Raw genomic sequence first — 111,765 nt, 5'->3', positions numbered from 1 at the left:
CCGCCGGTGATGACCTGGCCAACGCCTGGGGCGCCGCCACCCAGGCCGCCCAGGCCGCCGCCGAAGACACCCAGACACTGAAGCCCAAGCTCGGCCGCGCCCGCCCGCTGGCGGAGAAGAGCCTGGGCACCCCCGACCCGGGCGCCATTTCCCTGGCGATGATCCTCGATGCAGTGCATCGGGTCATCGCCACCGCCGACTGAGAACGCACCATGAGCGCACCGACGATCACCCTGGGCATCAGTTTCAAGATGTACTTCGGCTACGCCCAGACCCTCGCCTGGTGCCGACGGATCGCGGCCTGCCTGCCGCGCTACCCGGCCGTCGCCGACGGCCGGGTAACGCTATTCGTGCTGCCCAGCTTCCCGGCCATCGCGCCGGTGCTGGAGATCTTCGCCGACACCCCTGTCAGCGTCGGCGGGCAAAACCTGTATCCGGCGCCAAACGGTGCTTATACTGGCGAAGTGAGCGGGGCCATGCTGGCCGAGATGGGCTGTCGCCATGTCGAAATCGGCCACGCCGAGCGCCAGCGCCTGTTCGGCGAGGATGCCGCGAGCATCGCCGCCAAGATGCAGGTGGCGCTCGACCACACGCTGACGCCGGTGCTGTGCGTCGGCGAGGCCGAACGCGGTACACCGCAGGCCGCGGTCGAAGCGTGCCGCGAGCAGATCATGCAGGCGCTCGACCAGGCCACGCCGGCACAGCGCCGCCAGCCGCTGGTGATCGCCTACGAGCCGCACTGGGCGATCGGTGCCGCCGAACCGGCATCGCTTTCGCACATCGCGGCGGTCTGCCAGGGTCTGCGTGAGCAGCTCGACACTCACCCGGCAGCCAGCGTGATCTACGGTGGCAGTGCCGGCCCGGACCTGCTGACGCGGCTCGCCGGACGGGTCGACGGCCTCTTCCTGGGGCGCTTCGCCCACGACCCGGCCGCCTTCGAGGCCGTCGTCGGCGAAGCCTGCTCGCTGGTGGCGGCCCGCTGAATTCATCGCGCCACCATCCATTTACGATCTAGGGGATTCGATAGCCAATGCCATCTCGCCGTCAGCTAGCCAACGCCATCCGCGCGCTCTCCATGGACGCCGTGCAGCAGGCCAATTCCGGCCACCCCGGCATGCCGATGGGCATGGCCGACATCGCCGAAGTGCTGTGGAACGATCACCTGAAGCACAACCCCGCGAATCCCGACTGGGCCGACCGTGACCGCTTCATTCTCTCCAACGGCCACGGCTCCATGCTCCACTATTCGCTGCTCCACCTGACCGGCTACGACCTGCCGCTGGAAGAGCTCAAGCATTTCCGCCAGCTCGGCTCGAAGACCCCGGGCCACCCGGAGCACGGCCTCACCCCCGGCATCGAGACCACCACCGGGCCGCTGGGTCAGGGCCTGGCCAACGGGGTCGGCATGGCGATCGCCGAACGCACCCTGGCAGCACAGTTCAACCGTGACGACCATGAGATCGTCAATCACCGGGTGTGGGTGTTCGCCGGCGACGGCTGTCTGATGGAAGGCATCAGCCATGAGGCGTGCTCGCTGGCGGGCACCCTGGGTCTGGGCAACCTGACCGTGTTCTACGACGACAACGGCATCTCCATCGATGGCGAAGTCAAGGGCTGGTTCACCGACGACACCGCCCAGCGCTTCGAAGCCTACGACTGGCACGTGGTGCGTGACATCGACGGCCACGACGCCGAGCAGATCAACCGCGCCATCGAAGAGGCCAAGTCGGTCAGCGACAAGCCGACCCTGATCATCTGCAAGACCGTGATCGGCTTCGGTTCGCCCAACAAGGCGGGCAAGGAAGAGAGCCACGGCGCCGCCCTGGGCGAAGACGAAGTCGCGGCTGCCCGCAAGCAGCTCGGCTGGGAGTCGCCGGCGTTCGAGATTCCGCAGGAGTACTACCAGGCCTGGGATGCGCGGGAACGCGGCGCCAAGCTGGAAGCCGACTACGACGCCAGGCTGGCGGCCTACGAAAAGGCCCATCCGGCACTGGCCAAGGAACTCAAGCGTCGCTACAGCGGTACGCTGCCCGAGGGCTTCGACGGTGATGCCCTGGTCAAGCGGGCCCAGGAGAAGTCCGAGAAACTCGCCTCACGCAAGGCCTCGCTGGCCGTCCTCAATGAGCTCGGACCGGACCTGCCGGAGCTGTTCGGCGGCAGCGCCGATCTCGCCCCCTCCAACCTGACCCTGTGGAAAGGCGCCAAGGCGATCAGCAAGGACGACTTCGACGGCGGCTATCTGCACTACGGCGTGCGCGAGTTCGGCATGGGCGCGATCGCCAACGGCATCGCCACCCACGGCGGCTTCATCCCCTACGACGCCACCTTCCTGGTGTTCATGGAGTACATGCACAACGCCGTGCGCATGTCGGCGCTGTCGCACACCCGGGTCATCCACGTCTTCACCCACGACTCCATCGGTGTCGGCGAGGACGGCCCCACCCACCAGCCGATCGAGCAGCTCGCCGACCTGCGCAACCTGCCGGGGCTGGCCACCTGGCGCCCGTGCGACGCCACCGAGACGGCGGCGGCCTGGGTCGAGGGGCTCAAGCGTGAGAAGGGTCCCACCGCGCTGATCTTCTCGCGTCAGGACCTGGCGGCGCAGTCGCGGGACGACGCGCAGCTCAAGCAGATTCGTCGCGGCGGCTACGTGCTCAAGGAGGCCGAGGGCGGCAAGCCGGAGCTGATCCTGATCGCTACCGGCTCCGAAGTCGGCCTGGCGATGGACGCCGCTGCCGAACTCGAAGGCAAGGGCAAGCGCGTGCGCGTGGTGTCGATGCCCTGCACCACCGAGTTCGACGCCCAGGACGCCGCCTACCGCGAGTCGGTGCTGCCGGGCGAGGTGCGCAAGCGTCTGGCGATCGAAGCCGCCATCCCCTCCACCTGGTACAAGTATGTGGGCCTCGACGGCGACGTCATCGGCATGACCACCTACGGTGAATCGGGCAAGGGCGGTGATCTGTTCAAGCACTTCGGTTTCACGGTCGACAACGTCGTCGCCCGCGCCGAGAAGCTGCTCGCCAACGCCTGATCCCTCCGGTTCTCCCGTGCGGGGCGTCACCTCGTCCAGAGCGGGAAACGCCAGCGCAAACGCCCGGCCAAGGCCGGGCGTTTGCGTATGTGGCCGCTGTCCCGCCCCGTTCTCGTCTTGCTTTCCCTCATCGCTTTAGATCATCCTGAAATGGCTGTCGTGTGTGTCGATCAGTCCACTGGCCTTAGCGTCGGGACCGGCAGAGACCCCGACACCCATACCAACAACAACACTCAGCGTGGCAAACGTCATGGCCCTGCCAGGCGCCACCCTAGCGAGAGCAACTGCATGACTTTCCAATATGGACTCGACGACTTTCGTCACGTCGTCACCGGCGCCGCGCTGATGGCCAGCGGGGGCGGCGGCAGTTACCACGACGCGATGCGGGTACTGGAACAACTCGAGGCGAGCGGCTGGTCCGGCAGCGTGGAGATCAAGGATTACGACGGCGCCACCGACGCCTGCGTGCTGGCCATGATGGGATCGCCAGACGCCGCCGAAGATCTCTCCCTGGCGGCGATACAGCGGGCGATGAACAACACCGTAGACGCCTTCCGGACCCTCTGCGGTACGACACCGACATGTGTGATTCCCGTCGAAATCGGGCCGATCAACTCACTCGTGCCACTGATCGCCGCCCTCGGCGACACCCCGGTCAAGTGGGTCGTCAATGGCGACGGCAGTGGACGCGCGGTGCCGGAACTGCCGCAAACCCTCTATAGCGGAGCCGCGACTCTCACCGCCAGCCCCTGCGTCCTGGCCGATAACGCTCAGCGTGGCGAGGACGCACGCTCGGTGCGCCTGCAAGCCGCCACGGCCGCCGACGTCGAATCCCTGGCGGGCAGTGTGGTCGCTGCGTTCGGCAGCTATGCCGGCATCATGCTGTGGCCATCCACCGCGGCCAATGGCTTCGCGCTCACGGATCACTATCTGTCCGGTACGTTGGAGCAGGTCCGAGCGCTGGGGGCGTATATGGAGGATGCCGACAGCCCGCACACCACCGAACATATCGTCGCCAAGCTCGAATCGCTCACTGGCCGAATCGCGACGAGTGCGCTCACCAACGGCTATATCACCGAGGTCACGCAGTCGACGAACGGCGCCTCCCTCGATGTCGGCATCATTCGCCTGGATGACACCCCCGATCCGCGCGACAGCACCTCCACGCACTACCTCTACAACATGAATGAAAACCTGATCCTGTACGCTGCCCAGGATGGCGCCCCCGTGATCATCGCGCCGGACTCGATCTGCTACTACTCGGAAGCCACCGGCCGCGGCTTCTCCAATGCCTTCGACGATCTGGCGCCTTATCATGACCGGCAGACCGGCAAGAGCACCGGTGTGCCGGTCAGCGTCATCAGTATTCGCGCCGCCTCGGCCTTTCGCGACGCCACCGGTGTTTGCGACTCCTTCGCCGGCCTGCTGCGACGCATCGGTTATGCCGGCGGCCCCCTCAAAGGCCCTGCATGAGTGATTTTCCTGTGGATGAACAGGACCTCTACAAGAAGCGTCTGCAATTGACCCTCGAAGCCAGCGGGCTCGATCTGTGGGAAAACAACCTCTCCACGGGAGAGGTGGTCTTCGGGCTGACCAAGATCTTTGCCGATCTCGGCTATGACAAAGAGGAAGAGGCCGACGAAATCGGCGATATCTTTGCCCTCATGCATCCCGATGACGTTGCCTCGGTCGAACAGGCCATCGATGAGCACATCAAGGGTCGCACCGAGCGCTACTACAGCGAGTTCCGCATCCTTGCCAAGGATGGTCAGTGGGTGTGGTATGCCAACTACGGCAAGCTGATCGACGACGCGGTCTTTGGTGATCGCTTCATCGGTGTCAGCTTCAGTCTCGCCGACAAGAAGCGCCACGAGGAGGAGCTGCTGGCGCTGAATACCCGGCTGACCGAGCAGAATGCCCAACTCGAGCGCATGAACCTCGAGCTCCACGCCCTGGCTACCCGCGACTCGCTGACCGGCGTCTACAACCGACGCCACCTGATGGAGATCGGCGAGCGCGAATGCCAACGTTCGCGGCGCTTCGAGCACCCGCTGACGCTGCTGCTCATCGATATCGACTTCTTCAAGCAGGTCAACGATACCTGGGGCCATGTCACCGGCGACCTGGTGATACGCGCCGTCGCCGATTGCTGCGCGCAACAGGTACGCGAGGCCATCGATACGGTGGGTCGGATCGGCGGCGAGGAGTTCGCCATCGTGCTGCTCGAGACCTCGCTGGAGGCAGGACTGACGATCGCCGAGCGGATACGCCAGTGCATTGCCGACATGACCGTCGCGACCTATGACGGCGAGGGCGAGGCCTCGGTCACCCTGAGCATCGGCGTCGCCCAGCTCGCCCCCACCTGCCGCTCCTTTCACGATCTGATGGTGCTCGCCGATCGCGCCCTCTATCGCGCCAAGCACGAAGGACGCAACCGGATCCAAGGGCACGACGTCTCCACCTCGGTCTCGTAGTGGGTGACGATCTCGCGCCAGCCGGCAGGTGACGTGGCGCAGGCGACTGCGCTGCGGATCAGCCCTCGCCGTCGTCGACCCGGGTCGCCTCGTCCAGACGCAGGATGGTGTGGGCATTGGTGACGCTGGTGGCGAGGGTGTCGATCACCCCGGTGCGCAGCGCGCCGAGAATACCCGCCGCCTTGGTGTTCTCGGCGGCGATGGCGATGACATCGGGGATCCGCGCCAGATCGGTGATGGTCAGGCCGATCACGCGGCCCTGCATCGGCGTCATCGACGGGCGCCCGTAGATGTCGATGAAGTCGTAGCCCATCATGTCGCCGACGGTGCCGGAGAGGCGCGCTTCGGCGGTCTCCTGAGGCGAGAACCAGCCCATGCGCACCATGTTGCTGTTCTCGCTCAGATCGCCGATGCCGATCAGGGCGAAATCGGCACGCCGCGCGCGATCGAGGGTCTGGCGGATGGTGGGGTTGTCGTACATGGCGTCGCGCAGCTCGAGATTCTGCACCAGCGCCGGCGCGTAGAGGGTTTCGCTGTCGCCACCGAACTTCATCGCCAGGCGCCGGCAGATATGGTCCGGGTTCATGTACTCGCCGGCCCGCACCGAGCCGCCGATGGCGCAGACGAAGGAGCAGTTGCGCTGCCCCTGTTCGAAGGCGTTGTCCGCCACCGCGCCGACGTTGCGCCCCATGCCCACGGCGACGATGGCGCCCTCGCTCAGGCTGCGCGAGAGGTGGTCGGCGACCAGGCTGGCGACATTGCCGCGCTGCACCTCGGGGTCGGCGTGGTCGAGGGCGACCAGCGCGCGCTGGATGCCGAAGCGGCGAATCAGCGCCTGCTCGATCTCAGCACTCACCGCCGGATGCTGGCGCACGCGCACGTCGACGATTCCCTCGCCCTGGGCTCGCTTGAGCAGCCGCCCGGCCTTGACCCGCGAGATGCCCAGGCGGTTGGCGATCGCTTCCTGGGTCTCCCCCTCGATGTAGTAGAGGGTCGCGATCTCGGTCATCAGCGCGATCTCGGCGGTGTCGTTACGCTCGCTCATGCGGTCTCGGTCCGGGTGGCGTGTCAGGGAGTCGGGGCGGGCGGCGGTCGAGTCCACGGCGCGCGCCCAAAGATGCCGCCACACGATACCACAGCGCGCCCCGGCGACGGCCTTCCGCGCCCGCGGTGAAGGGCGTAGACTATGGGCGAATGTCGGCGGGTACGCCCGCCGGCATCGGTTCTCAGGGCGGGGTGGAAGTCCCCACCGGCGGTGATGGCAGCGCGCTTGCGGGCTGCCCAAGCCCGCGAGCGCCGGGCAGCGAGCCACGCTGGTTGCCCGGGTCAGCAGATTCGGTGCGATTCCGAAGCCGACGGTCACAGTCCGGATGAAAGAGAACGGTGTCACTTGCCCATGTCGATTCGGTCCACCGACCGCCCCCGGCTGACACGCCGAGTGCTACGGTGCCTGCCGTCTTTCGCGTACGCCAAGCGCGCCGCAGCCCTGATTCTGGTTACCTCGACCATCACAGGAAACGACCATGAATCAGTCCACCTCCCCGCAGCTCTCCGCGCAGACGCGCGCCCAGCGCATTGCCTTCATCCGTGCCGAGTGGCATGACGATATCGTCGGCAACTGCCATTCCGCCTTCGTCGAGCGCCTCCATGAGCGCGGCTTCGATACCGCCCAGCTGGAGACCTTCAGCGTACCCGGCGTGTTCGAGATCCCGCTGCAGGCCAAGCTGCTGGCCAAGAGCGGCCGCTATGCCGCGATCGTCGCCTCGGGCTTCGTCGTCGACGGCGGCATCTATCGTCACGATTTCGTCTCCACCGCGGTCATCGACGCCATGATGGCGCTGCAGATGGAGCAGGAGATTCCGGTGATCTCCGCGGTGCTGACCCCGCACCACTTCCACGAGCACGAGGCGCACACCGCCTTCTTCCGCGAGCACTTCCTGAGCAAGGGCGCGGAGGCCGCCGAGGCGTGCCTGGCGACGCTGGAGAATCTCAATCAGGTGCGCAAGCTGAGCGTCGACTGACCACTCGCTACGCGCTGGCGTCACAGAGCCTGGCGCCATGACAGCTCAAAGCCCACGCCATCGGCGTGGGCTTTGTCGTCATGTGGCGCGTCGTCGAGACGAGACGCAGCGGCTAGTTCGAACCGCTGGCTCGCCCCGCTCTCTCGACCTGCTTACTCGACCTGCTTACTCGACCAGGCTGCTCGCCTCGCGGCGCCGGTTGCGCACCCGCAGATAGATCGCAAAGGCCACCGAGACCGCGATCAGTACCCACAGGAAGACGGCGATCGGGCTCTTGGTGAAGAAGATCGTCAGGTTGCCGTAGGACTCGATGCTCTTGACGAAGTAGACCTCCGCCGACTTGCCGAGGATGAAGCCGATGATCAGCGGCACCACTTCCAGGCCGATTTTCTGCGCCACATAGCCGAACACGCCGAAGATCAGCAGCGTCCAGACGTCGAACATGATGCCGTAGTTGATGGCATAGGCACCGACCACGCACATCATCACGATCAGCGGGTAGAGGATGTACTTGGGCACCTCGATCACCTTGGCGATATGGCGGATGGCAAAGTACATGATGCCGAACATCAGGACGTTGGCCGCCACCAGGGCGATGATCATCAGATACCAGGTGTCCATGTTGTTGCCGATGAACAGCGGGCCGACCTGGATGCCCTGCAGGGTGAAGGCGCCGATCAGGATCGCGGTGGTCGAGTCCCCGGGAATGCCCAGCGACAGCAGGGGCACCAGCGCGCCGCCGGTGAGCGCGTTGTTGGATGACTCCGAGGCGACGATGCCCTGGGTCGCGCCCTTGCCCATCTGCGACGAGTCGCGGGAGAAGTTCTTCTCCTGACTGTAGGCGAGCACCGAGGCGGCGCTGCCACCGACCCCGGGGAGCATGCCGACGAAGGTGCCGATCCCGGAAGAGCGGATCAGGTTGACCAGTTGCCCCTTGAAGATCGAGAACGAGAAGCGCGCACCGCCCTGGAGCTTGATCCGGCCCTGCCCGGGGGCATCGGCGAAGCCGTTCTCGGCGTCCAGCAGGATGGTGCTCAGCCCGAAGATACCGATCAACACCGGCAGCAGCGAGAAGCCATCGATCAGATAGTACTGCATGAAGTCGAACATCAACCGCGGCTCACCGTTACCGCCCTCGGTGATCGAGTAGGTGCCGATCAGGCTCAGCCAGACACCGAGCACCCCGCTGAAGATACCCATCAGCATGTTCGAGCAGAGCGAAGCGATCACCGTCAGCGCCAGCAGGATGATCAGGAACTTCTCCACATAGGAGAACTTGATCGCGAAGTCCGCCAGTACCGGGGCGAAGAAGAACAGTACCGCGGCGCTGAACAGCCCGCCGAAGATCGACGCCACGATCCCGGTCTTGAGCGCACGCTCGCCCTCGCCGCGCTGGGCCATGGGGTAACCGTCGAAGGTGGTGGTGATCGATGACGGCGTGCCGGGAATGTTGAGCAGCACCGCCGGCACCATCCCCCCAGAGATGCCGCCGACGTAGAGCCCCAAGAGCAGCGCGATACCGTTGACCAGGCCGAAGGCATAGGTCAGCGGCAGGCACACCGCCACCGCCATGGTCGCGGTCATGCCGGGAATGGCGCCGAAGATGATGCCGATCAGCGTCCCGGCGGCGATCAGCGTGAAGAACATCGGTGTGAGGTGGGACAGAATGTCCATGGGTCGGATCTCCGGGTCAGGGCAGCGTGATGCGGAACAGCTGCGCCAGCACGTACCAGGCGATGGCCGGAGCGATCAGCGCATTGAGGGTGATGATCAGCAGGATCCGGCGGGAGAGGCGCTCGGCGTAGAGCAGCGAGAGCGAGAACACGAACAGCACCGACATGATCAGAAAGCTGTAGCCGGTATTGGGGAAGACGTCGCTCAGCCCCCCCATGAGATAGAAGTAGAGCGTCACCAGCACCAGGGTGCCGAAGAAGCGCTTGCGGTCGAAACTGCCTTCGCGCCCCCCCACCACGCGCCCGGCATGTCGCAGCGCAGGCACGATGCGGCGATAGCGGGTCACCAGGATCATCACCAGCAGGATGCCCAGCAGCGTGGTCACGATACGCGGAAAGAAGAGATGGGATTGGCTGAAGTCGATGGTGACATCGAACAGCGATAGCCAGTGGCTGTCCATGAGGAGTGGCTCCTGTGCCGGGTCATGCGCCGGCGGCGTCTAGCGTGGGATCGACAAGGGATCGAAGGCGCCGGCCGGGCATGGCCGACGCCAGGGAGCGAGCCTAGGGTTTGCACGAAAAGTCGACGAGCGTCGGCCGTTTTCGCGTGAAGCCTAACCCTTCAGGTCGTCGATGATGGTGCGATACTCCTCGTTCTTCTTCTCGAGATAGGTCGCCGCCTGCGCGGATGGCTTGAAGTCGGGAATGAAGAACGAGCGCTTCTGCTGCTTCTGGATCTCGCCCTGGTCATAGATGTCGGCCAGCGCATTGTCGATGCACTTGACCGCGGCCGGGTCCATGTCCTTGTTGTAGAGGAAGAAGAACTCCTTATCGAAGGTGAAGTCCTGGCCCTCGCCCATCGGTACCTCGACGTTGGGCGTTACATACTGCAGCAGCTGCTCGCGGGTGGTATCACCCATGCCCGCCGCTTCGGTCTGGGCGACAGTGTCATGGCGGGCGGTAATCCAGACGAAGCGCATCGCCTTCTGATCATCCGCCGGCAGCTGGGTGTACTGCTCGTTGGCCTGCACCGAGCCGTTGATCACATCGGCGGCACCATCGAACAGCAGCTGGTTCTTGTCCGCCTGGGAGCCGGTATTCACCGCGACGATATTTCCCTCCTTGCCCGGATACTTCATGCGCACCGCGTTCTTGAGCGCCGAGAAGCCGATTTCGGAGACGCCACCGGGCTGGATCGCGACTCGGATCTGCTTGCCGTTGCCGGCCGCGGCCATGATGTCGTCGAGGGTCTGGTAGGGCGAATCCTTGGGCACCAGATAGGCGTTGCCCGGGTTGATGGCGATGGTCGGCCCGATGAGGTACTTGGTGAAGATATCGGGATAGCCGTTGACTCCGTAGAGATGCCCCAGATAGGCGCCATCGTGGAAGATCATGATGGTGTTGCCGTGACGGCTGCGCTCGAGCGCCTGAAAGGCCGGCATCACGCCGACGGCATCGACCTTGGCGTTGATGTCGAGCTTCTTGGCCAACTGGTCGACCACGATACTCGAGTTCTGATAGGTGTCGCCCCCGGTCGAGGTCGAGCCGATCACCACCCGCAGATTGCCCGGTAACGGGCAGTCATCGGCGGCTTGGGCCGAGGTCGTCAGGCCGATGGCGGCGCTGGCCAGCAGCGCCAGGCAAGCTTTGCTCCAGATCGGTTTCATGCTGCGTCTCCCCTTTCCCCGGCCGGCTCTCGCGTCGAAACGCCAGGCAGGGCGTCTCGCCAGCGGCGGGATATGAAAATGATAGCGTTATCATTCAACGCGACAGCCAAGGTAAAAGAGGTAGGCTTTGTCATACAATTCAACTTAGGTCGGCAGACCAAAGTCGATGAACCGTGCAGATGTCCGGCGCCAGAACGTCAAAAGCCCGGCCTGTCGGCCGGGCTCCTACTGCTGACAGCGCCGTGAAGGCGCCCTGTCGGATCAGGCGATGCTGACGTCCTTCGACAAATAGACGTCCTGAACGGCGTTGAGCAGCTCGATACCCTCCTTGAGCGGCTTCTGGAACGCCTTGCGCCCGGAGATCAACCCCATGCCGCCGGCGCGCTTGTTGATGACCGCGGTGCGCACCGCTTCGCCCAGGTCCGACTGCCCCTTGGAGCCACCGCCGGAGTTGATCAGCCCGGCGCGCCCCATGAAGGCGTTGGCGACCTGGTAGCGCGCCAGGTCGATCGGGTGATCGCTGGTCAGCTCGCTGTAGACCTTCTCGTGGGTATGGCCGAAGCCGATCGCCTTGTAGCCGCCATTGTTCTCGGGCAGCTTCTGCTTGACGATATCCGCCTTGATCGTCGCCGCCAGGTGCACCGCCTGGCTGGTGAGGTCGGAAGCGACGTGGTAGTCGACACCATCCTTCTTGAACGCGGGGTTGCGCAGGTAGGACCACAGCACGGTGACCATGCCCAGCTCGTGGGCACGCTCGAAGGCTTCGCTGATCTCCTGGATCTGGCGGCGGCACTCCGGCGAGCCGAAGTAGACGGTCGCGCCGACCGCGATGCAGCCCATGTCGTGGGCCTGCTCGACCTGAGCGAACAGGGTCTGGTCGTACATCGCCGGCAGGGTCAGGCTCTCGTTATGGTTGAGCTTGAGCATCAGCGGTATCTTGTGCGCGTAGCGCCGCGCCACCGAGGAGAGCACGCCCAGGGTCGAGCAGGCGCAGTTGCAGCCGCCCTGCAGCGCCAGCTCGAGGATGTTCTTGGGATCGAAGTAGGCCGGGTTGGGCGCGAAGGAGGCGCCGGCGGAGTGCTCGATGCCCTGGTCCACCGGGAGGATGCTGACGTAGCCGGTACCGCCGAGGCGGCCATGGTTGAACAGCGTCTGCAGGTTGCGCATGACGTGCGGGCTGCGGTCGCTGTCGGCGAAGACGCGATCGACGAAGTCCGGGCCGGGCAGGTACAGATCCTCTTTCTTGAACCCGCTACAGGTGTAGCTCAGCAGGCTGTCGGCCTCGTCGCCCAGCAGCTTGGCAATATCGGTCATGGTGCGTTTCCTCTGTCCTCAGATGGTACGTCGGGGAGTCTCGACGGGTACGGCTTCCCTGCCGCTGCCCGGGGCAACGGCTCGCAAGACGGTGATGGCGACGCCGGACCGCCGGGTTCCTCGCCCCGCCGGAGGCGTCCACCGCGCGCTCGACGGCTGCCCCCTCTCCGTCACGACGCCTCGAGCGCGGTCGAACGGGCCCAGAATAAGCGACAACGCGGCTCAGTTCACGCCTTGCGCACGACTTGTCTCGGCTGTCGCCATTCGCTGACGCCGCGCGGGCCTTGGCAACGACGGCCCCATAGCGTGTCACGAGCGGCGCGACGACGAGGGCTGAAAATCGTCATCGGAAAGTGGGATCACGACGCGATCTGCTACGCTAGCGGCTTTTACCAGCGGCTGTTCCGCCTTTTCGGAGATGCACCATGTCCGTGCTGCGGGGTTTTCTGTGGCTCCTCGCCTTTTTCCTGCTGGGCCAGACTATCGCCCTGTGGCTGCCCATCGCCCTGCCCGCGGGGGTGATCGGCATGCTGCTGCTGACGCTGTGGTTCTGCCAGCGCGGCGGCATGAACACCGATGTGGTCGCCATCAGCCAGCCGCTGATCGCCATGCTCGCGCTGCTGATCATGCCCGGTGTGGTCGAGATCTTCTTCGTCGCCGGGCGCTTCGCCGATCAGGCCGGTGCCATTCTCAGCGCACTGCTGCTGGGTACCCTCGCCAGCGTCGCCTCCAGCCTGTGGCTGATGCGCCGCTGCCTGCCGCCGGAGACCCCGCATGAGTGAGCTGGGCATGTCACTGGCGGCACTGCCGCAGGCGTGGTTCGCCACACCGATCGGCGCCATCGCGTTGACCCTGGCCGCCTACTTTCTCGGTGTGCACCTGTTCAAGCTGCTGCGCCACCCCAGCTGGTGCCCGCCGGTGATCATCGCCGCGCTGCTGATCGCCGCGGTGATCGCGCTGCTGCCGATCGGCATCGACGACTACAACCGCGGCGCCGCCTGGCTGATGCTGCTGCTCGGGCCGGCCACGGTGGCGCTGGCGGTACCGCTCTACCAGCAGCTGGGGCAGATCCGTGCGCTGTGGAAGCCGATCGTGCTGACACTGCCGCTGTCGGCCACGCTGGCCTCCTGCTACGCGGTGCTGATCGCCTGGCTGCTGGGCGCCCCGCGGGAGGTGCTCGCCTCGCTGGCGCCGAAATCGGTGACCTCGCCGATCGCACTGAGCCTGACCCAGGAGCTGGGCGGCTCCACGGCGCTGCTGATGGGGGCTCTGATGACCACCGGGATCACCGCGATCTTCGGCGTCGAGTGGCTGAGCCGCTGGATGCGCATCCGCGATCAGCGCCTGATCGGTCTCGCCCTGGGCATCAACGGCCACGCCCTGGGCACGGTGCGCGCCTTCGAGATCAGCCACCAGGCCGGCGCCTTCGCCTCCCTGGGCATGAGTCTGACCGGCGCCTTCACCGCCATCGTGCTGCCGCTGGTGTGGCATCTCTGGGCGTGAGCCGATGCCTACGCTGACATAGCGGCGACCCGGATAGGAAAGACGACGTCGAGATGACAGACGATGCCGGGGTGAGAGGCTACGCTTGGGTGACACCCACGGCATGGAAGCCCGGCGATGACACTTTCGAGCGATAGCGGTCAGGGGCGCCCGACCCTGGTCCTGATGCACTTCTTCGGCAGCTCCCACCGCGAATGGCGCGAGGTGATCCGCCACCTCGACCCGGCGGCGCGCGTCGCCGCCCTGGACATGCCGGGCTTCGGCGACGCCCGCGACCGCCCCGGCTACGACGTTGCCGCCATGACCCGCCATGTGATCGCCGAGGTGGAGGCCGCGGGGCTCGACGAGGTGGTGCTGGTCGGTCACTCCTTCTCCGGGCGCATCGCAATGACCGTCGCCGCCGAGCGCCCGGCCTGGCTGCGCGCGCTGGTGCTGATCGCCCCGTCGCCGCCCGGCCCCCAGGCGATCAGCGCCGAAGAGCATCGCTTCCAGCTCGACTTCGACTTCAGCGAGGCCCAGGCGCGGGCCTTCATCGACGGCGCCAGCGCGGTGACGCTCGATCCGGCGCTCTACCAGCGCGCGGTGGAGGACGCGATCAACGCGACCCCGGCGGCGTGGCGCGCCTGGCCCGAGCACACCTACGCCGAGGACTGGCGCGAGCGCGTCGGCGTGCTCGACCTGCCCGCCTGGGTGCTGGTGGGGGATCGCGACCCCTCGCTGCCCCCGGCGGTGCAGCGCGAGTCGGTGATGCCGCACCTGAGCGCCGGCGAACTGGAGATCTTCCCCGGCTATGGCCATCTACTGCCGATGGAGATGCCCGCGGCTCTGGCCGCGCGCCTCGATGCCATCGCGGCCAGCTGCCGTTGAGGCCGGGAGCCGGGTTCGGCCCCTGCGGCGGCGCAGTGAATGCGCTAACATGCCTGCCTTCGTGAATCTCTCGAACGGGCCCCGGCATGACGTATCGCATTGCCATCAACGGCTACGGGCGGATCGGCCAGAGCGTGCTGCGCGCCCTGGTGGAACGCCCCGAGCTGCCGTTCCAGGTGGTCGCCATCAACGAGCTCTCCGAGCTGGAAACGCTCGCCTATCTGACCCGCTACGACACCACCCACGGCCGCTTCCCCGGGCACGTCGAGACGCGCGGCGGCGCGCTGGTGGTCAACGGCCAGGCCATCGCCATCCGCCGCGCCGCTGACCCCGAAGCGCTGGATTGGGGCGACCTGGGGGTGGATCTGGTGCTCGAGTGCTCCGGCAGCTTCAAGGATCGTGCCACCGCCGAACGCCACCTGCAGGCCGGCGCCGCGCGGCTGCTGTTCTCGCAGCCCGCCGAGGCGGACGTCGACGCCACCGTGGTCTTCGGCGTCAACCAGTCGACGCTGACGGCGGCTATGCGCGTGGTCTCCGCCGCCTCCTGTACCACCAACTGCCTGGTGCCGATCCTGCACGTGCTCGACCGCCACTTCGGAGTCGAGCACGGCGTCACCACCACCATCCACTCGGCGATGAACGACCAGCCGGTGATCGACGCCTACCACAACAGCGATTTGCGCCTGACGCGCTCGGCGATGCAGTCGATCGTGCCGGTGGATTCCGGCCTCGCCCGCGGCATCGGCCGTCTGATGCCGCACCTGGCGGAGCGCTTTGAGTGCCTCCACGTGCGCGTGCCGACGATCAACGTCTCGGCCATGGACATGGCGATCTCGCTCGCCCGGGAGACCGACGCCGCAGCGGTCAACGCCTGCCTGCGAGATGCCAGCCTCGGCTGCTATCAGGGCCTGCTCGGCTACACTGACGAGCCCATGGCCTCGGTCGACTTCAACCACGACCCGCGCTCGGGTATCGTGGACGCTACCCAGACCCGCGTCGCCGGTGGCCGCCTGCTCAAGGCGCTGTGCTGGTTCGACAACGAGTGGGGCTTCGCCAATCGCATGCTCGACGTCGCCCACCACTGGCTAGAGTGTCCATCCGCCGCTACCGCCTCTCCCCGCTAGGTTCTGTACGAAAAGTCGACGAGCGAAGGCAAGACAAGGCAAAAAGTGGCGAAAGAGCGGAGTTTATGGGCATAAATGAGCATCTTGAGCCAATTTTTAACGCGGTATTGCCGAGCGTAGGCCGTTTTCGTACAAAACCTAAGGAAGGAACGCATGAACGTGCATAAGATGACTGAGCTGGATCTCTCGGGTAAGCGCGTCCTGATCCGCGAGGATCTCAACGTGCCGGTCAAGGACGGCAAGGTCACCAGCGACGCGCGCATCCGCGCCAGCCTGCCGACCATCCGCGCCGCCCTCGACGCCGGCGCCCGGGTCCTGTTGATGAGCCATCTGGGCCGCCCCACCGAAGGCGAACCGGCCGACGAGTTCAGCCTCGCCCCGGTCGCCCGGCATCTCAGCGAGCTGCTGGGTCAGCCGGTGCGCCTGGAGAAGGACTACCTCGAGCAGCCGGTGGAGATCGCCGACGGCGAAGTGGTCATGCTGGAGAACGTGCGCTACAACCGCGGCGAGAAAAAGGACGACGAGGCGCTGGCCAAGGCCTACGCCGCACTCTGCGACGTCTACGTGATGGATGCCTTCGGCACCGCCCACCGCGCCCAGGCCTCGACCCACGGCGTCGCCCGCTTCGCGCCCCAGGCCTGCGCCGGCCCGCTGCTGGCGAGCGAGCTGGAAGCACTGGAGCAGGCGCTCAGCGCGCCCAAGCGCCCGATGGCAGCGATCGTCGGCGGTTCCAAGGTCTCGACCAAGCTCGAGGTGCTCTACGCCCTGGCCGAGAAGTGCGACCAGCTGATCGTCGGCGGCGGGATCGCCAACACCTTCATCGCCGCGGCCGGCCACAATGTCGGCAAGTCGCTCTACGAAGCCGACCTGATCGACAAGGCCAAGGCGCTGATGGCCAAGGTCGAGATCCCGCTGCCCAGCGACGTGGTGGTGGCCACCGAGTTCTCCGAGTCCGCCACCGCGACGGTCAAGCCGGTGGACCAGGTCGGTGACAACGAGATGATCCTGGATATCGGGCCGGAGACCGCCAAGCGCCTGGCGGCACTGCTCGGCAGCGCCGGTACCATCCTCTGGAACGGCCCGGTGGGGGTATTCGAGATCGACCAGTTCGGCAAGGGCACCGAGACCCTCTCCCATGCCATCGCCGACAGCCCGGCGTTCTCGATTGCCGGCGGCGGTGACACCCTGGCCGCCATCGACAAGTACGGCATTGCCGAGCGTGTCTCCTACATCTCCACCGGCGGCGGCGCCTTCCTCGAGTACGTCGAAGGCAAGACCCTGCCTGCCGTCGCCGCGCTCGAAGCCGCCGCACGCTGAGCGCGGGTGGCCAACCCGAAGACGATCGCGCCGAATCCCGTGGCCGCCAGGNNCTGGCGGCCACGGGCATTCTGTTCGCCGGGGCGCTGTGGGGGCTCTACTGGATTCCCATCCGCCGCCTCGAGGCGCTGTCCCTGGGCGGCGTCTGGGGCTCGCTGATCGTCGCGCTCACGACCTGCTGCCTGCTCATCCCCTGGGCGCTGGCCGGACGTGAACGGCTGCGCCGCTGCCATCCGCTGGGGATACTCGCGGTGCTGCTCGGCGGCGCAGCCTTCATGTGCTACTCGGTGGGCCTGGTCCAGGGTCAGGTCGCCGTGGTCATCCTGCTGTTCTATCTCACCCCAGTGTGGAGCTCGCTGATCGAGCGACTGTGGTGGCGCTGGCCGCTCACCGGCCGACGTCTTGCCGTGATCGCCCTGGGGCTGGCCGGCCTGACACTGGTGCTGGGCGCCGCCGGTTCGCCGCTGCCGCGCACCCTGGGCGACTGGCTGGGGCTGGTCTCCGGCCTGCTCTGGGCGATCGCCTCCAGCGGCATGCGCGCACGCAGCACCCTCGGCCCCGGCGAGGGCAGCTTCGTGTTCGCACTGGGAGCGCTGCTCGGCGCGCTGGCACTGACACCGCTGCTCGGCCCCTGGCCCGGGCTGCCGCCGATGCCGGCGCTGGGTCAGGCCGTGGCCTGGATCGCCGTCTCCGCCATCCTGTGGTGGGCCATATCGCTGGCGATCGTGGTGTGGGCGGCCAGCGTGCTGCCGCCGGCGCGCCTGGGCATTCTGATGATGAGCGAAGTGCTGGTGGGGGTACTCTCGGCGGCGCTGTTCGCCGGCGAGCCGCTCAGCGCGCTCCAGCTCGGCGGTGCGCTGCTGGTGATCGCCGCGGCGGTACTGGAAGTGGCGCCGCTGCCGGGCCGTCGTCTTTCGGGCACGGCCCGCTGAAGACGATTCGATGGCGTACCTGAGGAAAGCCCACGAAAAAGCCGGCTACATGAGCCGGCTTTTTGCTGTTCGTGGCGGAGAGGGAGGGATTTGAACCCTCGATACCCGCGAAGGTATGCCGCATTTCGAGTGCGGTGCATTCGACCACTCTGCCACCTCTCCTGACGCAAAGGCCAACAACGTTCTGAAAGCACTCACAGGGTGCCGCCAGAGGCTACCGGCGTTTCGCGGTGACGAAGCATAACAGAAAATACCCGCATCGTGTGAAGCCCCCCGGCATTTTTCGGGGCAAAAACCGCCACCTGCGCTAGGGCTCCGCGCTCGAGAGGGTGTTCACGAACTCGCCGAGCGCAGGCCGTTTATAGGCACCGTCTCAGGGGGCGACCTCCGCATCGCCCTGCCCGCTCTCGCTCAGCGCACGCTGGACCATGCCCTCATGCTTCATCCGCGCCAGGAACGCCTCGACGTAGTCGGCGACCTCGGCCTGGGCGCGGGGCAGCGCCATGCACTGCTCGATCGCAGTGAAGCGCCCCGGCAGCACTCGATAGCCGGGGTGTGCCTCGGCGTAGCGGGTCAGCGGCTGGCGCACCCCGGCGGCGGCGTCGAGCCCCTGCTCGACGAACCTCTCGATCGCCGCCGCCGAGGTGGGCGCGCGCACCAGCTCGGCGTGCTGGAGGGTGCGCGAGAGATAGAGGTCGTAGGCCGCGCCCTCGCCCACCGCGATGCGCACACCGTCACGGTCGAGCTCATCGACCTGGGCGAACGGCGCCGCCTCGGGGACCAGATAAGTGCCCTCGATCAGCACATAGGGCGAGGTGAAGTGGATCGTCTCGGCGCGCTTGGGATCGCGGGCCAGAAACGCCAGCCGCCAGTCGGCGTGTTCGAGATCGGCGACCACGGCGCCGGCGGCCTCGTAGGTGACGAACGCGACAGCCACATCCAGCTCCGCCGCCAGCGCCCGGGCCAGGGCCGCGGAGACCCCGCCCGGCTCGCCATCCTCACGGCGCTGGGCCAGTACCGGATTGCCGTAGTTGATCGCCACCTTGAGCCGCCCTTCCGGCGCCAGCAGGGCCCGAACCTGACCTTTCGATGTCTGCATGATCACTCCCGATGGCCGAGACTCGGCGCGCTGTGAAAGATGGGCAGACAATAGCCCCCTGCCGGCATCAAGTCATCTTCGACATGAGTCCCAGCAAAAAGCCCCGCCGAAGCGGGGCTTGAAGGCCAGCGGCAACACCGGCAGCGGGAGCGCGCCGCCCGACCCTGCCAGCGGATGCGCCTCAGGCGGTGCGGCCGGGCAGGAACCTGGCCTTGAGCCTGCCTGCGAACAGCGGGATGAACGCCACCGCGGCGGCAGCGATCCACAGCCCGATCGAGAGCCCGGACTGCCACAGGATGGCGAGATCGCCACCACTGATCGACAGTGCCCGGCGCAGGTTCTCCTCCATCAGCCCGCCGAGCACGAAGCCCAGCACCACCGGTGCCAGCGAGAAGCCGAACTTGCGCAGCAGATAGCCGAACACACCGATGACCAGCATCAGGTAGATCGCCATCAGGTCGGAGTGCAGCTGATAGACGCCGACGAAGGCAAGAATCGCCACGCTCGGCACCAGCAGCCAGCGCGGGACCTGCAGCACGCGGGCGAAGACACCGGCCAGCGGCAGGTTGAGCAGCAGCAGCATGACGTTGCCGATGTAGAGCGAGGCGATCAGCCCGCCCACCACCATCGGCTGCTCGCGGAACATCATCGGCCCCGGATTGATGTTGTAGAGCATCAGCGCGCCGAGCAGGATCGCGGTGGTGCCGGAACCGGGGATGCCGAGGGTCAGCATGGGCACGAAGGAGCCGGCGGCGGAGGCGTTGTTGGCCGCTTCCGGCGCCGCCAGACCGCGCATGTTGCCGGTGCCGAAGCTGTTGTCGTGGTCGCTTATGCGCTTCTCGGTGGTGTAGGCCACGGCGCTGGCAACGGAGGCGCCGGTACCCGGCAGCACGCCGATGACGAAGCCGATCACGCTGGAGCGCAGGATCGCCCACTTGCAGTAGAGCACCTCACTCATCTTGACCATGACACGGCCGATCGGCGCCATCTCGCCATCCTGATCGTGGCGGAAGGCGTGCTCGAGCATCAGCAGGATCTCGCTGACCGCGAACAGCCCGATGATCATCACCACGAAGTCGATGCCGTCGTAGAGCTCGGGCATGTCGAAGGTGAAGCGCAGCACGCCGGTGCCGGAGTCGACCCCGACGGTGGAGATGAGCACGCCGAGCACGGCGCCGATCAGCGTCTTGAGCGGGTCCTTGCCCATCATCGCCGACATCGAGGCGAAGGCGAAGATCATCAGCGCGAAGAACTCGGCGGGGCCGAACTTGACCGCCACGATCGCCAGCAGCGGCGCGAACAGGGTCAGCCCCAGGATCGCCACCGTGGCACCGATGAACGAGCTCACCGCGGAGAGCCCCAGCGCCGGGCCGGCGAGGCCCTTCTTGGCCAGCGGATGGCCATCCAGCGTGGTCATCACCGCGCCGGCGTCACCGGGCACGTTGAGCAGGATGCTCGACATGCGTCCGCCGTACTCGGAGCCGGTATAGATGCCCGCCAGCAGAATCAGTGACGACTCCGCCGGCAAGCCGAGGGTGTAGGCCAGCGGCATCAGGATGGCGATGCCGTTGATCGGGCCGATGCCCGGCAGCGCACCGAACAAGGTGCCCAGCAGTGCGCCGAGGAAGGCGAGCCCGAGATTGAGCGGCGTCAGCGCGACGCCGAAGCCCTGGATCAGGAAATCGAACATCAGTTGGCTCCCAGCAGCGGTTCGATCCAGCTACCGGTGGGTAGCGAAATGCCCAGCGCGTAGGTGAACAGCAGATAGCTGCCGAGGGCGAGCAGCACGCCGCCGACCAGTGCCTTGAACGGTGACGCGCCGAACAGCCAGGCGATCGCCACGCTGACCAGCGCAGTGATCAGCAGGTAGCCGGCCTGGATGAACAGTGCGGCGTACACCACCAGCAGCCCCATCACCACCAGCAGGCGCAGCAGCAGCGCCCCGCTGGGCCATTCGCCGTTGGGCCCCGGGCGCACGAACAGCACCACCGCGAGCAGCGCCAGCAATCCCGCCAGCAGCAGCGGGAAGGCCTTCGGCCCCACCGGGTCGTAGCTGAACGGCACCTCGAGATGCCAGGCCTGGACGGCGATGAACGCCGCCAGACCGAGCAACAGCAGACTCAGGATTCGGTCGGCGGCGTGTGTCATTGGGTCAGACCCACTTCCTTGGCCAGTTGCGAGAAGCCGGCGACCTGCTGCTTGACGTACTGGTCGAAGTCATTCCCGAACTTGCTCATCGGGAACAGCCCGCGGCCTTCGCGCAGCTTGGCGAAGCTCTCGGTCTGGCTCAGCTCGCGCAGACGCTCGACCCACGCCTGATAGGCTTCGTCGCTGACCTTCGGACCCATGTAGTAGCCGCGCCAGATCGGCCATTCGACGTCGTAGCCCTGCTCCTTGGCGGTGGGGATGTCGGCATAGGGGCCACCCTGACGCTCTTCGGCGAGTGCCGCGAGGATCCGCACTTCACCGCTGTCGAGCTGCGGCTTGAGCTCGGCCAGGTCACCGGTGAACACCTGGATGTGCTCGCCCAGCAGTGCCGCCAGCGCCTCGCCGCCGCCCTCGAAGGAGACGTAGCGCAGCTTGCGCGGGTCGATGTTGGCGGATTTCGCCATCAGCGCCGCCTTCATCCAGTCCTGGCTGCCGATCGTGCCGCCGGCCCCGATCACCACGCTGGAGGGGTTCTTCTTCAGCGCCTGCATCAGCTCGTCGAGGTTCTGCCAAGGGGCGTCGTTACGCACCACCACCGCACCGTAGTCGACCCCCAGCGCACCCAGCCAGCGCACGTCGTCGACCGACTGCTTGGCGCCGAACTTCTTCAGCGCCAGATTGAGCGCGGCGCCGGTACTCGCGGCGACGATCAGGTTGGGGTCGTCGTTGCGCACACCGGTGACGTGGTTATAGGCGACTGCGCCGATCCCGCCCGGCATGTAGGTGACCAGCATCGGTTCGTCGATCAGCTTGGCCTCCTGCAGGCCATTGGCAGCCAGACGGCAGGTGAGGTCGTAGCCACCGCCGGGCTTGGCCGGGGCGATACACTCGGGGGGTTTGGCCTGGGCCTGGACAGCACCGGCCAGCAGGGCGCCACCGGCCACGGCGGCGGCCAACCAGCGGCGAAGGGAAGATGATTTCGGCATGCTCAGCGTCTCCTGGATTGTTATGCTCGCTATCCGCTCGGGCTCTCGTCGGCATCGGCCTGTGAGCGACTTGTCAAACAGCACCTGGGCGATGCTAGGCCGCCAACCTTTCATCAACCTGTCATCTAAACCTTTGGTCTAATTAAGACATTGGTCTTAAAGGCCCGGGGCTCGAACGAGCGGGGGCTTGAAAGCACGCCCCAATAGGCTCGCGGGCTGGCACGTCTTATCTGGCACTGTCGATCTCGTGCTTGCGAGCTGACACTTTCCACACCCGGCCCGGAGGCCCGTCATGCACTTGCTGGTCATCGAGGACGATCCGCTGCTGTCGCGCTCATTGGGCGAGGCGATGTCCCGCGCCGGCTATGGCATCGACGCGCTGACCCGGGTCGAGGATGCCTGGCAGGCGCTGCGCCAGCGCCGTTTCGATCTGATCCTGCTCGACCTGGGCCTGCCCGACGGCAGCGGGCTCGAGCTGCTGGCACGCCTGCGCGACACCGGCGATGCCACCCCGGTGATGATCCTCACCGCCCGCGATGGACTCGAGGATCGTGTGCGCGGGCTCGACCTGGGCGCCGACGACTACCTGGCCAAACCCTTCTCGATCAGCGAGCTGGAAGCGCGGGTGCGCGCGCTGCTGCGGCGTAGCCAGCAGCGCATCGACGACCGCCTGCACTTCGCCTGCCTGACCCTGGACACCCACGCCGCCAGCGTGTGGCTGGCGGGGGAACCCCTGGACCTGCCGCGCCGCGAGTTCCGCCTGCTCGAAGCGCTGATGCTCAACGCCGGGCGCATCGTGGCCCGGGAGAGCCTGGAGGATCGCCTGTTCGGCTTCGAAGCGGTGGGCGCCAACGCCCTCGAGGTCTACGTCAGCCGGCTGCGCAAGCGGCTCCAGGAGACCCCGCTGGCGATCCGCACCCTGCGCGGGCTGGGCTACCGGCTGGAGGAGCGCCGCGAGTGAGCGTGCCCCCGGTGTCGCTCAAGCGCCGCCTGGCGCTGTGGCTGATCGCGATCGTCGCCGGGCTCGGCACGCTGCTGCTGATCGAGGCCTACACCAGCGCCCACAAGGCCGCCGACCGCGCCCTCGACGGCCAGCTCGCCGCCGCCAGCCTGACCATGGCGGAGTCGCTGCAGTGGCCCGACGGCCAGCCCACCCTGGAGATGCCCGCCTCGGCGCTGCAGATTCTCGCCACCCAGTGGCAGGAGCGGGTGTTCTACTGGCTCCAGGCCGACAACGGCCGACTCATCACGCGCAACGCCGAGCTGCCGATCAGCGCCGCCATGCGCCGGGCCGCCGGCCATCACCCGGTGTTCTACGACGCCAACCTGGACGGCGTACCGATCCGTCTCCACGGCCGCGAGATCGACTCCGCCGGCTGGGATACCCAGGAGCCGGTGCAGCTCTGGGTCGGCCACACCCGCCGCGGGCGCGAACTGCTCGCCGGCGAACTGTTCGAGAAGAGCGCGTCGCGCTTCGCCGCCATGGTGCTGATCACCGCGGCGCTGCTGATGATCGCCCTGCGCGCGCTGCTGGCGCCGCTGGAGCGCCTGCGCCGGGCGCTGCGCGACCGCCACCCGGACGACGTCGAGCCACTCGCCCTCGAGGTCCCGCGGGAGATGCGTGAATGGGTGGATACCCTGAACCGCCTGCTCGCCGATCAGCGCGATCGTCGCGCCACCCTGCTGCGCTTCATCGCCGACGCCTCGCACCAGCTGAAGACGCCGCTGGCGGGGCTGCAGAGCACCTCGGAGCTGGCGCTGGCCAGCCCCGACCCGGCAGCCTGGCGGCGCGCCCTGGGTGAGGTCCACGACAGCGCCAGCCGTACCAGCCGGCTGGCCGGCCAGATGCTCAGCCTGACCCGTCTGCGCCATCTGGGCCCCGATCAGGAGCGCCAGCCACTGGCGCTGGATACGCTGCTGCGTGAGGTGGTGACGGAGTGGGCCGATCGCCAGGAGAGCCGCGATCACGATCTCGGCCTGGCGCTGGCGTGCACCTTGCCCGCCTGGGTCGCCGGCGAGGCTTGGGCGCTGCACGAGCTGCTCAACAATCTGATCGACAACGCCTGCCGCTATACCCCACGCGGCAGCCAGATCACGGTGACGCTGCGCGATCTCGCCCCCGGCCGGCTGATGCTGTCGATCGAGGATGACGGCCCCGGGGTCGAGGCAGCGGCGCGCGAGCGCCTGACGCGCCCGTTCGAGCGCGGCCAGCGCCAGGACACCGAGGGCTCGGGGCTGGGCCTGGCGATCGTCGACTCCATCGCCCGGCGTCACGGCAGCCCGCTCGAACTGAGTGCGGTGAGCCCGCACGGGCTGCGCCTGTCGCTGACGCTGGTGCGCCTCGACCCGCCTGACTCGGCCCCCGACACGCACACCCCTGACACCGGAGCACACGCATGAGCCACCCGCAGCGCCAGCGATCGGCCGCCCTGGCCCGCCTCTGTCTATCGCTGGGATGGGGTCTGTGGCTAGGGCTGGGATCGGGAGTGCCATCCGCCATGGCCGAGCCGCTGATCGTCGAGGCAGCGCTGGATCGCCCGGTGTTCCAGCCGGTGCTCGACGCCTTCAGCGCCGAGTATCCGCAGATCACCCTCGACTACCGCGACAGTTCATCGCTCGAGGCCGACCGCCGGGCACGCGACCCCGAGGCACCACCGGACGTGGTGATCAGCTCGGCGATGCCGTGGCAGCTGGCGCTGAGCAACGAGGGCCGGGCGCAGGCGCTCGACAGCGTCGAGGCCCAGCACTGGCCCGCCTGGGCCAAGTGGCGCAACGAGGTGTTCGGCTTCACCTTCGAGCCGGTGGTGATGGCCTATCGGCTGGAACTCGCCTCGCACATGCTGCCGCCGACCACCCACCGCGATCTGCTCGATCTGCTGACCCATGACCGCGACTGGCTGCGCGGGCGCGTGGTCACCTACTCACCCCGCGACAGCGGCGTCGGCTACACCCTGCTGCAGCAGGATGCCCGCTACACGTCACGTATCTGGGATCTGGTCGCGGCGATGGGGGCCGCCGACGTCGATCTGGCCAAGAGTACCCAGGAGATGCTCGAGGGCCTGAGCGCAGGCCGCTACTGGCTCGGCTACAACCTGCTCGGCTCCTACGCCATGGTGTGGGCGCAGAACCACCCGGACATCATCGTGCAGGTGCCCAGCGACTACTCGCTGGTGCTGATGCGGATGGTCTTCGTCCACCGCGATGCGCCGCACCCGGAGGCCGCACGCCGCTTCGTCGACTTCCTGCTCAGCCAGCGCGGCCAGCACATCCTGGCCGGAAGCACGCCGCTGTTCAGCGTGCGCGACGACGTCATCGGCCCCTACACCGCCCAGCGCCTGCGCGATCAGGTCGGCGACCACCTCTATCCGATCCCCGTCAACGCCACCCTGCTCGCCTTCGTCGATCCCCTGCGGCGCCAGGCCTTTCTGCGCCGTTGGGACCGCGAGCTCAATATCCTCAGCGAGTGAGCCGCGCCCTAGGTGCTGTCTGAAAAGTCGACAAGCTCAGGCGCGCGGCGGCGCGTCATCGTCGATCCGACACTGGCCGCTGTCACAGGGTGCACAGCGCTGGCGACCGGTCAGCCAGCCAGAGAGCAGATAGCGGCGTGGCGCGAACCAGCGGTAGACAAGGTCCGCCAGCGGCTTGATCAGCGGCCAGCGCAACGGTGCGGTGAGCCAGCCACGCCCCACCAGCGACCAGGCCCGGTGGGTCACATCGAGCCCGCGCAGGCGCTCGCCGCGGTAGTACCCGAGCAGGATCGCGCTGGCGTCCGCCGGGTCGACATCGGGCCAGCGCTCGCTGAAATCGGCGGCGTGGATATCCTCGAAGCGGATGCGCCGGTGGCGATCCAGCCGCCGCAGATGGCTGATCTCGTGGACACACAGGGGGCAGGCACCATCGTAGAAGAGTGTCAGCTCGCTCATGGGACTCTCTCCTCACAACGTTATCGGTGACCACAAGCGTAGCGGAAAAGGACGCGTCTCGAAGCCGATAGGGCACGGCACGGCGCGAACAGTGTCACCTCGAGACCGCCATGAGGCGACAGCGCCCAGCGACGAGCGCGTCGGTAGCGGTTTTTGACTTCGATGACGCAGCCGCTGTCGCCACCCGCCGCTGGCCCTGCCGAGCCGTTGATATCGCCCGCCTCGTCGGAGAGCGCCTCGTCCAGCTCATCGTCACCGAGGCCGAAGACGTTGGGCCGTGACGCCAGTGGGCAACCTAGACCTTGGCGGTACCGGCCAGCTGGCTCGCCAGATCGTGGGCGTTCTCTTTGGCACGCGGTCTGGCGTGACGCGTCTGCAACGCCGACTCATCGGTCGGGGCGAGCTCGATATCGAATATCACCTGCGAGAAAGGCCCCTCCAGTCCGCGCTGCTGGATCTCGTCGGCGTCCTCGATGCGCTCGGCGGGGATCACCAGCTCTTCGCGGGTGGCAAAGGCGAAGTCGTCGAAGGTGTAGGGGTCGCCGGCCAGATTGATCTGGGTGGTCAGGTGCTGGTGGCCGGGCGACGAGATGAAGAAGTGAATGTGCGCCGGGCGTCGGCCGTGGCGCCCCAGCGACGTGAGGACGACATCGGTGGGCGAGCCCCCGGGGACGCCATAGCCGGAGGGAATGACGCTGCGGGCGGTGTAGCGGCCGTCGCTGTCGGTATAGAGGGTGCGGCGCAGGTTGTACTCGGATTGCGACGGGTCGAAGAACGAATAGCCCCCCTTGTCGTTGGCGTGCCAGATCTCGACCTTGGCGCCCTGGATCGGCGTGCCGTCGACGTCGCGCACCTGGCCGGTGAGCCACATGGTCTCGCCTTCGGTGGCCTCATCACTCATGCGGGCAAAACCCTCGGCTTCCGGGGCGCCGGCCACGTATAGCGGGCCTTCGATGGTGCGTGGCGTACCGCCGGTGCGCTTGGCTTCGGCGTCGATGGCGTCTCGGCGCATGTCGAGAAAATGATCGAACCCAAGGCCCGGCGAGAGCAGACCGAACTGGGTCTGGCTGCCGAGGGCATTGAGCAGATTGACGGCGGCCCAGTACTCCTCCTCGGTGACGTCGAAATCGTCGATCAGTCGGAACAGATCGCTCACCAGACGATGCACGATCTGCTTGGACCGTGCGTTGCCACCCGACGCTTCCAGCCCGCTGATCTTGGCCAGAAAGTCCTGTACCTCAGGGGTATCGAAGATCTTCACGCTCATGGGTATCACCTCTTTGTGTCGTTTGAATGTGCCACGGTCAGACGGCCTGTTGATCGATCAGCTGTCGTCGTCACGAATCGAGGAGGGATGACGACACAGCGGACGGACCTGAATCTCCATGTAGGGAAACAGCGGCAAACCACTGATGATGCGGTGCAGGGCCTCGTTGTCCTCGACATCGAAGATACTGACGTTCGAGTAGCTGCCGGCCACCCGCCACAGATGACGCCAGGTCCCCTCTCGCTGCAGCGTCTGGGAGTAAGCCTTTTCGGTCGCCTTGATCTCGGCGGCCTTCGCTTCGGGCATGTCACTTGGCAGATGAACGCGCATTTCGACGTGAAACAGCATGGGACTTCTCCGGATCAGGGGCGGGTGTAAAAGCGCAGCCGGTCTTCATCGAGGGTGATCCCCAGGCCCGGACCGCTGGGCAGGTCGACGCCGAACTCGTGGTAGCAAAGCCCCTCGGTGACGATGTCGTCCTGCAGCAGCAGCGGCCCGAACATCTCGGTACCCCACTCGAGCGACGGCAGTGTGGACCAGGCGTGCAGCGAGGCGGCGGTGCCGATGGTGCCTTCGAGCAGGGTGCCGCCGTAGAGGCCGACACCCGCACTCCGCGCCAGGTGAGCCAGTTTGAGCGCGCCGCGTGGCCCACCGGCCTTGGCGATCTTGAGCGCGAAAGCACCGCTGAAACCGGCGTTCAAGAGTGTCAGGCCATCGCCGGCGTCCTGAACGGCTTCGTCGGCCAGCATCGGCACTCGGAAACGGTTGGCCAGACGCGTGAGCCCGGACACCTGGCGGGCGGGAATCGGCTGTTCGATCAGAGCGACGCCGGCCGCCTCGAGTGCGGAGATCCCCTGAACGGCAGTGCTTTCGTCCCAGGCCTGATTGATATCGACCTGCACACCGGCGCGCCCTTCGAGTGCCGCGCAGATCGCCTCGGTATGACGCAGATCCTCACCCAAGGCGTTGGCACCCAGCTTGAGCTTGAACTGGCAGTGACGGCGCTCGTCCAGTCGTTGAAAGGCTTCGTCGATGTCCTTGCGGGTATCGCCGCTGGCCAGCGTCCACAGCACCGGGAGATGGTCATGCACCGCCCCACCCAGCAGCGTCGCCACCGAGACGCCGAGGCGCTTGCCCTGAGCATCCAGCAGCGCCGTTTCCAGTGCCGAGCGGGCGATGGCGTTGCCGCGCGCGTGACGGTCGAGGCGGGCCATCAGCGCATTGAGGTTGTCGGCCGGCTGACCGATCAGCAGCGGGGCCAGCCAGGCATCGATGTTGCACTGGATGCTCTCAGGGCTCTCCGCGCTGTAGCTCAGCCCGCCGATGGTGGTGGCTTCACCCACACCTTCGATGTCATCGGAGCTGCGCAGGCGCACGATGACCAGCGTCTGGCGGGCCATGGTGGTCATGGACAGCCGATGCGGCCGAATGGTGGGCAGATCGACGAGCTGGGTGGAGATCGAAGAGATGACGGGGGGCATGGGCGCCTCTTGTCCAGACGATGGCCAGTGAAGTGACCTAAGTCTGATTGCGCCCACGAGCGGCGAAAAATATCGTTTGGGTTCTTTCCCATACTTTGAAGGTATGCATGGAACTGCGTCAGCTACGCTACTTTTGTGCGGTCGCCGAGGAGCTCAACCTCACCCGCGCGGCCCAACGACTACATATGGCGCAGCCTCCCTTGTCTCGGCAAATCAAGCAGTTGGAGACAGAACTGGGGGCACCGCTATTCACGCGCCGGGCACGTGGGCTGACACTGACCCACGAAGGCAAGTTCTTCCTCGAGCACGCGCTGCAGATTCTGGAAAAGGTCGATACCACCGTGACGGCCACGCGGCGCATGGCGCGGCGCGGGCACCAGGTGTTCGGGATCGGTCTGGTGGGATCTCTGCTGTTCGGTCAGCTGCCACAGCTGATTCGCCGACTGCGACAAAAGGATGACATCGAACTCCTGCTGCTGGAGCTGACCACGGTCAGTCAGGTACAGGCGCTCAAGGCCGGCCGCATCGACATCGGCTTCGGCCGCCTCTGGGTCGATGATCCGGACGTGGTGCAGGAGATCCTGCTCGACGAGCCGATCGTCGCCGCCCTGCCAGCAGGGCATCCACTGGTGGGCACCCGCCCGACACTGGCTCAGCTCGCCGCCTATCCCCTCATCATCTACCCGGCCGCGCCACGCCCGAGCTACGCCGATACGATCCTCAGCCTGTTCCGCCTGCGCGGGCTCAAGGTACAGGTGATCCAGGAAACCAACGAACTCCAGACCGCACTGGGGCTGGTCGCCTCCGAGCTGGGTTTCAGCCTGGTGCCGGAGCAGGTCATGCGCATGCAGCGCCGCGAGGTGGCCTACGCCCGCCTGGCCGAGGAGAACATCACCTCGCCGATCATCTGCAGTCGTCGGCGAGAGCCCGTGACGCCCGCGATGGCCATGACCAACGATATCCTGAAGGCGCTGTGGGGCAACCGGCTCAGCGGACGTTTCCCCCCCGACGGATAGCCCGGATACAGTGGTCGACAGCGGTCGGCGTATCCGGCGTCCAGCTGACATCCACCTGACGCCTAGCCACCCTTCCGACCGCCAGCACGACTCTCCCGACCGCCACCGACACCCTCCACCAAGGTCGTAAGCGTTCGCCCGTCGCGAAGCCTCGCTTTGCCGAACGTCAATAGCCAGGGCGCAAACGCGCTGGCTATAGTCCACGGTCGAATTCGTCGTGCGCCGACGCACGCACGCCATCGGGGGAACACATGAAAAAACGGATTACCGAACCGGTCAAAAAGCCCGCCGTGTGGATCGGCTTCGGCGTGCTCTTCACCCTGGTCACGCCCTGGTACTTTCCGGCCGGGTCCTGGTCGCCGCTGTTCTGGGGCATTCCCTACTGGGCGCTGATCATCATCGCGGTGTCGCTGGCGCTGTCGATGTTCATCACCTGGGTGGTGCTGTGTCAGTGGGATACCGGCGCCGACGAGACGGAGGATGAGCGATGAACATGGAGCTCGCTTTCGGCGGCTGGTCGGGGATTCTGGTCCTGGGGCTCTACGGCGGCCTGATGCTGGCGGTGGGGCTGTTCGCCTTCCTGCGCCACCGCGGCGTGCGCGAAAGCCTCGACGAGTACTATCTGGGCGGACGCGGCCTCGGCGCCATGGTGCTGTTCTTCACCTTCTTCGCCACCCAGTACAGCGGCAACACCGTGGTCGGCTATCCGCCGACGGCCTACCGCCTGGGCTATCAGTACCTGGTGTCGGTGCCGTTCTTCATCATGATCATCATGGTGTATCTGTTCTTCGCCCCCCGGCTCTACTCGCTGGGGCGGCGCTTCAGCCTGCTCACCCCGGTGGACTGGATCGACCTGCGCTTCCGCTCCAAGCGGGTCAGCGTACTCGCCGCCATCCTCATGCTCTACGGCCTCGGCAACTATCTGCTGGAGCAGTTCGTGGCCATCGGTCAGGGCGTCTCGGGGCTCACCGGCGGCACCATCCCCTATCAGGTCGGGGTGATCTTCTTCATCGTGATCATGGTCGCCTACAGCTGGCTCGGCGGCATGCGCTCGGTGGCCTATACCGACACCATTCAGGGCCTGGCGCTGCTGTTCGGGGTGTTCACCCTGCTGATCGGCTCGCTGATCTATCTCGGTGGGCTGCCCAGCGCCGCCGCAACCATGGCCGCCAACGCGCCACAGAAGCTGGGGGCGCCCACGGGCACTGCATTGACCACCTGGTTCTGCCTACTGGTGCTGGTGGGGATCGGCGCGGCGATCTACCCCCACGCCTTCCAGCGTATCTTCTCCGCGCGTAGCGAACGCACTCTCAAGCGCTCGTTCATCCGCATGGCCTACATGCCGTTTCTGACCGCGGGCGTGGTGTTCATGGTCGGCATCATCGGCATCAGCGCCTTTCCCGATCTCACCACGGCGCAGTCGGAGCAGCTGGTGGGCATGCTCGCCAACGCCCTGGCCAACCAGAACGCCTTCTTCTACTGGGCCATGGTGCTGCTGTTCGGCGGGGTGATCGCGGCGATCGTCTCCACCGCGGATTCGGTGCTCTTGACCTTCTCCTCGATCATCTCCCACGACCTCTACGGCCGCTACGTCGCCCCCGACGCCAGCGAGTACCGCAAGATCCTGGTGGGCAAGCTGGTCGGTGTCGCCGCGGTGGTGGTGCTGGTGCTGATCGCCTGGTATCCGCCGGGCACGCTCTATCAGATCTTCGTGCTCAAGTTCGAGGTGCTGATCCAGACCGCCCCGGCGCTGATCCTGGGCCTCTACTGGCGGCGTCTGAACACCCAGGCGGTGTTCGTCGGCATGCTTGCCGGCACTATCCTGGCGGCCGCCTTCACCTTCGCCGGCTACCGCCCGCTGGGGGTGTTCAGCGGGCTCTGGGGGCTGTCGCTCAATCTGCTGCTGTGCGTCGGGGGCTCGCTGCTGTTCGGCGCCTCCCCGGCCCAGCGCGAGCGCGCCGAAGAGATCATCGCCTTCCCACCGTCGGCGGCAGCGGCCCGCGCGGTCTGAGCGCCCAGATCGCGTCCCACCAACGCCCCTCCGCGTCGCCTACCGGACACGCCTTCGCCACTGGCGAAGGCGTGTTCGTCTCAGCGCCTTCTCGTTTCTCTCTCCTCTCCCCCAGCCTCTCCTCTCCCCCAGCCTCTCCTCTCCCCCAGCCTCTCCTCGGGACGGCAGTGCCTTACTCCAGGGTCTCGTAGGGCAGGCCGACGTAGTTCTCGGCGATCGTGGTCAGGCCGGCGTGGGAGCCGAGGCTGTAGTCGAACTCCGCCTGGCGCACCCGCTCGTCGAAGTCGAGCGGCTGACCGAAGTCGTGCAGATGACGCGTCATCCACCAGGAGAAGCGCTCGGCCTTCCATACCCGGCGCAGGCAGGTGGGCGAGTAGCGCGGGATCAGATCGGTGCGCCCCTGGTGGTAGATGGCAGCGAACAGTCGATGCAGCACGCTCACGTCGCTGGCGGCCAGATTGAGCCCCTTGGCGCCGGTGGGGGGAACGATGTGCGCGGCGTCGCCGGCCAGGAACAGCCGCCCGTGCTGCATCGGCTCGGCGACGAAACTGTGCAGCGGCGCGATGCTCTTCTCCAGCGACGGCCCGGTGACCAGCTGCGCTGCCACTTCCCGCGGTATCCGGCGCGACAGCTCGTCCCAGAAACGGTCGTCCGACCACGCCTCGACCCGCTCGCCGGCGGGCACCTGCAGGTAGTAGCGGCTGCGCTCGGCGGAGCGCATGCTGCACAGCGCAAAGCCACGTTCATGGCGAGCGTAGATCAGCTCATGGTGTACCGGCGGGGTATCGGCGAGTAGCCCCAGCCAGCCGAACGGATAGTCACGCTCGAAGGTGGTGAGCTTCGTCGCGGGGATCGACTGGCGCGAGACGCCATGGAAGCCGTCGCAGCCGGCGATGTAGTCGCACTCGAGGCGCATCCACTCGCCGTTGTAGCGGCATTCGAGATGGGGCGACTCGCTCTCGATGCCGTGCAGCGCCACCTCCTCGGCGTCGTAGAGGGTGGTCAGCCCGGCCTCACGCCGGGCCGCCATCAGATCGCGGGTGACCTCGGTCTGGCCGTAGACGGTGACTCGCTTTCCCCCGGTCAGCGCGGCCAGATCGACGCGCACCCGGCGCTCGCCCAGCGCCATCTCGAAACCGTCGTGGGGAATTCCCTCGGCGTCCACCCGTGCCCCGACCCCGGCCTGGTGCAGCAGCTCGACCATCCCCTGCTCCAACACGCCGGCGCGGATACGCCCCAGGACATAGTCCGCCGAGCGCCGCTCGACGATGACGTTATCGATACCGTGACGATATAGCAGCTGTCCCAGCAGCAGGCCGGCGGGGCCGGCGCCGACGATCGCGACTTGCGTGCGCATGATGCCTCTCCTCCAATGGCGGGCCACAGCCCGAAATGGCACTTTTCATCACCATTGTTCGCCATCGAAGAGCCTCGAATAAGGCAAGATTCCTAGCCAAAATGATCATTTCCACGGATAGGCACCTGACTTTAGTCTGATCCCGGGAGAGACCCCAGCACGCCACGACCCGAGGGCTATCAGCATGGTGACTTCACCGCCCGTTCCCACCTATCAGCTCTACGGCGAGACTCGCCACTGGCCCACCCCGGACCTGCTCCACTGCGAGACCATCGCCGAGCGCAGCCGGCTCTATGCCTGGCATATCCGCCCGCACCGCCACGCCGATCTGATGCACCTGCTGCTGCTGCGCGAGGGCCAGGTCGAGCTGCAGCTGGGCGACCTCGAGGCCGCCATCGACACGCCGGCCATGATCTGCGTGCCGGCCACCGTGATTCACGGCTTTCGCTTCTCGCCCCAGACCCAGGGGCATATCGTCACCCTGGCGCAGCCGCTGGTGGCGCGCCTACGCGAACGCCTGCCCCAGGCCGAGGTGCTCGACGCCGCCACTCACTATCCGCTGGCGGCACAGGCCGAGGCCGCGCCGCTGGCACAGCTGATCGCACTGCTGGATAGCGAGTACCGGCGCGCGCCGGGGGGCACCCAGGAGGATCGCGAGGCGATGCTGACGACCCTGATCGAGGCGGTGACGCTGCAGCTATGGCGCCGCGCCAGACGCCGCCAGCGCCTCCCCAGGGCCGGCCAGGAGCGCGGCGAGCGTCATCTCGAGCGCTATCGGCAACTGATCGAGACCCACTTCGCCGACCAGCCCTCGATTCCCGAACTGGCGGCCGAACTGGGCATCGGCGACGCCCATCTCAACGCGCTGTGCCGGCGGCTCACCGGCCACAGTGCACTGCAGCTGCTGCACGCACGGCTGCTGCTGGAGGCCAAGCGCCAGCTCACCTATACCCAACAGAGCATCGCCCAGATCGGCGAGCGCCTGGGCTTCACCGAACCCACCTACTTCACGCGCTTCTTCAAGCGCGGCACCGGCATGACGCCGCGCGCCTTTCGCCAGCGCAGCGATGCGCGGGGATGAGCGCCCGGCCTCGAACATTCGCTTTACCAGCCCTTCTTGTCACAGCACGCGGAGAGCCACGCCCCTGAGTGGTGCATTTAGCGAACCAGGATGGTGCATGAACCGCGTGCGCCCGCCGACCCGACTCGCCCCGCCGCGAGCCGCTCGTGCGGATGACACGCGTTATCGACACGCCAGCGATCGAAAACCGACAACCGCACCCCGTCTTTGGTCATCCGGCGAATAGTGGAACGCACCTTGCTTCATGGAGGATTCAGGCAGGGGACACACTACTGTTCAGGCGAACATCATGCGGAGAACGTCATGGAAACCTCAGATTACCCCTTGAGCGAAGTACCCGACAGCGAACGCAAGGGGCTGCTCTCCACCTCGGCCGTGCTACTCGGCTTCACCTTCTTCACCGCCACCATGTGGGCAGGCGGCTCCCTCGGCAGCGCCTTCTCGTTCGGCCAGCTGCTGTGGGTGATCCTCATCGGCAACCTGCTGCTGGGCGCCTATGCGGCGGCTCTGGCCTACATCGCCTGCAAGAGCGGTCTCAACTCGGTGCTGATGGGGCGCTTCTGCTTCGGTGAGGTGGGCAGCAAACTCTCCGACGCCCTCCTCGGCTTCACCCAGATCGGCTGGTACGCCTGGGGTACCGCCACCATCGCCGTGGTGCTGGTCAAGACGCTGGGCCTGTCGGCAGCGCTGGAGACGCCGCTGATGGTGCTCTTCGGCATGGCCTTCTGCGTCACCGCGATGATCGGCTTTCGCGGGCTCGACCTGCTGTCCCGGGTCGCCGTACCGGCGATGCTGCTGTTCATCCTGATCAGCCTCTACACCGGCATGGTGGACGTGGGCGGGCTCTCCGGCCTGGCGGGTCAGACGCCCAGCACGAGCATGAGCGTCGCCGCGGCCATCACCGTGGTGATCGGCACCTTCATCAGCGGCGGCACCCAGGCCACCAACTGGAGCCGTTTCGCCCGTACCCCCAGGGTCGCCGTGATCGCGACGCTGGGCGCCTTCTTCGTCGGCAACGGCCTGATGGTGCTGACCGGGGCGCTGGGCGCGATGATCTATCAGCAGGCGGATATCGTCGATGTCATGCTGGCCCAGGGCTTCGTGACGCTGGCCGTGCTGATGCTGTTCCTCAACATCTGGACCACCCAGGACAACACCATCTACAACTTCGCCGTGGCCGGCTGCAACCTGCTGCGTACCGACAAGCGCCGGGTGGTCACCGTGACCGGCGCCGCCATCGGTACCGTGCTGGCCGTGGGCGGCATGTACAACCTGCTGATTCCGTTCCTGGTGCTACTCGGCACCTTCATCCCACCGATCGGCGGCGTGATCATGGCGGACTTCTGGCTCAACCACAAAGGCCGCTACCCGGCGCTGGCCGAGGTCCGCCTGCCCGCCTTCAACTGGACCGGGCTGGCCGCCTATGCGATCGCCTCCGCGGCGGCTTACTTCTCGCCGCTACTCCCGCCGCTGGTGGGTGTCATCGTGGCGGCCGCGAGCTACGCCGTGCTGCTGAAGCTGCCCCTCAACGCCACGCTGCCGAGCCCGGCCAAGGAGTGACATGGCACTCACCCGTGCCGGGATAGCGGGCTGGACCCAGGGCACGGCATGCCAGAGCGATCATGCCACCGCCAGGTGTCAGAAATCGAAGAACACCGTCTCGCCCTCACCCTGCAGGCGAATATCGAAGCGGTAGCAGGGACGCCCCTCGCGCGTCTCCCGGGTCGCGATCAGGGTCTGGCGCCGGGTGACGGATTCGATCGCATTGAGGATCGGGCAGGCGGCGTTGGCGGCCTCTTCGTCGTCGAAGTAGAGCCGGGTCTGGAGCTGGATGTTGATGCCCCGGGCGAAGATCGCCAGGTTGACGTGGGGCGCCATGCGCCGGCCATCCGCCAGTGCCACCGCCCCGGGCTTGAGGGTCGCGAAGCGCCACTCGCCGTCGTTCTCCGCGGTGGCGGCGCTGCGCCCGAAGCTGTTGAAGGGCGCGGCGAGATCGAACTGGCACTGGTATTCGCCATCGGCGTCGGCCTGCCAGGCCTCGAGCAGCGCATCGCGTACGGTGTCGCCATTGCCATCGATGACCCGGCCGACGAGGTCGATGTGCTCGCCCTTGGCGCCGTCGCCGGCAAGCCGCGGGCCGATCTCTTCATCGCGCGGTGGCAGGCCGGCGAGTTCCAGCGCCAGGCCGATATGCACATAGGGCCCGGCAGTCTGCGAGGCTGTCTCCTTGAGCAGGGTGTCGGCTAGCGGGCGCGAATTGGGCTGATGCATGACGGACTCCTTACCCCTGATTCTCGAAATAGGTCTGCACCGCGCCGCGCACCACCAGATCGAAGCGGTAGGCGAGGCAGTCCATGCTGCGGCTGCGCGCCATGTCGAGGCGCCCGGTCATGGTGGCGACCGCCTCCGGGTCGCGCAGGGTGTTGACGATCGGACACAGCGGGATCAGCGGATCGCCCTCGAAGTACATCTGGGTGATCAACCGAGTGGAGATCGAGGGTCCCATCACCGAGACGTGGATATGCGCCGGGCGCCAGCTGTTGACGTCGTTGGGCCAGGGATAGGGGCCGGGCTTGATGGTGCGGAAGCGGTACCAGCCGTCGGCGTCGCTCAGGCAGCGCCCGACGCCGCCGAAGTTGGGGTCGAGCGGGGCGAGATAGCGATCCTTCTTATGCCGATAACGGCCGCCGGCATTGGCCTGCCACATCTCCACCAGGGTCTGCGGCACCGGCTTGCCGAACTGATCCACCACGCGGCCGAACAGCAGGATACGCTCGCCGATGGGCAGGCCGGCCGTGCCCGCCAGGGCGGGGTCTTCACGGAAGTTGAGCAGCAGGTCGTTGTCGTGGGGCCCCAGGCGCAGGCGGGTGAAGTCGGGGCCGGCGAGTTCGGAGCGCGTCGGCGCGACCAGGCTGACCAGCGCCTGGCGCGGCGAGCGCGCCACGCTGGTCTTGTAGCCGGGGGCGTGGGCCGGGGGGTGCCAGTTGCGGTCGCGGGGCACGAAGCGCGTGTCGTCGTTGTGGGGCATGGGCCTCTCCAGCTCGTCGATGGCTCCATTCTCCCCCACCACCACCGCCTGCCAAGTGAAAGCCTCGCGCCCGGACATAACCGGGGGGCTATATCGGGCAAAGGTCGAAGATCGGTCAAAGCTCAAGGTGCGCTCAAAGATCGAAAGGCGTCTGGCCGTCGGCGTTCACCTCGGCGTCGTCAACGTCAGCGTCACTCACCTCAGCGGCGATCTCTCTCAGGCACGCCTGCAGCTGTTCGGCCCCGGCGCTCAGCGGCAGCGATAGATTGGTGCACAGGCCGAGCGCCCCGCCATGGGCCTCCAGCGCCACCTGCAGACGCACCAGCACGCCGGCGGCGAGGTCCTCGCGCACCGCGTCCAGTGGCGCCACCCACACCGCGTCGGTGGCCAGCACGTAGCGCCGGCTGAGCGACAGCGAGAGCGTCTCCAGCGCGATCGGCGGGCACCAGCCGCCCTGCTCGACCCAGAAGCGCTCGACCTGCTCGCGCAGTGTGGTGGCCTCGGGTGGAATCACCCAGGCGGCCTCGGCCAGCGCCGCGGCATCGATATCGACCTCCGCCGCCACCAGCGCATGACCGGCGCGCGCGACCAGGACCAGCGGCTCGTGGTAGAGCGGCTCGAAATGCAGCCCGCGAATCTCGCGTGCCTCACTCATCCGCCCCACCACCATCTCCAGCTCGCCGAGCCCCAGCCGCGAGAGCAGGTAGGCGCTAGAGCCGGTGGTCACCTGCACCCGCACCCCGGGCAGCGTCTGGGCAAGCCGCACCAGCGCCCGGGGCAGCAGCCCCTGCTCGACGCTGGAGAGCGCGCCGAGACGCACCACCGCCTGGGCGCTGGTCTGGTGCACCGCGCGGAAGCCGGCATCCAGGCTGCGCAGCGCCGGGCCGGCATGGCGCAGCAGCATCGAGCCCGCCGCGGTCAGCGTGACCCCCGAGGGGCTGCGGGCGAAGAGCGCCGCACCGACAATCTCCTCGAGCTCGCGGATGGTCTTCGACATCGCCGGCTGGGTGATCGAGAGGGTCTGCGCCGCCCGCGCCATGCTGTTGAGCCGAGCCACCTCCTGGAACGCCATCAGGTGGCGCAGCTTGACCCGGGCATTGAGCATCACGGCACTCCTGAAGCGGGATTCACGCGGGCCGCGGCGGGCCCGGATGGCGATCAGCCACGATGAGAGCCCAGCCGCGTGGGGGCGTCAACCGCCCCAGCCGTGCTGCTTGGCCAGGCCGAAGGCGTGGTTGGCGGCCGGCACCCCGGCATAGACCGCCACGTGCATCAGTACCTGGCGCAGCTCGGCTTCGCTCAGGCCGATCCGCTTGGCGGTCTTGAGATGCAGCACCAGCTCCTCGCGCCCCAGCGCGGCGAGAATCGCGGTGGTGATCATGCTGCGCTCGCGATGGTCGAGATCGGGATCGCTCCACAGCTCCCCCCAGGCCAGCCGGGTGATCATCTGCTGGAACGGCCGGTCCAGCGAGGTCGCCTGCTGCGCGGCACGGGCGACGTGGTCCGCGCCGAGCACCGCCTGACGGGTCTCCATGCCGGTGGCGAGATCGACGCCCTGCGCCTTGGATGCGGCCGGTGACAGCCGTGTCAGCAGCAACTCCACCAGGCGTGCCGGTGCCTCCAGCGAGGGCACGTGGCCCACGCCCTCGAAAATCGTCGGGGCCTCGGCACCACACTCCTCGGCCAGCGCGGCGAGGGTCGCCGGTGGCGTGGCGCCGTCTTCGCTACCGCCGACCAGCGTGAGCGGCACCGCTTGCGTCGCCTCACCGGCGTTGGCGCCCAGACGCCCGACGAAGCTGTGGCGGCCGAGCATCTCGCACATCAGCGCGTAGGACTCGGCCTCGTTGCGCGACATCGCCACCCGCCAGCCGGCGGCCAGGGAGGGGTCGACCTCGACGCTCGCCGGCGCGAACCAGCGCGGCACGATCTCCGCGCTCATCGCAGCCAGCCCCTCGCTGCGTACCCGGTCGGCGCGGGTCTGCCACATCTCGGCACTGCCGATCACCGCGCCGGTGTTGGTCAGGGTCGCCGAGTAGAGCCGCTCGGGATGCGCGCTCAGCAGCTGCTGGCCGATCACGCCGCCGATCGAGGTGCCGGCGAAATGGAAACGCTCGGCCCCGGCGAGATCGGCCAGGGCCAGGGCCTCGGCGGCCAGCGCCGCCGGGGTGATCTCGCCCCGCGCTGCGGGCCAGCCGGCGCTGGCGCCGTGTCCCGGCAGATCCCAGGTGAGCACGCGGAAGCGTCGAGTCAGCGGGGTGATGACGCTGTCCCACACCGCCTGGCTCATCCCCAGCGGGTGGGCCAGCAGCAGCAGCGGCTGGGTGTCGCCACCGAGCAGACGATAGGCGACGGTGCGGTCATCGAGCGTGACGAAAGGCATGACGAGGCTCCTTGGTTCGAGTGCGCGCAGGCAGTTGGCGTAAAGAACATAGGCGCTGTATGAAAAGTCGACGAGCGTGGGCAAGACAAGGCGAAAATAGGCGAAAGAGCGGAGTTTACGCAGTGTAAATGAGCATGTGACTCGCTCCGCTCGCCCTTCGGGCCGTCCTACGGACCTTCTGAACGTTGTTCAGTGAGCCGATTTTTAACGCCGTATTGCCGAGCGCAGTCCTTTTCAGACAGTGCCTAGGCGAAAGCCGCCAGGGCGACGAAAGTCCCCGCAATGGCAACGCCCGAGATCACCAGCCAGATCAACAGATAGCCCATGATGTCGCGGGCCGAGAGTCCGGCCACCCCGAGCAGCGGCAGCGCCCAGAACGGCTGAATCTGGTTGGTCCAGCCGTCGCCCCAGGTGAACGCCATGATGGTGCGCGCGGGGTCGGCGCCGAGGGCGTAGGCCGCCTTCATCATGATCGGCCCCTGGATCGCCCACTGGCCACCCCCGGAGGGGATGAAGAAGTTGACCGCCCCGGCGGAGAGGAAGGTCCACAGCGGGAAGGTCTCCCGCGAGGCCACCGAGATGATCGCCTGGGAGAACTGGGTGACCAGATCGGCGTGGGTCATCATGCCGGCGATCCCGGCGTAGAGCGGGAACTGCACGATGATCCCGCGGGCGGCGCCCACCGCCTTCTCCACCGCGCCCAGGTAGGCCGCCGCACTGCGGTGCAGCAGCAGCCCCAGGGTGAAGAAGATCAGGATGACCGTATTGAGATTGATGCTGAAGTCACCCTTGACCACCTCACCGAGCAGATAGACCGCGGCGAGCAGACCCAGGAACAGCGTCGGCAGCCGGCTGTGTTCGAGCCAGTCGGAGAAACTGCCGTCGCCGCGCTGGGCCGGCGCCTCCTCGGCGGGGTCCGCCGCCTCCAGGCGCACGATATGCTCCGGCTGCTTCTGCAGCATGAAGAAGCCCACCAGCAGGGCCAGCAGCGCCAGCGTCAGGGCGATGTTCCAGCTGGCGTAGAGGGTTTCGGAGACCGGCACGATGCCGATCGCATCCTCCATGAAGTGGCCCGGCGTGGCGATCACCAACGGGATCGAGGTCGAGGGCCCGCGTACCAGTTCGCCACCATAGGCGGCGGCCACGATCAGCGGGAAGTGCACCGCCACCCGGCGCCCCATCTCGCGGGCCAGGATCGCCCCGGCGACCATGCCGAAGCCCCAGTTGAGGTAGTAGCAGACGAAGCTGACCACGATGGTGATCGCCAGCGCCTGGCGCGGCGTCGAGGCCTGCCGGGTGAGCGCGCCGAGCAGGCGCTGCATCACCGGCGTCAGCGCCAGCACGTAGCCGGTCAGCAGCACCAGCACCATCTGCATGCCGAACTTGAACAGCGAGGAGAAGCCCTCGCCCCAGTACTGCGCCATGTCGAGCGGCGTACGCTCACCGAGCACGATGCCGAGCACGAAGACGATGGCGGTGAGAATCACCGCCAGCACGAAGGCGCTGGGCAGATAGCGCTGCACCAGACGCACGGAAAACTGCGTCACCGCTTGCATCGAGGTTCCCTCTGTTATCGGGTTGTCGTTATGGGTAGTTGCTGGCGGGCGTCACACCCGCTCGATCACCGTGGCGATGCCCTGCCCCACGCCGATGCACATGGTGCACAGCGCGAAGCGCTGGCGGCTGCGCGCCAGCTCGTAGGCCGCCGAACTGATGATGCGCGCCCCCGACATGCCCAGCGGATGGCCCAGCGCAATGGCGCCGCCGTTGGGGTTGAGCCGCGGGTCGTCGTCGGCCACGCCGAGCTCGCGGGCACACGCCAGCACCTGGGCCGCGAAGGCTTCGTTGAGTTCGAGCACATCCATCCGATCGAGGCTCAGGCCGAGTCGCGCGAGCAGCTTGCGCGTCGCCGGCACCGGGCCGATGCCCATGATGCGCGGCTCGACCCCGGCGGTGGCCATGCCGTGAATGCGCGCGATGGGTTCGAGCCCGAAGCGAGTGAGCGCCGCTTCGCTCGCCACCAGCATCGCCGCCGCGCCGTCATTGACCCCGGAGGCGTTGCCGGCGGTGACGCTACCGTTCTCGCGGAACGGCGTCGGCAACTTGGCCAGCGCCTCCAGCGTGGTCTCGGGGCGAGGATGCTCGTCGCGGTCGAAGATCAGCGGCGCCTGCTTGCGCCGCGGAATCTCGATCGGCACGATCCCCTCGCCCAGCCGGCCGGCCACCTGCGCCGCCTCGGTCAGCTGCTGCGAGCGGTAGGCGTAGCGGTCCTGGTCCTCGCGCGAAATACGGAACTGCTCGGCCACGTTCTCGGCGGTCTCGGGCATCGAGTCGACCCCGTAGCGCTTCTCCATCAGAGGATTGACGAAGCGCCAGCCGATGGTGGTGTCCTCCATCTGCTGATTGCGCGCATAGGGGGAGCCGGCCTTGCCGATCACATAGGGCGCACGCGACATCGACTCGACGCCGCCGGTGAGGATCAGCTCGGCCTCGCCGGCACGGATCGCCCGCGCCGCGGTGCCGATGGCGTCCATGCTCGACCCGCACAGACGGTTGATGGTGGAACCCGGCACGCTGGTGGGCAGCCCCGCCAGCAGCGCCGCCATGCGCGCCACGCTGCGGTTGTCCTCACCGGCCTGGTTGGCACAGCCGAGGATGACGTCATCGATCGCCGCCGGATCGAGCTGCGGATGCTGCGCCAGCACCGCCTCGAACAGCCGCGCCGCCAGATCGTCGGGGCGCACGCTCGCCAGGGCGCCACCGAAGCGGCCCACCGCGGAGCGCAGCGGGCGACACAGAAACACTTCGTTCATGCCTGCGCTCCCGTCTCGTTGCCGGCGTGGTGGCGTGCGGTGCGAGCCTTGAGTTCGCGCAGCACGTTGAGCTCCTCGGCACCGGGCTCGGGGGTGGTCTCGAGCCGCTCGGCGAATCGGATCTCCCAACCGGTGGCCTCCTGCACCTGCTCGGCGGTCACGCCAGGGTGCAGCGAGACCACCACCAGCTCCTTGGTCTCGGGATCGGGCTTCATCACGCACAGATCGGTGATCACCCGGGTCGGGCCGCGGCCGATATTGGGCACGCCGTCACGCGCGCGGCCGTCGCGTCCGAAGCCGACCGTGGTGACGAAGTCCACCGCCTCGACGAAGGTGCGCCGGGAGTGCTTGACGGTGATGAACACTTCACCCGCATTGGTGGCGATCTCAGGGGCTCCGCCGCCACCCGGCAGCCGCACCTTGGGCTCGCGGTAGTCACCGATCAGAGTGGTATTGAGATTGCAGTAGCGGTCGATCTGCGCGGTCCCCAGGAAGCCGACGTCGACATGCCCGCCCTGCAGCCAGTAGCGGAACATCTCCGGCACCGAGACGGTGGTCAGTGCGGTCTCGCACAGCTCGCCATCGCCGATCGACAGCGGCAGCACATTGGGCTTGGTCTGCAGGGTGCCGGACTCGTAGATCAGCACCACCTCCGGGGCATGGGTCAGGCGCGCCAGGTTGGCCGCCTCGGAGGGCAGGCCGATACCGACGAAACAGGTGGTGCCGTTGGCCAGCGCCCGGGCGGCGGTGACGGTCATCATTTCCGCAGCGGTGTAGTCGAGGCTCATCAGGCAGCTCCTCCAGCGTGGTAGACATGTTCCTCGAGCCAGGCGGCGAAGTCCTCGCGGTCGCGGGCGATCTCATCCCAGGCCTTGTAGAAAGCGTTGTCCCGCGGGTAGTAACCATGGGCGTAGGAGGGGTAGGCGCCCTGCTCGGCCACGGCGATGGCATCGATCGCCCAGCCAGGAATGACGCAGGCGTTGGGCCCCGCCTGCAGCTCGTCGACCACCTCCTCGACGGTGACGATGCTGTGGCGCGCCGCCAGCACCACCTCCTTCTGCACGCCGATGATCCCCTCCACCAGCACGTTGCCGGCGCGGTCCGCCTTCTGCGCGTGGACGATACCCACGTCAGGGCGCACCGCCGGCACCGCGGCCAGGCGCTCACCAGTGAACGGGCACTCGATGAACTTGATCTGCGAATTGACCTTGGGCAGGTCGCTGCCCACGTAGCCGCGCAGCACCGCCAGCGGCAGACCGGCGGCGCCGGCCTCGAAGGCGCAGGCCATGGCGGCGTGGCTGTGCTCGAAGATCTCCAGCGGCTGCGGATACCCCTTCTCCACCGCGTCGCGCAGGCGGTGCAGCGAGCCCACGCCGGGGTTGCCGCCCCAGGAGAAGATCAGGCGACGGGCACAGCCGGCGCCGATCATCTGGTCGAAGATCAGATCCGGGGTCATGCGGATCAGGGTCAGCTCGCGCCGCCCCTGGCGGATGATCTCGTGCCCTGCGGCAAACGGAATGAGATGGGTGAACCCTTCCATGGCGAGGGTTGCCCCATCCTCGACGTAACGCGCCACGGCGTCGTGGAGCGAGAGGAATTCGGCCATCGTGCGCGACTCCCTGTTAGGTGATGGGCTGTCAGGTGACGGGAAACCAGCGACCGCCAGCGCGGCCCTTGGTGGGTATCGATATCCCCAGTGACACTGGCAAATGTTCGCATTGCGAACATCGGTTTGTGATACGAACACGCTATCCCCACCGTGACCCACGGTCAATCGCACAACGCGAAGAGGCCTCCATGGAGGCCTCGCCGAGATCGTTGCCGACTCGCTGAAGTGCGTCGACAATATCTTGCAGAACAGCAAGTTAGGAGGAATCGAGGCGCATCAGCACGCGCGTGACCTGGGCCTCGCTACTACCAATGTATAAGTCGATCGTCAGCGCGGTACGCAACGCAGCGGCATCGAGCGTCGCGTCCTCCACCGCCGCCGCCACCTCGGGCTGGGCCAGCACCACCTCGGCGTAATCACGCTGCTCGCGGCGCGCCGTCTCGCCGGCCTCGCGGGCGATCCGCTGGGCCGTCGCGCTGGGCAGCGCTTCCCCCAGCAGACGCGCCGCCGGCTCCGCCAGCACCGCCCCGCCGCTCAGGCGCAGGTTGCGCGCCATCGCCTCGACGTGGACCTCCAGCCCCGCCAGCAGCGGCGCCAGCGAACCCAGTGCCCCCTCCACCAGCAGCACCCCATCCAGCAGCGGCGCCCACTCCGCATGCCACTCGCCGAGACCGCGCTCCAGCGGCTGGGCCCCGGCGTTGACCACGGTGGCATGGGCCGCGTGTACCTGACGCGCGGCGGCGCGGATGCGCGCGCAGGCGACCGGATTGCGCTTGTGAGGCATCGATGACGAGCCGCCCACCCCCTCGGCGGCGGGCTCACTGAGTTCGGCCACCTCGCTCTGGCACAGCAGGGCGATATCCAGCGCCACCTTCTCCGCCGCCACCGCGACGGCATCGAGGGCCCCCATCAGCGCCAGCAGCGGCTGGCGGTCGGTGTGCCACGGCAGCAGCGGCGCCGCCAGCCCGAGCCGCGCAGCGAGCCCGGCCATGATCTCGAGCCCCTGGTCGTCGAGCCCCGAGTGCACCCCCACCGCACCGCCGAACTGCACATAGAGCCCGCCCTCGGCCACCGCTGCCAGGCGCGCGTCGGCGCTCTCGAGCCCCCAGGCCCACTGCGCCACCTTGGCACCGAAAGTGATCGGCAGCGCCTGCTGCATCAGCGTGCGCCCGATCATCGGTGTCCCCCGGTGACGCCGCATCAGCGCACAGGCGGCACGCCGGCTGCACGCCAGATGCTCGCGCAGCGCCGCCAGTCGCGGGCGCAGCAGCAGCATCAGTGCCGAGTCGACGATATCCTGGCTGGTGGCGCCGCGATGGAAGTGCCGCCGCAGCGACTCCGGCAGTCGCGCCTTGGCCTGTTTGACGAAGGGGATGGCGGCATTGCCGCCGTTCTCGACCTCGGCGGCCAGCGCCGTCAGATCGAACGCCGCTAGCGGCAGTGCCGCAGTGAGCGCGTCCGCCGTTCCCGCCGGCAGCAGCCCGCACGCCTCCTGCTCCGCGGCCAGCGCCAGCTCCACCTCGCGCATCGCCGCGACGACCTCACTGGCCTCGAGGGCGGCGAGGCCGGCGGCACTCATGAAGGGGTGGCGGAACAGGGTGTCGTACATGGAGGGATCTCCCGGCGCGCATCGCGTGGCGAACGAATGTTCGTGATACGCACCCATGCTAGGTCGGCGCGCGTCGACAGGGCAAGCGCGGCACGGTCATGCCCAGCGGCGCGGGCAGTACCGACATGGCCCCGGATCGGCGGCGATCACGGCGTATCCGGTTTCGCCATCGCGTCGGTCGCCAGCCTCCGGATGAACCGGGCCGCGTGCTCGATGGCCGGTTCGGCGCGCACGATACCGAGATGGCCGACCCCGTCCAGCACCTCCACGGCACCGCCGAAATGGTCGGCGACGGCCGGCCCATAGGCGTCCGGGTGCATGCTCTCGTCCTCCGCGCCCACCAGCAGCAGCGCTGGTACCTCGATGGCCGCCAGATCCTGGCGCCAGTCGCGCGGTTCCATCGCCTGCTGCAGGCGGTAGGAGTAAGCGGGGGTCGAGTACTCGTCACGACGCGACTCGGGGATATTGAAGCGCACGACGTTGCAGCCGGCGGCGGAATCGAGCCCGAACCGACTGACGATCTCGATCAGCACGATTCGCCCGACGTTCGCCTGGGCCCAGCCACCGGCGCCGGCGCGCGAAGTCGGCGCCTTGTGGCCGAGGTATGGCGCCAGCAGGACATAGCCGTCGACGAGACCGGCGAAACGCCCGCCGGCCATTCGCACCGCCAGCCCCCCACCGGAGGAGTGACCGATCAGCACGACCCGGTCGACCGGCCATTGCCCGCGCAGGTGCTCGATCAGGTCGGCCAGGTCGCGCTGCGGCTGTTCGACATCGTCGACATCGCCGCGGCGGGCGGGCCTGCGCCCGTGCCCGCGGATGTCGGGCGTCACCACATGCGCGACGCCCTGCTCGGCCAGCGTACGGGCCATCGGTTCCAGGTACCGGCTGTCGGCGCCGGAGCCGTGCAGCACGATGGCGAGCGTACGGGCGTCACCGTCGGGATACGCACGATAGTCGAGTTCGTTGCCGTCGCGAGCGGTGAAGTGTACGAGCGGCGCCGGCTCCAGGGCGTCCGTCACCCCGGCGTAGTCGAGCCCGCCCGCGGTGGTACGCGCCGGCCAGCACCAGAGCCAGGCAACCGCGGCCGCGAGCGAGACGACAACACCACAGAGGATGATGGTGGGCGTATGCATATGCTCTCCCGTGCGCCATGGGCGCCGATATCGTTATGGCGCCAGTCGACCATCGCGTCGCACGAGGATCTGTCGACGAGCCCGCCGAGATACGATACCCCATCGAGCAGATCCCGACGGGGCGTGGGGGCAGACCGTCGCCGCCGTCACCCGCCGGCGCCGCCCAGCAGTTGCTGGTGATAGTGGCGATAGAGGGCCGGCGTCTGGGCGTCGACCTCGGCCGCCCGAGCCGGTTGGCCCCAGAATAGCTTGAAGGCGTCGACGCCCTGGAACACGAACAGGCTGACCCCGCTGATCACCGCGGCGCCGGCGGCCTCGGCCAGGGCGATGAACTCGGTGCGCGCGGGCACGTAGACGGCATCGAAGATCCACTGGTCAGCGCGGATCAGCGACCCGGGCAGGGGGCAGCCAGGACTCTTCTCATGACCGATCGGGGTGCAGTTGACCAGCCCGTCGCACTCGCCGGCCAGCGCAGTGAGGGCCTCGGGCGCCACCGCCCGCGCGGCGAACCCGGCCGCCGCGAGCTGGTCCGCCAGGGATTCGGCCTTGGCACGGTCGAGGTCCAGCAGCAGGATCTCCTCGGCGCCGAGCTGGCCCAGTCCGAAGGCCACCGCCTTGCCCACCCCGCCGCTGCCGAGCATCAGCACCCGGCCCGGCGCGCGCTCGCCCAGCGTGGCGCGGTAACCGGCCAGGAAGCCGGTGAAGTCGGTGTTCTCCGCGTGCACCCCGTCGGCACCGAAGATCAGGGTGTTGGCGGCCCCCACCAGCCGCGCGCCCTCACCGGCGCTGTCGGCCAGCGCCAGCGCCTGCTCTTTGTAGGGGTAGGTGACATTGACCCCGCGAAAGCCCTGGGACCGCAGCGCATCCACCTGCGCCGGCACCGAAGGGGGTGGTGCGATCAGCGCATCGAACAGCGTGTAGCTTACCGACACGCCGATCAGCCGGCCGAGACGCCGGTGCAGATCGGGCGCGCTGGAGTGTTGGATCGCCTGGCCGATCAAGCCCAACTGCATGTGAGAGCCCCTATTGCGAAGAGATGATAGACAAAGGGTTATGATAACCCGGCCACCAAGAGGCCGCGGCTTTCAGGCATAATCGGCACCCGGTGGGTGGGCGCCCCGGCGCTGGCCGGCCATCAAGGCGTGCTCGCCCCCCGAGCACCGCCACTCGCAGAACGAACAACAGTACGCTGACACACCCGAGACAATATCCAAAAGGCTTCTCCCATGCTCAAGCACACCCTCACGGCGCTGGCGCTGGCCACTGGACTGACGGCGACCTCGCTGGCCGCGGCGGACTACCCCGAGCACAACATCCAGGGCATCATCCAGTGGGGCGCCGGCGGCGCCACGGACAACGTGGCACGCAGCCTGACCCCGCACGTGGAGGAGGCGCTGGGCACCAAGATCATCCTCAACAACCGTCCCGGCGGCACCGGCGTGATCGGCATGAACGCGGTCATGCACAAACGCCCCGACGGCTACACCGTGCTCTACGGCGCCGAGAACCCGCAGCTCTATCCGATCATGGGCCTGGCCGATTTCACCTACGCCGACATGCAGCCGATCAACGTCATCGCCCAGGGCCTGGTGGTGATCGCCGCTCCCGCCGACAGCCCGTTCGACAGTTTCCAGGACCTGCTCGACTACGCCCATCAGCACCCCGACGAGCTGCGCATGGGCGACACCGGTGCCGGTGGCCTGCCCAGCACCCTGCTGGCGATGATCAACTCGGTCGATAGTCTCAAGGTGCGCAGCGTCACCTTCGGCGGCGACGGCCCCGGCATCACCGCCATGCTCGGCGACCATATCGACTTCATGCCGCTGAGCCTGGCCGCGGCCAAGGAGCAGATCAAGGCCGGCCGGCTCAAGGGTCTGGCGGTGTTCACCCGCGAGCCGGTCGATGGCCTGCCGAACACCCCGCCGATCACCCAGGCGCTGCCCGACATTGCCGCCTACCTGCCGTGGGGCCCGTTCTGGGCCGTGGCGGTGCGCAAGGATACCCCGGAGGCGATCGTCGACACCCTCAGCGACGCCTACGCCAAGGGCGTGGCCAACGAGCAGTTCCAGCGCTTTCTGTCCGACAACAGCGCCAAGTCGCTCAACCTGCAGGGCGCGGAGGCCGAGCAGTTCCTGAAGCGCTGGCAATCGGTGACCGCCTGGGCCCTGGAAAAAGCCGGCTCGGCCAAGGTCTCGCCGGAAAGCGTGGGGATCCCCAAGCCCTGAGGCATGCGGGCCCGAACGTGCCTGATCCTGACGACGTCTGATCCTGAAAGCGCCCGGGCCTGAAAACGCCCTTGCCTGAAAACGATAGACGCGCGCCGCCCCGCCGCACATGAGCGCGGAGCGGCGCGCCATTCCGCCCACCCTCGACGGCGCCGAACGCCGCCGACCTGGAGTGTCGCATGTCACACCCCCCGCCACTGAAGGCCGGCGAGCGCGCCTTCAATCTGCTGCTGCTGCTGTTCAGCGTCGGCGTGTTCTACGAGGCCTATCGCATCTCCGGCTTCGATCTGCCCAACTCGGCGGGCGCCTTTCCGCTGCTGCTGGGGGCGATCATGATCGTCACCATGGTCTCGATCCTGCTAGGCCAGCGCCACCATCCCCGCCCCGCGGCCGGCGGTGTCCTCGGCGAGTGGCGCCAGTTCCTCGCCACCCACTTCCCGCTACCGGTGGTGCTCTTCTCGCTGCTCGCCGTGGGCTATCTGCTGGCCCTGCCGGCACTCGGTTTCATCGCTGCCACGGCACTGTTCCTGCTCGTGGCCCAGCTCTGTCTGCGGCGCGGCCACTGGCTCAGCGCCGTGCTCGTCACCGTGCTGATCACCGCGGTGATCTATGCGCTGTTCACACTGCTGTTCCAGGTCTATCTCCCCTGAACCGCCAGCGTTTCGCCAACGAGGTTTTCCATGGGTGATACCCTCTCTTTCTTCCTGATGTCCTGGCTCGATCCCTCGCTGCTGATCCTGACCGCGGTGGGCACCCTGGCCGGGATCTATGTCGGCGCCATTCCCGGTCTCTCGGTCACCATGGCGACGTCGATTCTGATCTCCTTCACCTTCTCTTGGGACGTCAACGACGCCTTGGCGCTGATCGTCGGCATCTATACCGGCGGCGTCTACGGCGGCTCGCGGACCGCGATCCTGCTCAACATTCCCGGCGCCCCCTCGTCGGTGGCCACCGCCTTCGACGGCTATCCGCTGGCCCAGCAGGGCGAGGCCGGCCGCGCCATCGGCCTGAGCACGGTGATGTCGGTGATCGGTGGCCTGCTCGGCACCCTGGTGCTGGCCAGCGTGTCGCCCTTCCTCGCCGACATGGCCCTCGAGTTCGCCCCGCGCGACTACTTCCTGATCGCCGCGCTGGGCCTGCTGCTGGTCGGCAGCCTGGCCGCCGAATCGCTCTCCCGCGGGATCTTCGCCGCCGCCCTGGGCGCGGTGATCGGTCTGGTCGGGCTCGATCCGGTGACCGCCGACCCGCGCTTCACCCTGGGCAGCATGCAGCTGATGGGCGGCATCCACTACGTGGTGGTGATGATCGGCATGTTCGGGGTCGCCGAGGCGTTCTTCCAGCTGCACCAGCTCGATACCCAGCCGGTGCGCCAGAAGGTGGACAAGATCCTGCCGTCGCTGAGTCTGGTGCTGAAGTTTCTGCCGCTGTCGATCCGCACCTCGCTGATCGGGGTGATCGTCGGCGCCCTGCCCGGTACCGGCGGCGACATCGCCTCGCTGTTCGCCTACGACCATGCCAAGCGCACGGTGAAGAAGCCGAGCAAACCGTTCGGCGAAGGTGCCTACGAAGGTCTGGTGGCCCCGGAGACCGCCAACAATGCCGCCGTGGGCGGGGCCTACGTGCCGATGCTGACGCTGGGCATGCCGGGCGATGCGGTGACCGCGATCATCATCGGTGCGCTGACCATCCACGGCCTCAACCCCGGCCCGATGCTGATGATCGAGACGCCCTACATCTTCTGGTTCACCGTAGGCAATCTGGTGCTGGCCAACCTGTTCCTGCTGCTGTTCGGGCTCACCGGCATCAAGCTTTTCGCCAAGGTGGTGGAGCTGCCCAAGGCGATCCTGATTCCGCTGATCCTGGTGCTCTGCGTGGTCGGCACCTACTCGCTCAACGGCAGCATGACCGAAGTCTACTGGATGCTCGGCTTCGGCCTGCTGGGCTACTTCATGAAGGTGTTCCGCTTCCAGATGGGGCCGGTGATCCTGGGCGTGATTCTGGGCCCGCTGATGGACAAGTCCTACCGCCAGGCGATGGCCTCGGTGGGCAACGACAGCGCCGCCTTCGTCAGCGAGCTGTTCACCCATCCGCTGTCGCTGGTGCTGACCCTGGCGGTGCTCTTTCTGCTGCTCGGCCACTCGCCGCTCAAGCGTCTGTTGCGCCGGGAGAAGGCCGCCTGACGACGCGCGCTGCGTCAGCGTCGGCGGCGGCCGAGGGGTTTACGCCTCCAACGTGAAGTGGCCGACGACCTGATTGAGCGACAGGGAGCGCTGTTTCAGGTCGTGGGCAGAGTGGGCGGTCTGTTGGACCATGGAGGCGTTGTCCTGGGTGGCCTGGTCGAGCTGAGCAATGGCGACGTTGATCTGCTCGATGCCCCGCGTCTGTTCATGGGTGGCGGCAGTGATCTCGGCAAACAGGTCATTCACCCGCTGAATGCTCCGATCGATATCCTGCATGCGCTGTTTGGCGGCATCCACCAACGCAGCCCCGTTGCTCACCTGGGCGTTCGACGCCTCGATCAGCCCCTTGATCTCGTTTGCGGCGGTGGCCGAACGGTTGGCGAGCTGGCGCACCTCTCCCGCCACCACCGCGAAACCGCGTCCATGCTCGCCTGCTCGGGCGGCTTCGACGGAGGCGTTGAGCGCGAGAATATTGGTCTGGAACGCAATGCTATCGATCAGCGTGACGATATCGCTGATCTTGTCCGCTTCCGCACTGATCGCCTGCATGGAGACCACCGCATCACCAATGGTCTTCTGGCCTGATTGGGAGGTGTCGCTGGCACTGCTCACCAGCACCTTGGCCTGCTCGACGCTATCGGCGGTCTGGCGCACCGTGGCCGTCACCTCCTCCATGCTGGAAGACGTCTGCTGCAGCGCAGCGGCCTGCTCTTCGGTACGCGACGAGAGCTCCTGATTGCTGGCGGCGATGTCGCCGGCGCTATGGTCGACCGCCGAGCTGGTGGCATGGATCTCCTGCATGGCCTCGTGCAGCTTGTCGCGCATCTGGCGAATGTCACACAGCAGGCTGTTCTGATCGTTAGGGCGCAGTGTGATGGGCGCGGTCAGATCCCCCCTGGCAATGCGTTTTACCAGCCCCGCCGCGTACTGGGGTTCTCCGCCCAGCCGGCGCAGAATGAGCGAGATCATGCCCCAGAGTGCCAGGGTCGCCAGGGCACCCGCGACAATGCCCACCAGAACGCTCTTTAGAATCTGGTGCATGATGGCGCCGTTCACGTCGCCGACGAAAACCCCGCTCGCCACGTAGGCATCCCACGCGGGGAAGGCGGCGGCATAGGCGCGCACTTTCGGCTTGGTATCGCCGTCGCGGGCGAAATTGGAGTAGTACTCGGTAAAGCCGCTACCCGATGGCCGGGTGTTGTCCAGTATGGCTTGAAAGATCGGCGTGCCATCCGGGTCTCTGACCCGGGAGAGATCCTCGCCCACCTGGCGCTTGGGGTGAGCCAGCATGTGCAGGTCGCCGCTGAAGGCGAACAGATAGTTATTCTTGCCGAAGCGCACATCGCGTAGCGTGTCGAAGGCTTGCCGCTTCGCTTCCTGCATGGAGAGCTGGCCCTGTTCGGCGAGCTGGTGGTAGTGCGCCAGCGTGGAGACCCCGATATCCACGGCGGTGATCATGCGCTTTTCGCGTTCGGCATAAAGCTGAGCGCGGCTCTGAAGCGCATTGATGCCGATCATGACGGCCAGAATCAGCCACAGAATGGCCACCCCCAGCAGCCGTTGGCGGCGCAGCGACAGGGCAGAGAGCCAAGTTCGCGTAGCGGTGCGTGAATCCGATGGCCCTGGACGGGCATCAATGCCGGTCGACGGAATGACGGAAATACTCATTGTCGGTAGCCTCTCTTATCAGTTCAGTATGTTCCCTTGCGGTGCCGCTGCCTGGGCAGCATGGCACGGGACTAATACTAAAGTATGACTCGAGACACTACCTGCGGCTCGACAACCCTCCGCGCGGGCCTCTGCCGCGCGGGAGAATGCTGCCGGTGCACGCATCACGTCGGCGACCGCGGCGCTCACTCACGCCAGATGGGATTGCTCCAGGCGCGACGCCCGGCGGCGTCGATCAGCGTCACGCGGATCCAGTCTCGCCGGGCAAAGCGCGCCAGCGGTAGGCGGGTCCGGGTCATCGAGTGGCCGTGAATCGCGCTGGCCGCCGTGCCCGAAGCCTGGACGATGACCGTGCACACCGCCGAGGAAGCGATCTCGACCGCCTCGTCATCGACGACGATGTCCTCGAAGCGTGGGCCCTGAGTCGCGTAGAAGTCACCGCGCTTGAGCGCTTCCAGCAGCCGTTCCGGGGTATTCGCCTCGGCCTTCACCTCCACCCAGCCACCGAAGTGATCCGGCTCGGTGAAGTGTGCATCGTCGGTGGCGATCAGACTGAGCCGCCGCCCTTCGGTCAACAGCAGGTCGGCGATCGCCATGCCGTCGCCGCGATCGCACCCCATGGCACAGCCATGGTTGTAGATCTCCACCGCATGCGCCGCCTCGATGGTGCGCGCATCGTCCAGCGTCAGCCCCGACCACTGGGGATGCGCGATGGCCACGAAGGCACCGGCCTGACGTGCCCTGGCGGCGAGTTCGGGGCCACTCTCCTGGCAGTCGACCGGCTGAAAGCTCGGCGTGTGGGAGGGCGCGAAATCCAGCGGCAGCCCCACCGCCAGCAGATGCCAGAGTTCGCCATTGCCCATCGCCCCGCTGTGCAGCTCGGCACCCAGCAGCGTGGTGAAGCCCTCGTCACGCATGGCGCGCGTATCCGTGACGGGATAGTCGTACATGCCGATGAAGTGATCGGTCAGGGCGATGAAATCGTACCCCTCGGCGCGATAGCGTCGGCAGACCTCGGCGGCGTCCAGGGCACCATCGGAGAACGTCGAGTGGGTATGCAGGTTGCCGCGATAGAAGCGGCCGGGGCGGGAGAAGGCAGTCGGTCTCATGGGAACTCTCTCTTTGGTCATCGACGCATGGGCACGCAAGGACGCATGGCGTCAGTCATCGAGCAGCAGGACGTCGCCGGCGGAAAAATGCACCGCGATGCGTTCCCCCGGGCGCGGCTCGAGCGTCCCGGCCTGATTGAAGATGTCGCAGGCGATCCGCTGGCCCGCCACCTCGGCCTGGACGCGGATCACCGAGCCCAGAAAGCGACAGTCGAGCACCTCGCCATCGAGGGTGACGTCGTCGGCACCGTGGGGCTGGATGCCCAGCGTTTCCGGACGCAGGGCCAGGGTGATGGTGTCACCCGCCGCGACCGCCGCACGCTGCCCCAGGGCGGGCACGCAGAAGCGCTGACCGGCCATCTCGACGAGCGCCTCGCTCGGGGCCACCACGCGCGCCTCGAAGGTGTTGAGGGTGCCGACGAAATTGGCCACGAAGCGTGTCGCCGGGCGGTTGTAGATCTGCGCCGGCGAGCCGATCTGGTCGGCGCGCCCCTGATGCATCACCACCACGCGATCGGAGATCGACAGCGCCTCCTCCTGGTCGTGGGTGACGAAGACCGTGGTGATGCCCAGCTCACGCTGGATGCGGCGAATGTCGTCGCGCAGCGCCACGCGGATACGGGCATCCAGCGCCGACAGCGGCTCGTCCAGCAGCAGCACCCGGGGGCGCGGTGCGAGCGCGCGGGCCAGGGCGACACGCTGCTGCTGGCCGCCCGACATCTGATACGCATAGCGCCCCGCCAGCGGTTCGAGATCGATCAGCGCCAGCATCTCGCGCACCCGGACATCGATCTCGCGCTTGGCCATGCCGGCGATCTTCAGCCCGAAGGCGACGTTGTCGTAGACGCTCATGTTGGGAAACAGCGCATAGCTCTGGAAGACCATGCCGATATGCCGGCGATTGGCCGGCAGCCGGGTCACCTCCTCGTCACCGATACGGATCACACCGGCGGAGGGCGTCTCGAAACCGGCGATCATGCGCAGGACCGTGGTCTTGCCGCAGCCGGAGGGGCCGAGGAAGGCGATGAACTCCCCCTGCTCCACCTCGAGATCGAACCCGGCGACGGCGGTATGCTCGCCAAAGCGCTTGCCCAGGGCCTGCAATTGCAAAAAACTCATGAGACTTCCCGTTCCTTCTTGGTCGCGCGCCCTGCCCACAGCCGCGGCAGCACACGCTGCCCCGGCTTGCGCAGCGCAAAGAACTGCATCAGTGCCATGCACACCCAGGTGATGACGAAGGCCAGGATCGCCAGCGCCGCCGGCTGGTAGGCGTAGTCCTGCCCCATCTGCACCAGATAGGGGCCGAAGGCGGGGCGACTCAACAGACTCGCCATGACGAACTCGCCCAGCGAGATCGACAGCGTCAGGAAAGCGCCGGCCACGATCGCCGAACGCACGTTGGGAAAGATCACGCTGACGACGATACGCCAGCGCGAGGCGCCGAGACTCTCCGCCGCCTCGGTCAGGGTGACGATATCGATGGCCGCCATCCCGGTATCGACGGCACGGAACATATAGGGCAGCGCGAGCACCACATAGCCGATCACCAGCAGCAGATCGAGGCGCCCATCGCTGGTGGTCAGCGGCAGCAGCGAGCCATCGCCGTAAAGACGCATATAGCCGAACACCACCACGATCGGCGGAATGATCAGCGGCAGCAGGCTGGCGAACTCGACCACACCACGCGCCCGGGGCAGTTTCAGCCGCACCCAGTAGACCGTTGGCACCACCAGCAGCGTCCCCGCCAGAATGGCCAGCAGCGAAGCCACCGCCGAATAGGAGAGGCTATCGAGGAAGCGATCGCTGCCGAACAGCCAGTGATAGGCGGCGAAGCTGAGCTCGCCGCGCTGCATGCCCAGCGAGAACTGGAAGGTGGCATACAGCGGCAGCAGGAAGTAGCCCGCCGCCAGCAGCACGATGCTCCACGACAGCAGCGGCCAGCGTGTCACGGGCGCCCCCTTGCCGAGCCTCATCGCTGCCACCGCTCGGCGCGGGCGCGCAGCACGAAGTAGAGCAGATTGGTCACCACCATGATCGCCACCATCCCCAGTGCCAGTGCGAAACCGAGATTGGGGTTGTAGAGCACGTTGCCGCGGATCTGCTGGAACAGCAGGATCGGCACCACCGGGAAGTTGGCACCGGTCAACGCCACCACCGTCGCCAGGGTCCCGAAGGCGTTGGCGAACAGCAGCATGAAACAGCTCAGCACCGACGGCGTCAGCACCGGCAGCGCGACCCGGCGCCAATACTGGGCGCCGCTGGCGCCGAGACTCTCGGCCGCTTCCTGCCACTCGCGCTTGAGCCCATGCATCGCCGGAGTGATGATCAGCAGCATCAATGGCAGCTGAAAATAGAGATAGGTCAGCGCCAGCCCCCAGAAGGAGAACAGGCTGAAGCCGCTGGCGTAGAGGTTGATCCCGAACAGATCGCGCAGCAGTACGGTGACCAGTCCCAGCCGACCAAGTGTGGCAATGAACGCGAATGCCAGCGGCACGCCGGCGAAGTTGGAGGCCACGCCGGAGAAGGTGGTGAAGGCGTGCCGCAGCCAGGAGGGCAGGCCGCCATGCACCAGCGCATAGCAGACCAGCAGCCCTCCGAGCGCACCCAGCCCGGCGGAGACCAGGCTGAGGCGAATCGACAGCGAGTAGGCGCTGGCGATCGTCGGCGACGCCAGCGCGCGCAAGTTATCGAAGGTGAACTGCCCCTGCGGGGTCTGAAAAGCCCCCTGCACCAGATAGAGCACCGGCAGCACCAGAAACAGCAGCACGAACAGCGCGAACGGCAGCAGGCCCAGCCAGCGCCACAGCGGCGAACCCATCAGGTTCGCCCCCTCTGCCCGCACCCGGAGAAGGCGGTGCGCCATTACTGGACTCCCATCTCCCGCGCCCAGTTATCGGCCACGGCCGTCTTGGCTTCGGACTGCGCCTTCAGGGTGGGGAAGATCGCCTTGCGATAGTTCTCCGCCGGCGGCAGGCGATCGAGCAGCGCCTGCGGCACGACATCGCGCTCGACCATATCGTTGAAGCGAATCGGGTGGCAGTACCCCTTGAGCCAGCCGAGCTGACCCTCATCGGAGTAGAGATACTCCATCCACAGCTTGGCCGCGTTGGGGTGCGGCGCATAGGCGGAGATGCCCTGTACGTAGACCCCCGCCACCACCGCATCGCTGGGCACGACGACATCGATCGGCGGGTTGCCGTCGAGCTTGTCGCGCATCGCCAGCAGGTTGTAATCCCAATCGAAGTAGATCGGCGTGGTGCCCTGGGCGATGTTCTGCGCCGTGCCATTGACCGGCACCAGAATGCCCTTGTCCTTGAGCTGCTTGAAATAGGCGATACCGGCATTGAGCGCATCGGCGCCCGCCTTGCCACCGTTGGCGATCCCGGCGGCGTAGACGGTCATCATGACGCTGTTGCCGGTGCGCGGATCGCCGGCCAGGGCCACGCCGTTGGTGTACTCGCTGGCGTTCAGATCGGCGAAGCTCTGCGGCGACTCGGGGTAGATGTCACGATTCACACCCATGGCGAGCACGCCGTAGTAGTCACCGTACCAGTAGCCCTCGGCATCCTTGGCGTCATCGGGGATCGAGTCCCAGGTCGAGACCTTGTAGGGCTGCAGCAGGCCATCCTGCTTGGCCACCGGCCCGAAAGAGAGGCCCACGTCGATCACGTCCGGCGCCTGGGGGCCGGTATTGCCCTTGTTGGCCTTGATCGCCTGCAACTCGTCGCCCGATCCGGCGTTGGGGTTGAGCTCATTGACCTTGATGCCGTACTTCTTCTCGAAGCCGGCAATGACCTCGCCATAGCCGCACCAGCTATGCGGCAGGGCGATGGTGGTCAGCATGCCCTCCTGCTTGGCAGCGTCGATCAGCTGCTGCGAGGGTGCCGCCTGGGCGGCACTGGAGACCATGGCAGTCAACAGCAGTGACCCTGCCAGGCAGGAAAGCGGGTTGGGACGGCGGCGAGGCAAGGCATTCATCGGCAGGCTCCAGGCGGGTCGGGGAAGTCGCGGCAGCCGGTCAGGCATGCTTTGACAGGCCAAGAATCCTGCTCCGTCACCATGACAGCACCGTGACCGGCACATGACGGCAGCATGACCAGCATACGGCGCCGGCCAATAGCCTCCCTGGGCTCCGGCGCGATCTGAACGGATGTTCGCCAAGCGAACCTTGCGTAAGATGGGGGTACCGACACCGCCTCGCGAATGGAAGGAAGAGATCAGCATGGATGCCGACGAGACGCTCACCCCCGAGGATCGCGACTTCGTGACCGCCCTGGCCAGCGGGCTCGAGGTGATTCTGGCCTTCGACCAGCGCACACCGCGCATGACGCTGAGCGAGGTCGCCACCAAGACCGGCATGAACCGCGCCCGCGCGCGGCGCTTTCTGCTCACGCTGCATGCGCTGGGTTACGTGCGCAAGCAGCAGCGCACCTTCGAGCTGGCGCCCAAGGCACTGCAGCTGGGCTACGCCTTTCTCTCCTCCAACGGCTATCGCACGGTGATCCAGCAGCATCTGGAGGCGATCACCGAGGCTACCGGCGAGTCGTCGTCGATGGGCGTGCTAGACGGCGACGACGTGACCTACGTGGCGCGCTCGGCGGCGCCACACCGGCTGATGTCGATCTCACTGGCGATCGGCACGCGGCTGCCGGCGGCCTACACCTCGATGGGCCGGGTGCTGCTGGCCCAGCTGCCGGCGGCGGAGCACGACGCCTTCCTGGCACGGGTCAACCTCCAGCGCCATACCGAGCACAGCCTGACCGACAAGGCCGCGCTGCGCGACTGCCTGGCCCGGGTCCGCGAGCAGGGCTACTGCGTGGTCGACCAGGAGCTGGACTCCGGCCTGCGCTCACTGGCGATCCCCGCCTTCGGCGCCCACGGCGAGCTGATCGGCGCACTCAACGTCAGCACCAATGCGGCACGCGTCGAGCTCGCCACCCTCACCGAGACCTTCCTGCCGCTGCTGCGCGAGAAGGCGGCGCAGATCGCGACCCAGGTCAACTGACCCCGGCGCCGATCGCACTTGCCCCGAACGTCGCCGAGGATCATGCTATTCGACCTAAGTCTAAAACCTGATCCTCTCCACCTCTTCGAGTCCCCGCCTTGAGTCACATCTTCGGCGCCATCGTGCCCATCTTCATTCTGCTCGCGATCGGCTATCTGGCCGTGCTCAAGCGGGTCGTGGACAAGGCACACATCCAGGGCATGGGCCGCTACGTGATCAATATCGCGCTGCCCGCGCTGGTGATCCAGGCACTGCTGCAGCGCCCGCTGGGCGAGGTCTTCAACGTCCCCTACCTGCTCGTCTACGGGCTCGGCTCGGGGCTCGCCTTCGCCCTCACCTTCGCCCTGGTGACACTGCGAGGCAACGCGCCGCTGGCGCGCCGGGCGATGTACGCACTTGGCACCTCGGCCTCCAACAGCGGTTTCATCGGCTACCCGGTGGCGGTGCTGGTGGTCGGTCCCAGCGCGGGCATCGCCCTGGCGCTGAACATGCTGATCGAGAACCTGCTGGTGATCCCCACCGCGCTGGTGCTGGCGGAGCTGGCAAGCCCGGCCCGGGGAAGCCTGTGGGCGACCATCCGCCCGGTGGCGCTGCGCATCCTGCGCCATCCGCTGATCCTCGCCATCGCCGCCGGCAGCCTGCTCGCGGGGCTCGATCTGCACCCGCCGGCGCCGCTGGCGCGGGTGCTGGAGATGCTCGCGGCGTCATCATCGCCGGTGGCGCTGTTCGTGATCGGCGGCACCCTGTGCGGACTGCGAGTGCGCGGCATGGTCAAGCGGGTGACCCGCATCGCCCTGGCCAAGCTGACCCTGCATCCGCTGTGCGTGGCGCTGATGGTGATGCTGATACCGGGCCTCGACCCGGTGCTGGCCACCGCCGCGATCGTCTTCGCCTGCGCACCGATGCTGTCGATGTACCCGCTGCTGGGGCAACGTTACGGTTTCGCCGAGATGGGCACCGCGGCGATGGTGATGGCCACGCTGCTCTCGGCCCTGACGCTGGCGGTGGGGATCTGGCTGTCAAACCAGTGGCTGCTCGGCACCGGCTGACAAGTACGGCGCTCCACGGTTTGAGACGTGCCGCCCTCAGCCGGCTGCCTGCAACGCCCGTTCGAGCCGCTCCCAGCCGGCCAGCGCGGTCATTCCGGTGGGCATCACGCCGAGCACATCGCTGAACACCTCCAGCGAGATCGGCCCGGCATAGCCGGTGCGCGCCAGCGCCGCGATGAAACGCTCGACCTCGAGCTCTCCCTCCCCCGGGAAGGCGCGCCGATGGCGGCTGACGGTCTGCAGATCTTCACGCAGCGGTGCCGGCGCGTCGGCCAGCTGCACCAGCCCGATCCGTGCCGCCGGCAGCGCAGCCAGGGTCTCCAGCTCCAGCCCCAGGGCCAGCACGTGGTAGCTGTCGAGCACCAGCGACAGCGCCGGATGGTCTGCCAGCGTCACCACCTCCCACGCCTGGCGGTAATCGTTGACGTGCCGGCCCCAGCACAGCGCTTCATAGGCGATGGTCATGCCGCGCGTGGCAGCCCGTTCGGCCAGCTCGCCCAGGCTGTCGGCCGCTGCCGTCAGCTCGGGGCGCGCCTCGGTCAGGGTGGTACTGGTCGCCAGCAGCTGGGTGCCGCCCAGGTCGGCGAGGGTGTCGAAGTGGCGTGCGGCGCGGTCGAGCATGCGCCGGTGGGCCTCTCCGGTGAGCCCTTCGGCGTCGCGGAACGGCTGCAGGGCGACCACCGCGAGCCCGAGATCGCGGCAGTGTTCGCCGATGCGCCGCGCGCTGTGCGTATCGCGCTGCAGATCGTCGACAAAGATCTCGACGCCGCCGAAACCGGCCCGGGCGATCGCCTCCAGCCGGCTCATCAGCTCGCCGCTCAGGCACAGCGTGGCCATGGCGCGCATGTCTCCTCCTTCCATGACGGGCATTTCCGATATCGCGGATGGCGCCCCGCAGCGGAACCGCCGGCGCCCAGGCTATCAGCGTAGCCGCTAGCGCGGCCGAGGGCGCAAAGGTGGGCGCGGTCCGGCCCCAGCGGGCTGATATACTGCCCGTCGCCTCGTGTCCGTACAGCCCAGGAGCCCTGCATGTCCTCAGCCCATCCGCCGCTGGCGTGGCGTCACACCGTCGCCGCGCTCGCCGTGCTCACGGTCTTTGCCCTCCTGCTGGGCGCGGGGCTGGCGCCGCTGACCCGGGCGGCCATGGTGGTGGGCTTGGGGATCGGCCTGTGGGCCACCGGCTGGCTGCCGCAGTGGCTCACCGCCCTGGTGTTCTTCACCCTGTGCATGGCCGCCAAGGTGGCCCCCGCGGCGGTGACCTTCTCGGGTTTCGAGTCGGCGGCGACCTGGCTGGTGTTCTCGGGCATGGTGATCGGCGCGGCGATCAATCACACCGGGCTGGGCGAGCGTGCGGCGGTGCGGATCGGCCCCTATCTGGCCTCGGGCTATCCGCAGGCGGTGTTCGGGATCGGTCTCGCCGCACTGCTGGCGTCGTTCGTGATGCCCTCCTCCATGGGTCGCATCCTGCTGCTGACGCCGATCATGCTGACGCTGGTCGAGCGCCTGGGCTACGCCCCCGGCGACCCGGCACGCAGCGGCTTTCTGCTCAGCGGTATCATGTCGAGCTTCCTCCCCGCCTTCGCCATCCTCCCGGCCAACGTACCCAACAACGTGCTGATGGGCACCAGCGAGGCGGTACTCGGCTTCTCGCCCAGCTACGGCCACTACTTCCTGCTCCACTTCCCGGTGCTGGGCCTGCTCAAGTGGCTGCTGATGCTGGGCCTGATCCTGCGCCTGTTCCCTGCTGCGCCGGGGCCGCATCAGACGTCGGCGGTGGCACCGACGCTGCCCGAGGGGCGTCCCAACCTGATCATGGTGGCGCTGCTGGCATTCGCCGTGGTGATGTGGATGACCGATGCCTGGCACAGCATCTCGCCGGCCTGGATCGGCATGCTGGTGGCCTTGGTGTGCCTCTACCCCGGCAGTGGCCTGCTGCCGCCCAAGCCGCTGGCGCAGATGAACCTGGAGCCGTTTCTGTATGTCGCCGGGATCGTCAGCCTCGGCGCCCTGGCCCATGCCAGCGGCGTCGGCGCAGCACTCGCCGGACATCTGCTGGGGGTGCTGCCGCTGGCCCCCGGCGCGGATGCCGGCAACTTCGGCTGGCTCGCCGGCCTCGCCACCCTGCTGGGGATGCTGGCGACGCTGCCGGGCATCCCTGCGGTGATGACCCCGCTGACACCGCAGCTGGCCGAGGTCACCGGCTGGTCGCCACAGGCGGCGGTGATGATCCAGGTGCTCGGCTTCTCGACCATCGTGCTGCCCTATCAATCGCCACCGCTGATCGTCGGCCTGCTCGCCGCCCGGGTGGATCTGCGCAACGCCATCCGGGTCACCCTGCCGCTGGCACTGATCACCATCGTGCTGCTGTGGCCGCTGGACTATCTTTGGTGGCGCTGGCTGGGCGCGTTCTGAGCCCTGGTAGACAGCGGCTGCATCCAGGCGTCGACAGCCTGCGTATGCGCTTGTGAGGCTCGGCGAACGGCGTCGGCCAGTGCACCACAGGGGCACGGAGACAGGGCCCGCCAGCGCGAGCCATGCGCCAGAACAGGGAGTACCCGCGATGTTGATCAAGATCCCCCAACCCGGCGACCTGCGCGAGTCGGACGTCACCCCCGAGTCGGTCTACCTGTCACGGCGGCGGTTCCTCGGCGGCCTGGCCGGCGTCGGCGCGGGCCTGGCGCTCTCCGGACGCGCGCAGGCGGCCGCCGCGGACTACACCGACGTACCCGCCGGCCATCCGCCCGCGTGGCTCGCCGGGGAGATCGAGCGTGCCCAGTGGGATGCGGTGGTACCGCAGGACCCCGAACTGGACAAGTTGACCCCCTACCAGGACGCCTCGACCTACAACAACTTCTACGAGTTCGGCACCGGCAAGGGCGATCCGTCGAAGCGCGCCGACTCGCTCACCACCCAGCCATGGAGCGTGGTGATCGATGGCGAGGTCGACAACGGCGGGCGCGTGGCGCTGGAGGATCTGATCACCCCGTCACGGCTCGAAGAGCGCATCTATCGCCTGCGCTGCGTCGAGGCGTGGTCGATGGTGATCCCGTGGCTGGGGATTCCGCTGGGCGACGTGATCGCACGTGCCAAGCCCACCGCCAAGGCCAAGTACGTGCGTTTCGAGACCCTGGTGCGGCCCCAGGAGATGCCGGGGCAGGACTCCGCCTTCGCGCTGATCGACTGGCCCTACACCGAAGGGCTGCGCCTGGACGAGGCGATGCACCCGCTGACGCTGCTCGGCGTGGGCATGTACGGCCGCGAGCTGCCCAACCAGAACGGCGCCCCGCTGCGCCTGGTGGTGCCCTGGAAGTACGGTTTCAAGAGCATCAAGTCGATCGTGCGCATCTCGCTGGTGAGCGAGCAGCCGGTCAACTCGTGGCAGGCGATCGCCCCCGACGAGTATGGCTTCTATGCCAACGTCAATCCCCAGGTCGACCATCCGCGCTGGAGCCAGGCCACCGAGCGGCGCCTGCCCAATAGCCTGTTCAACCCGCACATCATCGATACCCGGATGTTCAACGGCTACGCCGACCAGGTGGCGAGCCTGTATACCGGCATGGACCTGAGGAAGCAGTTCTGATGGCCACCCCGCGCTCTACGCTGACGCTGTGGCGCGTCGCGGTCTTCTGCATCGCCCTGGCCCCCCTGCTCTACTGGAGCTATCAGGTCGCGCTCAACGCCGCCGGCCCCGAGCCCGGGCGCTACCTGCTGCTCAATATCGGCCAGGGCACGCTGTGGATGCTGTTCGCCACCCTGAGCCTGACCCCGCTCGGCAAGCTCACCCGCTGGAAAGGCTTCGCCCTGATCCGGCGCCAGATGGGGCTGTGGACCCTGGCCTACGCGGTGGCCCACCTGCTCTGCTATGCGCTGTTCATACTCGGCCTCGACCTGAGCCGGCTGGGCAGCGAGATCGTCCGCCGCCCCTATATCATCGTCGGCATGCTGGCGCTGCTTGGCCTGGTGGCGATGGGAGTGACCTCAAATCGCGCCTCGATGCGCCGCCTGGGCAAGCGCTGGAAGACGCTGCACAAGCTGGTCTACCTGGTGCTGGCGCTGGGCCTGCTGCACTTTTTCTGGGTGGTGCGCGCCGATCTCGGCGAGTGGAGCCTGTACGCCGCGATCGGCGCCGGTCTGATGCTGTTGCGGCTGCCGCCGGTGGCGCGCCAGCTGCCCAGGCTGCGCCAGCAGGTCAAGCGCGAGCGGCGCCAGCCTGGCTGAGCCCCCGACCGCCGGCACGGCATTGCCCGGCGGCCGCGCTTGAGGCACGCTGCGGCCTGGCCGCTCGTCAGATCCCCGGACACCCCATGCCCAGCGTCGATATCACGCTCGATCTCAGCCTCGACCAGTGCCGAAGCTACTACGCCGGCGCGGTGGAGAGCATTCAGACCTACACCCTCGATGGGCGGCGGGTGCGCTTTCCCGCCCGCGCCCTGCACCGCCTGGTGAGCCATGACGGCGTACACGGCCGCTTTCGGCTGTATTTCGATGGGGGTGGGCGTTTCACCGCCATCGTGCCGCTCTAGCACTGGCGGGCGTCGGTCTCCGAATGAAGAGCACAAAAAAGCCGGCTTGCCCTGGGGCAAGCCGGCTGGTTCGCGTTCGACCGCTACGCTGGTGCGTGGTCTAGCCCACCCATACCCGCGCGTTGCGGAACAGCCGCATCCAGGCGCCATCCCGGGTCCACTCGGCCGGCCGCCAGGAGTTGGTGACCGCGCGGGCGACCCGCTCCGGATGGGGCATCATGATGGTGACGCGTCCATCCGGCGTGGTCAGCCCGGTCACCCCGGAGGGCGAGCCGTTGGGGTTGGCCGGGTAGCGCGTGGTCACCTGGCCGTCGTTGTCGACATAGCGCAGCGCGATCTGGCCGCTGCCCTGCATTCCGCGCAAATGGCTGCTGTCGGCGAACAGCGCACGCCCTTCGCCGTGGGCCACCGCCACCGGCAGGGTCGAACCGGCCATGCCGGCGAACAGGATCGAGGGGGTCTGTTCGACCTTGACCATCGACACCCGCGCTTCGAACTGCTCGGAGTGGTTGCGCACGAAACGCGGCCAGCGCTCGGCCCCGGGGATCAGCTCCTTGAGCTGCGAGAACATCTGGCAGCCGTTGCACACGCCCAGCCCGAAGGTGTCCTCGCGGGCGAAGAAGGCAGCGAACTGGTCGCGGGCCCGCGGATTGTAGAGCGCCGACTTGGCCCAGCCGCCGCCGGCGCCGAGCACGTCGCCGTAGGAGAAACCGCCGCAGCCGACCAGCCCTTTCATCTCGTCCAGGGTGATGCGCCCGGCGAGGATGTCGCTCATGTGCACGTCGACCGCCTCGAAACCGGCACGATCGAAGGCCGCCGCCATCTCGACATGGCCGTTGACCCCCTGCTCGCGCAGGATGGCGACCCGCGGCCGCACGCCCTGGTTGATGAAGGGCGCGGCGACATCGTCGTCGACGTCGAAGGTGGGGCTGGCGGAAAGCCCCGGATCGCGCAGGTTGAGCAGGCCATCGAACTCGCTCTTGGCGCTCTCCGGATTGTCGCGCAGCGCCTGCAGACGGTAGCTGGTCTCCGACCAGGTGCGCTGGGCCATGGCTCGGGTGGTCTCGAGCAGCGGCTCCTCGAACAGCGTGACGCGCACCTGATCATCGTAGCGCGGGCGCGCGATCACGCCACAGGTGTCGATCCCGGCGGCGGCGAACTGTGCCAGCACGAACTCGGTCTCGTGGCGATTGACCTGGATCACCGCGCCCAGCTCCTCGGCGAACAGCGCATCCACCGCGCCCACCGCATCGTCGGTCAGCCAGTCGAGCTTGATCTCCAGCCCGCCGTGACCGGCGAAGGCCATCTCCAGCAGGGTCACGATCAGCCCGCCGTCGCTGCGGTCATGGTAGGCCAGCAGCTTGCCGTCGGCGTTGAGGCCCTGGATGACGTTGAAGAACGCCACCAGATCCTCGGCTTCGTCGAGATCCGGGCAGACATTGCCGACCTGGCCGTAGACCTGGGCCAGCGCCGAGCCGCCGAGGCGGTTCTGGCCGCGACCCAGATCGATCAGGATCAGGTCGCTCTCGTCCTGGTCGAGACGCAGCTGCGGGGTCAGCGTCGCGAGCGCATCGGTGACCGGGGCGAAGCCGGTGATATCCAGCGTCAGCGGCGCGGTGACGCTCTTCTCTTCATCGTCGGATTGCCAGGCGGTGCGCATCGACATCGAGTCCTTGCCCACCGGCACGGCGATGCCGAGCTGAGGGCACAGCTCCATGCCCACGGCGTGCACGGCATCGTAAAGCGCCTGGTTCTCGCCGGCATGGTCGGCCGCGCTCATCCAGTTGGCGGAGAGCTTGACGTCGGAGAGCGCGGCGATCGGTGCCGCCGCCAGGTTGGTGATGGTCTCGGCCACCGCCAGGCGGGCGCTCGCCGCCGGGTCGATCAGCGCCACCGGCGGGCGTTCACCGGTGGCCATCGCCTCACCGGCATGGGTGTCGAAGCTGGCGGTGGTGACCGCGCAGTCGGCCACCGGCACCTGCCACGGCCCGACCATCTGGTCGCGCGCCACCAGGCCAGTGATCGAGCGGTCGCCGATGGTGATCAGAAAGCTCTTCGACGCCACCGTGGGCAGCCGCAGCACCCGGTCCAGCGCCTCGCGCAGGTCGAGATTGTCGAGTCCGAGGCCGGGCAGGTTGAGGGTGTGACGCTCGAAGCTGCGCTGCATCTTGGGCGGCTTGCCGAACAGCACGCTCATCGGCAGATCCACCGGATCGGCCTCGAACTGGTCGTCGCGCACGCTCAGATGGTGCGCCTCGGTGGCCTCGCCGACCACCGCGTAGGGGCAGCGCTCGCGCTGGCAGATGGCATCGAAGCGCTCGAGCTGGTCCGGCGATACCGCCAGCACGTAGCGCTCCTGGGCTTCGTTGCACCAGATCTCCAGCGGGCTCATGCCGGGCTCGGCATTGGGCACCGCGCGCAGATCGAACAGGCCGCCGCGGCCACCATCCTTGACCAGCTCCGGCAGCGCATTGGAGAGCCCGCCGGCGCCGACGTCGTGGATGAAGGCGATGGGATTGGCCTCGTTCAGCGCCCAGCAGCGGTCGATCACCTCCTGGGCGCGGCGCTCGATCTCGGGGTTGCCGCGCTGCACCGAGGCGAAGTCGAGATCCTCGCTGGAGGCACCCGACGCCATAGACGACGCGGCACCGCCGCCGAGGCCGATCAGCATCGCCGGGCCGCCCATCACGATCAGCTTGGCACCGACAGGGATCTCGCCCTTGAGCACATGGGCGTCGCGCACGCTGCCGTAGCCGCCGGCCAGCATCACCGGCTTGTGGTAGCCGCGGCGCTCGATGCCCGCCGCCCCCACGGCGTCGAGCTCGAAGGTACGGAAGAAGCCGTTGAGGTTGGGGCGGCCGAACTCGTTGTTGAACGCCGCACCGCCGATCGGCCCCTCGAGCATGATGTCTAGGGCCGACTGGATACGCTCGGGCTTGCCGTAGTCGAAGGCTTCCCACGGCTGCACGAACTCGGGGATGCGCAGGTTGGAGACGGTGAAGCCGGTCAGCCCCGCCTTGGGCTTGCCACCACGGCCGGTGGCGCCCTCGTCACGGATCTCGCCGCCGGCCCCGGTGGCCGCCCCCGGGTGCGGGGCGATCGCGGTGGGGTGATTGTGGGTCTCCACCTTCATCAGAATGTGGATCGGCTCCTGGGTCGCGGCGTAGACCTGGGTCTCGGGCGCGGGGAAGAAGCGGCCGGCGCGGCTGCCCTCGATGATCGCGGCGTTGTCGCTGTACGCCGAGAGCACCTTGTCGCTCGACTGCTCGAAGGTGTTCTTGATCATCTTGAACAGCGAGTGGCTCTGCGCCTCGCCGTCGATCACCCAGTCGGCGTTGAAGATCTTGTGGCGACAGTGCTCGGAGTTGGCCTGGGCGAACATCATCAGTTCGACGTCGGTCGGGTTGCGTCCGAGCTCGCCGAACGCCGCGACCAGATAGTCGATCTCGTCGTCGGCCAGGGCCAGCCCCAGCTCGCCGTTGGCAGCGGCCAGCGCCGGGCGCCCGCCGCCGAGCACGTCGACCGTGGCCAGCGGCACCGGCGCCTGCTGGGAGAACAGCTTGGCGGCATCGCTGGCATCCTGCAGCACGCTCTCGGTCATGCGGTCGTGCAGACAGGCGATCAGCGCGGCGAAGGCCTCGGCCTGGGGCGCCTGCCGGAAGGTCACGCGGTAGTCGATACCGCGTTCGAGCCGGGCGACCTGAGTCAGACCGCAGTTGCGGGCGATATCGGTGGCCTTGGACGACCACGGCGAGATGGTGCCGATCCGCGGCACCACCAGGAAACGGTGGCCGTGCGCCGCGGCGTCGTTGCCTGCCGTTCCACGCGCCTGCGTGTCGTGGCCAGCCGGCGTGTCGTGACCGTAGTCGAGCAGCCGCTCGAGGGTCTCGCGGGCCGCGGCGTCGAGATCGTCACGATGGTCGACGAAATGGACGTAGTGGGCTTCGAGGGTCTCGACTTCGGGCACTGCGTCGCGCAGGTCGGCGAGCAGCTTGGCGTGACGGAATGCAGATAGCGCGGGAGCGCCTTGCAATTCGAGCATGGCGAGGAAAGCCTCCAGGACGGTCAGGGATCGCGTGGCTGTCTGAGCGCGGATCGATCGGGCGAATCGGGGCAGCACGGCCGAATCAGGGCGCCATGATACTGGAAAGCGGCGCCGCTCGCTAAGCCCGCACCGCGGGCAGCGCCGAAACCGCGCCTACCACCAATCGCACCTTAATTAGCGCCCGCCGGCGCGCCCGCGGAGGAGATGACATCGGCGCCGCGGCCGGCTATGGTGTGGCGTCACGCCGTGACCGATCCCATCGCATGCTCCATCTTTCAAAGCGCCTGCGTGCTGCGTTGACGGTACTGCTGGCCCTGGCCACCCTGCTATGCCCCGCCGAGCTGCTGCCGCGCCTGGGCGACGGACTCGATTCGATCCGTCAGCGCGACTTCCTGCAGGTCGCTACCCGCAATGGCCCGATCACCTTCTATCAGGGTGGCCATGGGCCGACCGGCTTCGAGTACGAGCTGGTGCGGCGCTTCGCGCATTCGCTGGGGGTCAGCCTGGCGGTCAAGAACGACAGCCGCATCATGGATGTGCTCGACGACGTCCGCCGGGGCACGGCCGACCTCGGCGCGGCCGCGCTCACCCTGGATCAGAGCCGCAGCGGGCTGCGCTACAGCCAGCCGATCCTGACCCTGCAGCCGCTGGTGGTCTATCGCCGCGGGCTGCCGCCGGTGCGTACCCTCGATGACCTGCTCAATCTGCGGATCGGTGTGATCGCCGGCTCCGGCAGCGCCGCCGCGCTGCGTGCCCAGCAGCAGAATCTGCCCGGCCTGGGCTGGCGCGAAGCCGACGATCTGGCCATCGCCGATCTGCTGGAGATGGTCGAGCGCGACGATCTCGATGCCGCGGTGATCTATACCCACCAGTTCAAGCTCAACCGGCTGTTCTTCCCCAACGTCGAGCGCGGCTTCGCCCTGGGCAAGCCGCTGACGCTGGTCTGGGCGTTCTCCGCCAGCCAGCCGCTGGCGCTGCAGCAAGCAGCCAACCGCTTCATCGCGGAGCAACGCTCGAGCGGCGATCTCGACGAGCTGATCGGGCGCTACTTCGGCCACGACGACTATCTCGAGTACGTCGGCGCGCGCCTGTTCATTCGCCATGTGCGCAACCGCCTGCCGCGCTTCGTGCCCTACTTCAAGGAAGCCGCCCGGGATACCGGCTTCGACTGGCGTCTGCTCGCCGCACTGGGTTATCAGGAGTCGCACTGGCGGCCGGATGCCACTTCGCCCACCGGCGTGCGCGGCCTGATGATGCTGACCCGACCCACCGCCGACGAGATCGGCATCGACAATCGCCTCGACCCACGCCAGAGCGTCGACGGCGGCGCGCGCTATCTGCTTCACGTGCGCGATCGGCTGGACGCCTCGATCCCCGAACCCGACCGCACCTGGATGGCGCTGGCGGCCTACAATGTGGGGCTTGGCCACCTCTTCGACGCCCGCACCATCGCCGCCCAGCGCGGCGGCGACCCCGACCGCTGGATCGACGTGCGCGAGGCGCTGCCGCTGCTGCAGCAGCGCGAGTGGTATTCGCAAGCCAACCATGGGTATGCTCGGGGCGGGGAGCCGGTGATCTACGTGCGTAACGTGCGCCGCTATTACGAGATATTGAAGTACGTCAATCGCAGCCAGCAGCAGTTCGATCAGTTGGGCCAGCGCACCTTGGACAGCGACACCATGACGCCGCTGGAAATCGTCACGCCCCTGATGTAAGCCGTGGCCGGTGCAGCCACGCACTCTGTGGCTGCACCTCTAGGAGCCCTCTATCACCTATGCGCTTGGTGTCCAGTCTCACACTCTACCTGAGCCTGCCGCTCATCGTCTGGACACTCTGGTCCGGGGAGGACCCCGCTCAGCGCTGGGTGCTGGCGCCACTGCTGGGACTGCTGGCGCTGGGCCAGTGGCTCTCCTGGCAGCGCTGGATCGCGCTCAGCCGCTGGCTGCTGATCCCCACCGCGCTGGTGACCCTCGGTATCCTCGCCAGCGTCATGATCAGCGAAAGCTGGATCGCCACCGCCACCTGGCAGGGCTGGCTCGACCGTCTACCGGGTGACTGGACCCTCTACCAGGTAAGGCCCTCGCCGCTGACGCTGGCCGCGCTGTTCACGCTGATGCTCAACCTGCTGCTGCTCAGTCGGCTAGGCCTGGGGTCGCCGGTGCTGCTGCTGCTCGTCGCCGGCTGCACGGCGCTGGTGAGTGCGCGTTCGCTGCTGCCCGCACCTCCCCATGCGAGCGCGCTTATCGGCGCACCACCGGCGCTGCTGGCGGCACTCTGGCTGCTCTGGGGCAGCCAGCTGGCGCGCCTGGTGGCGCCACTGATGCGCTACTGGCAACGGATCCTGCCGCCGCTGGCGATCGCCGGTACGATCATGCTGGTCGTGCTGTTCGGCTGGCAGCAACAGCGCCAGAACGACAATGACCGGCTGTTCGCCCAGATCGCCAACGACGGTGACCGTATCGCCACCCTGCTCGCCACGGAGACCGAGGCCCACCTCAAGGCGATGCGCCGTTTCGCCAGTTTCTGGGACATGCTCGGGCAGATTCCCACCCGCTCCGAGTGGGAGCGTCAGGCCAAGCGCTACTACGAGGATTTCGGCTACTTCCGCGATATCGCCTTCATCGATCGCGACGGCAAGGTGCTGCGCGTCTATCCGCTGCGCGGCAATCAGTCCCTGCTCGGCATCAACCTCTATCAGAGCCAGGCTAGGGCCAACGCCGTGCTCGACCGGCCGCTGGTCTACGGCATCGAGGGGCAAACCGGGATCATCGATTTCCTGCAGGGGGGGCGCGGCGTGATCAGCTACCTGCCAGTGCGCGATATCGTCGATGGCGAGCTGCTGGGTGCGGTGGGCATGGTGGTCAGCGTCGACAACCTGCTCAAGTCGCTGCTACGCCAGACCCATAGTCGCGACCGCGCGATCATGATACTCGACCACAAGCAGGTCTATTTCCACGGTGGCCCGCTGGCCAACCTCTCGGACTGGCGCTATCAGCGCCCGGTACGGATCGGCGCCGACACCCTCCTGCTCAGCGTGCAGCCCGATCTCGATCTGCTGCTGCGCCAGCGCGACCGGGTACCGGAGATCACGCTGGTCTTCGGCCTGGTGCTCGCCTATCTGGTCTACATGGTGCTCTACGTCTATCGCCGACTGGCCCAGCAGCACCGCCTGGTCAGCCAGACCAACGATTCGCTGCGCCACGAGATCGCCCAGCGCGAGCGACTGCAGGGCGAGATCGAGTGGCTGGCACGCCACGACGAGCTGACCCAGCTACCCAACCGCCGCCAGTTGATGAACTGGCTGGACGAGCACCAACAGGCACTGCCGCTGGCGCTGATGATCTGCGACCTGGATCACTTCAAACGTATCAACGACCATTTCGGCCATTTGACCGGCGACCGCTACCTGGCCACCGTCGCGGCGTGCTGCCGCGATAAGATCGAGGACGCCGGCGGTATCTTCGCACGCTACGGCGGCGAGGAGTTCGTCGCCTGCGTGCCCCGCTGCAATCGCCAGCAGGCACTGCATCTGGCCGAGTCGCTGCGCCTCTCGGTGGCCGAGACCGAGCTGGTACAACCCGACGGCCGGCCGTTGACCCTGAGCATCGGCGTCAGCGTGACGGGCGGCGGCACGCTGCAGCGTGAGCCGCTGTTCCAGGCCGCCGACGAGTCGCTCTATCGGGCCAAGCAGAACGGCCGCAACCGGGTCGAGATCGACGGCCTGGCGCTATGAGTCGGCCGCCCGACGGGCCTGGAAGAAGCCCTTGAGCAGGCGCCGCGACGGCGCGGCCAGCACGCCTCCTCGCACCTCGATACGATGGTTGAACCAGGGCTGCGCGAACAGATTGGCACGGGACTCGGCCATGCCGCCCTTGGGCTCGGCGGCGGCGTAGACCAGACGCGCCAGGCGCGCGTGGATCATCGCCCCGGTGCACATCAGGCAAGGCTCCAGGGTGACGAACAGGGCGCAGCCGTCGAGACGGTAGTTGGCCCGCGTCAGGCTGGCGTCACGCAGCGCCTGGACCTCGGCATGGGCGGTGGGGTCGTGGCTGGCAATGGGCCGATTGTAGCCACGCCCGATCACCTCGCCGGCGGCATCGACCACCACCGCGCCGATCGGCACCTCGCCCGCCGCCAGCGCCAGTTGCGCCTGCTCCAGCGCCCGATGCATGTAGAATTCGTCACTCTGGGTCATGCGCTACCCGCTCGTTGGATCGCCCTTGGCGCGCGCCTGGGCAGGCACGCCGACCATCACTACCTTGATCAATACCGCTGTCACCACTGCACGCAAGGATACGCGAATGAGCCAAGCGTTGGATGATCTCGTCACCCTCCTGGGTCTCGAAGCCCTGGAGGAGAATCTGTTCCGCGGCCAGAGCCAGGATCTCGGCCTGCCTCAGCTGTTCGGTGGCCAGGCACTGGGGCAGTCGGCCGCCGCCGCCACCCGCACCGTGCCCGAGGATCGCTACCTGCACTCGCTGCATGGCTACTTCCTGCGCCGCGGCGATGCCGAGCTGCCGGTGATCTACTCGGTCGACCGCGTGCGTGACGGCGGCAGCTTCACCACCCGCCGCGTCACCGCGATCCAGAAGGGCAAGCCGATCTTCTTCTGCAGTGCTTCCTTCCAGGGGCGCGAGAACGGCATTCACCATCAGACGAGTGCCCCCGAGGTCGAGCATCCCGAGGCGCTGCTGGCCCGCGGCGAGGCGGTGCATCAGCGCTTCCGCAATCACCCAGTGGAGTTCATCACCGTCGAGGAGCGCCACGCCTGCCCACCGTCGCGGATGATCTGGTTCCGTCTCACCGGTGGGGCGTTGCCCGCCGATCCGGCCCTGCACCGCTATCTGCTCGCCTACAGCTCCGATTTCAACCTGCTGCTGACCAGCCTGCTGGCCCACGACGTCACCCTGGGCGACCCGAACCTGCGCATTGCCAGTCTCGATCACGCGCTGTGGATCCATGAGGACCCCAAGCTCGATGACTGGCTGCTCTACGTCATGGATAGTCCCTGGGCCGGCGGCGCGCGCGGCTTCGCCCGCGGCAGCTTCTATGACACCCAGGGTCGCCTGGTCGCCTCCACCGCCCAGGAGGGCATGGTGCGGGTCAGCGAGCACTGAGCCGACGCAAAAAAAGCGCGCGGCCCGGAGGCCGCACGCTTGCATCATTACCCTGGGGGCTTGTCAGGCAGCGCACCGCACGCCGACGGACGTACCTGGATGCCCTGACTGGCCCGGCGAATCGCCGCCGGGCCATCCCTTGGGCTTGCCTCAGGCTGCCTGAGCCTCCTTGAGCGAGGCCATGTCGATGACGAAGCGGTACTTGACGTCACCTTTTTGCATCCGATCCCACGCTTCGTTGATCTGATCGATGTTGATCATCTCGACGTCGCAGGTGATGCCGTGCTCGGCACAGAAATCGAGCACTTCCTGGGTTTCCGGCATGCCGCCGATCAGTGAGCCGGCGAGCACGCGACGACGGAACACCAGGTTGGCACCGGAGATGGCCGGGTCGATCGGCTCCAGCAGTCCCACCAGGATATGCGTGCCGTCCGGCTTGAGCGCTTCCAGGTAGGGATTGATGTCGTGCTGTACCGGCACCGTATCGAGCATGAAGTCGAAGGTCTCGGCGACCGCCTGCATCTCGTCGTCGCTGGTGGAGATGACCACGTGGTCGGCGCCCTGCTGCTTGGCTTCGACCTTCTTCGACTCGGAACGGGTGAACAGGGTCACTTCCGCGCCCAGCGCCTTGGCCAGCTTGACGCCCATGTGGCCCAGGCCACCCATGCCGATCACGCCGACCTTGTCGCCCGGCTTGACGCCGTAATGCTTGAGCGGCGAATAGGTGGTGATGCCGGCACACAGGATCGGTGCCGCGGACTTCAGGTCGATGCCATCGGGCATGCGCACCACGAAGCGCTCGCTGACCACCACCTTGTCCGAGTAGCCGCCCTGGGTCAGGGTGCCGTCGTGCTTGTCGGGGCTGCCGTAGGTCATCACGAAACCTTCGGCGCAGTAGTTCTCCAGGCCATCCTGGCACGCCTTGCACTCGCGGCAGGCGTCGACCATGCAACCGACGCCGACCAGATCGCCGACCTGGTACTGACTGACGTCGTCGCCCACCGCGGTGACGCGCCCCACGATCTCGTGACCCGGGACGACCGGATAGGAGGCCATGCCCCAGTCGTCGCGGGCGAAGTGCAGGTCACTGTGGCAGACGCCGCAGTAGAGAATCTCGATCGCAACGTCGTCGGGGCGCGGGGCGCGACGTTCGAAGTTCCACAGCGCCAGCGGCGAGCTGTCGGAGTGGGCGGCATACCCTTTGGCCGGTGTCTTCTCGCTCATGAGGGAAGCTCCTTTTCGGGGTCGCTTGCGACCCGTGAATGACGCGACGAAGTGTGGTGCATCGCGGGCCGCGCCGCCATGCTCGATCCTGCCAAAGGTCTGCCGGATTCTGCTTATGGAAAGCTGATTTCGGCACGTCTTGCGTAAAAAACGTGCACAATACCCCGAAACCTAACTACACTTAGCCCTCCAGGCGGCCGTCATCCCGGTCCGCCGGGCCACAAGATACCGCAGCGCAGGGGACCCGCCGATGCTCGAGATACGCTCACCACTGCTCGACCGCGCGCCGTCGGCGGCGCCGGCCGGCCGCATGCCCAACGACACGGTCTCCGCTCGTCGACTGGCCGAGGCGATCGCCCCGCTGGTCAACGGCGAAGGCTTTCTCGATACCGCCGTGGAGGGAGTGCGCCTGATCGCTTCGCACTGCAGCTATCCACGTACGCCGCTGATCTACGAGCCGGGTATCTTCGTCATCGCCCAGGGCGACAAGATCGGCTACCTGGGCGAGCGGGTGATCCATTACGGGCCGGGCAACTATCTGGTCCAGGCGCTGCCGATGCCCTTCGAGTGCGAGACGCGCACGCCGGAGAACGCACCGATGCTGGGAATCAATATCGCCTTCGATCCCCTCACTCTCAGCGAGCTGGTGCAGCAGTTGCCCGAGTCGGGGCGCGAGCTCGGCGACCCGGCGCCGATGGCGGCGGTGGAGCTGGATACGACCATGGAGGCGTGCGTGCTGCGTCTGATCGACTGCCTCGGCGACGCCACCGAGAGCCGGGTGCTCGGCCCGGGGCGCGTGAGAGAGGTGCTGTTCGCCGCGCTGCGCGGGCCCCAGGGGCCATCGCTGCGCCAGCTGGTGCAGCGCCAGGGCCAGTACGCGCGGATCATCGACGCCCTGAACTATCTGCATCACCACTTCGCCAGCGGGCTGACGGTGGAGACCCTGGCCGCCCAGGCCAACATGAGCGCCTCGCACTTCCACCACCACTTCAAGCGCACCACCCAGCAGTCGCCGCTGCAGTATCTCAAGCGCCTGCGGCTGCTCAAGGCGCGGGCGCTGCTCGGCCAGCAGCGCATGAACGTGGCTCGCGCCGCCAGCGAGGTGGGCTATCGCAGCACCTCCCAGTTCAGCCGCGAATACAAGCGCTACTTCGGCGTCAGCCCCTCCCGGGGGTGAGCCACGGGCCCATGTTCGGGGCGCGGCAGGCAAGGCCGCGCCTGCGGACCGAGGTCAGAGGCCAGCCAGCCCGCGGATCAGGTAGTAGCCGCCCACCACGGTGACGATCCAGCGCGTCCAGGTGCGAAAGCCGCTGTCGCTCAGGCGGGTCAGAATCAGGTTGCCACTGCGCGTGCCGAGCACCGCCAGCGGCAGCCCCAGCAGTACCCAGCCCCACGCTTCTGCGCCCATGGCGGCGGCGGCCTGCCAGTAGAAGACGATCTTCAGCGAGTGCGCGATCACCTGGATCGAGGCCTTGCTCGCGACCACCGTGCGCCGGTCGAGATGGGTCCGAATGAAACCGATGTCGATGGTCGGCCCCGACACGCCCACGGCGATGGTCAGGCCGCCGGAGACCACGCCACAGAGCACCGCATGGCTGGGGCGCGAGACATCCAGATGGAACCAGCGCCTGGGAATCCACACCATCACCGGCATCAACCCGAGCACGATCAGCACCACCGTCTCGCTGGGGTGGTAGCGCACCAGCGCCAGCGCCAGCGCCGCGATCGCCACCCCGACGGCGATGCCACCGACGATGCGCCAGTCGATGAAGTGTCGCGACAGCCACGCCCGCGAGGCGTTGGCGGAGAGCTGGACCACCCCGTGCACGGCGATCGCCGTCGCCGCCGGCAGCCAGGCGAGCAGAAAGCCGAGCAGGACCAGCCCGCCAGCCATGCCGAATATCCCGGAGAGCACCGAGGTGGCGAAGACCACGCCCAGAAACAGCAGTGAAATGGGTAGGGTCATGAAAGGTCTATACTCCCAAAATAGTCCTGCCCCGGCCCGGCCTCGCGCGCCGGCGCGCCCTTGACCCGACAGTTGTTCACTGAAGGATGATCCGCATGCCCTGCCCCACCCGCTCGCAGCACCCGCTTTGCCGATTCTCGCTGGCGTTCCTGGCCGTCGCCGTGACGACCTCGCTGGCCCTGACCGCACTGCCCGCCCGGGCGTCGAGCCCCGCGGCCTGGGAAGACCAGACCCGCGACGTGATCGCCCAGTGCACGGACGCCAGCCAGTTCACGGACGCCGAACCGGCCGGCGCGCCGGTGCTGTTCGACGATGAGGCCGGCACCACCGCCCTGCTGCTGAAGGGGCACTACCCGCAGCAGCACATGAACGGCCGCGCGGGGCAGGAACTCTGCCTCTATCTGCGCGCCAGCCAGGAGGTCTTCATCGCCCCCGCCGACAAGCTCACCGCGGGCGCGGACGCCCTGCCGGATACGCCGACGGACACCAGTGACAACGCTAGCCAGGCCAACACGCCGGCCGGCACGGGTGACGCCGCGCCCTGAAGCGTAGCCAGGTTCTGCACCTGGAGTCCTCGCGCGCAGGCAGGTGCCGTACAACGCCTAGCGCGTGCCCAGCAGGCGCTGGTAGAACGCCAGATCCAGCCAGCGCTCGAACTTGTAGCCGACCTCGCGCACGGTGCCGGCGTGGCTGAAGCCGAGGCGCTCGTGCAGCGCGATGCTGGCGACATTGGTGGCGTCGATGCCGCCAATCATGCTGTGGTAGCCCTGCGCCTCGGCGCGCCTGATCAGCGCCTCCATCAGGCAGCGGGCCACGCCACGCCCGCGATAGTCGCGATCGACGTAGACCGAGTGCTCGATGCAGTAGCGGTAGGCGGCGTGGGGCCGAAACGGCCCATAGCTGGCGAAGCCCATCAGCCGGCCGCTAGCCTCGTCGAGCACGCCGAGGATCGGCAAGTCACCTGCGTGTTTGGTGCGGAACCACTGCTCGATGACATCCAGCGTGCGAGGCTGATACTCGTAGAGCGCGGTGGTGTTGAGAATGGCGTCGTTGAAGATCGACATCACGGCGTCGCCATGGGCGTCGAACTGGCACTCGATCGGGGTCATGCGGGGGCTCGTCCATATCATCGTGATTCGGGTCGACGCGCCTTTGCAGGGTCGCGTCGCAAGCGCCGGCAGCGGGGGCGCATCGAAAGCGCAGGCGGCGCGCGGGTGCCGCCCGCCGGCGGGATCAGTAGAGTGCCGTCGCGCGCAGCGTGGCCAGCGCCCGCTCGCGGCTATCCTCCAGCACCAGCCGATCGCCGCGGCGCGACAGATGCCGGGTGCGCGAGAGCACGTCGAGCCAGTCCTGCTCCTGCCCCTGCAGCGCCCCGGGGCAGGCGCGGCGGGTGGTACCCAGAGCCGAGAAACTCAGTGCATCGCCGGTATGCTGGTAACGCCCCATCAGCCGATTGCAGCCGGTCGAGCCACGCACGTGGCCGGCGGCGTTGAATACCAGATGCGCCTCGCGCTGCTGGTCATCCACCACCGCCGACTCGCCGCCCAGACTCTCCAGACGCCAGTAGGTATCGACCAGTGACTCGCTGGACGCCGGCGCAGTGTGGCCGGCACAGCCACCGAGCAGGCTTGCCAGCGCGAGCCCCAGCAGGGCGAGACGCAGGGAGTTGGGCAGCGTGAACATAGATAGAGACCTCCGGCGACGGATAGGACGGCGCGCCGCCTCGGTGGCACGCCGCTCGCAGCGGTGTGTACGAAAAGTCGGCGAGCGCAGGCCGTTTTCGTACAGAACCTGAGGCTATCTTCGCCCGACCTGGCCACTGTCGACAACTCGCGCCCCGTTCCGGGATCAGGTCAGTGGCTTTCGATCATCGCGGTCAGGTCCTCGGCGATCAGCGGCAGGCTCTCGCGCCAGGAGAGATACGGGGTCGAGGCGGTGCCGTTGATGAGCACCGCAAAACTGCCCCAGCGCCCCTCACGGGTGCGGAAGTAGCCGGCGATGGCGCGCACCGTGACCGGCTCGTTGAGAGTGCCGGTCTTGAGCATCACGTGATCCTGGAACACTTCGCTGCCGCGACGGATGAAGTGCATCGGCCCGTTGGTCGGCACCTGCATGCCGGCGACGAAGGTGGGGAACAGCGAGGCGTTGGCGTACATCGCCGCCAACAGCGCGTCCACGCTGCGCGCCGAGACGCGGTTCCCCGGGGTCAGCCCGCTGCCGCTCTTCAGCGTCGCTGGGCCGTGCCCCGGCAGGCCGGCGGCGAAGCGTTCGAGCATCGCCCCGGCGTCCGCCAGCTGCTGCTGGGAACCGACGGTGAGATCCATCGCCAGGGTGTCGGCCATGAAATTGTTGGAGTAGTTGAGGGTGCGCAGCAACAGCTCCTGCAGCGGCTTGCCTTCGACCGCGGCGAGCTGCGTGGCGGTCACCGGGGGCGGCTGCTGGCTCACCGCATAGCCGCGGCCCACCGCCACCCCGGACTGCTGCAGCAGCGCCAGCAGCGTCTGGCCGGTCTGGTCGGCGGGGTCGGAGCTGGCCTTGTAGATCGCCTGGGGGAAGCTGTCGGCCGGAATCTGACCACTGACCTTGAGGGTGTCACCCTGGCTGTCGGTGACCCGCGCGGCGGAGAGACTCAGCGGGCCGTTGGCGGCGACCGTGCGCACCTGATTGTCGACCCGCAGGGTCGGCGTCACGGTATCGCAGCTGGTGATCCGTGCCGGCTGGCCCACCGCACCCGGCGCCACCGTGGCGCACCAGCTGCCGTAGTTGATCGCCGCCGACGACAGCAGCGCGCTGTAGGCGTTGGTGCCACGGGTCCGTGTCTCGCAGCGGTCGGTGGTGGTGCAGCGCACCGGACCGAAGCGCCACTGGCTGATCACCAGTTGGCCATCGACACGCTTGACGCCGCTCTCGCGCAGCTTCTGGATCAGCCGCCACAGCTCCTCGGAGGTGAGCGCCGGGTCGCCACCACCCTCGAGCACCAGGTCTCCGTGCAGGGTGCCGCCGGGATCGACGCTGCCGACCGAGACGAAGCGGGTGGTGAAGCGGTGCTGCGGGCCCCAGCGGTCGAGCGCCGCCGCCGCGGTATAGAGCTTGGTCACCGACGCCGGCGACAGCGCGCGGTCGGGGTCGAGCGCCCCGAGCACCTCGCCGCTGCCCAGCAGGCGTGCCTGGGCACTGATCGCAAAGCCCTTGTCGGCGAGCTGGGCGACGTGATCGAAACCCGCCGCCTGCGCGGCCAGCGAGAGCGTGGAGAGCGAGACCAGACAGGAGGCCAGAAAGCCCCGATACAACGCTTGCCGCATGATGAGAACGTCCGCACTGGGTGGAATGATTAGCGCATTAGTCAAAACCGATGCGCCGAGACTAGTCGAGATCGACCGCATAGCGCCACAGCGTCTGGCCACTCTCGGCATACTTGCGCTCGAACGGGGTCAGGAAAGCCTCCTCGGGGGTGAACGCGCCCCACTCGCCACGCCGGCCGCACAGTGTTTCCACCGCCAGCGCGAACTCCTCGACGTAGATCGCCCAGTTGGAGCGCAGCTCCAGCCGGCCGCCCAGCGCGATCAACGTCGGGAAAACCGGGTGACCGTGCCAGCGCTTCTTGAGCTGGGCACTCTTGGGATAGGGGTTGGGATAGAGCAGATAGTGGTGCGCCGGGCGCCAGCCGGCATCCTGGGCCAGACGCCAGAAGTCGACCAGGTCGGCGCGTACCAGCAGCGCATTGACCGGCAGCTCGCCGTGGTCGCGGGAGAGCCGCTGCTCGCTGCGGTCGACCCCGATCACCGCGTGGTCGGGATGGGAGAGCGCCAGACGCCGGGTGGAGAGCCCCACCCCGCAGCCGGCATCGAGGATCAGCGGCTTGCCGCTGGCGGTGAGCCAGGCCGCGGCGACCTCGAAGGCGTCGCGGGTGTGCTGGGCCGGCGGACGTTGCCATACGCTGGCGCGTGCACGCGCGACGCGCGCGGCGAGATCGCGATGGGGCCCACTCTGGTTACTGACGATAGCGCGCGAAGACGATTGCATGGCAGGAACACTGACGACCGGAAAGACCCGCCAGTCTACCAGCCTGAAAGCCGACGATCCTGCCACGCGAACCCTCCTCTCGGCACGGCCGCGGCATGACGACACGCACGCGCGGGTGTATCATCCCAGCCCACATTCAGCCAATCTTGGCAATACGCCCTTCGAAGGCAGGCGCGGTTCACCGTGTTTCGTCGATTCCCGCGATCGGCACGCGCCCTGTCGGGAGACGCCCTTTCTCGTCGCTGCGTCACTCCCTGTCTCGAAGAGCCCGATTGCCCCCAACGCTCACGAGGGACGTGGCTTGTCACATTTACCGGTGATCGTCGGCATGGGCGGCGTCAATGCCGCGGGAAGAACCTCCGGGCACCACGCCTACCGCCGCACGATTCTCGAAGCCCTGCCAGAGACGGCACAGACCCAGACCCTGGTGGCCCTGGCCACCCTCATGCGCCTGGTTACCCGCAGCGCGGATGGCGGCTGGGAGAACGCCGAGGGCGAAGCCCTCGACGCGCCCCAGATCGTCGCCCGCTATCGCGAGCACATCCTCGCCCACACCCTGATCCGCCGCATCGAGAGCGACGCCTTCGGCGCCGCGGGCATCCCCGGCAACCGCGAGCTGGCGATGACCTTCGCCGAACCGGTGCGCTTCACCACCTCGCGCCGGCAGCTGCCGCAGCCGCTGCCGGCGGGCTGGGAAGTGCGCGAGATCGACCGCCACACGGTCGAGGTCGCGGTGCCCGCGGGGGCGCTGCAGGCGCTGCTGCCGGAGCGCCGCCAGGCCGCCGTGCGCGCCGCCGGCCAGCTGCCGCTCGGCTTCGCCCCGGACACCTTCTATCGCAGCGTGCACCACCCGCGCGGGCTGTCGATGGCGATTTTCGGGGTCAGCGACTGTCTCGGCCAGAGCGGCCTCGACTGGGAGCGCGTGCGCGGCCAGCTCGACCCCGATGCCATCGCAGTCTATGCCGGCAACTCCATCGGCCAGCTCGACGATGCCGGCTGGGGCGGCATGCTCAAGAGCTTCGTCACCGGCAGCCGTACCACCTCGAAGCAGATGCCGCTGGGCTATGGCCAGATGCCGGCCGACTTCCTCAACGCCTACGTGCTCGGCAGCGTGGGCGCCACCGGCGCGATCCAGGGCGCCTGTGCAACCTTCCTCTATAACCTGCGTCTCGGGGTCGAGGATATCCGCCAGGGCCGCCGCCGCATGGTGATGGTCGGCACCAGCGATGCCCCGGTGACCCCCGAGATCATCGAGGGCTTCCGTGCCATGAGCGCGCTGGCCGACGACCAGAGCCTGATGGCGCTGGATGCGCTGGAGCTGCTCACCGACGCCGACTACCAGCGCGCCTGTCGGCCGTTCGCGCGCAACTGCGGCTTCACCATCGCCGAGGCCTCGCAGTTCGTGCTGCTGATGGACGATTCGCTGGCGCTGGAGACCGGCGCCCAGATCCTCGGCGCGGTGCCGGACGTGCACGTCAACGCCGACGGCTGGAAGCGCTCTATCTCGGCCCCGGGCATCGGCAACTACATCACCCTGGGCAAGTCGGTCGCTCTGGCGCGTTCGATCCTCGGCGACGACAGCGTGCGCCAGCGCACCTATCTGCACGCCCACGGCACCAGCACGCCCAAGAACCGCACCACCGAGTCGCACATCTTCGATCAGGTGGCGCGCGCCAACGGCATCGAGAACTGGCCGGTGGCGGCGATCAAGGCATTCATCGGCCACTCCCAGGGCAGTGCCGCGGGGGATCAGATCGCCAGCGCCCTGGGCACCTTCGCCCACGGCTATATTCCGGGCATCCCGACGCTGGATGCGGTTGCCGACGACGTCTTCGCCGAGCGCCTGCGCTTCTTCCGCGAGCCGCTGGCGTTCGAGGCCGACGCCAGCTTCATCAATGCCAAGGGTTTCGGCGGCAACAATGCCACCGGGCTGCTACTCTCGCCGGCAGTGACCGAGCGTCTGCTGGTCAAGCGTCACGGCCAGCGCGCGGTGGATGCCTGGCGCGGGCGCCGCGAGCAGGCGCTGGCCGCCTCGGAACAGTACCGCGAAGCCGCCGACAGCGGCCGCTTCGAGGTGATCTATCGCTTCGGCGAGGGCGTACTCGAAGGCCCCGAGCTGGAGGTGGGTGCCGACGCCATCCGCATCCCCGGCTATGCTCAGCCGGTATCGCTCAAGGCCGACAATCCCTTCGGCTCGCTCGAGTGAGCCCGCGCGAGCGTGCGCTGCGGCGGCAACCGGCAGGAGAGTGAGTGCATGAATACCGTGGTCTATCCCGGCACCTTCGACCCCATCACCAACGGTCATCGCGATCTGATCCAGCGCGCCGCGCGGATCTTCGACAAGGTGGTGATCGCGGTCGCCGCCAGCCCGCGCAAGCAGCCGGCGCTGGCGCTGGCCGAACGCGAGGCGCTGGCACGCGACGTGACCGCCGACTGGCCCAATGTCGAGGTGGTGGGCTTCGACGGCCTGCTCACCGAACTGCTGACACGGCTCGACGCGCGCATCCTGCTGCGCGGGGTGCGCGGCGCCACGGATTTCGAGTACGAGCTGCAGCTGGCCAACATGAACCGCGCCCAGTCGCCGGACGTGGAGACGCTGTTCCTGACCCCGGAGATCCAGAACTCCTATCTCTCCTCGACCCTGGTGCGCGAGATCGCGCGCCTCGGCGGGGACGTTTCCCAACACGTATCGCCGTGCGTGGTCGACGCACTCCGCCGGCGCTTCGCGATAGACGGCGCCTGAGCGCCGCGAGGACAGCCACATGGCCCTGATGATCACCGACGAATGCATCAACTGCGATGTCTGCGAGCCGGAGTGTCCCAACGACGCCATCTCGCCCGGCGAGGAGATCTACGTCATCGACCCCGCGCGCTGCACCGAGTGCGTCGGCCACTTCGACGAGCCCCAGTGCCAGCAGGTGTGCCCGGTCGACTGCATTCCGCTCGACCCCGAGCGCCCGGAGACGCGTGAGCAGTTGATGGAGAAGTACGAGATCATCACCGCCGCCTGAGCGGGTCGCGGTGACCGCTGCGCCAGCGCACGCCTCTTCCCCGCCTACAAGGATGCCCGTGGCCAGCCAGGACACCCCCCGCTACTCCACCCGCCACGTCTGGACGCTGGCGTGGCCGATCATTCTCTCCAATATCACCGTGCCCCTGCTGGGGCTGGTGGATACTGCGGTGGTCGGCCATCTGCCGGATTCGCGCTATCTCGCCGCGGTGACCCTCGGCGCCACGCTGTTCAGTTTCCTCTACTGGGGCTTCGGCTTCCTGCGCATGGGCACCACCGGCCTCACCTCGCAGGCGGTGGGCCGCGAAGACGACAGCGACGTGCGCCTGCTGCTGGCCCAGTCGCTGGTGATGGCGACGGTGATCGGGGTGATGCTGATCCTCTTCTCGCGACCACTGATCGCCGGCGGGCTGTGGCTGCTCGATGGCAGCGAGACGGCGATGCAGCTGGCCGCCGACTACGCCCATATCCGTATCTTCTCGGCCCCAGCGGTGCTCGCCAACTACGCCATCCTGGGCTGGTTCATCGGCCAGCAGAAGACGCGTATCACCCTGGCGATCCTGCTGCTGACCAACGGCGTCAACATCGTCCTCGATCTGCTGTTCGTAGTCGGCTTCGGGCTGGCCAGCGATGGCGTTGCCTGGGCCTCGCTGCTCGCCGACTACACCGCCCTGGCCTTCGGCCTGTGGCGGGTAGCGTTGCACTGCCGTCAGCTCGGCGGCTCGCTGTCGCGCCAGGCGCTGCGGGTGTGGGCACACTACGCCGCGCTGATCCGGGTCAATCAGCACCTCTTCGTGCGCACCCTGGGCCTGCTGTTCGCGCAGGCGTTCTTCACTGCCCAGGGGGCCAACTTCGGCGATACCACCCTGGCCGCGAACGCGGTGCTGTTGCAGTTCATCATGCTCACCTCCTTCGCCCTGGACGGCTTCGCCAATGCCGCCGAGGCGCTGACCGGGCGCTCGGTGGGCCGGCGCGCTTGGGACGACTTCGGCGACGCGGTGCGCGCGGCAGGCAAGCTCTCGCTGCTGGTGGCAGGGGGCGCGATGGCGCTGTTCGCCCTCGGCGGCGACTGGCTGATCGCGCGGCTCACCGACCTGCCAGAGGTACGCGCCACCGCCAGCGACTACCTGCCGTGGATGATCGCCATGCCGCTGCTGGCGGTCTGGAGCTATCTGCTCGATGGTGTCTTCATCGGTGCCACCGAGAGCCGCGCCATGCGCAACTCGGTCTGGCTGGGTCTGGCCGTCTATCTGCCGGTGTGGTGGCTGACCCGGGGCTTCGGCAACCATGGCCTGTGGTTCGCGTTCCTGGTCTTCACGCTGGTGCGCTCGGCCACCCTCGGTGCCTGCTATGTGCACTATCGGCGAACCCGCTGGCGTGCCGCCCCCAGGGCCGAAAGTGCCGCGGAATCAGTCAGCTAGTCGTCGACCAAGGTTGACTAATCAAGGCTCGGGGAATGCATTAGGCTGTACTGAAAACAACAGCGAGCCCCGTCGCCATGCTGCAGAAACTCTCCCGCCCCGCCATCAAACTGGTCGAGCGCTACCTGCCCGATCCCTATATCTTCGTGCTGCTGCTGACACTGGTCGCCGCGCTGGCGGCGGTGCTGTTCGAGCAGCAGTCACCGCTGGCGGTGATGCGCTACTGGGGTGACGGCTTCTGGGGGCTGCTGGCCTTCTCGATGCAGATGCTGCTGGTGCTGGTCACCGGCTTCATGCTCGCCAGCTCACCGCCGGTCAAGCGCCTGCTCGACGCCCTCGCCGGCCTGGCCCGCTCCCCCGGCAGCGCGATCGTGCTGGTGACCCTGGTGTCGCTCGCCGCGAGCTGGATCAACTGGGGCTTCGGGCTGGTGATCGGGGCGCTGTTCGCCAAGGCATTGGCGCGCCGGGTAAGGGTCGACTATCGCCTGCTGATCGCCAGCGCCTACTCCGGCTTCGTCGTCTGGCACGGCGGCCTGGCGGGCTCGATCCCGCTCACCATCGCCACCCCGGGCCACTTCAGCGAGGCCCAGATCGGTATCATCCCCACCTCGCAGACGATCTTCTCGCTCTACAACCTGCTGATCGTCGGGATCCTGTTCGTGGTCATGCCGTTGATCAATCGCTGGATGCTGCCGGACGAGCGCGAGAGCGTCTACGTCGAGCCGTCTCAGCTCGCCGAGCCCGACAGCGCCGCGCCGACAGGCACCCCGCGCCCCGCCGACCGGCTCGAGAACAGCACCCTGCTGTCGTGGCTGGTGGGCATCCCGGGGCTCGTCTATCTGATCCACTACTTCGTCTTCGCCGGCGGCGGGCTCAACCTCAACAGCGTCAACTTCCTGTTCCTGTCGCTGGCGATCGTGCTGCACCGCACCCCGCGCAGCCTGCTGACGAGTCTCCAGGAGGCGATCAAGGGCGGTGCCGGCATCGTCATCCAGTTCCCCTTCTACGCCGGCATCATGGGCATCATGATGCAGTCGGGGCTGGCGCAGTCGCTCTCCGAGATGTTCGTCGCCATCGCCAGCGCCGATACCCTGCCCTTCTGGTCGTTCATCAGCGCCGGCGTGGTCAACCTGTTCGTCCCCTCCGGTGGAGGCCAGTGGGCGGTGCAGGCGCCGGTGATGCTGCCCGCGGCCCAGGCGCTGGGCGCCGATGTGGCGCGGGTGGCGATGGGGGTGGCCTGGGGTGACGCCTGGACCAACCTGCTGCAGCCGTTCTGGGCCCTGCCGGTGCTCGCCATCGCCGGGCTCAACGCCAAGGACATCATGGGCTTCTGCCTGATCCAGCTGGTGGTGACCGGGGTGATCATCGGGTTGGGCCTGACGTTCTTCTAGGTCCCGTTTGAAAAGGACTACGCTCGGCAATACGGCGTTAAAAATCGGCTCACTGAACAACGTTCAGAACGTCCGAAGGACGGCCCGAAGGGCGAGCGGAGCGAGTCACATGCTCATTTACACCCTGTAAACTGGAACGCCAGCCCGGTCCGTCTTCGCCGATTTTTGCCTTGTCTTGCCTTCGCTCGTCAGCTTTTCAAATAAAGCTCATGCCCATAGGTATCGTGTCTGAACGCACCGCAATACGGGTAGTCACCCCGGATCTGTGGTACATCTGGCCCACGACAATACTGGGTCAGACAACGCCGAGGACACCGTGACGCCCGACGATTTTCCGCGACAGCACGAGCTGTCGATGACCGTTCTGATGACCCCCGACATGGCCAACTTCAGTGGCAAGGTGCATGGCGGGGCGATTCTCAAGAAGCTCGACGAAGTCGCCTACGCCTGCGCCAGCCGCTACTCCGGCAGCTATGTGGTGACACTGTCGGTGGATCAGGTGCTGTTCAAGCAGCCGATCCATGTCGGCGAGCTGGTCACCTTCCTCGCCATGGTCAATCATGTCGGTCGCTCGTCGATGGAGATCGGCATCAAGGTGCTGGCCGAGTCGATCCAGGAGCACGTGATTCGCCACACCAATAGCTGCTACCTGACCATGGTGGCGGTCGACAGCACGGGACACCCGGTCGAGGTGCCACCGCTGGCGTTGAAGACCCCGATACAGAAGCTACGCTTCGAAAAGGCCGCGATGCGCAAGAAGCTGCGCAAGCAGGAAGCCGAAGAAGAGCGCAACGCCACGACCGCCTACCGCCAGGGCCACCACGACGAGTGAGCCCCGGCGGTGGCACCGACAAGGAAGTCCGATGCCCGCAAGCGCGCCTCACGCCGCACCCACCAAGCGCCCGATCAGCCGCTTCAGCGAACGCCTGCTGCTGATCTGGGATATCGCCGTAGTGGTGCTGGTGGCGATCAATCTGGCCCTGCTGCTGTTCGACAGTCTCTACCTGATCCCGCCGCTCAATGAAGCCTTCGAGGCGCTGGCGCCGGGGCTCCACCACGCCTATCAGGTCAACGTGCGCGAGCACTTCTTCCGCATCGATCTGTGCTTCGTGGCGATCTTCATTCTCGATGTACTGCTGGGCTGGATCATCGCCATCGCCCAGCGGCGCTACGCACGCTGGTTCTTCTACCCCTTCGTGCACTGGTACGACGTGCTCGGCTGTATCCCGCTCGCCGGGTTCCGCCTGCTGCGCGTACTGCGCGTGGTATCGCTGCTGATCCGGCTACAGCGGCTGGGCGTGGTCGACGTGACCCGCTGGCCGCTCTACCGCTTCTATCGTACCTACTATGGCGTGGTGATGGAGGAGCTCTCCGACCGCGTGGCGATCAAGCTGCTGGGGGATATCCAGCACGAGATCCGTCAGAGCGACCACCTCACCCGGCGCGTCTCCGAGGAGGTGATTCAGCCACGCAAGGCGGCCCTGGTGAGCGAGATCGCGGCGCGCCTGGAGCGCACCATCGACAAGAGCTACGCCGAGAATCATCGCCAGGTTCACCGCTACGTCTCGGCACTGGTCGCGCGCACTCTGGAAGAGAATGCCGAGCTGCGCCGGCTCAAGCGTCTGCCCCTGGGCGATGCCGTGGCCGAGGGGCTCGAACGCAGCCTCGACGATATCGCCAACCGGGTGGTCCACGAGGCGATCGACGGCCTGCGCTCGCCGCACTTTCACTCGCTGCTGGCCGATCTGGTCGGCAGCGGCATCGATGCCTGGCTGCGCGTCGACAAGACCACCGATCAGGTGACCCAGCAGGTGCTGATCGACGTGCTCGAACTGCTCAAGCAGCAGGTCGCGGTGCAGCGCTGGAAACTCGAGATGGACCCGGAGCGTGCCATCCGCGAGCGCGATGCCGCCCGCCAGGCCGCCGGCGAGCGCTGATATCGCCCAGACAGTGCGTGCAGGCGCCCCTGCCGAGGGCGGCGGAAGCGCCGCCCTCGGCAGGGGCCGGAGGGAGTCGAACGTCGGGAGGTCGGGCTACTGCGGGTCGGCGGGGCGCCCGACCATGCGCTTCAGGGTGTCGTCGCGACGCCCGAAGTGGTGATGCATCGCCATCGCCACATGCCCCAGGATCATCAGCGTGATCAGCCAGGCGATCGGCTCGTGGACCATCCCCAGCGCTGCCGCCCAGGGTACGTCGGCGCCGGGAATCAGTACGCTGCCGAACGCATGGACACCGTAGCCGGAGCCCCAGGTCATGAGCACGCCGGAGAGCGGCATCATGATCAGCAGCGCGTACATCAGCACGTGTGCCCACACCGCCATCCGCTGCAGGCTGCCATCGTGAACCGGACGATGCCCGAGCTGCGACAGCGCCCACAGCGTGCGGATCGCCATCAGCGCGAGCACGCTGACCCCAATACTGGTGTGCCACGGAAGAATCATCTGACTGAAGGCGTTGCCATCCCACACTTCGTGCAGGAATACGCTGGAGAGCTGGACGATGACCAGCGCGGCCACGACCCAGTGCAGAAAGCGGGTCGCAGAGCCGTATACCTGGGGGGAGTCCTGCAGCATGGCGAAGGTTCCTTGTCGAGTCATCTCGTCCTGTGAAGGCGCGGATCATACGCCAAAACACGCGCCACCGCCTCTCAGCGGCGGCCGCTACCGCCCTTCACCCCTCGCGCCCTGGCGGCTTGCCGCGTCAGCCGCAGGCGAGCGACAGAATCCGGCGCTGGTCGTCGACCCGGATATCCAGCCGCCCGGGGCGGTGATCCATGGTGACCTGCTCACCCGGCTGGATCACGCGGATCTCGTCGGCACGGGAGCGGTCATCGATCCAGCGGCGGGTGGTCTCGTCGAGGATCTGACCGTTCATGCTGCCGACCGCCTGGGCACCGCAGCTATCCGCGGGCAGCGGCTTCATCATCGGCGGCGGGGGCGGCGCCTCGTCCGGTGCCGGCGCGGTGCTGCAGCCGGCCAGAAGCAGGCTGCCGAGCAGCAGGGTCGTGGCGGGGATCTTCATCGACATCTCCTTTGTACAGGGGGAAAGCGTCCTTGATTGGCTCCAGATTAGCACCTGCGACGCGGGAGAACAGCGATTGGTCGCTAGCGGATCGGCCCGCTAGACTCTCACCTAGCGTGCGGGGCAGTGTATCCCGCGACCATCGACAGCGACATCGACGACAATACCGGCGTGCCGCCAAGGCCGCCCAGCCAGGGACGACATCATGCGCAAGCTCCTCGCCATCGGCCTCGCCGCCGCCACCCTCACCGCCGCCACGGGCGCCGCTCACGCCGCCGACGCGCCGATCCGTGTCGCCTCCAAGATCGATACCGAGGGGTCTCTGCTCGGCAACATGATCGTCGAGGTGCTCGAGAACGCCAAGCTGCCGGTGGAGAGCCGCCTGCAGCTGGGGCCGACCAACATCGTGCGCCAGGCGCTGCTCTCCGGCGATATCGACCTCTACCCCGAGTACACCGGCAACGGCGCCTTCTTCACCGATACCACCGACGACCCGGCGTGGAAGAACGCCGCCGAGGGCTACGCCAAGATCCGCGAGATGGATCTCCAACAGCACCAGCTGGCATGGCTGACCCCGGCCCCCGCCAACAACACTTGGGCGATCGCCGTGCGCCAGAACGTCGCCGATGCCAACGATCTCAGCAGCATGGCCGACTTCGGGCGCTGGGTGGACAACGGTGGTGAGGTCAAGCTGGCCGCCTCGGCGGAGTTCGTCGAGAGCGATGCGGCCCTGCCCAGCTTCCAGCGCGCCTATGACTTTACCCTCGACGAGGATCAGCTGCTGGTGCTCTCCGGCGGCAACACCGCGGCGACCATCCGCGCCGCCGCCGAGGGCACCAGCGGCACCAACGCCGCCATGGTCTACGGCACCGACGGCGCCATCGCCGCCGCCCAGCTCAAGGTGATGGACGACCCCAAGGGGGTGCAGATGGTCTACGCGCCGGCCCCGGTGGTGCGCGAGTCTGTGCTCGAGGCGCACCCGCAGATCGCCGAGCTGCTCAAGCCGGTGTTCGCGTCCCTCGATCGCGAGACCCTGCAGCGCCTCAACGGCAAGATCCAGGTCGACGGGCTGCCGGCCAAGCAGGTGGCGCACGACTATCTGACCCAGCAGGGCCTGCTGGAGTGAGTCCGGCATGCCTCGGGAACACACCCCACGGGTGATCGGCAACCGGGTACTGCTGACCCTATGGCTGGCCGCAGCCATTGGCGTGGCGCTGCTGCCGTTCGCCACGCTCTCGCCCAACCGGCTGGTCTCGGGCCAGCCGGTGATGCTATGGCAGGCGCTGCCCGGCTGGCAGCTCGGCGGGCTGGGGCTGATCGCGGCGGGACTGCTACTGGCCGCGCTGGCGCGACCGCTGCCGCCACGCGCCGCTGACTGGCTGGGGCTGGCGCTGACGCTGCCGCTGCTCGGGCTGGCCCTCTTCGCCCTCGGCGACTACGCCCAGCGCGCCCTGGCCGAGGCCTCCCCCGCCGCCCGGGTCTCCCAGGGCGGCGCCTTCTGGCTGCTGCTGCTGGCGGCGGCGCTGATCGCCGTGGATGCGCTGCAGCGCCTGCGCCTGGGGCTGCTGTCGCGGGCGCTGTTCGCCCTGCTGGCGCTGGGCCTGATCGGCGCCTGCCTGGCGAGCGACCTGCTCGCCCCGCTGTCGCTGATGCGCGAATTCGCCAACCAGCGTGACATCTTCGTCGCCCAGGGCCTGCGCCATTTGTCCCTGGTCGGCGGTGCGCTGTTGCCGGCGCTGGCCCTGGGGTTGCCGCTGGGGCTCGTGGCAACCCGCAGCCGGCGCTGGCGCGATGGCCTGTTCAGCGTGCTCAACGTGTTCCAGACACTGCCTTCGATCGCCGTGTTCGGGCTGCTGATCGCACCGTTGGCGGCACTCGCCCACGCGGTGCCGTGGCTGGGCGAGCTGGGTGTCAGCGGCATCGGGGTAGCGCCGGCGATCATCGCCCTGGTGCTCTACTCGCTGTTGCCGGTGGTGCGCAACACCTACGCCGGCCTTGCCGGGGTACCGGCGACGACGCTGGAGGCGGCCCGCGGCATGGGCATGACCTCGCGCCAGATCCTGTGGCGGGTGGAGCTGCCGCTGGCGCTGCCGGTGATCCTGTCGGGGCTGCGTATCGTCACCGTGCAGGCGATCGGGCTCACCGTGGTGGCGGCGCTGATCGGCGCCGGCGGCTTCGGCGCCTTCATCTTCCAGGGCCTGGGGCAGTACGCCATCGACCTGGTCCTGCTCGGCGCCATCCCCACCATCGTGCTGGCGGTGATCGCCGACTTCCTTCTGCAACTGCTGGTGGCCGCGAGCCGCCCGCCCGGCACCCGTTGACCCGGGGGAACCCCATGATCGAACTGCAAGGGCTGACCAAGACCTACGCCGGCAAGCGGGTGGTCGACGACGTCTCACTGACGCTTCAGAGCGGCGAATTCGGCGTGCTGATCGGGCCTTCGGGCTGCGGCAAGTCGACCACGCTGAAGATGATCAACCGCCTGATCCCGCTGAGCGAGGGGCGCATTCTGATCAACGGCGACGACGTCACCCAGCTGCCCGTGGAGCAGCTGCGGCGGCGGATCGGCTACGCCATCCAGTCCACCGGACTGTTCCCGCACTGGAGCGTGGCGCGCAACGTGGCCACCGTGCCGCAGCTGCTCAAGTGGCCCAAGGCGCGCATCGATGATCGGGTCGATGAACTGATGACGCTGTTTCAACTCGACCCGGCCGAATTCCGCGACAAGTACCCACACCAGCTCTCCGGCGGCCAGGCGCAGCGGGTCGGGGTGGCCCGGGCGCTCGCCGCCGACCCCGAAGTCCTGCTGATGGACGAGCCCTTCGGCGCGGTCGACCCGCTCACCCGCGAGACGCTGCAGGCGGAGATGAGGCGCGTCCACGCCAAGACCGGCAAGACCATCGTCTTCGTCACCCACGACATGGACGAGGCGCTGGCCCTGGCCACGCGTATCGCCCTGCTCAACGGCGGCCGTCTGGTGCAGTACGAGCGCCCCATCGAGATGCTGGTCGATCCCGCCGACGACTTCGTGCGCGAGTTCATCGGCCAGGCCGATCTGGGTCTCAAGTTGCTGTCGCGACGCTTTGTGCACCAGTACCAGCACCGCGCCCGGCTGGCGCCGGAGACCGGGCTGGAGCGTCTCGACGAGCACGCCTGGCTGGTCGACGCCGAGGGCCGCCCCAGCGCCCTGGCCGGCGCGCGGCTGGATGACGCCGACGCCATCACCCGGGTCAAGCCCGAGTGGATCGCCACCCCCGAGATGAGCATGAAGGAGGCGCTGTCGCGGATGGTGTGGTACCGGGTGACCGCGCTGCCGGTGGTGGACCGCGAGGGGCGTCTGATCGCCGAGGTGGGCATGCCGGGGGTGATGGGCATCGAAGGCGACGGCGGTGCCATCGAGGCCGCGCCATGAGCGTCGCCGCCAACCGCACAGGCCGGCTGCGCCGCGCCGCCGCCGGCAACCTCACGCTGGCGCTGCTCACGCTGCTGCTGGTGGGGCTGACGCTGGGTATGGGCCAGTTGGAACCGCTGTTCCGGGCACTGTTTCCCGATCTCAGCCAGCCGCTCTACAGCCGCGACAGCTTTCTCAACCTGATGCTGGCGCATATCGGCCTGGTGCTGGTGTCGTCGCTGATCTCGGTGAGCATCGGCGTGGCCGCCGGGCTCTTCGTCACCCGCCCCGCCGGGCGCGAGTTCGAGCCCATGGTGTCGTCGCTGGCCGCGATCGGGCAGACCTTTCCCCCCGCGGCGGTGCTCGCCATCGCCGTTCCGCTGGCCGGGTTCGGCTTCACCCCCACGATCATCGCGCTGTCGCTCTACGGCCTGCTGCCGGTGATCCAGAACACCATCGCCGGGCTCGGCACGGTCCCCGCGAGCACTCGCGAGGCGGCGCGCGGCAACGGCATGAGCGCGCTGCAGATCCTGTGGCGGGTAGAACTGCCGCTGGCGATGCGGGTGATCATCGCCGGGATTCGAGTCTCGGTGATCATCAACATCGGCACCGCCACCATCGGCTCCACCGTCGGCGCCAAGAGCCTGGGCACGCCGCTGATCGCCGGCCTGGTGGGCAATAACCTGGCCTACGTGATCCAGGGTGCGCTGCTGGTGGGCCTGCTGGCGATCGTCACCGATCTGGCGTTCGAGCGCCTGGAGCGTCGATATTCGTTCGGGGGATAAAAGCCCTACTTGAGGATCTCGGAAACCATTGGAAGATCGATGATATAGCTCCAAGTATTTGGACCGACGACATTGAATCTTCGCTTCAAACTTTTTTCACTTTTCAGCGACAGCTTATGGATGCATTAGATGACACCTGAGGTACAGCTCAATACGTCCTGAAATGCTGCTTCTCTCAAGCGATCGAGACGGAGGCAGCTCTCGGAGCCCGACAGTTCACCGTTACATCCCGTACTGATCCACTTCACGAGGAATCGTTTTTGAATCTCGTCCTCGATAGTGCATGCCTCTCGTTGACCACGACCTTTTCCATCAGCGACCACCGACTGCCAGTGCTCCCTGCTATACCAAGGACTGAATTCGACCCGCGGCTCTATCGACGCATGGCTGACCAATTTATCCAGATCGGCGGGTAGCGCATTCAGCAGTGCCGCACGGAGTCCAGGGGTCGCCCATCGCACGAGCGCGCGGCCACAATCCGGGGTAGCCGTCGGGTCGAGATTATCGGGACGCATGAGAATGCGCCCGGTCAGATAGCGTCTGGTATTCGAAGGATTGGCTTCGATGTGACCGCCAGAAAACCCAACAATTTTCAGCGGCTGACTGGCAAAAAGACCGCCAGCGTCACTTCGAAGCATAGCGCCATTGAGAGCACCAGATCTCAACGTATGGCCAAAAAGCAAGTCCCAAACGGCATCGAGATCGATCCGCATCTCCATACTGAATGAACAAGTTTCCCCACCGATCCGATCCGTGAGAAAGCCGCCCCATGCCGCGTCGTTAGTGTTGATCACAATGGAAGGCGGCAACAGCACGACATCAAGAGTCTTATCATGGAGTTCGAGCCGCGCCCGCAGCGTGCTCGGCACATGAGTCCCGACGGCCTCCAGTGCGGCCTGAGTCATGTAAAGCGAAGCGCCTGGCAGAACGCCGCCCATGACGATGTCCATTTTCCCTTGATCGAAACGATAGAAGCTAGGCACCTCATCGCGATCTAGGTGGGAGCCATAACGGCTTTTTATTTGATATTTTATTTCACGCACTCCGATGCGCATCAACGGGGTCAGCAGCTCCACTAACGCCGCCCGCGCCTCCGGTGTATCTTCGCGTAATGTCAGTATTATGCGAGTCGTGTTGTAACCACTAAACTTGTCCATAGCGTGACGAAGTTCGGAAACGCTAGGCGTGGACAAGACGACCCAAACTAGAGACCCTAGCGTAGCGACTGTCAGCAGCCATCCCCATCCCGGGGGCTGTTTAGATTTTTTATCCTTTCGCAACCCCATTTGCTTAGCAACTCTATTTACAAGCAAACCCATGAGCGCCAGAAAAAACAGCATTGCAAGAGGAATAACAAAAGCCATGACGACAGAGAATATAATCTGAAGCATGCCCATACGCGTAAGGTCTCTATCTGACGCCACATAATTAGGAGCAAAATTACCAGAACTTGAATATGAACTGAAGCGCTGGAGGTTTTCTGAGGAAAGCGGCTACCTCCGTGTGCGATCATCTGATGCATAAAGCCGCGCCTACCGTGCCATGTGCAGCCTGCGCCGGCTCGATCTCACCGCGCGGCTGAGTGAGATCCGCTGCCCCACCCTGGTGGTGCATGGCGACCGCGACCCGGCACGTACCTGGCAGCACGCCATGGCACTGGCCGAGGGCATCACCGGCGCCCGCCTGGCGCGGCTCGACGCCGGCCACACCCCGATGCTCGAGTGCCCCGGCCGGCTATCGCAGGCGCTGGGCGACTTCCTGACTAGCCGAAATACTGGGCGCCATTGATATCGACAATACTCCCCGAGACAAAGGCAGCGCCGTCACTGGCCAGCCACAGGGCAGCCGACGCGACGTCTTCGGGCACCCCGGCTCGCCCGGCGGGAATCCCGGCGATGGTATCGCGCTTGGAGGCCTCACTGGTGAAGGTAGCGTGGAACGGAGTGGCTTCGATAAAGCCCGGCGCCAGGGCGTTGACGGTGATGCCACGCCCGGCGACCTCCTTGGCCAGCCCGCGGGTGAAGCCGAACAGCGCGGCCTTGGCAGTGGCATAGGCGGTGGCACCGGGGTGGCCGCCGTTGCGCCCGGCCAGCGACGACAGCGTGATGATGCGCCCGCCCTCGGCGCCGAACAGCGGCAGCAGGTAGTGGGTCATCAGAAACACCGAGTCGACGTTGAGTGTCTGCACCTGACGCCACAGGGTATAGGGCATCTCCTCGATGCCGGCGCGCTGCACCAGACCACCGGCGTTATTGATCAGAATATCGACCCGGCCGCACTCGTCCCGCAGCCAGCCGGCGAAGTCGGCCACCGCCGCCTCGTCGGTGACGTCGAGCGCCCGTGCCAGCGCCGGTTCGCCACCGCTGGCGGTGAGCCCCTCGAGCGCCGCGGCATCGGGCTGATGCGTACGATAGGTGATCACCACGCGGGCCCCGGCCGCCGCCAGCGCGCGGGCGATGGCGTAGCCGATTCCCACACCACCACCGCTGACCACGGCGATACGGCCCTGCAGCTGCGATTCAGACATCGGGTTCCTCCTGGAAGAGACAGTGGTTTGACAGCGATGGCACGCCCGGGAGGCGAACGTCACGCGTCTGCAACAGGAGTCAGGATAGCGCCAGATGGGATAAGCGATGTCGGCCGTTGTCGTGTACGACCTAGGCGTCAGTGATCAGGCGCAGCCACAGTGCCGGGCTGGCGCCACCGCGCGCCTGGGTGTCGATCCAGCCGGCAGCTTCGAGCTCGGCGGCGGCGCGCCTGACCAGCGCGTGCTCGATGCCCAGATGACGCGACAGCTGGGCGCTGGATAACCCTGCACGAGACAGCTCTGAACAGGGCTGCGCTGAATGGGCACTGTCAGGACTGGCCAGCTCCGCCCTCTTCCCCGGTCCGGCGTCACGCAGCGACGCCAGCAGCAGTACCGCCAGCGGATCGAGCTCGGGGTGTGCCGCCTGGAGCGCCGTGAAACGACGCTCGAGGGCGGCGATATCGAGCTCGGGTTTCCCGCGCTCAGGCAAGGCGCGCGCTCGCTGCCAGACGCACGGCGACCGACTTCGATGCCGGCGTGTGGCTCTGCTCGCCCTTGTGATCGAGCGGGATCAGCGGATTGGTCTCCGGATAGTAGGCAGCGGCGCAGCCGGCGGGCGTGTCATAGGCGACGATCTTGAAGCCGTCGGCACGCCGTGTCACGCCATCCTCGGACTCGCCGATCAGATCGACCCACTGCCCGGCGGCGAAGCCCAGCCGCGCGATATCCTCCTGATTGAGGAAGATCACCCGGCGGCCGTTCTCGATGCCGCGGTAACGGTCATCGTAGCCGTAGACCGTGGTGTTGTACTGGTCGTGGGAGCGCATCGTCTGCAGCGTGATCCAGCCCTCCCGGACGGCGAGGCGCTGGTGCATCACCTCGGCCGGCAGCGCATCGTCGGAGAACTCCGCCTGGCCGCTGGCGGTGTCGAACTCGCGCCGCGCCACCGGGTTGGCCAACCAGAAGCCGCGCGGCTCACGCACCCGGGTATTGAAGTCGTCGAAGCCGGGAATCACCGCGGCGATATGCTCGCGAATGCGGTCGTAATCCTCGCGCAGCGTTGCCCACGCCACGCTGTCCTCGTCTCCGAACAGGCGCTCGGCGATGCCGGTGAGAATCGCCACCTCGGAGCGCAACGCCTTGTCCGCCGGGCGATTGATGCCCGCCGAGCCGTGCACCATGCTCATCGAATCCTCGACCGTGATCAGTTGCGCCTGACCCGCCGCGTTGCGATCGATCTCGCTGCGCCCCAGGCACGGCAGGATCAGCGCCTCGCGCCCGGTGATCAGATGGCTACGGTTGAGCTTGGTACTGATGAAAGCAGTCAGCGCGCAGTTGGCCATCGCCTGCTCGGTGACGCCGCTATCGGAGATGGCGCGGGTGAAGTTGCCGGCCAGGCCAATGAAGACCTTGCCCGGCTGGTCGCGCATCGCCTTGACCGCGGCCACCGAGTCGACCCCGTGGTGGCGCGGCATGGGGCACTGATAGTACGCCTCCAGCGCGTCGAGCAGCGCATCCGCGGGTTTCTCGAAGATCCCCATGGTGCGATCGCCCTGGACGTTGGAGTGGCCGCGCACCGGCGAGGTGCCGGCGCCGGGCTTGCCCAGGTTGCCGCACAGCATCAGCAGGTTGACGATCTCGCGCACGGTGGCCACCGAGTGCACATGCTGGGTGATGCCCATGGCCCAGCAGGCGATGGTGGCACGCGAGCGGGCATAGAGCTCGGCAGCCTCGCGCATTTCGCGCACCGACAGCCCAGACTGCGCCTCGAGATCGGCCCATTCGGTGGCCTCGACCCGGACCCGGTAAGCCTCCAGATGCGCGGTGTGCGCGGCCAGGAAGGCGTGGTCGAGCACGGCTTCACCGGCGGCATCGCGCTCGAACAGCGCCTTGGCCATGCCGCGCACGGCGGCCATGTCACCACCCAGCTTGGGGCGGAAGTAGAAGGTGCTGATGCGATGGCTGCCGTTGTGCAGCATCTCCATCGGCTTCTGCGGGTCGGCGAACTTCTCCAGACCGCGCTCCTTGAGCGGGTTGAAGGAGACGATGGTGGCGCCGCGCTCGGCCGCTTCGCGCAGCACACCCAGCATGCGCGGATGGTTGGTGCCGGGGTTCTGGCCGAACACGAAGATCGCCTCGGCGCGCTCGAAATCCTCCAGCCGCACGCTGCCCTTGCCGGTCCCCAGGGCCGCGGTGAGCGCCACACCGCTGGCCTCGTGACACATGTTGGAGCAGTCCGGCAGGTTGTTGGTGCCGAAGCGTCGTGCCAGCAGCTGGAATATATAGGCCGACTCGTTAGCGGCCTTGCCCGAGGTATAGAAGATGGCGTCGTCAGGGGTCGGCAGCGCCTTGAGTTCCTGCGCCACCAGGTCGAGCGCGGCCTCCCACGTGATCGGCTCGTAGTGATCGGTCTCGGCGTTGTAGCGCATCGGCTCCACCAGCCGCCCCTGATCCTCGAGCTGATAGTCGTCCCAGGTCTTGAGTTCGCTGACGCTGTGGCGCGCGAAGAACTCGCGCGTGACGCGCTTGGCGGTGGCTTCCCAGGTCACCGCCTTGACCCCGTTCTCACAGAACTCGAACGACGAGCCGTGTTCCGGGTCGCCCCAGGCGCAGCCGGGGCAGTCGAAGCCGTCGGGCTGGTTGAGCTTGAACAGCGAGCGCGCGTTGAGCAGCGGCGAACGGCTGTGCCACAGATGCTTGCCCACCGACTTGAGCGCGCCCCAGCCGCCGGCCGGGTTGCGATAGGAGAAGACCTTGGGATCGCGGGCCAGGCCCGCCAGCGGCGGCTCTTGGGCGGCTACGGAGGGGGCGTCAGAGGCTTGGCGAGACTGGGACATGGGGTTCCTTGCTGCGTGAAGGCGTGCGCTCGGCCACCTCGCCAGCGGCCGCGCGGCGCGCGCTGACAGGAGATCGCCTCGGTGGCAGGGGCGAGACCGGCTGGAGATCGGGCCATACGGGCGTGCGGCGACAGATCGCCGCCCGACGCCCAGGCATCGATTAATACCAAAGTATAATGTGCAAGTATAGTACGCCCGCTAACTAGTGGCTGTCGATACAGCCACCACTGAGGGCGTCAAGGCATGGCTTATCGGCCCCGCCGCGCCGAGCTTGAGCGCGTCGGTCCGAGACTTGTTGGATCGGAATAGCGGATCGGGCCAGCGGATCGGACGGATCAGCGGTCGCCTCGGCTCATCAGTTCGAGCCGCCGGCCGCGGTGGCAGTTGATCAGGGTGAGATTGCAGGCACGCGCCACTTCCACCGCCAGGCGCGAGGGGTAGGAGAGCGTCGCCAGGGTGGCGATGCCCGCGCGGACGCTCTTCTGCACCAGCTCCAGGCTGCAGCGGCTCGAGGTCATCGCCCAGGCGGCCTGACGGCCCTGGCGCAGCCCTTCACCGATCACCTTGTCGAGGGCATTGTGACGGCCGATATCGCGACCTGCGGCGATCAATTCGCCGTCGGCGGCGAAGCTCAGGGCCAGATGCATGCCACTCTCGGCACGTGCCTCCAGCGACGCCAGCCCGGTGCGCAGCGCCGTCGGGGCGGGAGGGCTGGCCGGCGCCAGGCGCGTCAGCCCGAACAGCAGCTGCGACTCCTCCTGCACGCCGCAGGCGCCGCAGCCACTGGTGGTGGTGGTGGCCCGCGCCTGCCCTGCCGCGCGGCGCTCGATACGCGCCGCCACGCCCAGGCGCACGCGGTGGCCATGGCGGCTGTTCTCGCAGGCCAGCGACTCGATATCGGCATAGCGGTCGATCACCCCTTCGCTGAAGGCGAATCCCACGGCCAGTGCCTCGAGCTGATCCGGCGTCGCCAGCACGGTGGCGTAGGCGGTGTCGTTGAAGAGAATCGAAACCGGCCGCTCCTGCGGCCCCGGCAGCGCGGCGAGATCGGTCTCGCTGCTGTCGTGGTAGGCGTCGGGAGCGTCATCGCCCTCTGGCTGAGAGACGGCCTGGGGCATGGAATGAGGAGAATCTGGCGTCATCGGCTGTCGCGGCTCTTCACGGGAAGCGGAAATCGAACCGAGCGGAGTTCGGTGGACGGAAAGATCGAGCGTAGCGGAGAGAATGCGCGAAGGGATAGCAGCAAGGCGGTATTCAAGGTCGTGCACGAAGCGTCCGGCGGCTCGCCGCCGGACGCTTCCCACCTCAGTTGGCGGCGTCCTGTACCGCTTCGCCACCCTCTTCGATGTCCTGGCCCGCGCCGCTGACGGTATTGCATCCGGAGAGGATGCCGGCACCCAGCAGGGCGAGCAGAGACAGCGCAATGAGTCGTTTCATCGTTATCGTCCTCCTTAACGTTTCTTGGCGAGTGGCCCGAGATGCCACCGGAGCCGGATTCTGGCCGGCTCAGTGTCAACATAGCAGAGGCGCACCCGGTGCGCGTCGTCCCCGGTCGCCGGCGCCCAGCCGCGGCCGAGGCGCTCGACGCCGGCGCCTGGCCGCCCGTAGAGTAGGCGCTTTCTGACGCCGATCTGCCGGAGCCGCCATGCCGATCTTCACCCTCGACCCCCGCCTCGCGCAGGATAGCCTGCAAGTCACCGACCTGGGGCTGTGCCAGCTGCGGCTGAGCCGCGATGCCCGCTACCCCTGGGCGATCCTGATTCCGCGGCGCCCCGAGGTGATCGAGCTCTACCATCTCGAGACCGAGGAGCAGGCCCAGCTATGGCGCGAGGGCACGCGCCTGGGCGAAGCGATGATGCGCCACTACGCGGGCGACAAGCTCAATGTGGCAACGCTGGGGAACATGGTGCCGCAGCTGCATCTGCACGTGATCGTGCGCACCCGCGGGGATGACGCCTGGCCGGGGCCGGTCTGGGGCCAGGGCGAGGCGCGCGCCTATACCGAGGCCGACCTGGAGACCCGCCGCGGCGAACTCGAGCGGCTGGCGCGCGAGGCCGGTCTCCTCGCCTGAACTCAGGAAGCGCTATGTGCCCCCGGCAGCAGCGGCGAACCCGAAGCCGCACCCGGCGTCCCGAGAAAGGGCGCGCCGGGTGCCGGGCCCTGCTGCCACTGGGCCAGGCTGAGCGAGAGGCCCAGCGCCAGGATCACCGCGCCGCCGGCAAAGCCGACCCAGGCGCCCCACGGCCGACGCCCGGAGAGCGGCGCCAGGCGCCGCTGGGTCCACTCCCGCGCCAGCACGCTCGCCAGCGCCAGCGATGACACCGTCAGCGCGGTGCCCAGCGACATCGCCAGTACCGCCACCACGCCCTTGCCGAACTGATCCAGCAACGCCGAGGCGCCCAGCAGCAGCACCGCGCCGCTGCAGGGGCGAATGCCGATGGAGAGCACCGTCAGCGCCGCCGTACCCCAGGCCTGGGCGCGCTGGGGTGAAACGTGATGGTCATGGCCACAGCCGCAACCGGCGCCGTGATCATGGATATGTTCATGGCTGCGATCATGAGCGTGATCATGGTCATGAGCGTGACCAGCCGCCGCCCGAGGCGCGGCGTGCCAGCGCCACAGCCGACGCAGCGAGCGCCAGCACAGCCACAGCCCGACCAGCGCCACCATCACGAAGCTCGCCAGTTCCGCCTGATCGACGCTGGCCATCGCCTCGCGGGTCAGCCAGCCGAGCCCGAACACCAGCACCGCGACCAGCGCGATCGCCATCAGCCCCTGAAGCAGCGAGGCGAGCGCGGAGAGTGCGATGGCGCGCCGCCAGGCCCCGCCCTGGGAGGCGAGATAGGTGCTCAACACCACCTTTCCATGGCCCGGCCCAGCGGCGTGGAAGACGCCGTAACCGAAGCTGACACCGAGCAGCACGCTCCAGGTGGCAAGCCCCGGTGCGCGGTCGATGGCGGTGATCGCCGCGGTCAGGGCGTGATAGAGATCGCGCTGCCACAGCACCACCTGCACCGCCGCCTGCTGCCACCAGCCGAGCCAGTAGATCAGGGCGGCGGCGAGCAGCACACCACCCAGTGCCAGCGCCATGCTGCGCCAGGGGGTCAGCCGGGACATCGAATCTCTCCGGTTTCGGCGAAGAAGCGCCCCAGATTGGGCTCGCCGTTATCGGTCTTGTCGAGCATCGCCGCCTCCATCACCTTCTGCGGATCGGGCTTGGCCTTGACGATACGCGTGGTGCAGCCGGGCGGCGCGTTGGACAGGGTAAGCGCCTCGGGTAGCGGCTGGGAGCCGTCGGCATTGGCCTCGTGGACCATCTCGATGTAATAGGTGGGATCGAAGACACGATAGCGCAGCAGGTGCCCGCCCAGCGCCACCGGCTGCGCCAGCGGCAGCACGAACTGGAACACCAGCCGCTCGCCGTCGATCTCGGTGTTGGTGTCGACCACCTCGGCCTGGGCCAGTTCGCGCCCGTCGAGATCGATCCAGGTCAAGTTGTGCTGGGTGGCGAGGTTGTTGCGGATCTCGGTGCCGAGGGCATCCAGCCGTACCGCCATGCTGCTGTCGTCATCGACGTTGGACAGCTCCTCCATCACCACCTGGCTGTAGAAGGGGTCCATGCGCCAGCGCTGACGCAGCGCCTCCAGCCGACCCTGGGCGTCGAACTCCCCGCGCACGCTGATATCGACCCAGCCGTGGGGGTGGGCCGAAGCCAGCAGCGGCCAGCCCAGCGTACACACGCCCACCACCACGCCCAGGGCCAGATTCAGGTTCAGCCACCGTGTCAGACCCCGTTTCAACCTTTGGCTCACCCCCTGGCTCAGCCTCTGGTCAAGACGCCGCCGAGCCAGATGAGGCCGAAAGGCATGCGACTTGCCGGTCACGGCAGCAGCCCCAGGCGGCGCTGCACGTCGATGAACAGCGGATCGAGCGCGGCGGCGTCCAACGGCTGACCGCCGCGACGCCCGCTCAGGGTTAGATAGGTATCTCCGTTCTGCAGTACCAGCCCCGGCGGGCGCTGGCTGCCGCCGCTGACCTCGGCGTGCACCTCGTAACCACTGCGCGAGGCGAGCACCGCATCGATCTGGCGCAGGTCGCCGTCGGCCTGACGAATCACGAAGCCGCGCTCGGCGAGCATCGCCAGGGTGGCGCGCAGGGTGGCATCTTCGCTGGCGCTGACGGCAATGCTGCGCGGCTGCGCCGGCGGATTCACAGCGCACCCGGCGAGCCCCAGCAGCAGGCCCAGGATCAGCGCGCGGCACAGGCCCACGCTACCGCGGCGCGGGAGGGCGGGCAGCAACCGGCTCATGGGCTCACCCCCGCCGCCGGCGCCGCCAGCCGGGACTCGATCGACTGGCGCAACTGGGCGCAGAAGCCGGGCTGGTTGTAGCTGCGCGCGTCGATCAGGTAGCCGTTGTGGTCGACCACCACCGAATCGCGATCGACAAAGGTGGTCGCCTCGGGGGTGACCACCGAGACCCGCTCGATCTGCACCGGATCGGTGTTGTAGCCGCCGCCGAAGCCCTGGAAGACGCCCAGCGAGTAGCCGTGGCCCCCGCCAAGGCCGAAGCCGCCCCAGAAGCCGGTGCGTCCGAAGGGGCTATCGACCGCCCCCAGCCCGGGCTGGGCGGTGCGCCGCTCGGCGCTGACCAGGCCCAGCTTGGCGTCGGTGTCGAGCACCTGATAGCCCTGCTGCTCCAGCGCCTGGCGGGTGGCGCGCAGGCGCGCCAGGGTCTCCCCGGTGGCCGGCCACTGGCAGGCGGCGGGCAGTGAATCCGACCGGTTGGCGGCCAGCGGTGCCGGCGTGGCCAGAGACTGGCAGCCGCTGGTCAGCGCCACCACGGCGCCGACGACGAGCCAACCGGTGGAGCCTGGACGCGTCGCGCGGGGCCACCGGCAACGCCAGGATGATGGTTTCATGGCACTCTCCTCGAGAGGCAACGGCGAACAGCGTGAGCATGCCAGTTGGCCCTTCGCCGGTCCATGTCCATTAGGCGTTGCACGAAAACTGTCTGCGCTCCACCGCATGCCGCGGGCAGGGCCGTCGCCGCGGCCGTCGAACGACGCTATGCTGGTGACGCCACTGCCCCCACGCCGTCAGCCACAGCCGAGGATTCGATGAAGATCGTCATTGCTCCCGACAGTTACAAGGACGCGCTCAGCGCCCGCGAGGCCGCCGCCGCCGTGGCCCGCGGCATCGCCCGCGAATGGCCCGAGGCGAGCCTGCACGAGTGCCCCATGGGCGATGGCGGCGAAGGCACGCTGGATGCGCTGCTTGCGGCCACCGGCGCCGAGCGGCGCCGTGCCCGGGTACAGGATGCGCTGGGCCGCCCCGCCGAGGCGCACTGGGGCTGGCTCGCCGCGTCGCACACCGCCTTCATCGAACTGGCGGAGGCGAGCGGGCTGCAGGCCCTGACGCGTGACGAGCGCACCGCCCTTCACAGCACCACCCATGGGGTCGGCGAGCTGATTCTGGCCGCGCTGGACGCCGGCGCCCGCCACCTGGTGCTGACACTGGGCGGCAGTGCCACCAACGACGCCGGTGCCGGCATGCTGGTGGCCCTCGGCGCCCGGCTGCTGGATGGCGACGGCCAGCCGCTGCCCGCGGGCGGCGCGGCGCTGGCCGAGCTGGCGACACTCGATCTCGATGGCCTCGACCCGCGGCTGGCCTCATTGACGGTTCAGACCGCCGTCGACGTCGATAACCCGCTGCTCGGGTCCCAAGGGGCCAGCGCCATCTTCGGCCCGCAGAAAGGCGCCAGCGACGCCGACGTCGAACGTCTCGACGCGGCGTTGGCGCACTTCGCCGACCACGCCGCTCAGGTCCTCGGCGAGGACCACCGCGAGCTGCCCGGCGCCGGCGCCGCCGGCGGCATGGGCTTTGCCGCCCGCGCCTTTCTCGCTGCCGAGCTGCGCCCCGGCATCGAGCTGGTCATGGCGCAGGTCGGGTTCGATGCACTGCTCGCCGGCGCCGACTGGGTGATCACCGGCGAAGGTCAGCTCGACGGTCAGAGCCTCTCCGGCAAGACACCGATCGGGATCGCCCGGCGCGCGCAGCAGGCCGGGGTGCCCAGCGTGGTATTGGCCGGTCGGCTGGGCGACGGCTGGCAGGCGGCCTTCGACCACGGCGTCACCGCTGCCTTCGCTCTCGCCGACGGCCCGCTCACCCTCGACGCCGCGCTGGACCGCTGTGCGGCGCTGCTGGAGGACAACGCCCGCAGCCTGGCACGGGTGTGGCGCGCCGAGCGCGAGCGTGCCTGAGAGGATATCCTCTTCCCGCGGACGGCTATGATATCTCAGAGGGTGTTTACAAATTCGACGAGCGAAGACAAGACAAGGCGAAATCGATCGAAAAAGCGGAGTTTACATGGAGTAAATGAGTACTTTGAGATCGATTTCAACGCCGTATTGTCGAGCGCAGGCATTTTGTAAACACTCTCTCGGATAGTCGGGGCCTATGCCGGCCATACCCAGGCTTGGCTGGGCAGCGGCGGCATGGCGGCATACACTTTGGTCGCGCCCATCTCTTTCTAAGGAGGAATGTCATGTCGGATACCAACGCCATCGGCCTGCACGCATCCGCAGCCGAGCAGCTCGCGGAAAAACTCAATGCGCTGCTGGCCAACTACCAGATCTTCTACATGAACACGCGTGGCTACCACTGGAACGTCAAGGGCGAGCAGTTCTTCGAGCTGCATGCCAAGTTCGAGGAGATCTACACCGACCTGCTGACCAAGGTCGACGAGGTCGCCGAGCGTATCCTGACCCTGGGCTACCAGCCGCTGCACGCCTACAGCGACTACTTCTCGGTGTCGAAGATCCAGGAGGACACCAAGGTCTCCGACGGCAAGCAGTGCGTGCGCGGGCTGGTCGAGGGCTTCCAGGTGCTGATCGAGCTGCAGCGCGATCTGCTCTCCCAGGCCAGCGACGCCGACGACGAGGGCACCGCCTCGCTGGCGAGCGACTATATCCGCGAGCAGGAGAAGACGGTCTGGATGCTCAACGCCTACCTCGGCTGACGCGTTCGCTCTCACCGCCGCTGATGACGACGATGCCGCCCTCCGGGGCGGCATCGTCTTTTGGGCCCGGTTTATCTCGCCGATAGTCGCGTTTCATTAAACTTCGCCCCGCCCCAGCCGATGTTGTGCGTTACCCACCATGAGCCTTGCAACCCGGCAGGCTCGCGGCTTACTTCCCGCACCGCGGAGGCAGACCATGTCCCTCGATACTCCCGCCGACAGCTCCGACTCACTCGCCGCCCCGCCACTGGAGGCGCTGTGGCAGGCGGTCAACCGCTCCCAGGCCGTGATCGAGTTCGATCTCGACGGCCACGTGCTCGACGCCAACGCGCGTTTCCTCGAAGCCATGGGCTATCGCCGCGACGAGGTGGTGGGGCAGCACCACCGCCTGTTCTGCGATGAGCGCTACGCCCAGAGCCGCGCCTATCAGGAGTTCTGGACGCGCCTGGGGCGCGGCGAGTTCGTCAGCGGCGAGTTCAAGCGCGTCACCCGCCAGGGCGAGGATATCTGGCTGCAGGCGACCTACAATCCGGTGCTCGATGACGAGGGCAAACCGCACAAGGTGATCAAGCTGGCCTCGGACATCACCCTGCAGAAGCGTGCCGTCGCCGAGTACGAGGGCAAGGTCAAGGCGATCGATCGCGCCCAGGCGGTGATCGAGTTCGATCTCGACGGCCATGTGCTCACTGCCAACCAGCACTTCCTCAATACCGTGGGCTACACCCTGGATGAGATCGAAGGGCGTCACCACGCGCTGTTCTGCCAGCCGGACTACGCCAAGAGCGACGACTACTGCCAGTTCTGGGCGCGGCTGCGCCAGGGCGAGTTCTACAGCGGCGAGTTCCGCCGTCTCGACAAGCGCGGTCACGATATCTGGCTGCAGGCCAGCTACAACCCGATCCTGGACGCCAGCGGGCGCCCCTACAAGGTGATCAAGTTCGCCCACGACGTCACCGCCGAACGCCTGCGCAACGCCGAGTTCGAGGGCCGGATCAACGCCATCGACCGCGCCCAGGCAGTGATCGAATTCGACCTCAAGGGCAATATCCTCGCCGCCAACCAGAACTTTCTGGATACCCTGGGCTACCACGCCGACGAGATCGAGGGTCAACACCACCGCATGTTCTGCGCGCCCGATCATGTGGTCAGCCGCGAGTACCGCGACTTCTGGCTGGCGCTGAGCCGTGGCGAACTGTTCGACGGCCGCTTCATGCGTCTGGGCAAGCATGGACGCCGGGTCTGGATCCAGGCTACCTACAACCCGATCTTCGATGCCGACGGCAAGCCCTACAAGGTGATCAAGTTCGCCACCGACATCACCGCCGAGGTCGAGCTGGAGGAGCATATCCAGGCCCAGACCGAGGCCATGAGCCAGTCGATCCACGCGCTCAACGCGTCCATTGCCTCGATCGCCGAGAACACCCAGCTGACCCGCTCGCTGGCCCGCGAGACCCAGCAGGAGGCCGGCCGCGGCACCCAGTCGCTGAACGATTCGCGCGAGGCGATGGCAGCGATCCAGAAGTCGTCCGAGGATATCGATGCGATCGTCAAGGTGATCGGCGAGATCGCCTCGCAGACCAACCTGCTGGCGTTCAATGCCGCGATCGAGGCCGCCCGCGCCGGTGAGCACGGGCTGGGCTTCTCGGTGGTTGCCGACGAGGTGCGCAAGCTGGCCGAGAAGTCCGCCGACGCCACACGTCAGATCAACCGTCTGTTGGGCGAATCGCTCAAGCGTATCGACAGCGGTAACGCCGTGACCCAGCGCGCCACCGACTCGTTCGCGCGCATTGTCGAGGGGGTGGCCCAGACCACCGACTCGATCGAGGAGATCGCCACCACCGCCAGCGCCCAGCTCGAGACCGCCAATCAGGTGGATACCGCGATCCGTGAACTGGCCCGGGCGACCCGCGGCGAGGAGCGGGCGAAATCATGAGCGCACGCGTCTTCGGCATCCTGCGCGTCGGTGCCGGCGATGTCGCGCTCGATGCCCACGATCTGCAAGAAGTAGTGCGCCTGGAGCGCCTGCCACCACCACGGCCGCGGGCGCCGGCATGGTCGCGGGGCACACTGTCGCTGCGTGGCCAGCCGCTACCGCTGGTCGACCTGGCCGGGCTGCTGCAGCTCGATCATGACGTCTCGGCAGCGTCCACTCTCGATACCCCTGATAAACGCCATGTCGACGGCGCCCGGAGCAGTGGCCACAGCCAGAGCAGGTCCCAGGCCAGCTTCGTCGCCGTGGTGGCGCATCGCGGTGCGCGTTTCGGGCTGTGTGTGAGCCAGATCGTGGACGTGATCGAAGTGCTGGCTGACCAGCAGCATGCGGTGAGCCACGGCGACGGCAGCACCCTGGCACTGACGCCTTCGCTGATCGATCACCCGAGCCTGGCAAACCCGGCGTACCTGCTCGATCTGGATGCGCTGTTCGCGCTGGAAGAGATGGTCGCGGTGACACCGTCGCCAGCGCTGACCGAGCGCCAATCGTCCGACGCTTCGGCGCCGCCGACACTGACCAGTGACGCCACGCCGACGCGGATCAGCGCCCGGCGCTGGCTGATCGTGGAGAGTGGCGGCCAAGCGCTGGCGCTGGATACCGAGATCGTCGGCGAGGTCGCCAACTGCCCCGAGATCGAACCGCCGCCGATCGAACTCGACGCTTACCTCGGCAACGTCACGCTGCGCGGTGCACGGCTGCCCCTGTTCGCCCCCGGCGAGTTGATCGGGCGCGCCCCGCAGCGCGCACGGCCCAGCTACATGGTGGTGCTCGCTGGCCCCGAGGGGCGTCTGGCACTGGCCCTGGAACACGTCACCGCGCTCAGTGCCGACGGCACCCTGTCGCCCGCCGGCCCGGGGCAGCCGGCGGCGGTGGCCGGACTGGTCGTCGGCCCCACGGGGCGCGATGCGCTGGCGCTCGATCACCGGGAGCTGCTGTCGGCGCTCAATCTGAGTGCGCTGGCGCGCCTGCATGCGCGGCTCGACGGCACCCAGACGGGCAGCCCGACCGCCGAGCACCAACCCCGGCGACGCTTCGCGCTGGTGCGCTTCACCTGTGACGGAGACTACACCACGTTGCTCGATCAGCTCGACGCGGTCGACGTCGCCCCCACCGACTATCTCAAGAGCGGCGGTGACCCGCGCTTCGTCGGCGTCTGGCGCCGTCACGGGCACAGTGTGGCCCTGGTCGATCTGCGCCACCTGCTGGGTCGCGACGCGTCGCGCCCACCCCAGCACGTGCTGATCGCCGACAGCGGCCAGGGGCTGATCGGCTTTCTCGCCGACGCGGTGCAGCGCATCGACTACGTCGAGGCGGCCGAAGAGAGTCTGGTGGTGCGCTGGCGCGGTGACATCGACCCCGAGGCCCCAGCGATCGAACGCGCCAAGCGGCTGGTGGCGCTCGGCGTCGGCGCCCGCCATCAGGTGATGGCGATGATCTGCCTGCAGGGCCTGGCCATGGACCTGGCGGCGAGCAGTGCAGCGCTGCCGAAAGCCGACGACACCGCCGAGCCCGTCTAGTCCGACCTGCCCGGCTCCGAACGGATTCGCGCACCCGGTGCGGCATCGCTCTCGCCGCTACCGGTATGCGCGCCGTCTTCGGCGCGCTCGCTCTTGCCATGGCCACTCTCGCCATGGCCACTCTCGCCATGGCCACTCTCGTTAGGGCCGCTCTCGGCGTGCTCACCCTTGGTGTGCGCATCCTCGGCACGCCCGTTCTCTTCGTCTTCACCCACGCGACTCGCGTCGGCGCCGCGCGGCGTTCGATCGAGTGCCACTTCGTCGGCGTCTGCCCCCGCCTCCCGGGTCAGATGTTCGGGCAACGCGCGCTTCATGCGTACGCCGAGCTTCTCCAGCGCCAGCGCCTGGCCGACCAGACTGCCCTGGCCGGTGGCGAGCCGCCCCATGGCCTGGTCGTAGCTGCCCCGGGCACGGCCCAGGTGGCGCCCGACATCCTCGAGACTCGAGACGAAGCCCTGGAACTTGTCGAGCAGCTTGCCGGCGCGCTCGGCAATATGACGCGCGTTCTCGTTCTGGCGCTCCAGGTTCCACAGGCTCGCCACGGTGCGCAGGCTGGCCAGCAGCGTGGTCGGCGTGACCACCACGATGTCGCGCGAGAAAGCGTCCTGGAACAGGGTGTCATCGAACTGGAAGGCGACCGCGAAGGCCGGCTCGATGGGCATGAACAGAAACACGAAGTCGGGCGAGCGCAGCCCCGGCAGACGCGGGTAGTCACGCCCCGCCAGCCCGTCGATATGCGCGCGGATCGCCTGCACGTGGGCGCGCAGCGCCTGCTCGCGCTCGGCGTCCTCCTCGGCATTGACGTAGCGCACATAGGCGTTGAGCGAGACCTTGGCGTCGACGATCAGATGCTTGTCGTCGGGCAGGTAGATCACCGCATCGGGGCGCTGACGCCCCTGCTCGCCCTCGATCGAGACCTCGCGGCGGTACTCGATATCGCGGCGCAATCCGGAGCGTTCGAGCACCGACTCCAGCATCACCTCGCCCCAGTTGCCCTGCATCTTCTTGTCGCCCTTGAGCGCTCGGGTCAGGTTGGCCGCCTCTTCGGTGATCTGACGGTTGAGGGTGGCGAGCTGGTCGATCTGCACCTTGAGCGTGGTGCGCTCGCGCACCTCCTCACCGTGAATCTCCTCGAGACGCTGGCGGAAGCCGCTGACCTGCTCGCGGAAGGGCTTGAGCAGCGCCTCGAGGCTGTCTCGGCTCTGGGCGCTGTAGGCACGCTGGCGCTCGTCGAAGATCCGCCCCGCCAGCGCCTCGAACTCCTGGGCCAGGCGCGCCTTGGCCTGCTCCAGAAGCTCCAGGCGCTCGGCATGCTGGCGCTGCTGCTGCTCGTTCAGGGTCTCGAGTCGACCATAGCGCTCGCGCAGATCGGCCAGGCGCGCATTGAGACTCTCCACCTGCTGGTCGCGCTGGGCCAGTTGACGCTTGAGTTCGGCCTCGCGCTCGCGCAGTTCGTCCTGCTGGGCATCGCTCTGGGCCAGCTCCTGCTCCAGGCGCTGGCGCTGGCTCTCCGCCTCGCGCAGCCGCGCGCCGAGCCCTGCCCCCCTCGCGCTTGCCTGACGCCACTGCCACAGCGCCACCCCGCCAGCCAGCGCCAGCACACAGGCCAGCCCCCAGGCGAGCGCCACCGTATCCGCGTTCATCGCGCTCTCCATCCGCTCATGCCCTCCATGATCCTACCGCCGCCCGCCAGGGCCGCCTTGCACTCTCGCCCTCATGTTCCACACTGAGGGGCGGGCAACACGTGGACCGGGATGGCCCACGACCCCATACACTCCATGACACATCACGACCAGGAGGTCACGATGGCTCAGCAACTCAACGGTAAACGCGTCGCCATTCTCGCCGCCGA

Annotated in this window: 105 protein-coding genes, 1 tRNA gene and 1 riboswitch (2 of these 107 running past the window's edge); of the genes, 52 read left to right on the top strand and 54 right to left on the bottom strand. The window is 67.4% G+C overall.

Annotation, left to right across the window (positions count from 1 at the left end):
* The 5 genes from DOM67_RS14720 to DOM67_RS14700 form a co-directional block, all read left to right on the top strand.
* A protein-coding gene (locus DOM67_RS14720; RefSeq protein WP_110677245.1) for a dihydroxyacetone kinase family protein crosses the window boundary here: on the top strand, positions 1-203 show its 3' portion. 1,525 nt of this gene lie to the left of the window's left edge; only the last 203 of its 1,728 coding nucleotides appear in the window; its start codon lies off the left edge, out of view; the stop codon is at positions 201-203.
* A 9-nt stretch (positions 204-212) separates the two neighbouring features.
* Positions 213-983, top strand: a complete 771-nt coding sequence (locus tag DOM67_RS14715; protein ID WP_110677243.1) for a triose-phosphate isomerase family protein — start codon at positions 213-215, stop codon at positions 981-983.
* 47 nt (positions 984-1,030) lie between these two features.
* Positions 1,031-3,031, top strand: coding sequence for a transketolase (tkt, locus tag DOM67_RS14710; protein WP_110677241.1), 2,001 nt, complete (start codon positions 1,031-1,033; stop codon positions 3,029-3,031).
* Positions 3,032-3,118: 87 nt separating this feature from the next.
* Complete coding sequence (locus tag DOM67_RS14705) at positions 3,119-4,504, top strand: DUF917 family protein (RefSeq protein WP_198651831.1); 1,386 nt, start codon at positions 3,119-3,121, stop codon at positions 4,502-4,504.
* Positions 4,501-5,505, top strand: a complete 1,005-nt coding sequence (locus tag DOM67_RS14700; protein ID WP_110677237.1) for a sensor domain-containing diguanylate cyclase — start codon at positions 4,501-4,503, stop codon at positions 5,503-5,505. The genes DOM67_RS14705 and DOM67_RS14700 overlap by 4 nt, the downstream gene beginning before the upstream one ends.
* Positions 5,506-5,563: 58 nt before the next feature.
* On the opposite strand, the gene DOM67_RS14695 is transcribed toward DOM67_RS14700, so the two are convergent.
* Positions 5,564-6,550 (bottom strand): sugar-binding transcriptional regulator, encoded by a 987-nt coding sequence (locus DOM67_RS14695; protein WP_110677234.1) that lies wholly within the window; start codon positions 6,548-6,550, stop codon positions 5,564-5,566.
* Between the two features lie 173 nt (positions 6,551-6,723).
* A riboswitch (FMN riboswitch) is annotated at positions 6,724-6,891 on the top strand.
* 137 nt (positions 6,892-7,028) lie between these two features.
* Between DOM67_RS14695 and DOM67_RS14690 the strand changes: the two genes are divergently transcribed.
* Positions 7,029-7,526, top strand: a complete 498-nt coding sequence (locus DOM67_RS14690) for a 6,7-dimethyl-8-ribityllumazine synthase (protein ID WP_110677232.1) — start codon at positions 7,029-7,031, stop codon at positions 7,524-7,526.
* A gap of 165 nt (positions 7,527-7,691) precedes the next feature.
* On the opposite strand, the gene DOM67_RS14685 is transcribed toward DOM67_RS14690, so the two are convergent.
* From DOM67_RS14685 to DOM67_RS14670, 4 genes are all read right to left on the bottom strand, one after another.
* A complete protein-coding gene (locus DOM67_RS14685) occupies positions 7,692-9,200 on the bottom strand; it encodes a tripartite tricarboxylate transporter permease (RefSeq protein ID WP_110677230.1) in 1,509 nt (502 codons plus the stop codon).
* 16 nt (positions 9,201-9,216) lie between these two features.
* Positions 9,217-9,660 carry a tripartite tricarboxylate transporter TctB family protein gene (locus tag DOM67_RS14680; RefSeq protein ID WP_110677228.1) on the bottom strand — a complete coding sequence of 148 codons (444 nt, stop codon included), beginning with the start codon at positions 9,658-9,660 and terminating at the stop codon, positions 9,217-9,219.
* 153 nt (positions 9,661-9,813) lie between these two features.
* The gene (locus tag DOM67_RS14675) at positions 9,814-10,866 is read right to left on the bottom strand and encodes an ABC transporter substrate-binding protein (protein ID WP_110677226.1); all 1,053 of its coding nucleotides are present in this window, start codon (positions 10,864-10,866) and stop codon (positions 9,814-9,816) included.
* Between the two features lie 261 nt (positions 10,867-11,127).
* Positions 11,128-12,180: a class I fructose-bisphosphate aldolase gene (locus DOM67_RS14670; RefSeq protein ID WP_110677224.1), complete on the bottom strand. Its 1,053-nt coding sequence runs from the start codon at positions 12,178-12,180 to the stop codon at positions 11,128-11,130.
* Positions 12,181-12,605: 425 nt separating this feature from the next.
* On the opposite strand from DOM67_RS14670, the gene DOM67_RS14665 reads away from it, so the two are divergent.
* The 6 genes from DOM67_RS14665 (at position 12,606) to DOM67_RS14640 (ending at position 17,923) form a co-directional block, all read left to right on the top strand.
* The gene (locus DOM67_RS14665; protein ID WP_110677221.1) at positions 12,606-12,962 is read left to right on the top strand and encodes a CidA/LrgA family protein; all 357 of its coding nucleotides are present in this window, start codon (positions 12,606-12,608) and stop codon (positions 12,960-12,962) included.
* Positions 12,955-13,683, top strand: coding sequence for an LrgB family protein (locus tag DOM67_RS14660; RefSeq protein ID WP_110677218.1), 729 nt, complete (start codon positions 12,955-12,957; stop codon positions 13,681-13,683). Before DOM67_RS14665 ends, DOM67_RS14660 begins: the two co-directional genes overlap by 8 nt.
* A gap of 117 nt (positions 13,684-13,800) precedes the next feature.
* Entirely contained in the window at positions 13,801-14,550 is a 750-nt protein-coding gene (locus tag DOM67_RS14655; protein ID WP_110677217.1) for an alpha/beta hydrolase, read from the top strand.
* An 86-nt stretch (positions 14,551-14,636) separates the two neighbouring features.
* Positions 14,637-15,674: a glyceraldehyde 3-phosphate dehydrogenase NAD-binding domain-containing protein gene (locus DOM67_RS14650; RefSeq protein ID WP_110677215.1), complete on the top strand. Its 1,038-nt coding sequence runs from the start codon at positions 14,637-14,639 to the stop codon at positions 15,672-15,674.
* Between the two features lie 153 nt (positions 15,675-15,827).
* A complete protein-coding gene (locus DOM67_RS14645) occupies positions 15,828-16,991 on the top strand; it encodes a phosphoglycerate kinase (protein WP_110677213.1) in 1,164 nt (387 codons plus the stop codon).
* Positions 16,988-17,923 (top strand): DMT family transporter, encoded by a 936-nt coding sequence (locus DOM67_RS14640; RefSeq protein ID WP_110677211.1) that lies wholly within the window; start codon positions 16,988-16,990, stop codon positions 17,921-17,923. Before DOM67_RS14645 ends, DOM67_RS14640 begins: the two co-directional genes overlap by 4 nt.
* Before the next feature lie 72 nt (positions 17,924-17,995).
* On the opposite strand, the gene DOM67_RS14635 is transcribed toward DOM67_RS14640, so the two are convergent.
* From DOM67_RS14635 to DOM67_RS14615, 5 genes are all read right to left on the bottom strand, one after another.
* A tRNA-Ser gene (locus tag DOM67_RS14635) sits at positions 17,996-18,085 on the bottom strand.
* Positions 18,086-18,296: 211 nt separating this feature from the next.
* Positions 18,297-19,022 carry a transporter substrate-binding domain-containing protein gene (locus DOM67_RS14630; protein WP_110677209.1) on the bottom strand — a complete coding sequence of 242 codons (726 nt, stop codon included), beginning with the start codon at positions 19,020-19,022 and terminating at the stop codon, positions 18,297-18,299.
* A 181-nt stretch (positions 19,023-19,203) separates the two neighbouring features.
* The gene (locus tag DOM67_RS14625; RefSeq protein ID WP_110677207.1) at positions 19,204-20,712 is read right to left on the bottom strand and encodes a tripartite tricarboxylate transporter permease; all 1,509 of its coding nucleotides are present in this window, start codon (positions 20,710-20,712) and stop codon (positions 19,204-19,206) included.
* On the bottom strand, positions 20,712-21,170 hold the full coding sequence (locus tag DOM67_RS14620) for a tripartite tricarboxylate transporter TctB family protein (RefSeq protein WP_110677205.1): 459 nt from the start codon (positions 21,168-21,170) through the stop codon (positions 20,712-20,714). The genes DOM67_RS14625 and DOM67_RS14620 overlap by 1 nt, the downstream gene beginning before the upstream one ends.
* On the bottom strand, positions 21,167-22,156 hold the full coding sequence (locus DOM67_RS14615) for a tripartite tricarboxylate transporter substrate-binding protein (protein WP_110677203.1): 990 nt from the start codon (positions 22,154-22,156) through the stop codon (positions 21,167-21,169). The genes DOM67_RS14620 and DOM67_RS14615 overlap by 4 nt, the downstream gene beginning before the upstream one ends.
* A gap of 292 nt (positions 22,157-22,448) precedes the next feature.
* Between DOM67_RS14615 and DOM67_RS14610 the strand changes: the two genes are divergently transcribed.
* The 3 genes from DOM67_RS14610 to DOM67_RS14600 are packed head-to-tail and all read left to right on the top strand — an operon-like array spanning position 22,449 to position 25,623.
* Positions 22,449-23,117 (top strand): response regulator transcription factor, encoded by a 669-nt coding sequence (locus DOM67_RS14610; RefSeq protein ID WP_110677201.1) that lies wholly within the window; start codon positions 22,449-22,451, stop codon positions 23,115-23,117.
* The gene (locus tag DOM67_RS14605; protein ID WP_110677199.1) at positions 23,114-24,556 is read left to right on the top strand and encodes a sensor histidine kinase; all 1,443 of its coding nucleotides are present in this window, start codon (positions 23,114-23,116) and stop codon (positions 24,554-24,556) included. Before DOM67_RS14610 ends, DOM67_RS14605 begins: the two co-directional genes overlap by 4 nt.
* Positions 24,553-25,623 (top strand): ABC transporter substrate-binding protein, encoded by a 1,071-nt coding sequence (locus DOM67_RS14600; protein ID WP_198651830.1) that lies wholly within the window; start codon positions 24,553-24,555, stop codon positions 25,621-25,623. The genes DOM67_RS14605 and DOM67_RS14600 overlap by 4 nt, the downstream gene beginning before the upstream one ends.
* A gap of 36 nt (positions 25,624-25,659) precedes the next feature.
* On the opposite strand, the gene DOM67_RS14595 is transcribed toward DOM67_RS14600, so the two are convergent.
* From DOM67_RS14595 to DOM67_RS14580, 4 genes are all read right to left on the bottom strand, one after another.
* Complete coding sequence (locus tag DOM67_RS14595; protein ID WP_110677195.1) at positions 25,660-26,079, bottom strand: DUF393 domain-containing protein; 420 nt, start codon at positions 26,077-26,079, stop codon at positions 25,660-25,662.
* Positions 26,080-26,374: 295 nt separating this feature from the next.
* Positions 26,375-27,346, bottom strand: coding sequence for a catechol 1,2-dioxygenase (gene catA / locus DOM67_RS14590; protein ID WP_110677193.1), 972 nt, complete (start codon positions 27,344-27,346; stop codon positions 26,375-26,377).
* A 57-nt stretch (positions 27,347-27,403) separates the two neighbouring features.
* Complete coding sequence (gene catC, locus DOM67_RS14585; protein WP_110677191.1) at positions 27,404-27,694, bottom strand: muconolactone Delta-isomerase; 291 nt, start codon at positions 27,692-27,694, stop codon at positions 27,404-27,406.
* 14 nt (positions 27,695-27,708) lie between these two features.
* Positions 27,709-28,827 (bottom strand): muconate cycloisomerase family protein, encoded by a 1,119-nt coding sequence (locus DOM67_RS14580; protein WP_110677189.1) that lies wholly within the window; start codon positions 28,825-28,827, stop codon positions 27,709-27,711.
* A gap of 107 nt (positions 28,828-28,934) precedes the next feature.
* Here DOM67_RS14580 and DOM67_RS14575 point away from each other — a divergent pair, with 107 nt between their 5' ends.
* The 3 genes from DOM67_RS14575 (at position 28,935) to DOM67_RS14565 (ending at position 31,854) form a co-directional block, all read left to right on the top strand.
* Positions 28,935-29,843, top strand: coding sequence for a LysR family transcriptional regulator (locus DOM67_RS14575; RefSeq protein WP_110677186.1), 909 nt, complete (start codon positions 28,935-28,937; stop codon positions 29,841-29,843).
* A gap of 251 nt (positions 29,844-30,094) precedes the next feature.
* On the top strand, positions 30,095-30,334 hold the full coding sequence (locus tag DOM67_RS14570) for a hypothetical protein (protein WP_110677184.1): 240 nt from the start codon (positions 30,095-30,097) through the stop codon (positions 30,332-30,334).
* On the top strand, positions 30,331-31,854 hold the full coding sequence (locus DOM67_RS14565) for a sodium:solute symporter family protein (protein ID WP_110677182.1): 1,524 nt from the start codon (positions 30,331-30,333) through the stop codon (positions 31,852-31,854). The genes DOM67_RS14570 and DOM67_RS14565 overlap by 4 nt, the downstream gene beginning before the upstream one ends.
* 172 nt (positions 31,855-32,026) lie before the next feature.
* On the opposite strand, the gene pobA is transcribed toward DOM67_RS14565, so the two are convergent.
* A complete protein-coding gene (pobA, locus tag DOM67_RS14560; protein ID WP_110677180.1) occupies positions 32,027-33,211 on the bottom strand; it encodes a 4-hydroxybenzoate 3-monooxygenase in 1,185 nt (394 codons plus the stop codon).
* Between the two features lie 184 nt (positions 33,212-33,395).
* On the opposite strand from pobA, the gene DOM67_RS14555 reads away from it, so the two are divergent.
* Both DOM67_RS14555 and codB read left to right on the top strand, forming a co-directional pair.
* Entirely contained in the window at positions 33,396-34,292 is an 897-nt protein-coding gene (locus tag DOM67_RS14555) for a helix-turn-helix domain-containing protein (RefSeq protein ID WP_110677179.1), read from the top strand.
* A 303-nt stretch (positions 34,293-34,595) separates the two neighbouring features.
* On the top strand, positions 34,596-35,852 hold the full coding sequence (codB, locus tag DOM67_RS14550) for a cytosine permease (RefSeq protein WP_110677178.1): 1,257 nt from the start codon (positions 34,596-34,598) through the stop codon (positions 35,850-35,852).
* 78 nt (positions 35,853-35,930) lie between these two features.
* On the opposite strand, the gene pcaG is transcribed toward codB, so the two are convergent.
* The 11 genes from pcaG to DOM67_RS14495 all read right to left on the bottom strand — a co-directional run bounded on the left by pcaG (position 35,931) and on the right by DOM67_RS14495 (position 47,880).
* Positions 35,931-36,563: a protocatechuate 3,4-dioxygenase subunit alpha gene (pcaG, locus tag DOM67_RS14545; protein ID WP_110677176.1), complete on the bottom strand. Its 633-nt coding sequence runs from the start codon at positions 36,561-36,563 to the stop codon at positions 35,931-35,933.
* Between the two features lie 10 nt (positions 36,564-36,573).
* Positions 36,574-37,320: a protocatechuate 3,4-dioxygenase subunit beta gene (gene pcaH / locus DOM67_RS14540; RefSeq protein ID WP_110677317.1), complete on the bottom strand. Its 747-nt coding sequence runs from the start codon at positions 37,318-37,320 to the stop codon at positions 36,574-36,576.
* A gap of 133 nt (positions 37,321-37,453) precedes the next feature.
* Entirely contained in the window at positions 37,454-38,425 is a 972-nt protein-coding gene (locus DOM67_RS14535; protein WP_110677174.1) for a LysR substrate-binding domain-containing protein, read from the bottom strand.
* An 87-nt stretch (positions 38,426-38,512) separates the two neighbouring features.
* Positions 38,513-39,700, bottom strand: coding sequence for an alpha/beta fold hydrolase (locus DOM67_RS14530; protein WP_110677172.1), 1,188 nt, complete (start codon positions 39,698-39,700; stop codon positions 38,513-38,515).
* 245 nt (positions 39,701-39,945) lie between these two features.
* Positions 39,946-41,256 (bottom strand): TIGR00366 family protein, encoded by a 1,311-nt coding sequence (locus DOM67_RS14525; protein ID WP_110677170.1) that lies wholly within the window; start codon positions 41,254-41,256, stop codon positions 39,946-39,948.
* A gap of 51 nt (positions 41,257-41,307) precedes the next feature.
* Entirely contained in the window at positions 41,308-42,513 is a 1,206-nt protein-coding gene (gene pcaF / locus DOM67_RS14520) for a 3-oxoadipyl-CoA thiolase (RefSeq protein ID WP_110677168.1), read from the bottom strand.
* Positions 42,510-43,301 (bottom strand): CoA-transferase subunit beta, encoded by a 792-nt coding sequence (locus tag DOM67_RS14515; protein WP_106418641.1) that lies wholly within the window; start codon positions 43,299-43,301, stop codon positions 42,510-42,512. Before DOM67_RS14515 ends, pcaF begins: the two co-directional genes overlap by 4 nt.
* Entirely contained in the window at positions 43,301-44,119 is an 819-nt protein-coding gene (locus DOM67_RS14510) for a CoA transferase subunit A (protein ID WP_110677166.1), read from the bottom strand. Before DOM67_RS14510 ends, DOM67_RS14515 begins: the two co-directional genes overlap by 1 nt.
* A gap of 259 nt (positions 44,120-44,378) precedes the next feature.
* The gene (locus DOM67_RS20235) at positions 44,379-45,731 is read right to left on the bottom strand and encodes a lyase family protein (RefSeq protein WP_110677165.1); all 1,353 of its coding nucleotides are present in this window, start codon (positions 45,729-45,731) and stop codon (positions 44,379-44,381) included.
* 146 nt (positions 45,732-45,877) lie between these two features.
* On the bottom strand, positions 45,878-46,867 hold the full coding sequence (locus DOM67_RS14500; protein WP_110677163.1) for an alpha/beta hydrolase: 990 nt from the start codon (positions 46,865-46,867) through the stop codon (positions 45,878-45,880).
* A 146-nt stretch (positions 46,868-47,013) separates the two neighbouring features.
* The gene (locus DOM67_RS14495) at positions 47,014-47,880 is read right to left on the bottom strand and encodes a shikimate dehydrogenase (RefSeq protein WP_110677161.1); all 867 of its coding nucleotides are present in this window, start codon (positions 47,878-47,880) and stop codon (positions 47,014-47,016) included.
* Between the two features lie 213 nt (positions 47,881-48,093).
* On the opposite strand from DOM67_RS14495, the gene DOM67_RS14490 reads away from it, so the two are divergent.
* From DOM67_RS14490 to DOM67_RS14480, 3 genes are all read left to right on the top strand, one after another.
* Entirely contained in the window at positions 48,094-49,092 is a 999-nt protein-coding gene (locus tag DOM67_RS14490; protein WP_110677159.1) for a tripartite tricarboxylate transporter substrate binding protein, read from the top strand.
* Positions 49,093-49,271: 179 nt separating this feature from the next.
* Complete coding sequence (locus DOM67_RS14485; protein WP_110677157.1) at positions 49,272-49,742, top strand: tripartite tricarboxylate transporter TctB family protein; 471 nt, start codon at positions 49,272-49,274, stop codon at positions 49,740-49,742.
* Between the two features lie 30 nt (positions 49,743-49,772).
* On the top strand, positions 49,773-51,272 hold the full coding sequence (locus DOM67_RS14480) for a tripartite tricarboxylate transporter permease (RefSeq protein ID WP_110677155.1): 1,500 nt from the start codon (positions 49,773-49,775) through the stop codon (positions 51,270-51,272).
* Positions 51,273-51,311: 39 nt separating this feature from the next.
* On the opposite strand, the gene DOM67_RS14475 is transcribed toward DOM67_RS14480, so the two are convergent.
* From DOM67_RS14475 to DOM67_RS14450, 6 genes are all read right to left on the bottom strand, one after another.
* Entirely contained in the window at positions 51,312-52,940 is a 1,629-nt protein-coding gene (locus DOM67_RS14475; RefSeq protein ID WP_110677153.1) for a methyl-accepting chemotaxis protein, read from the bottom strand.
* 185 nt (positions 52,941-53,125) lie between these two features.
* Positions 53,126-54,049 (bottom strand): CehA/McbA family metallohydrolase, encoded by a 924-nt coding sequence (locus tag DOM67_RS14470; protein WP_110677151.1) that lies wholly within the window; start codon positions 54,047-54,049, stop codon positions 53,126-53,128.
* A 51-nt stretch (positions 54,050-54,100) separates the two neighbouring features.
* Positions 54,101-55,168, bottom strand: a complete 1,068-nt coding sequence (locus DOM67_RS14465; RefSeq protein ID WP_110677149.1) for an ABC transporter ATP-binding protein — start codon at positions 55,166-55,168, stop codon at positions 54,101-54,103.
* Positions 55,165-55,998 (bottom strand): ABC transporter permease subunit, encoded by an 834-nt coding sequence (locus DOM67_RS14460; RefSeq protein WP_198651829.1) that lies wholly within the window; start codon positions 55,996-55,998, stop codon positions 55,165-55,167. Before DOM67_RS14460 ends, DOM67_RS14465 begins: the two co-directional genes overlap by 4 nt.
* 20 nt (positions 55,999-56,018) lie before the next feature.
* Positions 56,019-56,912 carry an ABC transporter permease subunit gene (locus DOM67_RS14455; protein ID WP_110677145.1) on the bottom strand — a complete coding sequence of 298 codons (894 nt, stop codon included), beginning with the start codon at positions 56,910-56,912 and terminating at the stop codon, positions 56,019-56,021.
* Positions 56,912-58,027 carry an ABC transporter substrate-binding protein gene (locus tag DOM67_RS14450; protein WP_110677143.1) on the bottom strand — a complete coding sequence of 372 codons (1,116 nt, stop codon included), beginning with the start codon at positions 58,025-58,027 and terminating at the stop codon, positions 56,912-56,914. The genes DOM67_RS14455 and DOM67_RS14450 overlap by 1 nt, the downstream gene beginning before the upstream one ends.
* Before the next feature lie 244 nt (positions 58,028-58,271).
* Here DOM67_RS14450 and DOM67_RS14445 point away from each other — a divergent pair, with 244 nt between their 5' ends.
* The gene (locus tag DOM67_RS14445; RefSeq protein ID WP_110677142.1) at positions 58,272-59,054 is read left to right on the top strand and encodes an IclR family transcriptional regulator C-terminal domain-containing protein; all 783 of its coding nucleotides are present in this window, start codon (positions 58,272-58,274) and stop codon (positions 59,052-59,054) included.
* Positions 59,055-59,152: 98 nt separating this feature from the next.
* Entirely contained in the window at positions 59,153-60,103 is a 951-nt protein-coding gene (locus tag DOM67_RS14440; protein WP_110677140.1) for an AEC family transporter, read from the top strand.
* 36 nt (positions 60,104-60,139) lie between these two features.
* On the opposite strand, the gene DOM67_RS14435 is transcribed toward DOM67_RS14440, so the two are convergent.
* Positions 60,140-60,964 carry a sugar phosphate isomerase/epimerase family protein gene (locus DOM67_RS14435; protein WP_198651828.1) on the bottom strand — a complete coding sequence of 275 codons (825 nt, stop codon included), beginning with the start codon at positions 60,962-60,964 and terminating at the stop codon, positions 60,140-60,142.
* A gap of 168 nt (positions 60,965-61,132) precedes the next feature.
* On the opposite strand from DOM67_RS14435, the gene DOM67_RS14430 reads away from it, so the two are divergent.
* The 4 genes from DOM67_RS14430 to DOM67_RS14415 all read left to right on the top strand — a co-directional run bounded on the left by DOM67_RS14430 (position 61,133) and on the right by DOM67_RS14415 (position 64,626).
* The gene (locus DOM67_RS14430; RefSeq protein ID WP_110677136.1) at positions 61,133-62,515 is read left to right on the top strand and encodes an SLC13 family permease; all 1,383 of its coding nucleotides are present in this window, start codon (positions 61,133-61,135) and stop codon (positions 62,513-62,515) included.
* 148 nt (positions 62,516-62,663) lie between these two features.
* Positions 62,664-63,683, top strand: a complete 1,020-nt coding sequence (gene msrP / locus DOM67_RS14425) for a protein-methionine-sulfoxide reductase catalytic subunit MsrP (RefSeq protein ID WP_110677134.1) — start codon at positions 62,664-62,666, stop codon at positions 63,681-63,683.
* On the top strand, positions 63,683-64,321 hold the full coding sequence (gene msrQ / locus DOM67_RS14420; RefSeq protein WP_110677132.1) for a protein-methionine-sulfoxide reductase heme-binding subunit MsrQ: 639 nt from the start codon (positions 63,683-63,685) through the stop codon (positions 64,319-64,321). The genes msrP and msrQ overlap by 1 nt, the downstream gene beginning before the upstream one ends.
* An 86-nt stretch (positions 64,322-64,407) precedes the next feature.
* Complete coding sequence (locus DOM67_RS14415; RefSeq protein WP_110677130.1) at positions 64,408-64,626, top strand: DUF2835 family protein; 219 nt, start codon at positions 64,408-64,410, stop codon at positions 64,624-64,626.
* 100 nt (positions 64,627-64,726) lie between these two features.
* Here the strand turns inward: DOM67_RS14415 and purL are convergent, their stop codons facing one another.
* Positions 64,727-68,668: a phosphoribosylformylglycinamidine synthase gene (purL, locus tag DOM67_RS14410; protein ID WP_110677128.1), complete on the bottom strand. Its 3,942-nt coding sequence runs from the start codon at positions 68,666-68,668 to the stop codon at positions 64,727-64,729.
* A 266-nt stretch (positions 68,669-68,934) separates the two neighbouring features.
* Between purL and mltF the strand changes: the two genes are divergently transcribed.
* A complete protein-coding gene (gene mltF / locus DOM67_RS14405) occupies positions 68,935-70,386 on the top strand; it encodes a membrane-bound lytic murein transglycosylase MltF (protein ID WP_110677126.1) in 1,452 nt (483 codons plus the stop codon).
* A 59-nt stretch (positions 70,387-70,445) separates the two neighbouring features.
* Complete coding sequence (locus DOM67_RS14400; RefSeq protein ID WP_110677124.1) at positions 70,446-72,404, top strand: diguanylate cyclase; 1,959 nt, start codon at positions 70,446-70,448, stop codon at positions 72,402-72,404.
* On the opposite strand, the gene tadA is transcribed toward DOM67_RS14400, so the two are convergent.
* Positions 72,399-72,866: a tRNA adenosine(34) deaminase TadA gene (gene tadA / locus DOM67_RS14395; RefSeq protein ID WP_110677122.1), complete on the bottom strand. Its 468-nt coding sequence runs from the start codon at positions 72,864-72,866 to the stop codon at positions 72,399-72,401. The two genes, DOM67_RS14400 and tadA, sit on opposite strands and share 6 nt — an antisense overlap.
* A gap of 106 nt (positions 72,867-72,972) precedes the next feature.
* On the opposite strand from tadA, the gene DOM67_RS14390 reads away from it, so the two are divergent.
* Positions 72,973-73,788 (top strand): acyl-CoA thioesterase II, encoded by an 816-nt coding sequence (locus DOM67_RS14390; RefSeq protein WP_110677120.1) that lies wholly within the window; start codon positions 72,973-72,975, stop codon positions 73,786-73,788.
* A gap of 150 nt (positions 73,789-73,938) precedes the next feature.
* On the opposite strand, the gene DOM67_RS14385 is transcribed toward DOM67_RS14390, so the two are convergent.
* Positions 73,939-75,012: an NAD(P)-dependent alcohol dehydrogenase gene (locus tag DOM67_RS14385; RefSeq protein WP_110677118.1), complete on the bottom strand. Its 1,074-nt coding sequence runs from the start codon at positions 75,010-75,012 to the stop codon at positions 73,939-73,941.
* A gap of 250 nt (positions 75,013-75,262) precedes the next feature.
* On the opposite strand from DOM67_RS14385, the gene DOM67_RS14380 reads away from it, so the two are divergent.
* On the top strand, positions 75,263-76,189 hold the full coding sequence (locus DOM67_RS14380; RefSeq protein ID WP_232825274.1) for an AraC family transcriptional regulator: 927 nt from the start codon (positions 75,263-75,265) through the stop codon (positions 76,187-76,189).
* Between the two features lie 54 nt (positions 76,190-76,243).
* Here DOM67_RS14380 and DOM67_RS14375 read toward each other — a convergent pair whose 3' ends face one another.
* Positions 76,244-76,978, bottom strand: coding sequence for a TSUP family transporter (locus DOM67_RS14375; RefSeq protein WP_110677116.1), 735 nt, complete (start codon positions 76,976-76,978; stop codon positions 76,244-76,246).
* 95 nt (positions 76,979-77,073) lie between these two features.
* Between DOM67_RS14375 and DOM67_RS20010 the strand changes: the two genes are divergently transcribed.
* Complete coding sequence (locus DOM67_RS20010; protein ID WP_198651827.1) at positions 77,074-77,523, top strand: hypothetical protein; 450 nt, start codon at positions 77,074-77,076, stop codon at positions 77,521-77,523.
* Between the two features lie 57 nt (positions 77,524-77,580).
* On the opposite strand, the gene DOM67_RS14365 is transcribed toward DOM67_RS20010, so the two are convergent.
* The 4 genes from DOM67_RS14365 to DOM67_RS14350 all read right to left on the bottom strand — a co-directional run bounded on the left by DOM67_RS14365 (position 77,581) and on the right by DOM67_RS14350 (position 81,001).
* Entirely contained in the window at positions 77,581-78,087 is a 507-nt protein-coding gene (locus tag DOM67_RS14365) for a GNAT family N-acetyltransferase (protein WP_110677115.1), read from the bottom strand.
* Between the two features lie 124 nt (positions 78,088-78,211).
* A complete protein-coding gene (locus tag DOM67_RS14360; protein ID WP_110677113.1) occupies positions 78,212-78,661 on the bottom strand; it encodes an META domain-containing protein in 450 nt (149 codons plus the stop codon).
* A 170-nt stretch (positions 78,662-78,831) separates the two neighbouring features.
* Entirely contained in the window at positions 78,832-80,280 is a 1,449-nt protein-coding gene (gene dacB / locus DOM67_RS14355) for a D-alanyl-D-alanine carboxypeptidase/D-alanyl-D-alanine-endopeptidase (RefSeq protein ID WP_110677111.1), read from the bottom strand.
* 61 nt (positions 80,281-80,341) lie between these two features.
* Positions 80,342-81,001 carry an SAM-dependent methyltransferase gene (locus tag DOM67_RS14350; protein ID WP_110677109.1) on the bottom strand — a complete coding sequence of 220 codons (660 nt, stop codon included), beginning with the start codon at positions 80,999-81,001 and terminating at the stop codon, positions 80,342-80,344.
* 328 nt (positions 81,002-81,329) lie between these two features.
* Here DOM67_RS14350 and DOM67_RS14345 point away from each other — a divergent pair, with 328 nt between their 5' ends.
* From DOM67_RS14345 to DOM67_RS14315, 7 genes are all read left to right on the top strand, one after another.
* Positions 81,330-83,207 (top strand): beta-ketoacyl synthase, encoded by a 1,878-nt coding sequence (locus tag DOM67_RS14345; RefSeq protein ID WP_110677314.1) that lies wholly within the window; start codon positions 81,330-81,332, stop codon positions 83,205-83,207.
* Positions 83,208-83,255: 48 nt separating this feature from the next.
* Entirely contained in the window at positions 83,256-83,744 is a 489-nt protein-coding gene (gene coaD / locus DOM67_RS14340) for a pantetheine-phosphate adenylyltransferase (RefSeq protein ID WP_110677107.1), read from the top strand.
* 19 nt (positions 83,745-83,763) lie between these two features.
* Complete coding sequence (locus tag DOM67_RS14335; RefSeq protein ID WP_035475834.1) at positions 83,764-84,012, top strand: YfhL family 4Fe-4S dicluster ferredoxin; 249 nt, start codon at positions 83,764-83,766, stop codon at positions 84,010-84,012.
* Between the two features lie 58 nt (positions 84,013-84,070).
* Complete coding sequence (locus tag DOM67_RS14330) at positions 84,071-85,432, top strand: MATE family efflux transporter (RefSeq protein ID WP_232825273.1); 1,362 nt, start codon at positions 84,071-84,073, stop codon at positions 85,430-85,432.
* Positions 85,433-85,509: 77 nt separating this feature from the next.
* Positions 85,510-86,823 carry a short-chain fatty acid transporter gene (locus tag DOM67_RS14325; RefSeq protein WP_110677103.1) on the top strand — a complete coding sequence of 438 codons (1,314 nt, stop codon included), beginning with the start codon at positions 85,510-85,512 and terminating at the stop codon, positions 86,821-86,823.
* Between the two features lie 355 nt (positions 86,824-87,178).
* Positions 87,179-87,655, top strand: a complete 477-nt coding sequence (locus tag DOM67_RS14320; RefSeq protein ID WP_110677101.1) for an acyl-CoA thioesterase — start codon at positions 87,179-87,181, stop codon at positions 87,653-87,655.
* 31 nt (positions 87,656-87,686) lie between these two features.
* Positions 87,687-88,760, top strand: a complete 1,074-nt coding sequence (locus DOM67_RS14315; RefSeq protein ID WP_198651826.1) for an ion transporter — start codon at positions 87,687-87,689, stop codon at positions 88,758-88,760.
* Positions 88,761-88,856: 96 nt separating this feature from the next.
* Here the strand turns inward: DOM67_RS14315 and DOM67_RS14310 are convergent, their stop codons facing one another.
* Positions 88,857-89,396, bottom strand: a complete 540-nt coding sequence (locus DOM67_RS14310; RefSeq protein ID WP_157958871.1) for a cytochrome b — start codon at positions 89,394-89,396, stop codon at positions 88,857-88,859.
* 127 nt (positions 89,397-89,523) lie between these two features.
* Complete coding sequence (locus DOM67_RS14305) at positions 89,524-89,844, bottom strand: I78 family peptidase inhibitor (protein WP_157958870.1); 321 nt, start codon at positions 89,842-89,844, stop codon at positions 89,524-89,526.
* Positions 89,845-90,049: 205 nt separating this feature from the next.
* Here DOM67_RS14305 and DOM67_RS14300 point away from each other — a divergent pair, with 205 nt between their 5' ends.
* The 4 genes from DOM67_RS14300 to DOM67_RS14285 are packed head-to-tail and all read left to right on the top strand — an operon-like array spanning position 90,050 to position 94,020.
* Positions 90,050-90,970, top strand: a complete 921-nt coding sequence (locus DOM67_RS14300) for an ABC transporter substrate-binding protein (RefSeq protein WP_110677095.1) — start codon at positions 90,050-90,052, stop codon at positions 90,968-90,970.
* A gap of 7 nt (positions 90,971-90,977) precedes the next feature.
* Positions 90,978-92,165 (top strand): ABC transporter permease, encoded by a 1,188-nt coding sequence (locus DOM67_RS14295; protein WP_110677093.1) that lies wholly within the window; start codon positions 90,978-90,980, stop codon positions 92,163-92,165.
* A gap of 14 nt (positions 92,166-92,179) precedes the next feature.
* Complete coding sequence (locus DOM67_RS14290) at positions 92,180-93,256, top strand: ABC transporter ATP-binding protein (RefSeq protein WP_110677091.1); 1,077 nt, start codon at positions 92,180-92,182, stop codon at positions 93,254-93,256.
* Positions 93,253-94,020 carry an ABC transporter permease gene (locus DOM67_RS14285; protein WP_110677089.1) on the top strand — a complete coding sequence of 256 codons (768 nt, stop codon included), beginning with the start codon at positions 93,253-93,255 and terminating at the stop codon, positions 94,018-94,020. Before DOM67_RS14290 ends, DOM67_RS14285 begins: the two co-directional genes overlap by 4 nt.
* A 125-nt stretch (positions 94,021-94,145) precedes the next feature.
* Here DOM67_RS14285 and DOM67_RS14280 read toward each other — a convergent pair whose 3' ends face one another.
* Positions 94,146-95,417 carry a hypothetical protein gene (locus DOM67_RS14280; protein WP_110677087.1) on the bottom strand — a complete coding sequence of 424 codons (1,272 nt, stop codon included), beginning with the start codon at positions 95,415-95,417 and terminating at the stop codon, positions 94,146-94,148.
* 145 nt (positions 95,418-95,562) lie between these two features.
* Here DOM67_RS14280 and DOM67_RS14275 point away from each other — a divergent pair, with 145 nt between their 5' ends.
* Complete coding sequence (locus DOM67_RS14275) at positions 95,563-95,808, top strand: alpha/beta hydrolase (protein WP_110677085.1); 246 nt, start codon at positions 95,563-95,565, stop codon at positions 95,806-95,808.
* Here the strand turns inward: DOM67_RS14275 and DOM67_RS14270 are convergent.
* The 5 genes from DOM67_RS14270 to DOM67_RS14250 form a co-directional block, all read right to left on the bottom strand.
* Positions 95,783-96,547, bottom strand: coding sequence for an SDR family oxidoreductase (locus DOM67_RS14270; protein WP_110677083.1), 765 nt, complete (start codon positions 96,545-96,547; stop codon positions 95,783-95,785). The two genes, DOM67_RS14275 and DOM67_RS14270, sit on opposite strands and share 26 nt — an antisense overlap.
* A 130-nt stretch (positions 96,548-96,677) precedes the next feature.
* Complete coding sequence (locus tag DOM67_RS14265; RefSeq protein WP_157958869.1) at positions 96,678-97,037, bottom strand: MarR family transcriptional regulator; 360 nt, start codon at positions 97,035-97,037, stop codon at positions 96,678-96,680.
* Complete coding sequence (locus DOM67_RS14260) at positions 97,030-99,384, bottom strand: FdhF/YdeP family oxidoreductase (protein WP_110677078.1); 2,355 nt, start codon at positions 99,382-99,384, stop codon at positions 97,030-97,032. The genes DOM67_RS14265 and DOM67_RS14260 overlap by 8 nt, the downstream gene beginning before the upstream one ends.
* A 335-nt stretch (positions 99,385-99,719) precedes the next feature.
* The gene (locus tag DOM67_RS14255) at positions 99,720-100,502 is read right to left on the bottom strand and encodes a formate dehydrogenase accessory sulfurtransferase FdhD (RefSeq protein ID WP_110677076.1); all 783 of its coding nucleotides are present in this window, start codon (positions 100,500-100,502) and stop codon (positions 99,720-99,722) included.
* A gap of 187 nt (positions 100,503-100,689) precedes the next feature.
* Positions 100,690-100,821 carry an entericidin A/B family lipoprotein gene (locus tag DOM67_RS14250; protein WP_035475804.1) on the bottom strand — a complete coding sequence of 44 codons (132 nt, stop codon included), beginning with the start codon at positions 100,819-100,821 and terminating at the stop codon, positions 100,690-100,692.
* Between the two features lie 208 nt (positions 100,822-101,029).
* On the opposite strand from DOM67_RS14250, the gene DOM67_RS14245 reads away from it, so the two are divergent.
* Positions 101,030-101,455 (top strand): HIT domain-containing protein, encoded by a 426-nt coding sequence (locus tag DOM67_RS14245; protein ID WP_198651825.1) that lies wholly within the window; start codon positions 101,030-101,032, stop codon positions 101,453-101,455.
* 2 nt (positions 101,456-101,457) lie between these two features.
* On the opposite strand, the gene DOM67_RS14240 is transcribed toward DOM67_RS14245, so the two are convergent.
* The 4 genes from DOM67_RS14240 to DOM67_RS14225 all read right to left on the bottom strand — a co-directional run bounded on the left by DOM67_RS14240 (position 101,458) and on the right by DOM67_RS14225 (position 104,304).
* Complete coding sequence (locus DOM67_RS14240) at positions 101,458-102,501, bottom strand: nickel/cobalt transporter (protein ID WP_232825272.1); 1,044 nt, start codon at positions 102,499-102,501, stop codon at positions 101,458-101,460.
* Positions 102,489-103,184 (bottom strand): DUF1007 family protein, encoded by a 696-nt coding sequence (locus DOM67_RS14235; protein ID WP_232825271.1) that lies wholly within the window; start codon positions 103,182-103,184, stop codon positions 102,489-102,491. The genes DOM67_RS14240 and DOM67_RS14235 overlap by 13 nt, the downstream gene beginning before the upstream one ends.
* An 80-nt stretch (positions 103,185-103,264) precedes the next feature.
* Positions 103,265-103,693, bottom strand: a complete 429-nt coding sequence (locus DOM67_RS14230) for a hypothetical protein (protein ID WP_157958868.1) — start codon at positions 103,691-103,693, stop codon at positions 103,265-103,267.
* Entirely contained in the window at positions 103,690-104,304 is a 615-nt protein-coding gene (locus DOM67_RS14225; protein ID WP_110677072.1) for a hypothetical protein, read from the bottom strand. The genes DOM67_RS14230 and DOM67_RS14225 overlap by 4 nt, the downstream gene beginning before the upstream one ends.
* 198 nt (positions 104,305-104,502) lie before the next feature.
* On the opposite strand from DOM67_RS14225, the gene DOM67_RS14220 reads away from it, so the two are divergent.
* The 4 genes from DOM67_RS14220 (at position 104,503) to DOM67_RS14205 (ending at position 109,913) form a co-directional block, all read left to right on the top strand.
* Positions 104,503-105,645: a glycerate kinase gene (locus DOM67_RS14220; RefSeq protein WP_110677070.1), complete on the top strand. Its 1,143-nt coding sequence runs from the start codon at positions 104,503-104,505 to the stop codon at positions 105,643-105,645.
* 284 nt (positions 105,646-105,929) lie between these two features.
* On the top strand, positions 105,930-106,403 hold the full coding sequence (locus tag DOM67_RS14215; RefSeq protein ID WP_110677068.1) for a Dps family protein: 474 nt from the start codon (positions 105,930-105,932) through the stop codon (positions 106,401-106,403).
* 196 nt (positions 106,404-106,599) lie between these two features.
* Positions 106,600-108,336, top strand: coding sequence for a PAS domain-containing methyl-accepting chemotaxis protein (locus DOM67_RS14210; protein ID WP_232825270.1), 1,737 nt, complete (start codon positions 106,600-106,602; stop codon positions 108,334-108,336).
* On the top strand, positions 108,333-109,913 hold the full coding sequence (locus DOM67_RS14205; RefSeq protein ID WP_110677065.1) for a chemotaxis protein CheW: 1,581 nt from the start codon (positions 108,333-108,335) through the stop codon (positions 109,911-109,913). The genes DOM67_RS14210 and DOM67_RS14205 overlap by 4 nt, the downstream gene beginning before the upstream one ends.
* On the opposite strand, the gene rmuC is transcribed toward DOM67_RS14205, so the two are convergent.
* On the bottom strand, positions 109,910-111,556 hold the full coding sequence (gene rmuC / locus DOM67_RS14200; RefSeq protein ID WP_198651824.1) for a DNA recombination protein RmuC: 1,647 nt from the start codon (positions 111,554-111,556) through the stop codon (positions 109,910-109,912). The genes DOM67_RS14205 and rmuC overlap by 4 nt on opposite strands.
* A gap of 162 nt (positions 111,557-111,718) precedes the next feature.
* On the opposite strand from rmuC, the gene DOM67_RS14195 reads away from it, so the two are divergent.
* A protein-coding gene (locus DOM67_RS14195; RefSeq protein ID WP_110677063.1) for a type 1 glutamine amidotransferase domain-containing protein crosses the window boundary here: on the top strand, positions 111,719-111,765 show its beginning. The gene runs 517 nt beyond the window's last position; the window shows 47 of its 564 coding nt (coding positions 1-47); its start codon is at positions 111,719-111,721; the stop codon falls past the right edge of the window.

Source organism: Salinicola sp. RZ23 (assembly GCF_003206675.1).
GTDB classification, from domain to species: Bacteria; Pseudomonadota; Gammaproteobacteria; order Pseudomonadales; family Halomonadaceae; genus Salinicola; species Salinicola endophyticus.
The sequence above is the reverse complement of the archived record's forward strand: the minus strand, read 5'-3'. Positions and strand labels throughout refer to the sequence as shown.

Excerpts from the sequence above, each read along its gene's own strand:
- DOM67_RS14715 (WP_110677243.1), top strand. The coding sequence starts at position 213 with ATGAGCGCACCGACGATCACCCTGGGCATCAGTTTCAAGATGTACTTC.
- tkt (WP_110677241.1), top strand. The coding sequence starts at position 1,031 with ATGCCATCTCGCCGTCAGCTAGCCAACGCCATCCGCGCGCTCTCCATG.
- DOM67_RS14705 (WP_198651831.1), top strand. The coding sequence starts at position 3,119 with ATGTGGCCGCTGTCCCGCCCCGTTCTCGTCTTGCTTTCCCTCATCGCT.
- DOM67_RS14700 (WP_110677237.1), top strand. The coding sequence starts at position 4,501 with ATGAGTGATTTTCCTGTGGATGAACAGGACCTCTACAAGAAGCGTCTG.
- DOM67_RS14695 (WP_110677234.1), bottom strand. The coding sequence starts at position 6,550 with ATGAGCGAGCGTAACGACACCGCCGAGATCGCGCTGATGACCGAGATC.
- DOM67_RS14690 (WP_110677232.1), top strand. The coding sequence starts at position 7,029 with ATGAATCAGTCCACCTCCCCGCAGCTCTCCGCGCAGACGCGCGCCCAG.
- DOM67_RS14685 (WP_110677230.1), bottom strand. The coding sequence starts at position 9,200 with ATGGACATTCTGTCCCACCTCACACCGATGTTCTTCACGCTGATCGCC.
- DOM67_RS14680 (WP_110677228.1), bottom strand. The coding sequence starts at position 9,660 with ATGGACAGCCACTGGCTATCGCTGTTCGATGTCACCATCGACTTCAGC.
- DOM67_RS14675 (WP_110677226.1), bottom strand. The coding sequence starts at position 10,866 with ATGAAACCGATCTGGAGCAAAGCTTGCCTGGCGCTGCTGGCCAGCGCC.
- DOM67_RS14670 (WP_110677224.1), bottom strand. The coding sequence starts at position 12,180 with ATGACCGATATTGCCAAGCTGCTGGGCGACGAGGCCGACAGCCTGCTG.
- DOM67_RS14665 (WP_110677221.1), top strand. The coding sequence starts at position 12,606 with ATGTCCGTGCTGCGGGGTTTTCTGTGGCTCCTCGCCTTTTTCCTGCTG.
- DOM67_RS14660 (WP_110677218.1), top strand. The coding sequence starts at position 12,955 with ATGAGTGAGCTGGGCATGTCACTGGCGGCACTGCCGCAGGCGTGGTTC.
- DOM67_RS14655 (WP_110677217.1), top strand. The coding sequence starts at position 13,801 with ATGACACTTTCGAGCGATAGCGGTCAGGGGCGCCCGACCCTGGTCCTG.
- DOM67_RS14650 (WP_110677215.1), top strand. The coding sequence starts at position 14,637 with ATGACGTATCGCATTGCCATCAACGGCTACGGGCGGATCGGCCAGAGC.
- DOM67_RS14645 (WP_110677213.1), top strand. The coding sequence starts at position 15,828 with ATGAACGTGCATAAGATGACTGAGCTGGATCTCTCGGGTAAGCGCGTC.
- DOM67_RS14630 (WP_110677209.1), bottom strand. The coding sequence starts at position 19,022 with ATGCAGACATCGAAAGGTCAGGTTCGGGCCCTGCTGGCGCCGGAAGGG.
- DOM67_RS14625 (WP_110677207.1), bottom strand. The coding sequence starts at position 20,712 with ATGTTCGATTTCCTGATCCAGGGCTTCGGCGTCGCGCTGACGCCGCTC.
- DOM67_RS14620 (WP_110677205.1), bottom strand. The coding sequence starts at position 21,170 with ATGACACACGCCGCCGACCGAATCCTGAGTCTGCTGTTGCTCGGTCTG.
- DOM67_RS14615 (WP_110677203.1), bottom strand. The coding sequence starts at position 22,156 with ATGCCGAAATCATCTTCCCTTCGCCGCTGGTTGGCCGCCGCCGTGGCC.
- DOM67_RS14610 (WP_110677201.1), top strand. The coding sequence starts at position 22,449 with ATGCACTTGCTGGTCATCGAGGACGATCCGCTGCTGTCGCGCTCATTG.
- DOM67_RS14600 (WP_198651830.1), top strand. The coding sequence starts at position 24,553 with ATGAGCCACCCGCAGCGCCAGCGATCGGCCGCCCTGGCCCGCCTCTGT.
- DOM67_RS14595 (WP_110677195.1), bottom strand. The coding sequence starts at position 26,079 with ATGAGCGAGCTGACACTCTTCTACGATGGTGCCTGCCCCCTGTGTGTC.
- catA (WP_110677193.1), bottom strand. The coding sequence starts at position 27,346 with ATGAGCGTGAAGATCTTCGATACCCCTGAGGTACAGGACTTTCTGGCC.
- catC (WP_110677191.1), bottom strand. The coding sequence starts at position 27,694 with ATGCTGTTTCACGTCGAAATGCGCGTTCATCTGCCAAGTGACATGCCC.
- DOM67_RS14580 (WP_110677189.1), bottom strand. The coding sequence starts at position 28,827 with ATGCCCCCCGTCATCTCTTCGATCTCCACCCAGCTCGTCGATCTGCCC.
- DOM67_RS14575 (WP_110677186.1), top strand. The coding sequence starts at position 28,935 with ATGGAACTGCGTCAGCTACGCTACTTTTGTGCGGTCGCCGAGGAGCTC.
- DOM67_RS14570 (WP_110677184.1), top strand. The coding sequence starts at position 30,095 with ATGAAAAAACGGATTACCGAACCGGTCAAAAAGCCCGCCGTGTGGATC.
- DOM67_RS14565 (WP_110677182.1), top strand. The coding sequence starts at position 30,331 with ATGAACATGGAGCTCGCTTTCGGCGGCTGGTCGGGGATTCTGGTCCTG.
- pobA (WP_110677180.1), bottom strand. The coding sequence starts at position 33,211 with ATGCGCACGCAAGTCGCGATCGTCGGCGCCGGCCCCGCCGGCCTGCTG.
- DOM67_RS14555 (WP_110677179.1), top strand. The coding sequence starts at position 33,396 with ATGGTGACTTCACCGCCCGTTCCCACCTATCAGCTCTACGGCGAGACT.
- codB (WP_110677178.1), top strand. The coding sequence starts at position 34,596 with ATGGAAACCTCAGATTACCCCTTGAGCGAAGTACCCGACAGCGAACGC.
- pcaG (WP_110677176.1), bottom strand. The coding sequence starts at position 36,563 with ATGCATCAGCCCAATTCGCGCCCGCTAGCCGACACCCTGCTCAAGGAG.
- pcaH (WP_110677317.1), bottom strand. The coding sequence starts at position 37,320 with ATGCCCCACAACGACGACACGCGCTTCGTGCCCCGCGACCGCAACTGG.
- DOM67_RS14535 (WP_110677174.1), bottom strand. The coding sequence starts at position 38,425 with ATGCTCAATGCCCGGGTCAAGCTGCGCCACCTGATGGCGTTCCAGGAG.
- DOM67_RS14530 (WP_110677172.1), bottom strand. The coding sequence starts at position 39,700 with ATGCCTTTCGTCACGCTCGATGACCGCACCGTCGCCTATCGTCTGCTC.
- DOM67_RS14525 (WP_110677170.1), bottom strand. The coding sequence starts at position 41,256 with ATGCAAGCGGTGACGCAGTTTTCCGTGCGTCTGGTGCAGCGCTATCTG.
- pcaF (WP_110677168.1), bottom strand. The coding sequence starts at position 42,513 with ATGAACGAAGTGTTTCTGTGTCGCCCGCTGCGCTCCGCGGTGGGCCGC.
- DOM67_RS14515 (WP_106418641.1), bottom strand. The coding sequence starts at position 43,301 with ATGAGCCTCGACTACACCGCTGCGGAAATGATGACCGTCACCGCCGCC.
- DOM67_RS14510 (WP_110677166.1), bottom strand. The coding sequence starts at position 44,119 with ATGGCCGAATTCCTCTCGCTCCACGACGCCGTGGCGCGTTACGTCGAG.
- DOM67_RS20235 (WP_110677165.1), bottom strand. The coding sequence starts at position 45,731 with ATGTACGACACCCTGTTCCGCCACCCCTTCATGAGTGCCGCCGGCCTC.
- DOM67_RS14500 (WP_110677163.1), bottom strand. The coding sequence starts at position 46,867 with ATGCATACGCCCACCATCATCCTCTGTGGTGTTGTCGTCTCGCTCGCG.
- DOM67_RS14495 (WP_110677161.1), bottom strand. The coding sequence starts at position 47,880 with ATGCAGTTGGGCTTGATCGGCCAGGCGATCCAACACTCCAGCGCGCCC.
- DOM67_RS14490 (WP_110677159.1), top strand. The coding sequence starts at position 48,094 with ATGCTCAAGCACACCCTCACGGCGCTGGCGCTGGCCACTGGACTGACG.
- DOM67_RS14485 (WP_110677157.1), top strand. The coding sequence starts at position 49,272 with ATGTCACACCCCCCGCCACTGAAGGCCGGCGAGCGCGCCTTCAATCTG.
- DOM67_RS14480 (WP_110677155.1), top strand. The coding sequence starts at position 49,773 with ATGGGTGATACCCTCTCTTTCTTCCTGATGTCCTGGCTCGATCCCTCG.
- DOM67_RS14475 (WP_110677153.1), bottom strand. The coding sequence starts at position 52,940 with ATGAGTATTTCCGTCATTCCGTCGACCGGCATTGATGCCCGTCCAGGG.
- DOM67_RS14470 (WP_110677151.1), bottom strand. The coding sequence starts at position 54,049 with ATGAGACCGACTGCCTTCTCCCGCCCCGGCCGCTTCTATCGCGGCAAC.
- DOM67_RS14465 (WP_110677149.1), bottom strand. The coding sequence starts at position 55,168 with ATGAGTTTTTTGCAATTGCAGGCCCTGGGCAAGCGCTTTGGCGAGCAT.
- DOM67_RS14455 (WP_110677145.1), bottom strand. The coding sequence starts at position 56,912 with ATGGCGCACCGCCTTCTCCGGGTGCGGGCAGAGGGGGCGAACCTGATG.
- DOM67_RS14450 (WP_110677143.1), bottom strand. The coding sequence starts at position 58,027 with ATGAATGCCTTGCCTCGCCGCCGTCCCAACCCGCTTTCCTGCCTGGCA.
- DOM67_RS14445 (WP_110677142.1), top strand. The coding sequence starts at position 58,272 with ATGGATGCCGACGAGACGCTCACCCCCGAGGATCGCGACTTCGTGACC.
- DOM67_RS14435 (WP_198651828.1), bottom strand. The coding sequence starts at position 60,964 with ATGGAAGGAGGAGACATGCGCGCCATGGCCACGCTGTGCCTGAGCGGC.
- DOM67_RS14430 (WP_110677136.1), top strand. The coding sequence starts at position 61,133 with ATGTCCTCAGCCCATCCGCCGCTGGCGTGGCGTCACACCGTCGCCGCG.
- msrP (WP_110677134.1), top strand. The coding sequence starts at position 62,664 with ATGTTGATCAAGATCCCCCAACCCGGCGACCTGCGCGAGTCGGACGTC.
- msrQ (WP_110677132.1), top strand. The coding sequence starts at position 63,683 with ATGGCCACCCCGCGCTCTACGCTGACGCTGTGGCGCGTCGCGGTCTTC.
- DOM67_RS14415 (WP_110677130.1), top strand. The coding sequence starts at position 64,408 with ATGCCCAGCGTCGATATCACGCTCGATCTCAGCCTCGACCAGTGCCGA.
- purL (WP_110677128.1), bottom strand. The coding sequence starts at position 68,668 with ATGCTCGAATTGCAAGGCGCTCCCGCGCTATCTGCATTCCGTCACGCC.
- mltF (WP_110677126.1), top strand. The coding sequence starts at position 68,935 with ATGCTCCATCTTTCAAAGCGCCTGCGTGCTGCGTTGACGGTACTGCTG.
- DOM67_RS14400 (WP_110677124.1), top strand. The coding sequence starts at position 70,446 with ATGCGCTTGGTGTCCAGTCTCACACTCTACCTGAGCCTGCCGCTCATC.
- tadA (WP_110677122.1), bottom strand. The coding sequence starts at position 72,866 with ATGACCCAGAGTGACGAATTCTACATGCATCGGGCGCTGGAGCAGGCG.
- DOM67_RS14390 (WP_110677120.1), top strand. The coding sequence starts at position 72,973 with ATGAGCCAAGCGTTGGATGATCTCGTCACCCTCCTGGGTCTCGAAGCC.
- DOM67_RS14385 (WP_110677118.1), bottom strand. The coding sequence starts at position 75,012 with ATGAGCGAGAAGACACCGGCCAAAGGGTATGCCGCCCACTCCGACAGC.
- DOM67_RS14380 (WP_232825274.1), top strand. The coding sequence starts at position 75,263 with ATGCTCGAGATACGCTCACCACTGCTCGACCGCGCGCCGTCGGCGGCG.
- DOM67_RS14375 (WP_110677116.1), bottom strand. The coding sequence starts at position 76,978 with ATGACCCTACCCATTTCACTGCTGTTTCTGGGCGTGGTCTTCGCCACC.
- DOM67_RS20010 (WP_198651827.1), top strand. The coding sequence starts at position 77,074 with ATGCCCTGCCCCACCCGCTCGCAGCACCCGCTTTGCCGATTCTCGCTG.
- DOM67_RS14365 (WP_110677115.1), bottom strand. The coding sequence starts at position 78,087 with ATGACCCCGATCGAGTGCCAGTTCGACGCCCATGGCGACGCCGTGATG.
- DOM67_RS14360 (WP_110677113.1), bottom strand. The coding sequence starts at position 78,661 with ATGTTCACGCTGCCCAACTCCCTGCGTCTCGCCCTGCTGGGGCTCGCG.
- dacB (WP_110677111.1), bottom strand. The coding sequence starts at position 80,280 with ATGCGGCAAGCGTTGTATCGGGGCTTTCTGGCCTCCTGTCTGGTCTCG.
- DOM67_RS14350 (WP_110677109.1), bottom strand. The coding sequence starts at position 81,001 with ATGCAATCGTCTTCGCGCGCTATCGTCAGTAACCAGAGTGGGCCCCAT.
- DOM67_RS14345 (WP_110677314.1), top strand. The coding sequence starts at position 81,330 with ATGGGCGGCGTCAATGCCGCGGGAAGAACCTCCGGGCACCACGCCTAC.
- coaD (WP_110677107.1), top strand. The coding sequence starts at position 83,256 with ATGAATACCGTGGTCTATCCCGGCACCTTCGACCCCATCACCAACGGT.
- DOM67_RS14335 (WP_035475834.1), top strand. The coding sequence starts at position 83,764 with ATGGCCCTGATGATCACCGACGAATGCATCAACTGCGATGTCTGCGAG.
- DOM67_RS14325 (WP_110677103.1), top strand. The coding sequence starts at position 85,510 with ATGCTGCAGAAACTCTCCCGCCCCGCCATCAAACTGGTCGAGCGCTAC.
- DOM67_RS14320 (WP_110677101.1), top strand. The coding sequence starts at position 87,179 with ATGACCGTTCTGATGACCCCCGACATGGCCAACTTCAGTGGCAAGGTG.
- DOM67_RS14315 (WP_198651826.1), top strand. The coding sequence starts at position 87,687 with ATGCCCGCAAGCGCGCCTCACGCCGCACCCACCAAGCGCCCGATCAGC.
- DOM67_RS14310 (WP_157958871.1), bottom strand. The coding sequence starts at position 89,396 with ATGCTGCAGGACTCCCCCCAGGTATACGGCTCTGCGACCCGCTTTCTG.
- DOM67_RS14305 (WP_157958870.1), bottom strand. The coding sequence starts at position 89,844 with ATGAAGATCCCCGCCACGACCCTGCTGCTCGGCAGCCTGCTTCTGGCC.
- DOM67_RS14300 (WP_110677095.1), top strand. The coding sequence starts at position 90,050 with ATGCGCAAGCTCCTCGCCATCGGCCTCGCCGCCGCCACCCTCACCGCC.
- DOM67_RS14295 (WP_110677093.1), top strand. The coding sequence starts at position 90,978 with ATGCCTCGGGAACACACCCCACGGGTGATCGGCAACCGGGTACTGCTG.
- DOM67_RS14290 (WP_110677091.1), top strand. The coding sequence starts at position 92,180 with ATGATCGAACTGCAAGGGCTGACCAAGACCTACGCCGGCAAGCGGGTG.
- DOM67_RS14285 (WP_110677089.1), top strand. The coding sequence starts at position 93,253 with ATGAGCGTCGCCGCCAACCGCACAGGCCGGCTGCGCCGCGCCGCCGCC.
- DOM67_RS14280 (WP_110677087.1), bottom strand. The coding sequence starts at position 95,417 with ATGGGCATGCTTCAGATTATATTCTCTGTCGTCATGGCTTTTGTTATT.
- DOM67_RS14275 (WP_110677085.1), top strand. The coding sequence starts at position 95,563 with ATGTGCAGCCTGCGCCGGCTCGATCTCACCGCGCGGCTGAGTGAGATC.
- DOM67_RS14270 (WP_110677083.1), bottom strand. The coding sequence starts at position 96,547 with ATGTCTGAATCGCAGCTGCAGGGCCGTATCGCCGTGGTCAGCGGTGGT.
- DOM67_RS14260 (WP_110677078.1), bottom strand. The coding sequence starts at position 99,384 with ATGTCCCAGTCTCGCCAAGCCTCTGACGCCCCCTCCGTAGCCGCCCAA.
- DOM67_RS14255 (WP_110677076.1), bottom strand. The coding sequence starts at position 100,502 with ATGCCCCAGGCCGTCTCTCAGCCAGAGGGCGATGACGCTCCCGACGCC.
- DOM67_RS14250 (WP_035475804.1), bottom strand. The coding sequence starts at position 100,821 with ATGAAACGACTCATTGCGCTGTCTCTGCTCGCCCTGCTGGGTGCCGGC.
- DOM67_RS14245 (WP_198651825.1), top strand. The coding sequence starts at position 101,030 with ATGCCGATCTTCACCCTCGACCCCCGCCTCGCGCAGGATAGCCTGCAA.
- DOM67_RS14240 (WP_232825272.1), bottom strand. The coding sequence starts at position 102,501 with ATGTCCCGGCTGACCCCCTGGCGCAGCATGGCGCTGGCACTGGGTGGT.
- DOM67_RS14230 (WP_157958868.1), bottom strand. The coding sequence starts at position 103,693 with ATGAGCCGGTTGCTGCCCGCCCTCCCGCGCCGCGGTAGCGTGGGCCTG.
- DOM67_RS14225 (WP_110677072.1), bottom strand. The coding sequence starts at position 104,304 with ATGAAACCATCATCCTGGCGTTGCCGGTGGCCCCGCGCGACGCGTCCA.
- DOM67_RS14220 (WP_110677070.1), top strand. The coding sequence starts at position 104,503 with ATGAAGATCGTCATTGCTCCCGACAGTTACAAGGACGCGCTCAGCGCC.
- DOM67_RS14215 (WP_110677068.1), top strand. The coding sequence starts at position 105,930 with ATGTCGGATACCAACGCCATCGGCCTGCACGCATCCGCAGCCGAGCAG.
- DOM67_RS14210 (WP_232825270.1), top strand. The coding sequence starts at position 106,600 with ATGTCCCTCGATACTCCCGCCGACAGCTCCGACTCACTCGCCGCCCCG.
- DOM67_RS14205 (WP_110677065.1), top strand. The coding sequence starts at position 108,333 with ATGAGCGCACGCGTCTTCGGCATCCTGCGCGTCGGTGCCGGCGATGTC.
- rmuC (WP_198651824.1), bottom strand. The coding sequence starts at position 111,556 with ATGAACGCGGATACGGTGGCGCTCGCCTGGGGGCTGGCCTGTGTGCTG.